Origin of the sequence: Streptomyces sp. NPDC001903 (genome assembly GCF_042891345.1) — a bacterium.
Taxonomy (GTDB): domain Bacteria; phylum Actinomycetota; class Actinomycetes; order Streptomycetales; family Streptomycetaceae; genus Streptomyces.
Map to the genome: position 1 here is coordinate 561,015 of NZ_JBIASZ010000001.1, position 115,343 is coordinate 676,357.

Sequence of the window (115,343 nt, forward strand, 5' to 3'; positions counted from 1 at the left end):
CGAGCAGCACGGTGTCGGGGTAGTGCGCGTCGATCTCGGCGCGGACCCGCTTGAGGAGCTGGTGGGTGCGCGGCAGGTTCTCGCAGTTGGTGCCCTCCTCCGCGTAGAGGTAGGGCACGGCGTCGAGCCGGAAGCCGTCGATGCCGAGGTCGAGCCAGAAGCGCAGCGCCGAGACGATCTCCTCCACGACGGCCGGGTTCTCGTAGTTGAGGTCCGGCTGGTGCGAGAAGAAGCGGTGCCAGTAGTACTGCTTGCGTACCGGGTCGTACGTCCAGTTGGAGGTCTCGGTGTCGATGAAGATGATGCGGGCGTCCTGGTACTGCTTGTCGTTGTCGGCCCACATGTAGTAGTCGCCGTACGGACCGTCCGGGTCCTTGCGGGACTGCTGGAACCACTCGTGCTGGTCGCTCGTGTGGTTCATGACGAAGTCGATGATCACCCGCATGCCGCGGTGGTGCGCGGCATCCACGAACTCCACGAAGTCGGCGAGGTCGCCGAACTCGGGCAGCACGGACGTGTAGTCGGCGACGTCGTAGCCGCCGTCACGGAGCGGCGAGGCGAAGAACGGCGGCAGCCAGAGGCAGTCGACGCCCAGCCACTGCAGGTAGTCGAGCTTGGCGGTGAGCCCCTTCAGATCCCCTACGCCGTCGCCGTTGCTGTCGTGGAAGGACCGTACGAGCACCTCGTAGAAGACCGCCCGCTTGAACCAGTCGGGGTCGCGGTCCTTCGCTGGGGTGTCCTCGAACGTGTCGTGGACGGGATCGTTGATCATCATGTGGTGGGTGACCCTCCGGTGGGCGGGGACGGTCGCAGAGCCGCGAGTACGTGCGCGGGCGTTCGGCCCGGCTCCAGGCGTACGTAGTTGGCCCTGCCCCAGTGGTAGGTCTCGCCGGTGAGCTCGTCGCGCACCGCGAGGGACCCGTGCCAGTCGAGGCCGAGTACCGGCATGTCCAACGAGACCGTCGCCTCCTGGGTGTGGTGCGGATCGAGGTTGACGACCACCAGTACGGAATTGGCGCCCGCGTGCTTCGAATAGGCGATCACCTGGTCGTTGTCGGTCGTGTGGAAGTGGATGTCGCGCAGCTGCTGGAGCGCAGGGTTGCGCCGGCGCAGCCGGTTCAGCGAGGTGATCAGCGGGGCGATCGTGCGGCCCTCGCGGTCCGCGGCCGCCCAGTCGCGTGGCCGGAACTCGTACTTCTCGGAGTTCAGGTACTCCTCGCTGCCCTCGCGGACCGGGGTGTTCTCGCACAGCTCGTACCCGGCGTAGACGCCCCAGGTGGGGGAGAGGGTGGCGGCGAGCACCGCGCGCACCTCGAAGGCCGGGCGGCCGCCCTGCTGGAGGTACTCGTGGAGGATGTCGGGCGTGTTGACGAAGAAGTTCGGCCGCATGACGGAGGCGGAGCGGGTGTCCGCGAGCTCGGTCAGGTACTCGGTCAGCTCCGCCTTGGTGTTGCGCCAGGTGAAGTACGTGTACGACTGCTGGAAGCCGACGGCGGCGAGCGTGCGCATCATGGCGGGCCTGGTGAAGGCCTCCGCCAGGAAGATCACGTCGGGATCGGACTTGTTGATGTCCGCGATCACCTTCTGCCAGAAGACGACCGGCTTGGTGTGCGGATTGTCCACCCGGAAGATCCGGACCCCGTGCTCCATCCAGTACCGCAGGATGCGGACCGTCTCCTCGACGATCCCGGCCATGTCGGTGTCGAAGTGGATCGGGTAGATGTCCTGGTACTTCTTCGGCGGGTTCTCGGCGTACGCGATCGTGCCGTCGGCCCGGTGGCGGAACCACTCGGGGTGCTTCTCCACCCAGGGGTGGTCCGGGGAGCACTGGAGCGCGAAGTCGAGCGCGATCTCCATGCGCAGCTCGCGGGCGCGGGCGACGAAGGCGTCGAAGTCCTCGATCGTGCCGAGGTCGGGGTGGACGGCGTCGTGGCCGCCTTCGGTGGAGCCGATGGCCCACGGCACCCCGGGGTCCCAACTTCCAGCCGAAAGGGTGTTGTTCGGTCCCTTGCGGTACGTACTCCCAATGGGGTGGATCGGTGGCAGGTACACCACGTCGAAGCCCATCGCGGCGATGGCCGGCAGCCGCTCCGCGGCCGTGCGCAGGGTTCCGCTCACGGGCTCCTCGCCGGGCTCGACGACGGCGCCCTCGGAGCGCGGGAACATCTCGTACCAGGAGCCGAAGAGGGCCCGCTTGCGCTCCACGACCAGCGGCAGGGCCTTGGAGGCGGTGACCAGCTCCCGGTAGGGGCGCCGGGCGAGGGCGGCCCGGACCGGGGCCGCGAGGGCGGCGGAGTACCGCAGCTCCACGGGGCGGTCCTCGTCGCGCATGGCCTCGGCGGCGGCCAGGACGTGCTCGCGGCCGTCCTTCTTCGGGATGCGGGAGCCGGCCCGCTCGTAGAGCTCGGCGCCTTCGAGCAGGGTGAGCCCGGGGTCGATGCCGGCGGGGATCTTGATGGCGGCGTGGGCCTGCCAGGTGCCGACCGGGTCGCTCCACGCCTCGACGGTGTACGTCCACCTCCCCTCGGCCTCGGCGGAGACCCGGGCGCCCCACCGGTCGGTGCCGGGCGCCAGCTCGCGCATCGGCACGGGGGGCCGCAGCCGCCCGGTGGGGTCGCGGAGCACGACATGGGCGGCGACGGCGTCGTGGCCCTCGCGGAACACGGTGGCGGAGATCTCGAAGACCTCTTCCACGACCGCCTTGGCGGGTCTGGCCCCGCAGTCGACGGCGGGGCGGACGTCCAGCACGGGAATGCGACCGATCATGATGGGATCACCTGGGGGCAGTTCGCAGGGCTCGGTGACAACAGCCCAGCCGGAGCACCGGCTGGTCGTGCACGCTCTGTTCGCTCTGTTTCTAGCCGCTCGGAAGACGGCTGGGCTGCGGGCATGGCCGCTCCTGTCCGCGTTCACTCGGGTGGCGGGAGAGGTGGTGGGGCGGGGTGCCGTGCGTGTACGCGGGGAGCCCTGCCCACTCTCACCCCGCTCAATCAGGTCCCCCGGTTAACTACTCGTACGTAGTCGCGCGGCCCGGACCAAGGCCTTGGCCGACATCTGCCGAGGCTCAGTCAAGTCGGTTGGGACTAACGGATGTACGTCCTGACACGGCTGTCACAGTGGCACCACGGACCCCTTCGGTGACTGGAGATTTGGGGTGGTGAGGGCGGAATATCCGGAGTGACAGCGCGGCCCGGAGGGGGGATCATGAGGGCCGTCTCAGTGGGTTCCGCGTGCGCTTCCGGCTGCCGGAATGTCCTGAATCCACTTCACTTTTTCTGAAGGATCGTTTCTGTTGCGTCCCACTCGTACGGTGGTCCTGCTCACCGCGGGGCTCGTCACCCTTCTCGGTGTACCGGCCGCCGCGGCCGCCGATGCGCCGGCCACGCTCTACGTCGACAAGTCCGACGCCAACTGCTCGGACACGGCGTCCGGCGCACAGGCGGCCCCGTTCTGCACGATCTCCGCGGCGGCCGCGATCGTGCGCCCGGGCCAGACGGTGCGGATCGAACCGGGTCAGCCGTACGACGAGGCCGTCACCGTCGACCGCTCCGGCGAGCCGGGCAAGCCGATCGCCTTCGTGTCCGGCGCCGCGGACGGCTACAGCCGGGTGGATCTCGGCAAGGGCCTGACCCTCACCGGTGCGGGCCACGTGGTGGTGCGCGGGATGTACATCGCCGACGGCATCCGCGTCTCGCGGTCCACCGACGTCGAGCTGGACCGGATCCAGAGCGGCGGGGGTGAGCTCGACGGCCTCGTCATCGGGGAAGGGAGCGCGGACGTGCGCTTCACCCGCGGCTCGGTGTGGGGGGTCCGGGTCGAGGGCGGCGCGCGGGGTACCGTCCTCAGCCGCAACGAGCTCAACGGAACCCTGGGTTCGAGCAACGTGGCGGTGGTGGACGCGCCCGGCACGGTCATCACCAACAACGACTTCTCCGCCCTCTGCGGGACGACCGTGTCGTTCGGCGGCGCCTCGACCGGCTCCGCACTGTTCAACAATGTGATCTTCAGCGAGTCCACCCACCGCGGCTGCGGGTCGGCGGCTCCGCGGGGCGGCGTCGACGTGTCGCAGAGCGCGGCCCAGGGCACGCGCGTGGACTACAACGTGTTGAGCGGTCACGGAACGCCGGCGGTGAACCCGTACACCTGGGCCGGCAAGGCCTACCCGAGCCCGGCGGCCTTCCAGGCCGCCACCGGCCAGGGCGCACACGACATCCTGGCGCCCGACGGCTACAAGGTCGGTGCGATGGACGGCTCGCCCACCATCGACTCCGCCGACGCGACGGCTCCGGGCGTCCTGCCCACCGACATCTACGGGAAGCCCACCGCCGACGACCCCCGCGTCCCGAACACCGGCAAGGACGGCGGGTACCTGGACCGCGGAGCCCGCGAGACCCAGGACAACCTGAAGGGCGTCCGGCTGGACCTCGACCCGTACTGGGCGCCGGTGGGCACCACGGTGAAGGCGACGGCCGCCCCGGACAACCGGTGGCCGGGCGCGCTGACGTTCCACTACGACTTCGGCGACGGCACGGCCCCCACCGTGACCAGGGCGACCACGGCCGAGCACGTCTACAGCGCGCCCTGTGCGTGGTGCGCGGTCAAGGTGACGGCCGTCTCCGACGCCGGGGAGACGGTGTCCGACGCGAAGTCGACGAACGTGACCGCGGCCGGGCCGCTCACCGCTGCCCTCGCCGTGGATCCGGTTCTGCCGACCTCGGACAACCCGATCGGCCACACCCCTCCGCTGAGCGTGGACGTCAAGATCGGGGCCTCCGCCACGCCCTGGCCGGTGGAGAGCGTGGACTTCGACTTCGGTGACGGTGCCACCTCGCACCAGACCGGTCTGTCCGGCACGGGTCACACCTACGCCCGGCCCGGTGAGTACAAGGTCACGGTGACGGTCCGCGACACGAAGGGGGCCACGTCCACGGCCGCGCGGAGCGTGAAGGTCGACTACGCGCCGTCCGGCTACGTCGCCACGGCGCCGTTCCGGCTGCTGGACACGCGTGCCAACGGCACCGTCCTCTGGGGCGGGAGCCCCACCGCGGTCACCCTGCCGGTCGGGATCAGCGTGCCGGACCACGTCCTCTCCGGCAGCATGGCCGCGGCCGTCCTCAACGTGACCGTCACCGGCGCCACCGAGGACACCCACCTCAGCGTGTGGCCCTCCGGCCAGCCGCGCCCGGCCACCTCGAACGTCAACGTCAAGGCGGGCGGCACCTCCTCCAACACCGTCACCGTGCCCGTAGGCGCCGACGGCAAGATCTCCGCCCAGCTCAACTCCGGCAAGGCCGCGCTCATCGTGGACTTCGTCGGCTACTACCAGCCCGGCATCGGCCAGCGGTTCAGCCCCATCGCCCCGACCCGCGTCGCCGACACCCGCACCGCGGGCGGCGCCCTGGGCGGCGGGCAGACCCGTACGGTGAAGGTCGCCGGCGTGAACGGCATCCCGGCCGACGCCACGGCCGTCGCGTTCAACCTGACCGGCACCGGCTCCACCGAGAACGCCCACGTCATCGCCTACCCGGACCCGGCGAAGCGGCCCGCGACCTCGAACCTCAACCTGGAACCCGGCAAGGACAAGTCGAACCAGGCCATCGTCCCCGTCGGCCCCGACGGCACCATCACGCTCTACACCAACACCGGCTCCACCCACCTGGTCCTCGACGCCGTCGGCTGGTACGGCAAGGACGGCAAGGCCCTGTTCACCCCCACCGTCCCGCGCCGCCTCGCCGACACCCGCACCACCGGCAAGCTCGCCCCCGGCGACACCGCCACCGTCACCGGCCTGCCCGCCGGCGCCGTCGGCGCGGCGCTCAACGTCACCGCGACCGAGTCCACCGGACCCGGCTTCCTCACCGCGTACGCGTACGGCACCACCCGCCCGGGCGCCAGCAGCCTCAACACCCGCCCCGGCGACACCGTCCCCAACCACGTCACCACCCCGGTCGGCGACGGCGGCCGCGTGTCCGTCTGGAACAGCTACGGCGGCAGCACCCACGTGATCACCGACCTGCTCGGCTGGTTCACGCAGGGCTGACCCGCCCCGCCACCCCTGCCGCCCCGGCCGCCCGTGCACCGCACGCGGCGCCCGGGGCGGCGGCGTTCGGGGCGGCGTCGGGGCGCGGTCCGGGGCGGAGTCCGGCGCCCGAGGCACCGTGGCAGGCGGGGCCCCGGTGAAGCTAGCCTTCCCGGGGTGATGCGCGGACGCACAGCGTGGTGCGGCCGCTTCGATCCGCAATCGCCTGCGAAGGTAGAACGTGTGAAGGCTATCCGTCGATTCACCGTGCGCCCCGTCCTCCCGGAACCATTGCTTCCGCTTGCCGATCTCGCGCGCAATCTGCGCTGGTCCTGGCATGCCGAGACCCGTGAACTCTTCCAATCCGTCGACCCCGAGGGCTGGCAGGCCGCCGGCGGCGATCCCGTCCGGCTGCTCGGCGCGGTCTCCGCGGCCCGGCTCGAGGAACTGGCCGGCGACCGGCGGTTCCTGCGCCGGCTCGCCGTCGTCGCCGCAGACCTCGACGACTACGTCCACGGCGGGAGGTGGTACCAGAGCCACGAGGACCATGCCGAGCTGCCCGCCGGGATCGCCTACTTCTCCCCCGAGTTCGGGATCACCGCCGCCCTGCCGCAGTACTCCGGCGGCCTCGGCATCCTCGCCGGGGACCACCTCAAGGCCGCCAGCGACCTCGGCGTCCCCCTCATCGGAGTGGGACTGCTCTACCGGCACGGCTACTTCCGCCAGTCGCTCTCCCGCGACGGCTGGCAGCAGGAGCACTATCCCGTCCTCGACCCCAACGAGCTCCCCGTCTCCCTCCTGCGCGACGGCGAGGGGGCACCGGCCCGGGTGACCCTGAGCCTGCCGGGCGGCCGGGCCCTGCACGCGCACATCTGGCAGGCCCGCGTCGGCCGCGTGCCGCTGCTGCTCCTCGACTCCGACGTCGAGGACAACGACTCCGGCGCCCGCGAGGTGACCGACCGGCTCTACGGCGGCGGCAGCGACCACCGCCTCCTCCAGGAGATGCTGCTCGGCATCGGAGGCGTGCGCGCGGTGCGCGCGTACTGCCGGATCACCGGGCATCCCGACCCCGAGGTGTTCCACACGAACGAGGGACACGCCGGATTCCTCGGGCTCGAACGCATAAGGGAACTGGAAGGGGAGCAGGGGCTCGGCTTCGAGGCCGCCGTCGAGGCGGTCCGCGCGGGGACCGTGTTCACGACGCACACGCCGGTGCCCGCCGGCATCGACCGCTTCGAGCGGGCCCTGGTCGCCCGGCACTTCGGGCCCGGCGCGGAGCTGGCCGCCCTGCCGGTCGACCGGATCCTGGAACTGGGCGCCGAGTCCTATCCCGGCGGCGATCCCGGGGTCTTCAACATGGCGGTGATGGGGCTGCGGCTGGCCCAGCGGGCCAACGGGGTCTCCACCCTGCACGGGGCGGTCAGCCGCGGCATGTTCGCCGGGCTGTGGCCGGGCTTCGACCCGGCGGACGTGCCGATCACCTCCGTGACCAACGGTGTGCACGCCCCGACCTGGGTGGCCCCCGAGGTGGTCCGCCTGGGCGTGCGCCAGATCGGCGCGGGCCGCACCGAGGACGCGCTGTCGGTGGGCGGCTCCCAGCGCTGGGACGCGGTCGCCGACATCGCCGACCAGGACATCTGGGACCTGCGGCGCGTGCTGCGCGAGCAGCTCGTACAGGAGGTGCGCGACCGGCTGCGCGCCTCGTGGCTCCAGCGCGGGGCGGCGGAGGCCGAACTCGGCTGGGTGGACTCCGTACTCGACCCGGACGTGCTCACCATCGGGTTCGCCCGGCGCGTGCCCTCGTACAAGCGGCTCACGCTGATGCTGCGCGACCCCGAGCGGCTGCGCGCGCTGCTCCTGGACCCGGTCCGCCCCGTGCAGATCGTCGTCGCGGGCAAGGCGCACCCGGCCGACGACGGGGGCAAGCGGCTCGTCCAGGAGCTGGTGCGGTTCTCCGACGATCCGCGGGTGCGCCACCGGATCGTCTTCCTGCCCGACTACGGCATGGCCATGGCGCAGAAGCTCTACCCGGGCTGCGACGTCTGGCTGAACAACCCGCTGCGGCCGCTGGAGGCCTGCGGGACCAGCGGGATGAAGGCGGCGCTCAACGGCTGCCTCAACCTGTCCGTGCTGGACGGCTGGTGGGACGAATGGTTCGAACCGGACTTCGGCTGGGCCATCCCGACGGCCGACGGGCTCGGGACGGACGAGGACCGGCGCGACGACCTGGAGGCGGGCGCCCTCTACGAGTTGATCGAGGACCGGGTCGCGCCGCGGTTCTACGACCGGGCCGGCCGCAGCGGACTGCCGGTGCGGTGGATCGAGATGGTCCGGCGCACCCTCGTCTCACTGGGGCCCAAGGTGCTCGCGGGCCGCATGGTGCGGGAGTACGTGGAGCGGCTGTACGCGCCGGCCGCGCGCGCCCACCGGGCCCTGGGCGCCGACGCGGCCCGGGACCTGGCCTGGTGGAAGGGCCGGGTCCGGGCGGCCTGGCCGCGGGTCGTCGTCGAGCACGTGGAGGCGCTGGCCGCGGCCCCGGTGAACGGCACCGCCGAGCTCGGGGCCACCCTCACGCTGCGGGTGCGGGTCGCGCTGGACGCGCTCACGCCCGAGGACGTGGAGGTGCAGGCCGTCGCCGGGCGGGTGGACCCGCAGGACGTGATCCGCGACGGTCGGTCCTTCCCGCTCAAGCCCACCGCCGGGCCCGACCTGGAGGGGCGCTGGATGTACGAGGGCCCGCTCGCCCTCGACCGTACGGGGCCCTACGGCTACACCGTACGGATCCTGCCCGCGCACCCGATGCTGGCGACGCCGGCCGAACTGGGGCTGGTCGCCGCCCCGGTGGAGACCGACGCGACCGGTGACGCGGGCGCGGGGGGCGGCGTGCTCCTGCGCTAGCGGCCGGGGCCCTCGGGGCTGCGCGGTTCAGGGGGCGGGCGGCGGATCCACCAGCCGCCCGCCCTCCACCAGCATCCCGGCCCGCTTGATGTTGCGCAGGGTCGGGATCACCTCCACGTGCCGGAGGCCCGGCACCGCGCCGACCCGCTCGGTCATGTACGTGTACAGCTCGTCGGTGTCCCGGCACACCACCGCGGCCATCAGGTTGGCCGTGCCCGTCACCGCGGCCGCGAACGGCACCTCCGGATGGCCGGCCAGCGCGGCGCCCGCCTCCGCCAGCTGCGCCGGCGCCGCGGTCAGCAGCAGCGTCGCCTCCGCTTCGAAGCCCAGGGTCGAGGGGACGAGCTCCAGGTCGAAGTAGAGCGCCCGCAGCTCCCGCAGCCGGTCCAGGCGCCGGCGCGCGGTGGACTCCGACAGGCCGGAGGCCCGGGCCAGCTCCGGATAGCCGGCCCGGCCGTCGTGGGCCAGCACCGCGAGCAGCGCGTGCTCGGCCTCGTCCAGGGTGTACCGCTCCCGCTCCCGCCCGTGCACCACGGGCGGCCTGGCCGGGGCCCGCCCCAGCGCCGCGATCTGCTCGGGCCGCAGCACGTCCAGGCCGCACCACCCCGTCGGGCCGCCGATGTAGACCCGCAGGATGGTGTGGGCGCTGACCCCGGTCACCCGGCGGGTGCGCGGCAGCTTGTCCAGCAGCAGGCCGTCGCGGTCCTGCCGGGTCCGGGCCTTGGTCAGGCAGTTGATCTCGGTGCCGCCGGAGCCGAGCTTCACCCAGGAGATGTCCGGCCGCCGGGCCAGCGCCTCGGCCACCGCGAGCGCGGCGTCCGGCGCGCACTGCACCCGCAGCCAGGATTCGAAGAGCCCGACGCGGTTGCCCAGCGGCAGCCCGATCACCCGGACCAGGCCCGAGGTCCGCAGCCGGCGGTAGCGGCGCACCACCGTCTGGTCGGAGACCTCCAGGACCTCGGCGATCTTGCTGAAGGCGGCCCGGCCGTCGATCATCAGGGCCTGCATCAGACCCCGGTCGAGGTCATCGAGCTGTACGGACGTCGTCATGGTTTCCATCATGACAGGGGCCGTCATGGATGAAATCCGGCAGCCGCAGGGGCCTGGGTGGGGGATCGGCCGCCCGAATGGGAGTTTGGAGCCACCGCCAACCCGAACCGATCACCTGCCGGGCCTCCGGGTCCCGAGGAGTTTTCCCATGCGTAAATGGCTCCCGCTCACCGCGGTGTGCCTCGGGGCGTTCATGCTCCTGGTCGACGTCACGATCGTGATGGTCGCCCTGCCCGACATGGCCGCCGACATGCACACCTCCTTCTCCGGACTCCAGTGGGTCGTCGACGGCTACGCCCTGGCCCTCGCCGCCCTGCTGCTCGGCGCCGGCTCCCTCGCCGACCGGATCGGCCGCCGCCGCGTCTACCTCGGCGGGCTCGGCCTCTTCGCCGCCGCCTCCCTCGCCTGCGGGCTGGCCGACGGCCCGGCCGCCCTGATCGCCTTCCGCGCCGTCCAGGGCATCGGCGGCGCCGCGATGTTCGCCACCACCATGGCCCTGCTCAGCAGCGCCTACCAGGGACGCGACCGGGGGATCGCCTTCGGCGTGTGGGGCGCGGTCAACGGCGCCGCCGCCGCGGCCGGTCCGATCATCGGCGGGCTGCTCACCCAGCACTTCGGCTGGCGCTGGATCTTCTTCATCAACCTCCCCGTCTGCGCCCTGGCCGTGTACGTGACGTACCGGTCGGTCGCCGAGTCCCGCGATCCGCGTGCCAAGGGCCTCGACCTGCCCGGCATGGCAGCGTTCACCACGGGCGCGGCGGCCGTCACGTACGCGCTGATCCGGGTCGGCGAGAACGGCTGGACCGGCGCCGCCACCCTCGGCCTCTTCGGCCTCGGCGCGGCCGCCTTCGCCGCGTTCGTCCTCGTCGAGCTGCGCAGTTCCCGCCCGATGCTGGACCTCTCGCTCTTCCGCAGCCGCTCCTTCGTCGGCGTCATGGCCGGGGCGCTGCTGCTGTCCGGCGCGGCGTTCTCGTACCTGATGTACGTCTCCCTGTGGCTGCAGTCCGCGCAGGGGATGGGGCCGGTCTCCGCCGGTCTGGTGCTGGTGCCGCTGAGCATCTCCTCGTTCGCCGTCTCCGCGGCGGCCGGGCGGCTGCTGCACGGGGCTCCGGCGCGGCTGACCATCGGCGGCGGGATGCTGCTGATCGGGGCGGGCGCGCTGCTCCAGGCCTGGATGACGGACGCGGGCGACGGCTGGTCGGCCCTGGTCCCGGGGCTGGTGGTGACCGGGCTCGGCGTGGGCATGGCGACCCCGGCACTGGCTGCCGCGGCGATGGGGGCCGTGGCCCCGGCCCGGGCCGGCATGGCCGGCGGGGCCCTGAACACCGCGCGGCAGCTGGGCATGGCGCTCGGCGTCGCGGTGCTCGGCGCGGTCTTCCAGGCCGGGCTGCGGGACGGGCTCAGCGGCTCCGGCCAAGGGCACGGCACGGCCGAGGCGTTGGCCTCGGGGCGGGCGGGGCAGCTGCTGGCGGCGGGCCCGGCCGCGCGGGTCTGGGTCGAGGAGGCCTTCGCGAGCGGGCTGCGGGGCACGTTCCTGGTCTCGGGGCTGATGGGGCTGGCGGGGGCGCTGCTGGTGCTGGTGCTGGTCCGTACGAAGGCCGGAGCCCAGACCCACGCCCCGGCCGCGGCCGCGGCCGCCGTTCCGGCTCCGGCCGCCGGGGGCGCCTCGGCATCCGAACGCGCATCCGTGTAGCGGGCGGCGGGCGGCGGGCGGCGGGCGGCCGGTGGGGCCGTGCGGGTGAAGGTGGTCGGGCCGGGAGGGTGAACCTTCGAACGTGTTGCGCATGGCGCAGTGCTTCGGCGTGGAATACCGCTCTCGCCTCTGCCCGCTGGGTGCCACCGGCGCGGCACCCTGTGCCCACAGAAACGGACTGCCCCCCATGCGTCTTCGCCAGACCGCCGTCGCGTTCCTCGGCGCCCTCGCCCTCGTCCTGCCGACCGCCGGCCCGTCGCTGGCCGGCGGCCACGACGACCTCGGCCGGCTGCAGTACATCATCGACAACGACGAGCGGGCGCAGATCCGCCCGGCGGACAACGACACCTGCTACGAGCTGACGGACACCTCGCGGGGCCGCCCCGCGACGGCGGTCCACAACGGCACCGAGTCGCGGGCCCTGCTCTACCCGAACCGCGCGTGCGGCGGCCGGGTGGAGCGCGAGCTGCAGCCGGGGGACACGGTGTACAACGTCGCGGTCCTCTCGGTGACGTTCGTGCCGGTCCGCAGTCACCACGACGACTGCGACGACGACTTCCGCCGGGGCGGCTGCGGCGATTCGCGCTGGGACGACGACTTCCGCTCCGCCTTCCGCAACAACGGCTGACCTCCCGGTCCGCCGAGCACGGGCGAGGGTCCGGCCCCCGAGGGGGCCGGACCCTTCGCGTCCGTCAGCGCACCCCCGCCGCCAGCCACCGCACCACGTCCGCCGCCGAGTACGGGGAGGCCTCCGGGGAGAGCCTCGGCAGGAACGACAGGTCCTTGCCGATCGTCACCAGCGGGGGCTCCACCCGCCCGCCCGGCCTGCGCTGCGCCAGGCCGATCGTGGCCAGCAGGCCGTTGCACAGGCACCGTCGCCCCTGCGTGTCGGCCGCGTCGCCGCCCTTGCGGACGTACGCCGCCACCGGCTCGGCCGCGCACCGGTAGAGCAGACCGCGCGGGCCCCGTACGGGAGTCCGCAGGAAGCCCAGGTCGCAGACCCGCTGCCGGGCCGCCGCCACCTCCGGGTCGGAGACCGTGCCCGGCAACTCCGCCACCTTGAAGGGGAACGAGGTTGGCGAGGCCTGCGGGTCGTTGCGCACGGTCAGGGTGCCGGCGCGGGCCCGGTCCCGCAGCTCCTCGCGCAGACCGCGGGCCATCCCCGACTCCTCGCACAGGGCGAACGCGCTGCCGATCTGCACCCCGGCCGCCCCCGCGGCCCGGGCGGCGGCGACCGCCTCCGGGCTCGCCTGGCCGCCGGCGAGCCAGAACGGCAGCCCCAGCGCCGCCATCCTGGCGAGGTCCGGTTCGTCGCGCGGCCCGTACACCGGCTCCCCGGTCCCGTCGAGCCGCATCGGCCCGCGGGGCGGTGCGCTGTGGCCGCCCGCCGCGCCGGTCTCGACGACGAACCCGTCGGGCCGGGTGGCCTCGTCCCGGGCCAGGTAGGCGGCCAGCACCGGGAGGGAGACGATCGCGAGCACCTCCGGGCGGCGCAGCGGCCCCGGCACGTGCCCGGCCAGCAGCGCGGCGGGGTCGAAGACGTGGTCCAGGGGAGCGTCCCCGTGCGGTCCCGCCTCCACCGCGATCCGCGTCACGCAGGGTTCGCAGCGCGCCAGCCGGTCGGCGAGGGCAGGGATGTGGCCGGGGACTCCCGCGCCCACGAGCACGTGGTCGACGCCTGCCAGGATCGCGCCGAACATCGCCGGGGCGGTGGCGAGTCGGATCTTCTCCAGGTAGTTGACTCCGATGACACCGTCGTGTCCCTCCTTGGCGAGCCAGACCTCGACGAAGTTGCCGAGGACGGTGAGGACTTCCGCCGGGGACCCGCCGGCGGCGCGCAGCCGCGGGGTGGTCCGCATCCGGGCGCTCGCCCCGTCGCCGAGGCCGTCCGGGCGGAAGTAGCAGTCGAGCGCGGTCTGGGCGAGCTCGGGGAGCGGGAAGGCGGCCAGCGCCCGGCGCGCGTGCCCGCCGGGGTCGCCGGTCTGCAGGACCCGGGCCAGTACGACGTCCAGAGCGGTCCCGGAGACCACGCCCAGCTGGCCCTCCCGGGACACGGCGCGGGCCAGCCGCCAGCCGGAGACGCCGACGCCCATGCCGCCCTGGATCAGCCAGGGCCGCTCCCGGGCGGGGACGGCCGCGGGGGTGCGCGCGGCAGGGACGGTCGTGGGGGTCTGCGGCATGGGGCACGTCCTCGGGTCGCCCGGACCTACGGTCGCGTAGGTTCGCTTCCGTTTCAGTGTCCGGCGCGCGGGGGCCGCGGTCGGCCGCCGAAGGTCCCGGCTCGCCGGGGCGCAGGTCCCGTACGGCAGGGGCACATGGAACAGGGCCGCCCGGGAGGGTCTCTCCCGGACGGCCCCGCGTTTTCAGTGGGTCAGCCGTGTGGCTCTACCTGCCCCGGTGGGGTCAGAAGGTGAGCTTCCAGCTGTCGATCTTGCCCGTGTCCAGGCTGGCGAGGTCCGCGACGCGGAGCTTCCAGGTGCCCTGGGCGACCTCGGACGAGGCGTTCACGGTGAAGCTCTGGATGATGTTGTCCGCGCTGCCGCCGGTGCGGTTGCGCAGGTTGTAGACGGTGCCGTCGGGGGCGACCAGGTCGACCTTCAGGTCACCGACGTAGGTGTGGAGGATGTTGACGTCCACCTTGAGGGTGCTCGGCGCGTTGCCGGTCCGGGTCACCGTGATCGGGGACTCGACGGTCGCGTTGTCCGCGATCGCGTAGTCGTTCGTGTTCTCGAACACGTTCTGCTGGGACGTGCCGACGGTCCAGGTGAAGGACGTCGTGCCCGTCTTGCTCGCCGAGTCGGTCACCGTCACGGTCACGTTGGACGTGCCCGCGGTGGTGGGGGTGCCCGAGATCAGACCGGTCGAGGCGTTGATCGACAGGCCGGCCGGGAGGCCGGTCGCCGCGTAGCTGAGCGCACCCGGGTTGGTGCTGGTCGCCTGGACCTGGAGGCTCACGGCGGTGTTGATCTGGGTGGTCTGGTTCGCGATCGGGGTGACCGAGACGCCGGACTGCGGCGGACGGGCTCCGACGTTGATGCCGGCCCAGGCGTTGGCCACGTTGTTGTAGGTGACCGAGTTCGCGCCGTACAGGTCGGCCGCGGCCTGGAGGGTCGCCGTACGGGCGGCCGCGTAGTTGGTGTTCGACTTGAAGTAGCCCACCGTCAGCGCGCGGAACCAGATCTTCGCGGCGGCGTCGCGGCCGATCGCGGTGACCGGGAGGCCGTCGGAGGTCGGCGAGTTGTAGCTGACCCCGTTGATGACCTTGGCGCCGGAGCCCTCGGACATCAGGTAGAAGACGTGGTTGGCCGGGCCCGAGGAGTAGTGGACGTCGATGCCGCCGATGCCCGAGTACCACGCGTCCTTGGAGCCGCCGTCCTTGCTCGGCTTGTCCATGTAGCGCAGCGGGGTGCCGTCGCCGTTGATGTCGATCTTCTCGCCGACCAGGTAGTCGCCGACGTCCTGCGGGTTGTTGGCGTAGAACTCGACGGCCGCCGCCATGATGTCGGAGGTCGCCTCGTTCAGGCCGCCGGGCTCACCGCTGTAGGTCATGTTGCCGGTGACCGAGGTGAGGCCGTGCGTCATCTCGTGGGCGGCCACGTCGATGGACGTCAGCGGGTGCGTGTTGCCCGTACCGTCGCCGTACGTCATGCAGAAGCAGGAGTCGTCCCAGAACGCGTTGACGTACGCGTTGCCGTAGTGGACCCGGCTGTACGGGGCCACGCCGTCGTTGCGCAGGCCGTTGCGGCCGTGCACGTTCTTGTAGTAGTCCCACGTCAGCTGTGCGCCGTAGTGCGCGTCGGCGCCGGCGGTGGCGCGGTTGGACGCGGCGCCGTTGCCCCACACGTCGGTCGTGTTGGTGAAGAGGCTGCCGGTGCCGGAGCTGCCGCCGTTGAGGTCGTACGTCTTGTGGTTGCCGCGCCCGGCGTCGGTCAGCGTGTAGTTGCTGCCCGACTGCGAGGTGCCCATCGTGACCTGGCCGCTGTACATGGTGTTGCCGGTGCCGGTCTCGATGGCCTGCCACTGGGTGATCTTCGCGCCGGTCTTGGCGTCGGTGACCACGTGCAGCTCGCTCGGGGTGCCGTCGTCCTGGAGGCCGCCGACGACGGTCTCGTAGGCGAGGACGGGGGCGCCCTCGGCGGCCCAGATCACCTTGCGGGCGTTCTTGGACGCCTTGGCGTCCTTGGAGCCCTCGGAGTTCGCGGCGGAGACGGCCTGGCCCTCGGCCGCGGCCGGGGTGACGGTGGCCGTGGTGTCCGCGACCTTGATCTCGTGGTTGGTCGCCCGGGTGATGCTCTTGGTGACGCCGCCCTTGGCGTGGACCGTCAGGTCGCCGCCGAGCACGGGGAGTCCGCCGTAGGTGCGCTCGTACGTGGTGTGCGTGGTGCCGTCGGCGTCCTTGACGACGTCGCGTACGACCAGCTTCTCCTGCTCGCCGAGGCCGAGGGCCTTGGCCGCCTGGACGGTGGTCGAGTTGGCGTCGGCTATGAGCGTCGCACGCTCGGAGGGGCTGAGATTGACGGCGGCCGCGCCCGGGTTGGCCTGAGCGGCGTTGCGTGCCTGCGACGCGGTGGCGTCGGCGGAGGCGGTGCCGGCCTGGATGCCGACGGCGAGCAGTGCGGCGGCGGCAACGAGAGCGCCGGCCGCGGTGGCACGCCTGTGGGGGGTGTGACTCAACGCAGACTCCTTCTGCAAGGGGGGTGCCGGAGAGCTGGGTGGGCCTCCGGGCAGAGCAGGCTGGTGCGAAGAACGGATCGAAGAGTGCCAGCTGCCGGCGTCGATGTCAGGGCCGCGTCAAAAGGTTGGCTGGAAACGGTTCGTTGACCGATGAGACGTATCCGGTATCCGGACCATTCACCTTCGCGTGCGAAAGAGGGGTCCGATATCTGGAACGGTTGGTACCGGTTGCTAACACTTGCGCAACAAGAGGCCTCGTTCGGGCAATCGGCATTTGTCGTACGGGCGTTTGTCGTACTGTTTCCCGGTGCGCCAGTTGTCCGAAGCCAGGGGAAGCCACGGGCACGCGCCACTGTCATAGACCACGTGCCAGGGGGGCCCATGAGGCATGTCCATTTTCCTGCGCAAAGACTGGCCGGAGCGGCAGCAGCGACCGCGGGGCTCGCGGCCGCCCCGGCGAGGCGGATCGGCGACAAGGCGCGCTGGTACCTGCCGGCCGCCCTCACGGCCGACTTCCTGGGCGCCGCGATCCCTGTAGGGCTGGTCTTCCAGGCGGCGCAGCAGGTCCGGCCGGTGTACTGCGCCCTCGGCGCGGCGCTCGCCTGGACCGGGGTGCAGGCGGTGCGCCGCCGCTACGCCTCCCGCGCGCTGGGAGAATCGCGCGGAGTGCTGCCCGTCCTGCACGACTGGCTGATTCTCATCGGTGTCCTGGCCGTGGCACGCGTGGTGACCGGTGAGAACACCCCGCGGCTGTCCGCACTCGGCGCCCTGCTGCCCGCCCTCCTCGTCACCGTGGCCTGCCACAAACTGACCTACCGCCACCTCTCGGCGGCCCGCCGCGAGGCGCACGCCGTCAGCCGGGTCCTGGTGGTCGGCGAACCCGGCGCGGCCGGGGCCGTCATCGAGCACCTGGCCGCGCGCACCGACCACCCCTACGTGGTCGTCGGCGTGGTGCCGGTCGGCACCGGAGCGCTCGAAGGCGGGGTGCCCGTCGCGGCCCGGCTCGACGAGAGCGTGCCCGAGGCCCCGAACGCGGACTCGAGCGCCGTGCTCGGCGCCGTCCGCAGCCACCACGCCGACCTCGTCCTGGTCGCCCCGGGAGCGCGGATCGCGGGGGAGCGGCTGCGCAAGGTCGCCTGGGCGCTGCACGACGCGGGGCTGGAACTCGCCGTCTTCCCCGGGCTCGTGGACGTCTCCGTCAAGCGGCTGGAGACCGTGTCCGCCGGCGGGCTCGCCGTCCTGCGGGTGGCGCCTCCGGTGAGCCGGGGCGTGCAGACCGTGCTCAAGTCGGCCCTCGACCGCACCGGTGCCGCCGTCGGGCTGCTCCTGCTCTCGCCCGTCTTCCTCGGCATCGTCCTGGCGATCCGGCTCGGCTCACGCGGCCCGGCGTTCTACCGCCAGGAGCGCATCGGGCGCGACGGGGCCCCGTTCACCATGTGGAAGTTCCGCACCATGGTCGTGGACGCGGACCGGCTCAAGAACGAGCTGTCCGGGGCCAACGAGAACGACGGCCTGATGTTCAAAATCCGCCGCGACCCCCGGGTGACCCGGGTGGGCCGGCTCCTGCGCCGCACCTCCATGGACGAACTGCCCCAGCTGCTGAACGTGCTGAGCGGGCACATGTCGCTGGTCGGCCCGCGCCCGCCGCTGCCGGAGGAGGTGGCCCAGTACGACGAGGTCGAACTGCGCCGGCTCACCGTGCGGCCGGGCATGACCGGGCTGTGGCAGATCAGCGGGCGCTCGGACCTCTCCTGGGACGAGACGATCCAGCTCGACCTCCAGTACGTCGACAACTGGTCCTTCACCAGTGACGTCGACGTCATGGGCCGTACCCTCCGCGCCGTCGTCGACGGCCGCGGAGCGTACTAGAAGGAGTCCCGGCCGTTGCGCTCAGCCCTGCTCGCGCCACCACCGGTAGGTGGAGGCGATCCCGTCCCTCAGCCTGATCTCCGGCTTCCAGCCCAGCGAGGTCAGGCGGGTGACGTCGAGCAGCTTGCGCGGCGTGCCGTCCGGCTTGGAGGTGTCCCAGGCGAGCCGGCCGCGGAAGCCGGTGACCTCGGCGACGGTCTCGGCGAGGGCCTTGATGGTGAGGTCCTCGCCGCAGCCGATGTTGACCGGCTCGTCCCCGTCGTAGCCGCCCAGCAGCACCGCGCAGGCGGCCGCCAGGTCGTCCACGTGCAGGAACTCGCGGCGCGGGGTCCCGCTGCCCCACAGCGTGACCTCCTCGCGCCCCTCGGCGGCCGCCTCGTGGAAGCGCCGGATCAGGGCGGGCAGCACGTGCGAGGTCTCCAGGTCGAAGTTGTCGCCCGGGCCGTAGAGGTTCGTCGGCATCGCCGAGATGTACGAGGCCCCGTACTGCTTCCGGTACGACTGGACCTGGACGATGCCGGCGATCTTCGCCAGGGCGTACGCCTCGTTGGTCGGCTCCAGCGGGCCCGTCAGCAGGGCGTCCTCGCTGATGGGCTGCGGGGCCAGCTTCGGGTAGATGCAGGAGGAGCCCAGGAACAGCAGGCGGCCGACCCCGGCGGCGTGCGCGCCGCCGATGACGCTGAGCTGGATCTTGAGGTTGTCCTCCAGGAACTGCACCGGGTAGGTGCTGTTGGCCATGATCCCGCCGACCTTGGCGGCGGCCAGCACCACGGCGTCGGGGCGGACGTCCTTCAGGTACGCCTCCGTGGCGGCGGCGTCGCGCAGGTCGAGGTCGGCGCGGCCCCGGGTGAGCACCTCGTGGCCGTCGGCGGTGAGCCGGCGGGCGACCGCGGAGCCCACGAGGCCGCGGTGGCCCGCGACGAAGACGCGGGCGTTCGGGGGCAGGAGCGGCAGCGAACTTGTCATACCGCCGATGATGCCAGTCCGCCGCCGCGGGCCGCGGACGAGGTCCGGCCGCCGGACGGGCGCCGCCCGCCGCAAGCGGAATCCGGGCGGAAGGGGCGGGCGCGGGCCGTGTACGGTACGCATCCAGCCTCGTACGGGTGGGGCGGCTGGGGCGGGGCCCCGCTCACCAGAACAGACCGACACGATCCCCAGGGGGACCCCAGATGGGCAAGACCGCACTCATAACCGGCGTCACCGGGCAGGACGGCTCGTACCTCTCCGAGCTGCTGCTCTCCAAGGGCTACACGGTGCACGGCCTGGTGCGGCGGTCCTCCAGCTTCAACACCGAGCGGATCGACCACATCTACCAGGACCCGCAGACCGCCAACCGGTCCTTCGTCCTGCACCACGCCGACCTCTCCGACGGCGTCGCGCTCGTGAACCTGCTCCGCGAGATCCGGCCCGACGAGGTCTACAACCTCGGCGCCCAGTCGCACGTGCGGGTCTCCTTCGACGCCCCCCTCTACACCGGCGACGTGACGGGCCTCGGCGCCCTGCGCCTCCTGGAGGCGATCCGGGCCAGCGGCGTGGACACCCGGATCTACCAGGCCTCGTCCTCGGAGATGTTCGGGGCCACCCCGCCCCCGCAGAACGAGCGGACCCCGTTCCACCCGCGCAGCCCGTACGGCGCCGCGAAGGTGTTCGCGTACTGGACCACGGTGAACTACCGCGAGGCGTACGACATGTTCGCCGTCAACGGGATCCTGTTCAACCACGAGTCCCCGCGCCGCGGCGAGACCTTCGTGACCCGCAAGATCACCCGCGCGGTGGCCCGGATCAAGGCGGGCCTCCAGGAGCACCTCTACCTGGGCAACCTGGACGCGGTCCGCGACTGGGGCTACGCCCCCGAGTACGTGGACGCCATGTGGCGGATGCTCCAGCAGGACGAGCCGACCGACTACGTCGTCGCCACGGGCGTGGCCGCCACGGTCCGCGAGTTCGTGGAGTCCTCCTTCGCCCACGCGGGTCTCGACTGGGCCGACCACGTGCGCTACGACCCGAAGTACGAGCGCCCGAGCGAGGTGGACGCCCTCATCGGCGACGCCTCCAAGGCCAATGAACTGCTTGGCTGGAAGCCGACGGTGCTCGTGGCCGAGCTGGCGCAGATCATGGTCGACGCCGACATCCGGCAGGTCGAGGACCAGCTGGCGGGCGTGACGGTCCGCATCGACCGCTGAAGGCCTTATATTTCCCCTACGATTTGCCGTGTCCCGGTCATCTCCACTGGTATCGGTGGATGTGGCCGGGGCAAACCCGTCGTATGTCCGTTGTGCGCCCTCCCACCTGAACCGTTCATTCCAAGTTGGTATGCAATGGGTCAAGGGAGGTGACCGGGTCCCCGCAGGAGCCCTAGTCTGCGCCAGTACATATGGCTGTTCGGATAGTTCCAGCCATCAAACCGGGCGATTGCCCTGGGGGGCTCATGCGTAGATCCAGAGGGCTGACTGCTGCCCTCGTCCTGTCACTGGCCGGCGCCGGCACCGGCATAGGGCTGGTGCTGATGCCCGAGGCGTCCGCCATCACGCCTCCCGTGGCATTCACCGCCGACGAGCTGCCCACCTGGCAGCCCAACGGCATCGTCTTTGCGATGGCCGAGGCGAACGGCACCGTCTTCGCCGGCGGCACCTTCTCGGCCGTCCGCCCGCCCGACGGCACCAGCGGTGCCGAGCAGGAAGCGGTCAACTTCGTGGCGCTCGACGCCGCGACGGGCAACCCCACCTCGTGCAAGCTCGCCTTCACCACCGGCGACGGCAGTGCGACCGTGCGTGCCCTCGAGGTCTCCAAGGACAAGAAGACCCTGTACGCGGGCGGCTACTTCGGCGCCGTCAACGGCACCCCGGTCTCCAGCGTGGCCGCGATCGACATCGCGACCTGCACCCCCAAGGCCGCCTTCCACCCGGGCTTCCCCGCCACCGTGCGCGGACTCGCCGTCACCGACGACACCGTGTACGCGGCCGGCGACTTCGGCACCGTCGAGGGCCAGACCCGCGAGCGGTTCGCCGCGGTCGACGCCGGCTCCGGCGCCCTCAAGCCCTTCACCGCCAACGCGGACGAGCCCGGCCGCGCGGTCGAGGTCACCCCGGACGGCAAGAACGTCCTGCTGGGCGGCGACTTCTTCGACATCAACGGCAAGAGCACGCACGCCCTGGCCGTCGTCAACGCCACCACCGGCGCGGTCACCAAGACGTACAGCAACATCCCGTCGAACTCCGTGGTCAAGGACATCGCCACCGACTCGACCGGCTTCTACACCGGCAACGAGGGCTCCGGCGGCGGTGTCTTCGACGGCCGCATCGGCCTGAACCTCAGCGACTTCAGCGAGAAGTGGCGCGACCGCTGCCTCGGCGCGACCCAGGCCGTCCTGCCGTACGACGGTGTGCTCTACAGCGCCTCGCACGCGCACGACTGCTCGCTCGAGGGCCAGTTCCCCGACGGCAAGCGCAACTTCTTCAACGCGCAGCTGACCAACTACGAAGGCGCCGCCCCCGCGCCCGTGGACGGTTTCGTGCGCAGCCCGCGCAAGCTCGGCTGGCACCCCACCGCCAACGACGGCATCGGCGAGGGCATCGGCCCGCGCACGCTGACCATCGCCGAGAAGAACGACGTCAAGTACCTGTGGTCCGGCGGCGAGTTCACCACGATCAACGGCAAGCCGCAGCAGGGGCTCACCCGCTTCGCCTCCACCGGCGACATCGGCGCCCCGACCACCCCGGTCGCGAGCGCCGGCAGCGTCAAGCCCGGTGAGGTCCAGGTCCGCTGGCGCACCAGCTACGACGCCGACGACAGCAAGCTGACGTACCGGATCTACCGCAACGGCTCGTCCAGCCCGATCGCCACCGTCGCCGCCGACTCCCTGGAGTGGCAGCGTCCGCAGGCCTCCTGGACCGACACCACGGTCAAGGCCGGCCAGTCGTACACCTACCGCGTGACGGCCACCGACGCGGCGGGCAACACCAGCGCCCTGTCGGCCAACGCCGCGGTCACGGTCCCGAACTCGGTCCAGTCCTACCCGGACCAGGTCCGCACCGACGGCGCCTCCCTGTACTGGCGCTACGACGACACCGTCAGCCCGTACGTCGCCGACTCCTCGGTCTCCGGCAACACCAGCGGCGTCCAGCTCAACGCCCCGGCGCTGCGCCAGACGCCCGGCGCGATCAGCGGCGCCAGCACGGCGATGGGCTTCAACGGCACCAGCCAGCAGGTGTACAGCGACCACCGCCAGACGGTGGGCAGCGCGTTCTCGGTCGAGACCTGGTTCAAGACCAACACCACGCGCGGCGGCAAGCTGATCGGCTTCGGCAGCAACACCGACCGCAACAGCGGGTCGTACGACAAGCAGATCTACATGACCAACACCGGTCGTCTGGTCTTCGGCGTCAGCAACGGCTCCGCCCGCACCATCACCACCGGCCTGTTCGACACGTACAACGACAACAAGTGGCACCACGTCGTCGGCACCCTGGGCGCCGGCGGCATGGAGCTGATCGTCGACGGCCAGAGCAAGGGCACGCTGAGCGTGTCCAACCCGGTCTCGTACGAGGGCTTCTGGCACGTGGGCGGCGACAACCTCAGCGGTTGGCCGACCAAGCCCACGAGCAACTTCTTCGCCGGCCAGATCGACGAGACGGCCGTCTACCCGAAGGCGCTCACCGCGGCCCAGGCCAAGAAGCACTACGACCTGGCCAAGGCCCCCTCCGACACGGTCTCCAAGGTCTCCGCGACCGAGGACACCTACGTCAACCAGGGCGCCCCGAGCGCGGCCAACGGCGCGACCACCTCGCTGGCCGTCCGCGGCACCTCGGCGTACCAGACGTACCTGCGCTTCAACCTGCCGGCCGCGCCGGCCGGACAGGTCCTGAAGTCCGCCTCGCTCCAGATCAAGACGTCGACCCAGGCGAGCGCCGGTACGGCCGACAAGATCTCCGTGGTCCCGGTCACCGGCACCTGGAGCGGCGCGAGCACCACCTTCAACACCAAGCCCGCCCTCGGCGACACCGAGCTCGGCTCGTTCGCGAGCGTGCCGGACGGCTCGGCGATCCAGAGCACCCCGCTGGACACCGCCGCGCTCACCCCGGTGCTGGGCAGCAGCTACAGCCTGGCCCTGACGAGCACGGGCACCGACCCGCTGTGGATCTGGTCCATGGAGTCGACGGCCGCGGACGCCGCTCCGCAGCTCGTCCTCACCTTCGGCCCGAAGTAACCGACCGACGGATGCGGGGCCCGGCGCGGAATCCTGCCGGGCCCCGCACCCCTATCCCACCCGATCAACCGGCACGTAATACAGGAGCCCCAGAGATGTACCGACGCTCCACCGCGGCTGCTGTTCTGCTGGCCGCGGCCCTGACCCTGACCGCCTGCAGCTCGGGCGGCGACGGCAAGGCCGACGCCGAGGCGGCGAAGCCGAAGCCGCCGGCCGCCTCGTCGGTCCCGGACCCGGCGGACGCCTCCGCGGCGCCGGTCTCGCCCGACGCGAAGCCGACCGGACCGGTCCTGCCGGACTCGAAGCTCACCCCGAAGACGGGCAGCTTCAAGGCCAACGAGAAGCAGTACCTGAGCGGACGGGTCCCCGAGAAGATGGACCCGGCGGCGGTCCTCCAGACCGGCCAGGAGTCCTGCCAGCGGGTGGAGCGCACGGCCAAGCGCGACAAGGACGCGGCGACCGGGGCCATCGTCGCCGGGGAGATCCCGGGGGCGAAGGACGCGATCACGTACCTGTGCCCGGAGCAGAAGCCGATCCTGGACGCGGCGTCCAAGGGCTTCGCCGACGGCACCCGCCAGTCGCCCGCGGCGGGCGCGTACCGGGCGCTGACCCAGGCCACGACGTGCAGCTGGGAGGCGAAGGGCAAGGACGGCGCGGTCCTGGCCTCCGGCCCCGAGTCCCCCCTGAAGCCCGGTGACAAGATCACGGCCGCGATCCCGGCGGGCACCGCGACCTTCACCTCGACGGGCTGCTACGCCTGGATCCCCGCGTAGCGGTCCTCCGTACGCAGCAGAACGCCGCCCCTGGCCCGAACTCCGGGCCGGGGGCGGCGTTTTCGCGTGCCCTTCCCGGGTAGCCGCGCGGTCAGGCGAACCATGACTGTGGAGGCGAATCACATGGGAGGCATCGGCGGCTGCATCGCGCTGATCGTGGTGGGGGCCATCCTCACCTTCGCGACGGACTGGAAGATGGAGGGCGTCAACCTCGACGTCGTCGGGCTGATCATGATGGCGGCGGGAGCCATCGGCCTCGCCGTCTACGCGAGCGTCTTCAAGCGCCGCCGCGCGGCGGCCCTCCCGGTGGTGGACGAAACCCACCGCGAACTGTAGGCCGCCTCAGCGCAGGGCCTTCTCGTAGACCGTGAGGAGGGTGTCCAGGACGGCGTCCATGGAGAAGGACTCCGCCGCCAGTTCGCGGGCCGCCAGCGAGGCGTCCGCGTTCTCGGAGGGGTCCAGGAGGGCCAGGACGGCCTCCGCGACGCCCGACGGGCCCGGGGTGACCGCTCGGCCGGCCCCCGCGGCCGCGATGTCGCGGGCCAGGCCGTTCGAGTGCGTGACCACCGACGGGACGCCCACCGACAGGGCTTCCAGGACCGACATCGGGAACGGCTCGTCCACCGAGGGCAGGACGTAGACGTGGGCCCGGCGCAGCTCCGCCAGGACCTCCCCGGCGGACAGCGCACCGGGGACCGTGAAGCGCCCGTCCAGGCCCAGCTCCGCGATGCGTGCCCGCACCGCCGCCAGCTCGCCCTCGTCGGGGCCGGCCACCACGAACTCCGCGTCCGGGTGGACCGCCAGGACCGCCGGGGCCGCGTCCACGAAGTCCACCGGGCGCTTGCGGGCCTGCAGGCGCGCCGAGTACAGGATCCGCGGGGGACCCGCCGGGGCCGGCCGCTCCTGCTGCGCGGGCGTGCCGTTCACGAGCCGGACGGCCCCCGGCAGCGCACCGCCCACCACCGCGTCGAGGCCCTCCCGTTCGTGCGGGGTCAGGTAGAGCACCGCGTCCGCGCCGCGCAGCAGCCTCCGTACGGCCACCGCGTCCAGCACCTTGGCCAGCACCTTCTCGCTCGGGTCCACCATGCCGTGGGTCTGCAGCACCAGCGGCTTGCCTGCGCGCAGCGCCGCGAGGGCCACGGGCAGGGTCACCAGGTCCCGCGCCAGGTGGACGTGGACCACGTCCGCGTCCCGGACCAGCCGGCCCGCCGAGGCCAGCAGGGCTGGCGAGGTCATCCCGCTGAAGCCCAGGGGGAGCAGACGCCGGGCCGGGAACAGCTTCGCCGGGACGCCCTCCACCGAGGTCGGCCACGGGTCCGGGAAGCCCTCGCCGAGCGCCAGCAGCCGTGCCTCGTGGCCGCGCTCCCCAAGCCCCTTGGCCAGGTTCAGCGCGACCCGGACCGGCCCGCCGAAGGCGTGCGAGGGGGAGTGGAGCGTGACGGCGTGCAGGACTCTCACTTGGGCTCCTCGACCGGGCGGCGCTGCCCGTCCATCGTCTGCAGGGTCAGTGCAGGAAGGTTTCTGTGGACCACGGATCCGGCACCCGCCACCGCGCAGCGGCCCACCGTGACCCCGGCCAGCACGGTCGCCCGTACGGCCACCCACGCGCCGTCCTCGACCACGATCGGCGCGTTGCGGTAGCGGAAGTCGGCGGCCCGGTGGTCGTGCGAGCCGGTGCAGAGCATGGCCTCCTGCGAGATGCAGACGTTCGCCCCGATGGTCACCGGCTCCAGGTTCAGCAGCCAGGCGCCCTCGCCGATCCACGTGTGGTCCCCGACGGTGAGCTTCCACGGCCACAGCACCCGAACCCTGTGCCGGATCAGCACGCCCTCGCCGATCCGGGCACCGAACGCCCGCAGCAGCGCCACCCGCAGCCGGGCCGGGCAGAACCACGCCATGAACAGCGTGTTCATCACCGCGAACCAGAGCGCCTGCGTCAGCAGCCCGCGCCCCTTGTCGTATCCGGCCAGCGTGAAGGCAGGAAGATCACGCAACTGTCGCCCCTCATCGTGCGCTGCGGGCTCGTCGCGCTCCGCAGGAGCGCCTCCCCGGGCGCCGCCCGCTCAGACTAGACTGCGCGCGGACCAGGCACATCGGGTGGGGGCGGCAGTGGCAACGGACATACGCAAGCCCTCGATGACCCCGCCGCTGCCGCCCGTCCCCGAGCCGGACGACGCGCACAGGTGGGGGCGGGTCACCACCCCGCGCACCCTGCTCTCCCGCGCCCTGTCCGTCCCGCTCATCCTCGGCTTCACCGTCTTCCTGCCGCTGATCGTCGCCGTCCAGCCGGGCGACGGCCAGCGCGACGCCGCGTTCTGGCTCCAGCTCCTGCTCACGATGTACGCGGGCGCCCGGCTCTCCGCGATGGTCCTGACCAGCCGGCGCAAGCTGCTCCAGGGCTCCTTCTGGCTCTTCGTCTACATGGCGATGGGCGTGGCCCCGCTCGCGCAGGCCGTCCTCGGCCGGGTCCCGACCCCCGTGGTCGGCCCCCGCTCCGACCTCACCGTCGCCATCGGCCTGGTCCTGCTCGGCTGCACGGCGTTCGACGTCGGCGTGCTGCTGGCCCGCCACCGGCCGACCGGGCGGGCGGGCGGCTCCCAGAAGGAGCCGCGGCCGGTCATGGCGCACCGCCGCCGCCTCCAACTGCTGACCGGGCTCGCCTTCCTGTGCAGCGCCGCGTTCATCATGAAGCTCGGCGGCCCGGCGGTGTTCTTCTCCAGCCGCCAGGAGATCATCGCGGGCATCGAGGAGGCGGGCGTCTCCAACGGCGACGGCCAAGCGGGCCAGGCCCTGCTGCGCGGCTTCGGCACCGTTCCGGCGCTGCTCGCCCTGCTGCTGTACACGCGCTGGCTGATCACCTCGACGTACGCGCGCCGCAAGGTGTCGGTCATCGTCACCTGGGGGGCGCTGGCCCTGCTCAACCTGGTGGTCAACAACCCGATCTCGAACCCGCGGTACTGGTTCCTCACGGTCATGTTCGCGCTGCTGTTCACCGTCTTCCCGGTGAGCGCCGCGATGTACCGGGTGGCGCTGTCGATGGCCGTGGTGATCGCCCTGCTCGTGTTCCCGTTCGCGGACCGCTTCCGGTACGACGAGAAGAACTACAAGCCGGTCGAGACGACGTCGTTCCTGGAGCCGATGGCGCTGAAGGACTACGACCAGATCGGCATGTTCGCCAACACCATCACGTACTCGAACTCCGGCCCCGGGCACCTGTACGGGAGCCAGCTCGCCGGATCCGTCTTCTTCGCGGTGCCGCGCTCGGTCTGGCCGGGCAAGCCGAAGGACACGGGCGTGATGGTCGGCGAGTGGATGGGCACGGTCAACACCAACCTCTCGTCCCCGATCTGGGCCGAGCTGTGGCTGGACTTCGGCCCGCTGGGCATGGGCGCCGGGCTCCTGGGCGTCGGGTACGCGGCGGCCCGCGTGGACCGCCGCTACGCGAAGCGCGCCACGCGGCGCTCGCCTCCGGGCAGCCTCATCTCGGTGGTGGTCCCGCTGGTCGCGGGCTACTCGTTCATCCTGCTCCGCGGCCCCCTGCTCCAGGCTTCGGGCCGCGTGGCGATCGCCGCCCTGTGCCTGGCGCTGGTGGCGACGTACCGCCAGGACAAGTCCACCAAGCTGCGCTAGCGGAAGGCCGCGAGCGGCTGGAAGAGGGGAAGGCCGGCGGCTCAGGCCGCCGTGGTGACCGGGGACTCCGGCGCGCGGGCCGGGAGGCGGATCACGCGGAGCCAGCCCGCCGCGGCCTTCAGGGCCGAGCCCGCCGCCAGGCCCCAGGCGGCGCCGGCCACGCCGGCCAGCGCGTACCCGCCGAGCAGCAGGGCCACCGACAGCAGCGAGAACACCACCTGCAAGGACAGCGTCGCCCTCGGGTTCAGCACCCGCAGGGTCAGCAGGGCGCAGGTGCCCAGGCCCATCACCGCGTACTGGGCTCCCGTGGCCGGGAGCAGGGCGGAGGCCGCCGCCCAGGTGTCGCCCAGCAGCTGCCGGCCCAGGCCGTCGGGCAGCGCGTACAGGACCGCGCCCCAGCCCGCGCCCAGCGCCGCCAGAGCGCCGCCCATCGCCGCCGTCAGCCGGACCACGCCGCGCTTGCCCGAGGCCCGGCCCACCACCGGCGGGCCGAACGCGTTCGCCGAGTTGAACAGCACGTTGAGCGGGCCGAACAAGGTGGTCGCGCCCCGCAGGGCGCCCACCGCCAGCGGGGTCGCGAACAGGCCGAGCCCGAGCACCGCCAGCTGGCTGGAGCCGTTGCCCACCGCGAACTCGACCACGAACCGCTGCCCGAGGTGCCCCCGCCGCAGGTACGGCCGCAGATCGGCCGCCGAGCCCCGGACCCGGGGGCGCAGCAGCCAGAGCCCGAGCGCGAGCGCCGGAAGCGCCGAGACGCCCCACACCAGCACCAGCCGCCCCGGCGAAGCCCCTTCGGGCTGGAGCAGCAGCGCCGCGACCACGCACACCAGCCGCAGCGCGTCCGCGGCCAGCGCCCGCTCGGGGGCGCGCAGCGCGGAGAAGCAGTACCGCAGCCCGTCCTGGACGAGCACCAGCGGCAGTACGAGGCCCAGCGCGAGGAAGGCCCAGCCGCCGGCCCCCGGCACGGCGAGGCCGACGAGGGCCAGCACCGCGCCCGCCGCCGCCGAGGCGGCCGCGGTGAACGCGAGCCCCGAGCGGCACACCGCGCCGAGCCGGGCCTCGTCCTTCTCCAGCACCACCGTCTGGCCGACGTACGCCATGTTCAGCCCGAGGAGCACGCTGAACGCCACGTACACCATCGAGAAGTCGGCGAAACCGGATGCCGAGGACAGCCGGGCGGCCAGCACCAGCACCAGGATGTTCGTGGCGCTGGACGCGGCCTGGTCCAGGACGGAGGAGACGGCGGCGAGGCCGCGCCGGCTCATCTGCGGCCCATGCGCACCGTGCGCAGGGCCACCGTGTCCGTGCCGTCGCCCGGGATGTGCTGCTCGGGCTCGGCCTGCCGGTGCGCCTGCTGCCCCTGCTGTCCCTGCCCCTGGTTCGGCTGTCGCGTGAGCGGCTGCGCCTGCGGGGCGGAAGGCCGGGAGGCCTGCGCCGGGGCGCCGGACGCGCCCTTCGCCTTGCCGCCGCGGCCGCGCTTCTCGCCCGGCAGCGGGGCGTGCAGCACCGCGCCGAGCACCGTGCCGCCGGCGCCGCTGATCAGCTCGCGGATCCGGGACAGGTCGGTGCGGTGGACGGCGCGCGGGTCGCAGACGACCAGGACGCCGTCGACGCGGTCGACGAGCGCGAGGGCGTCGGCGTACGAGAGCACGGGCGGCGCGAGCACGACGACCGTGGAGTTGGGGGAGTCGGCCTCGGAGATCAGCCGGGTGGCGCGCGGGGAGGTCAGCGCACGGGCCACGTTGCGCACCGGCTCGCCCGGGATCAGGTCGAAGGCGCCCGACTCCCCGGCGTCGACGACGAGCTGGCGCCCGTCGGGCCAGTCGGTGTCGCCGTGGGCCGCGGCCGGGCCGCCGGAGGCTCCGCCCGGAGCCTGGCTCCACCGCGGCCGCCCGGCGCCGGTCGGCAGCTGGCTGGCCAGGATCGGCGTGCGCAGGTCGGCCTCGATCAGCAGGACGTCCTTGCCGGTCTCCGCGAAGGAGGCGGCCAGGTTCACGGCCGCCGCGGCGGCGGTCTCGCTGCTGCCGCGCGGGGCGACGACCAGCAGACGGCGCCGGTCGGCGAAGCGGGAGTCGTAGGCGAGCCGGAAGGCCACCGAGCGGAACTCCTCGGCGAGCCGCGGGTCCTCCTCGCCGGCCGCGAGCAGCGGTCCGCCGCCGGTCTTGGCCCGCGGCAGGTAGCCGAGCACGGGCGCGCGCAGGGCCCGCGCCACATCGCCCTCGGAGCGCGGCGCGGGGTCGAACACGAGCCGCACCCACGCGGCGAGCAGGCCCAGGGCGAGGCCCACGGCCGCGCCGAGCGCCAGGGACATCACGAGGCCCGGGCCGTCGGTGTCGGACGGCGGGGTCGCCGGGCTGGTGACCCGGCCCGGGCTCATGTCCAGGGCCTGGAGCTTGGCGATGTTGCTGTTGAGGGTGTTGACCTTGCTCTGCAGGTCGGTCTTCGAGGCGTACGCGGCGTCGCGGCCCGTGCCGGCCGGCATGGCGTTGATCTGCTTGACGAGCTCGTCGAGGTTCTTGGCGACCGGGTCGCGCTGGTCCTGGTAGCCCTTGACCATCTTGTCGCGCGTGACGTCGAGGGACTCCTGCCGCTTGAGCAGGTACGCCTCGGTCATCGCGTTGGCGCGGGTGGCGGCCTCCTTGGGGGAGGACGCGGTGTAGGTGAACCGCAGCACCATCGTCTGGGGCGGGTTGGTCACCTGGAGGCCGCTGCGCAGGCCGGCGAAGTCCTTCGAGGTCACGCCGAGCTTCTTCGCGGCCTCGTTGGCTATGGAGGAGCTGAGCGCGACCTGCCGCTCCGAGCCGATGTTGATCGCCTTGTCGGGGGCGAGGCTCGGGTTGAACGGGTCGTCGGTGGGCGCGCGCAGCACGACGTCCGCGGTGGCCACGTAGGTGTCGGACGTGGAGATGCCGAGGTAGACGCCGCCCAGCAGGCCGATGCCGACACCCGCCCCGAGGAGGCGGCGGTAGCGCAGGAGCTGTTTGAACTGGTCCCTGAGGAGGTCCGGTTCGTCCTCCGCCGGGACCGACGCGGGGCGGTTGGTCTCGATCACGGCTGCGGACCCCCAAGTGCTTCGTCTATCAGTGCGTCGATGCGGGCCAGGCCCGCGTCACGGCTCAGGTGGGCCGCCACGTGCCGGGGCCCGGCCGCCCCGAGTGCATCCGCGCCCTCGGGGTCCTCGGCGAGGGCCCGTACGGCCTTCAGCAGGGCGTGGGGGTCCTCCGGTGGTACGAGGACCCCTGCGCCCGAGCGTTCCACTTCCTGGGCCGTTCCGCCCTCCGCCGCGACGGACGCGATGACGGGCCGGCCGGCCTGGAAGTAGGAGGTCAGTTTGGACGGCACGCTCATGTCGAGCACGGCCGCGTGCTGTGTCACGGCGAGTACGTCCGCCGCCGCGAGGATATCCGGGAACTCTCCGTCGGCGGCAGGGGGGATGATGTCCAGGTTCGGCACGTCTGCCGCGAGGTCGGCCAGGGCCGCGCGCTGGCTGCCGTCGCCCATGAGGACGAAACGGACGCCGGGGTCCAGGCGGGCGGCGCCCACGAGCACTTCGAGGCCCTGCTTGAGGCCCATGTTCCCGGAGTGCAGGACGACCGGCTCGCCGGGCGCCCAGCCGAGGTGGCGCCGGGTCTGGCCGCGCGGCCGGGTGGGCTGCGGGACGTGGGACCAGTTGGGCACGAGACGGATCTTCGCCGGGTCCACGCCCATGCCGACGACCCGGTCCACGAAGGTCTCGTGGATGACGCCGACCAGGGTCGCCCGCTTCAGGGCGTACGCCTCCGCGCGCCCGGCGATCGCGGCAGCCTTGTCGCCGCCGCTGATTCCGCTCTGCGCGGCGGCCGCGCCCATCAGGTCCTGGACGACCGGGATGAAGGGGACCTTCCACCGGGCGGCGAGCCGGGCGGCGAGGACCCCGCCGGCCAGGCTGGGCATCTGGGCCATGACCGCGTCCGGGCGCGGCATCCGGGGCGGAGCCACGGCGCCGTGCAGCAGAATCGATCCTTCAAAGAGGGCCCGCTTGACGGCGGTCTGGCGGGGCGGCACGGTGTGTGCGCGCCGGTGCACGGTGACCCCCGCGCGCCGTTCCGTGCGCCGGAGCGCCCCCTTGTACTCCGGCTCCAACGACCACGACGGGTAGTGCGGCATGCCGGCGAGCACATGGGTGTCATGGCCGAGATCCGCCCAGTGCTCCGCGATCTGGGTGGCGTACGGCCCAATCCCCGCGTGCTCGGGAGCGTAGTTGGTGGAAACCAGCAGTAGGCGCCGGTGACCGGATCTCGACACTGAACGTCCCCTTCTCCCCAGGATGATGCGCAGGTCACCCTATTCGTTCACCGACCGCGTGGGGAACGTGCACGCTATTGTCTGCTAATCCGCCACACCGGGGGGTGTGGCCGCTGGGGGGTAACTCATGACGGAGCGCGACATGTCCGACCTTGGCGCACCTGCGCACAGACCGTACCGAGTGGGGTACGCCCCAGGTGCGTACGATCTGTTCCATATCGGACATCTCAATATCCTTCGGCATGCCCGGAGTCAGTGCGACTACCTGGTCGCCGGGGTGGTCTCCGACGAGATGGCGGAACTGGCCAAGGGCCGCCGCCCGATGATCCCGCTCGTGGAGCGGCTGGAAATCGTCCGTAGCGTCCGGTACGTGGACGCGGCGTTCGTCGAAACGGTCCCGGACAAGGTGGAGACCTGGAGGCAGGTCCGCTTCGACGTGATCTTCAAGGGCGACGACTGGCGGGGCACTCCCAAGGGCGACAAGCTGGAGAAGGACTTCGCCGCCGTCGGCGTCGACGTCGTCTACTTCCCCTACACGGTGCACACGTCCAGCACCCAGCTCCGCCGGGCCCTGGACGCGCTGTCCGAGCCGCTGGACGCGCGCACCGAGCCGCTCAGCGCGGAACGGCGCTGAGCTCCCGGAACCACTTCGCGAGGAACGCCACCAGGAACAGCGCGGCGACCGCGCCGAGCCCGGCGTACGCCCAGCGGAACAGCGCCCCGCCCCCGAGCACGAGGAAGACCAGGCAGAACACGCCGTAGTCCACGGGCAGCAGCGCCACCGCGCGCACCGTCGAGGGCGCGGCGGCGGGGCTCCCGGGCGCCGGCTTCGGCTTGAGCTTCTCGGTCAGCAGTCCGCCGAAGAAGGTGACCACCGAGGCGAACTGGAAGCCCAGCGGCACCAGCAGCCAGCCCTCCCCGCCGGTCCCGTACGCCTCGGGGAAGCGGTAGAACGCGATCAGCACGCAGGTGTGCAGGGCGGTCAGCTTGGCGCAGTCCACGACGTGGTCCAGCCATTCGCCCGCCGCGCTGCCGCCCCCGCGCAGCCGGGCCAGCTGCCCGTCGGCCGAGTCGAAGGCGAAACCGACGGCGAGCGCGGCCCATACGGCGACACCCAGCCCCCACGAGGGCGCGGCGAGCGCCACCGCGGCCACCGCGGCGAAGCTGAAGGCGGCGCTGACCAGCGTCACCTGGTTCGGGGTCAGCCCGAGCGCATACGACACGGCGGCCAGGTACCGCCCCGCGGGACGGTTGACGAACCGCGAATAGAGCGACACCCCCTTCGCCGACTTCTGCGCCCCGCGCAGCTCCCGCAGCGCGGTCCCGACTCTCCCCATGCGTACCCCTGATCCCTGCCGATGTGGCACACGCGTACGGGTGCACGTGTGTACGAGGCCACATCATCGCAGGACGAACGAGGGTCCCCGCTCCGCTCCGGCCGACCACCGGCCCCGGCCGGCCGCCCGCCTCAGCCGGCCCCCCGGTCCGGCCCCGCGCCGCCCCGGCCGACCACCCGCAGCAGCAGCACCGACCGGGCCGGCACCGTCAGCGTCTCCCCGCCCCGGTGGCGGCTGCCGGGAGGCGCGGCCTGGTCCTCCCGCGCGGTGTCCAGGACCAGCTCGTACCCCGAGGCCCACGGCGCGCCCGGCAGCACCCACGACACCGGCCGGTCCCCGGCGTGCAGCAGCGCCAGGAAGCTGTCGTCGCAGACCTGCCGCCCCCGCTCGTCGCGGCCCGGGATGTCCCGGCCCGAGAGGTACATGCCGAGCGCGGCGGCCGGGGCGTACCAGTCCCGCTCGGTCATCTCCTTGCCCGCCGGGGTGAACCAGGCCAGGTCCCGCAGCCCGTCCGCGCCCTGCGGCCGGCCCGAGAAGAAGGCCCGCCGGCGCAGCACCGGATGCTCCTGGCGCAGCGCCACCAGCCGCGAGGCCAGGGCGAACAGCTCCTGCCAGGCCGGATCCTCCAGCAGCGACCAGTCCACCCAGCCCGTCTCGTTGTCCTGGCAGTACGCGTTGTTGTTGCCGCCCTGCGTCCGCCCGAACTCGTCCCCGGCCACCAGCATCGGCACCCCGGTGGACAGCAGCAGCGTGGTCAGCAGATTGCGCAGCTGCCGCCGCCGCAGCGCTCCGATCCGGGCGTCGTCCGTCTCCCCCTCCACCCCGCAGTTCCACGAGCGGTTGTCGTTCGTCCCGTCGCGGCCCGCCTCCCCGTTGGCCTCGTTGTGCTTGCGCTCGTACGACACCAGGTCGCGCAGGGTGAAGCCGTCGTGCGCCGTCACGAAGTTCACCGAGGCGTACGGCCGCCGCCCGCCCCACGCGTACAGGTCGCTGGAGCCCGACAGCCTGTACCCCAGGTCCCGTACGTCCGGCAGCGCGCCCCGCCAGAAATCCCGTACGGCGTCCCGGTACCGGTCGTTCCACTCCGTCCACAGCGGCGGGAACGCCCCCACCTGGTAGCCGCCCGAGCCCACGTCCCAGGGCTCGGCGATCAGCTTGACCCGCCGCAGCACCGGGTCCTGGGCGATCACCGCGAGGAACGGCGACAACATGTCCACGTCGTGCATCGAGCGGGCCAGCGCCGCCGCCAGGTCGAAGCGGAACCCGTCCACCCCCATCTCCGTGACCCAGTAGCGCAGCGAGTCCGTGATCAGCCGCAGCACGTGCGGGCGCCCGGCGTGCAGCGTGTTCCCGCAGCCCGTGTAGTCGGCGTAGCGCCGCTGGTCGGACTGGAGCCGGTAGTAGCCCCGGTTGTCGATCCCGCGCAGCGACAGCGTCGGGCCCAGCTCGCCCGCCTCCGCCGTGTGGTTGTAGACCACGTCGAGGATCACCTCGATCCCGGCCGCGTGCAGGGCCCGCACCATCCGCTTGAACTCCCCGACCTGCTGCCCGGCCGTACCGCTCGACGAGTACCCCGCGTGCGGGGCGAAGTAGCCGATCGAGTTGTAGCCCCAGTGGTTGCGCAGGCCCCGGCGCAGCAGATGGTCCTCGTGGGCGAACTGGTGCACCGGCAGCAGCTCGACCGCCGTCACGCCCAGCTTCAGCAGGTGTTCGACGGCCGCCGGATGGGCCAGGCCCGCGTACGTGCCGCGCAGTTCCTCGGGAACACCCGGATGGCGCATCGTGAACCCGCGCACGTGCAGCTCGTAGATCACCGAATCGGCCCACGGGGTCTTCGGCCGGACGTCGTCGGCCCAGTCGTCGTCATCGTGGACGACGACCCCCTTGGGGACGTGCGGGGCCGAGTCGCGGTCGTCGCGCACGGTGTCCGCGATGTACTGCTGCGGCCAGTCGCGGACGTGCCCGTACACCTCCGGGGGCAGCGTGAAGTCCCCGTCGACGGCCCGGGCGTACGGGTCCAGCAGCAGCTTGGCCGGATTGAACCGGGCCCCCGTCCAGGGGTCCCAGCGGCCGTGCACCCGGAACCCGTACCGCTGCCCGGGGCGCACCCCGGGCAGGAAGCCGTGCCAGATCTCGTGCGTCAGCTCGGTCAGCGCACACCGGGTCTCGGCTCCCTGCGCGTCGAAGAGGCACACCTCCACCGCCTCCGCGCCCTGAGCCCACAGCGCGAAGTTGGTGCCCGCCGTCCCGTCCGGGCCGGTACGGAAACGCGCCCCCAGGGGGTGCGAGGACCCCGGCCACACCGGGGGCCCCGGGCGCGTGACGGCCCGTAAGGCCGACTCGCGACCCTGTATCACCGGCCCGCTCCACTGGCCGTTGACGTGCGGGGCGGGCGACTCCACTGAGGTCACTGACTCCATGGCGGCCACATCCACCGCCTCTTGCTCGGCTGCGCTCGACACTGCCCGCCTCCACGGCTCCTGGGTACCGGCGGGGGAAGGCAGTGCGGCCCCGGCGTCCCTGCTGGGGCCCGCCCCCGTCTGGTCCTTCCCACTGTTCTGCCCGGAGAGATCTGCCCGGAACGTGGCCCGCGCTCACGTTTCCCCCGGAGGGGGCCGGTCGTTGGAGGGATCGTGACACTTCTGACGAGGCGGGCGGCGGCCGGCTTGGCCGCCGCAGCGGCGATGGCGGGCCTGCTGGGCGGCCTGGCCGGATGCACCGCGAGCGGCGGTTCCCCCGTCGAGATCCAGCTCCCCGGCAAGCCCCGGTCGCCCGACGAGGCCATCCGGATCACCCCCGAGGACAACGCCAAGGGGGTCCCGGCCGAAGGTCCGCTGACCGTCAGAGTGCCCGAGGGCCGTCTCGAACGGGTCGTGGTGACGAAGGTGGAGGACGCCCAGGAGGAGCGCGTGCCCGGCTCCATCGCCCCCGACGGCCTCAGCTGGAGCCCCGACACCGAGGGCGGCCGGCTCGCGCTCGCCGCCAAGTACACCGTGGACGCGGTCGCCCTCGACGGCCACAACCGCCGCCAGGCCCGGCACACCACCTTCACCACCTACGTCCCCGAGGAACGGTTCATCGGCTACTTCAAGCCGGAGAACCGCTCCACCGTGGGCACCGGCATGATCGTCTCCTTCAACTTCAACCGCTCGATCGCCAACCGCGCCGATGTCGAGCGGGCCATCACCGTCACCTCCAAGCCCCCGGTGCAGGTCGTCGGCCACTGGTTCGGCAAGGAGCGCCTCGACTTCCGGCCCAAGACGTACTGGAAGCCCGGCACCGAGGTCACCGTCACCATGAACCTGCGGGACGTGCAGGGCGCGCCCGGCTCGTACGGCATCCAGGACAAGTCCGTCACCTTCACGGTCGGCCGCTCCCAGGTCTCCCTCGTGGACGCGGAGGCGCACACGATGGAGGTCCGGCGCGACGGGAAGCTGGTCCAAACCCTCCCGATCAGCGCCGGAGCCCCCAAGAACACCACCTACAACGGGAAGATGGTGGTGCTGGAGATGTTCGACGTGACCCGGATGAACGGGCAGACCGTCGGGTTCGGCGGCGAGTACGACATCCCCGACGTCCCGCACGCCATGCGGCTCACCACCTCCGGGACCTTCCTGCACGGGAACTACTGGGCCAGCCCCGACACCTTCGGCTCCACCAACACCAGCCACGGCTGCGTGGGGCTGCGCGACGACAAGGGCGGCGGCTCGGACACCCCGGCGGGCTGGTTCTTCGACCGGACCCTGGTCGGGGACGTGGTGGAGGTCGTGAACTCGCAGGACAAGACGGTCGCCCCGAACAACGGACTGGGCGGCTGGAACATGTCCTGGGCGGACTGGGTCGCGGGCTCCGCCATCACCTGACCCCCGGCGGGCGGGGGCCGGCGCCTCCCGGGCACGCACCAGTCGAGTGATCGTCATACCGGAATGCCGTAGCCCGAGTGTGTCCTTCCGTCCGGTACGCCCGGTCCTGCGCTCAGCTTGCTCCAGCCGAGCGGCGCGGCAGCGCCGGGAGACGGACGGAGCGTCATGTCAGCTAGGAACTGGACCCTCGGGCTCGCGGTCGGAGCCGTTCTGGCCGCCGGGGCCTCCGCGGCCCTCGCGGCGGCCCCCGCGGCCGACCGGCCGGCGCGGGAACAGGCGGCGCCGGTCCGGGCCGCCCTGCGCGCGCCGCTGCCGGACGGCCTGGGCCCCTGCATCCCGGGCACGTGCCCCGACCCGTTCCCCCCGGTCGACGTCGGCACCGCGGCCAAGGGCTACGACGACGGCGTCAACGTCTTCGTCGGCGGGGACTTCCGGGTCCGCGAGCGCGCCGCCGAGGCCGAGGGCAAGGTCGTCGTCCTCGGCAGCTTCGACCAGGACAAGGACGCCCGGGCCGGCCAGGCCTACAACATCGGCATCGTCGGCGCGGGCTCCCTGGTGCGGCCCCCGACCGGCTCGGACTTCCTCGCCACCGGCCGGAACGTCCACATCGCCGCCGGCGAGCGCCTGATCTCCGACGGCGGCGTGGTCCGGTACGCCGGCACCGCACCCGGCCCCGGCCGGGTCACCGGCCCACTGGTCCAGGACACGGCCGCCGTGGCCAAGTACGCGGGCCTGCGCGACCGGCTCACCGCCGCCAGCACCTGCTACGCGCGGGTCGACGGGCAGCTCCGCAAGGCCACCGGCACGGCCGTCAACGCCTCCGGGACCACGGTCTTCACCGGGGACGGCGTCTCCAAGCTCCAGATCTTCAACGTCGACTTCGACCTGGTCTCCGGCGCAGGCGGCGGCGGTGCGGGCGGGGCCGTCGGCATCCGCTTCGACCGCATTCCGCCGGACGCCACCGTCCTCGTCAACGTCCTCGGGACCAACCGCACCATCAGCACCTACAGCGGCGCCATCGACGACGCCCACAGCCCCTGGAACGCGCTGCGGACCCGGCTGCTGTGGAACTTCCCGGACGCCACGACCGTGCACCTCCAGGGCAGCGGCCAGTTCCAGGGCGCCGTGCTCATCGGCGAGCAGGCCTCGCAGACCACCGTCACCCTGCCCGGCATGAACGGCCGCTTCTTCACCACCGGCACGCTCACGCACACCAGCGCCGACGGCCTCGGCGGCGGCCAGGAGTTCCACGCCTACCCCTTCAACGGCGATCTGCCCGACTGCACCCTGACCCCGCCCGTACCCGTCACCGGGTCGGTCTCCGTCCTCAAGCAGGACGAGGCGGGCAGGCCGCTGGCCGGCGCGCACTTCGAACTGTGGCGCGAGACCAACGGTCGGAGCGGCGCCCAGTTCACGGGAGACGCTGACACCGAGGTCGATGACTGCGTCACCCCCGCCGACGGCGTCTGCGCCCGGGAGTCCGAGCCCGGCACGTACTACTGGCGCGAGACCGCCGCCCCCGACGGGTACGTGCTGCCCGAGCACCGCGTCTTCCCGCTGACGCTCACCGCCGAGAACGCCACGGCCGGCGTCCGGTACGTGGTGGACAACGTGAAGGTGCCGCCGCCTGCGCCCACCGGCAGGGTCGCCGTCCACAAGGTCGACACCGACGGCACCACACCGCTCGCGCAGGCCACCTTCCAGCTGTGGCGCGAGACCAACGGGACCGAGGGCCTCCAGAGGGACGGCGGCTCCCCGGACACGCTCGTGGAGAACGCCTGCGTCACCGGGGCCGACGGCCGGTGCGAGCGGGTGGTGGAGCCCGGTACGTACCACTGGCGCGAGACCGTCGCCCCCGCGGGCTACGAGCTGCCCGCGCAGCCGGTGACCACGGTGGTCCTCACCGAGGCGGACGTGACCAGCGGGATCACGGCCACCGTCGTCAACGGCAAGGAGTACCGCGGGGTGCTGGAGGTCCTGAAGAAGGACGCCAAGACCGGGCGGCCGCTGCGCGGCGCGGTGTTCGAGGTCTGGAAGGAGGCCAACGGGACCGCGGGCCTGCAGACCGCGGGCATCAACGCCGACGTCCGGGTCAAGGCGGGCTGCGCCACCGACGGCGGGGGCGTCTGCACCTTCGGGTACCTGGAGTCGGGCTCGTACTACCTGCGGGAGACGGACGTGCCCGAGGGCTACGTGCTGCCGGACAACCGGGTGACGGGCCCGCTCCGGCTCGATGCGCAGACCCCCGGCCACAAGCTGGTGGTGACGGTGGACAACCGCCGCGACGACCACGGCAAGGGCAAGGACGACGGCGGCAAGGGCGGCAGGGGCAAGGGCGGCAAGGGCAAGGGCGGGAAGGGCGGCGGCCGCGGCTGACCCGCCCCCCGCCGGTGCGCCGGTGAGGTGACCCGCTCACCCCACCGGCGCACCCGCGCAGGCGGCCCCGGGCCGGTCCGGGTTGGCTGGGCCCCGGCGGCCCGGCCGGCGGGCCCGAGGAGGCCCGTATGACCGCAGGCGCACCGGTACCCGCACCCGTACGCGCAACCGCGCCGCGCGGCGCGGCCGCGGCCCTCCTGGCCGCCGCCGTACTGGCCCTCGCCGCACCGGGCCCGGCGCGCGCGAGCGCGGCGGCCGCCCCCGAACCCGCCTGTACCGCCGGCACCGGCCCCTACCAGCGCGAGCTCGAGGCCCACCTCGGCCGCCCCGTCGACGGGACGCAGTCCCCGGCCGACTGCGCGGCCGTCCGCTCCTTCCAGAGCGCCCACGGCATCACCCCCGCCGACGGCTACCCCGGCCTCGCCACCCACCGCACGATGGTCGCCGTGGCCGCGCGCGCCGAGCCCAACGCCGCCGGCGCCTGCCCCGTCCGCACCCGCCGGGTGACCTGTGTGGACCTCGACCGGCAGCTGTTGTGGGTGCAGCGCGGCAGCGGCGTCGTCTTCCCGCCCGTGCCCATCCGCACCGGCCGCGACGACCAGGAGACCCGCCCCGGCTGGCACGAGATCTACTGGCGCAGCAAGGACCACAAGTCCACGCTGTACGACAACGCCCCCATGCCGTACGCCCAGTTCTTCGACGGGGGCCAGGCCCTGCACGGCCGCCCCGGCGACCTCTACGCGCACGGCGGGTCGGCCGGCTGCGTCAACCTCTCCGTGCCGGACGCCGAACGCCTGTGGAACCTGCTGGACGAGGGCGACGCCGTCTACGTCTGGGGCGCCAAACCCGGTACGGAGGACTGACGCGGCCCGTTCCTCCGGCTTGGGACGGAACGGTGACAAGACCGTTTCTCTTCGTGATCCCCCCATGTGATTTCCTGTCGACATGCGCGCGACTGTCCGCGCGCGGGGGACATGGGGAGAAGAAGAGTGAACCTGCAGCCGATACGCGGCCGCGCCCGCCGCACCGGCCTGCCGGCCCTCCTGCTCGGGGCGGCGCTGCTGCTCACCAGCGCGTGCAGTGGAGGCGGCAACACGGGTGGGGGAGGCGGCGACAACGGCGCCGGCGGAGGCGGCAAGACCGGTACCGAGGCATCCAAGGCGGTCGTCAACGTCAAGCCGGACGACGGTGCCAAGGAGGTCGCCACCAGCGGCATCCTGAAGATAACCAGCACCGGCGGCAAGCTCACCACGGTGACCGTCGCCGACACCAAGGGCAACGCGGTCGAGGGCAAGCTCGCCGAGGACGGCGCGAGCTGGGAGCCCGCCCGCAACCTGGCCTCCGCCACCGAGTACAAGGTGCACGCCGTCGCCAAGGACGAGGCCGGCCGGGAGTCCGCCAAGGACACCACCTTCACGACCCTGACCCCGACGAACACCTTCGTCGGCCACTACACGCCCGAGGACGGCGAGACCGTCGGCGTGGGCATGCCGGTGTCGTTCAACTTCACCCGCGGCATCACCAACACCGAGGCCGTCGAGAAGGCCATCACGGTGACGGCCGAGCCGTCCGTCCCGGTCGAGGGCCACTGGTTCGGCAACGACCGCCTCGACTTCCGCCCCGAGAAGTACTGGGCCGCGGGCACCAAGGTCACCGTGAAGATCGCCCTCGACGGAGTCGAAGGCCGCCCCGGCGTGTACGGCAAGCAGACCCGTACGGTCACCTTCACCATCGGCCGCTCGCAGGTCTCCACGGTCGACGCGAGCGAGCACACGATGCAGGTCGTCCGCGACGGCCAGGTGCTCAAGGACCTCCCGATCACCGCGGGCGCCCCGTCGACGACCACGTACAACGGGCAGATGGTCATCAGCGAGAAGTACAAGGTGACCCGGATGAACGGCGCGACCGTGGGCTTCGGCGGCGAGTACGACATCTCGGACGTCCCGCACGCCATGCGCCTGTCGCAGTCCGGCACCTTCGTGCACGGCAACTACTGGGCCTCCTCGGGCACGTTCGGCTCCGAGAACGTCAGCCACGGCTGCGTGGGCCTCAAGGACGTCCGCGGCGCGGGTGACGGCAACCAGCCCGCCGCATGGTTCTTCAACGAGTCGCTGGTCGGCGACGTCGTCATCGTGAAGAACTCCAAGGACAAGCAGATCGCCCCGGACAACGGCCTCAACGGCTGGAACATGGACTGGGCGGAGTGGATCAAGTAGTCCTCCCCCGTACGTAGTCGAGTGGCCCGGTGCTGTGACCCACGGCACCGGGCCATTCCCCGTTAACCGCCGCTAACCTTTCGCGTATGACCCTCTCTCTCGAAGTCTCCGAAGGCGTCGGCACCCTCCGCCTGGACCGCCCGCCCATGAACGCCCTGGACATCGCCACCCAGGACCGGCTGCGCGAGCTCGCGGTGGAGGCCACCGACCGGGCCGACGTGCGCGCGGTGATCATCTACGGCGGCGAGAAGGTGTTCGCGGCGGGCGCGGACATCAAGGAGATGCAGACGATGGACCACGCGGCGATGGTCGCCCGGTCCCGCGCGCTCCAGGACGCGTTCACCGCAGTGGCGCGCATCCCCAAGCCGGTCGTCGCCGCCGTCACCGGCTACGCCCTCGGCGGCGGTTGCGAGCTCGCGCTGTGCGCCGACTACCGGATCGCAGCCGACAACGCGAAGCTCGGCCAGCCCGAGATCCTGCTCGGCCTGATCCCGGGCGCCGGCGGCACCCAGCGGCTGTCCCGCCTGATCGGCCCGTCCAAGGCCAAGGACCTCATCTTCACCGGCCGCATGGTCAAGGCCGACGAGGCGCTCGCCCTCGGCCTCGTGGACCGGGTGGTGCCCGCCGCCGAGGTGTACGAGCAGGCGCACGCCTGGGCCGCCAAGCTGGCGCAGGGTCCGGCGATCGCGCTGCGCGCCGCCAAGGAGTGCGTGGACGCGGGCCTGGAGGCGGACATCGACACCGGCCTGACCATCGAACGCAACTGGTTCGCGGGCCTGTTCGCCACCGAGGACCGTGAGCGCGGCATGCGCAGCTTCGTCGAGGAGGGCCCCGGCAAGGCGAAGTTCGTCTAGCAGGAGGGCGGTTGGTCCTCCCTAGGGGTGGATTAGCCAGGCCTTAAGGCAGCCTTAAGAACCCGTGGAGATCCACTCCGGATGATCTTCCGGGAGTGGTGGGTCGCCGCAGATCAGGGTGGTCCCACGGCTCTCCGGTTGCCCCGCGCATATGACGGAACGCCCCCTTGGAATCGATGATTCCGGGGGGTGTTTTCCTAAGGAACGGCCCGGGCGGGCGTATCGGCCGTCCATGATGGGTTCATGGCGGGCCTGGAGGGTGTGGAACAGCCGCGGCAGCGCAGCAGCGCTTCCGCCGTGCGGCCGACGGCGGCTCTTGAGGACGAACAGGGCCTCAAGGCGCTGGAGTTGTACGGCAATCCGGCCGAGGCGGAAGTGAACCTGCCGTCCATGCCGGAGTCGGCGAGCGAGGCCCGCCGGCTCACCCAGTACGTGGTGATCCGTTTCTGGGGCTTCTCCCCGCAGGTTTCCGAGCACACCGTCCTGCTGGTCTCCGAGCTCGTCGGCAACGCGGTGCGGCACACCGGCGCCCGGTCGTTCGGCTTACGGATGCACCGGCGCCGCGGCTGGATCCGGGTCGAGGTGCGCGACCCCTCGCGCGGACTGCCCTGCCTGATGCCGGTGCACGAGCTGGACACCACCGGGCGGGGGCTCTTCCTCGTCGACAAGCTCTCCGACCGCTGGGGCGCCGACCTGCTGCCGCGCGGCAAGATCACCTGGTTCGAGATGCGGGTCGCCGACCGCTGACCGCCCCGTGCGGGCACCCGCCCCGGAATGCCTGAAGCCCCCGGTCGCCGTGGTGGGGCGTCGTGGGGGCTTCATGGGTGCGCCGAGGATCGAAGGGGGTGTGATCCTCGGCGTGGCGACTTCGCTCGGGTCAATGGGGGAAGCCGTGATTCCGACTATGGCAGACGGGCGACCAAACGCCAAAAGTCCCAACCTGGACATAAGTGTGCAAATACTAAGAGTTTCGGGTTAAATCCTAGGTGAGGTGGGCCACTCACCTCGCAATCAATGAATAACTATCCATCGCTCCGTGTGATTCATTGATCGAATACCGGACACCCCCTCGTTCGGATGCACTCCGACGAAAGTCCCGAAATGGGTCAATCGTTACCTTCCGTGGCATCCGCCTCTTAAATGGGCAGGTGCTCTGCTACCCGGACCGCCGATCCGCCCTCCGTGCCGGGGCCGCGGCCGCCGTCGGCGCCCTCACCGCCGCGTGCGGCACGGACGCCCGTACGCCCGCCGGGCCGCCCGCCGAGCCGGCCTCGGCGAAGCCCGCCCCCGTCCGGGCTGCGGCCGCCCCGCGCCGGTTCCCCGGCCAGCCCGACGAGATCGCGCACGGTCCGCGCGACCGCCCCCGGGTCGCCCTCACCTTCCACGGCAACGGGGACCCCGCCATCGCCCGGGCCGTGCTCGCCGAGGCGGAAAGGGCGGGCGCGCGGGTCACCGTACTGGCGATCGGCAGCTGGCTCGACGCCCACCCGGACATGGCCCGCCGGGTCCTGGACGGCGGCCACGAGCTCGGCAACCACACCCAGCGCCACCTCGCGATCAACGACATGCCCGAGGCGGAGGCCTACGCCGAGATCACCGGCTGCGCCCAGCGGCTCAAGCGGCTCACCGGCTCCATCGGCACCTGGTTCCGGCCCTCCCAGACCCAGTACGCCACCCCGCTCGTCAAGGAGCTGGCCCGGCGGGCGGGCTACCCGCACGTCCTCTCGTACGACGTGGACTCCCTCGACTTCACCTCGCCCGGCGCCGCGGCCGTCATCCGCACCGTCACCGGGACGATCCACGGCGGATCGGTGGTGAGCCTGCACTTCGGCTACGCGGACACGGTCGACGCGATGCCGCCCCTCCTCGAAGAACTCGCGCGCCGCAAGCTGCGCGCGGTGACCACCACGGAGCTGCTGACCTCATGACGACCACCCGCCTTCCCCGGAAGGCCACCGTGCTGCTCGCCGGTCTGGTCCTCGCCGCCCTGGCCGGCTGCGGATCGGCCGACAAGGAGCCCGCCGAGGCGCTCGGCTCCGCGGCCGCGGCCCGGCAGCCCGCCCCCGTCAAGGCCGTCCCGGCCGTACCGCCCGGCCTGGCCGGCATGCCGCCGCTCCTCGACCCGAAGGACGTGTACGCGGCCGACCGGCCGAACAACCTCTCGCCGCTGGTCAGGGGCTTCCCCTCGCGGGTCTACGTGCCGAACACCACCTCCAACACGGTGTCCGTCATCGACCCGAAGACCTACAAGGTCATCGACACCATCCCGGTCGGGATCCAGCCCCAGCACGTGGTCCCGTCCTGGGACATGAAGACCCTGTGGGTCAACAACAACCGCGGCCACACGCTCACCCCGATCAACCCGGCCACGGGCGAGGCGGGCGAGCCGGTCGAGGTGCACGACCCGTACAACCTGTACTTCACGCCGAACGGCAAGTACGCCGTCGTGATGGCCTCCATGGACCGCGAGCTGGTCTTCCGCGACCCGCACACGATGAACCGGGTGAAGACCGTCCCGGTGACCTGCTTCGGGGTCAACCACGCGGACTTCTCCGCCGACGGCCGGTACTTCATCGTGAGCTGCGAGTTCTCCGGCGAGCTGCTCAAGGTCGACACCGAGCGGATGGAGGTCGTCGGCCAGCAGAAGCTGCCGTTCGAGGGCGCGATGCCGCAGGACGTGAAGGTCTCCCCGGACGGGAAGACCTTCTACGTCGCCGACATGATGGCGGACGGCATGTGGGTGCTCAGCGGGGACAAGTTCGACATCCCCAAGCTGCTGCCCACCGGGAAGGGCACGCACGGCCTGTACGTGAGCCGCGACTCCAGGGAGATGTACATCTCCAACCGGGGCGAGGGCAGCATCTCCGTCTTCGACTTCAAGCAGAACAGGCTCACGAAGAAGTGGGAGCTGCCGAACGGCGGCAGCCCTGACATGGGCGGCGTCTCCGCCGACGGGAAGGTGCTGTGGCTGTCGGGCCGCTACAACTCCGAGGTCTACGCGATCGACACGGCGACCGGGCAGCAGCTCGCCAAGATCCCGGTGGGCGGCGGCCCCCACGGCCTGGCCGTCTACCCGCAGCCGGGCCGCTACTCGCTCGGCCACACGGGCATCTTCCGCTAGACGCGGCCCACGGACGGAGCAGCGCAGGAGTGCAGCTACCCTTGGCCGGTCAACAAGCACCGAGAAGGGGTGGATCCCAGTGGCTGACATCGAGAGCGCGCGGGCGACGTTCGGCAAGTTCGACGCGGACGGTGACGGCTTCGTCACGGCGGACGAGTACAGCGCGGCCATGAAGGCGATGGGCGACGCGTTCGTCACCGGCTCCGTCGCGGACGCCGTGATCGCCGCCAAGGACGCGAACGGCGACGGCCGCATGAGCTTCGACGAGTTCTGGGCCGCCCTGAACAAGTAGGCCAGCCGGCCCCGCGCAGCCCCCGCACCGCCCTCCTGCCGGGCGGGCGGGGGCTGCGCGCCGCTCAGGCCGTGTCCTCCATGTCCTCGACCTCGGCCAGGGCCTCCTCCAGCCAGCGCAGCCAGAACGTCTCGAGGCCGGTGCCGCCGTGCAGGACGAGCCGGCGCAGCCGGTCCTCCTCGGAGTCCCGCCCCGGCGGGAAGTCCTTCTCCTCGATGGCCTCGTAGACCGCCAGCTGCCGCCGGTGCAGCTCCAGATGGCGCCGCAGCTCCGCGGCCAGCCCCTGCGGCCCCACCACGGCCGCGGCCCGGATCCGCAGCAGCAGCGGATCCCGGACGGCCTTCGGGTCCTGGCGCTCGCCGACCCACCGCGCGAGCTCGGCGCTGCCCGCGTCCAGGACCTCGTACTGCTTCTTCTGCCCCCGTACGGGCACCTCGCTGGGCAGCGCCCGGATCAGTCCGGCCTCCTCCAGCCGCCCGAGCTCGCGGTAGATCTGCTGGTGCGTCGCGGACCAGAAGTACCCGATCGACTTGTCGAACCGCCGCGTCAGCTCCAGCCCCGACGAGGGCTTCTCCATCAGGGCGGTGAGGATGGCGTGCGGCAGCGACATGCCGCCATCCTAGGGATGCGGCGGGCCGCGGACACGGCTACCGCCAAGCGGCCAGGGCCTCCGGGGTCTTCGGGCCCGGGGCGTGCGGGGGCAGCAGGGCGTGGGCGCGCAGGAGGGCCGTCACCGCCGGGGACCAGGCCTGGCGCAGACCGGCCGCGGCCAGGAGCTCCGGATCCGACAGGAGGGTCTGCGCCGGGCCCGTGCGGATGCCCGACGGGGTCAGGACCGCCGCGTCGTCGGCCCAGCGGACCGCCAGGTCCACGTCGTGCGTGGCCATGACCACCGTGGTGCCGGCCGCGCGCAGCCGGGCCAGGACGTCCAGCAGGCGCTCCTGCCCGTCCGGGTCGAGCCCCGCCGTCGGCTCGTCCAGGATCAGCACCCGCGGAGCCATCGCCACCGCCCCCGCGATCGCCGCGCGCTTGCGCTGGCCGTACGAGAGCAGGTGCGTCGGCCGGTCCCGCAGCGCCGTGATGTCCAGCGCGGCGAGCGCCGAGTCCACGCGGGCGCGCACCTCCTCCGCCGCCAGCCCCAGGTTCATCGGGCCGAAGGAGACGTCCTGCTCCACCGAGGCCGCGAACAGCTGGTCGTCCGGGTCCTGGACCACCAGCTGCACCGCCGTGCGCAGGCGGATCAGCCCCGCCCGGTCGTACGAGACCGCCGCGCCGTCGAGGCGCAGCGCGCCCGAGCCGGGCCGCAGGCCCCCGCTCAGCAGCCGCATCAGCGTGGTCTTGCCGCTGCCGTTGCGGCCCAGCAGGACCAGCGCCCGGCCCTCGGCGATGGAGAAGTCCACGTCGGCCAGGACCGCGGGTCCGTCCTCGTACGCGTAGCCGGCGCCGGCCAGTTCCACCAACGGGTTCACAGGTAGAGCCCCTTCAGGGTGAGGGTCAGGGTGATCAGGGCCGCCAGCAGTGCCCCCGAGGCCGCCAGGAACCGCCAGGACAGGGCCGCCTCGGGTACGAGGACCCGCAGCGCGCCGTTGTAGCCGCGCCCGGCCAGGCCGTCCTGGAGCCGCGCCGCGCGATCGAAGGCCCGTACGAAGGAGGTCGCGGCGAGCCCGGCGAGCGAACGCCATACCGCCGCCCGCCCGGACTGGCCCAGCCGGGCCGCCTGGGCGCGCCGTACCTGGGCCATCGAGTCCAGCAGCAGGAAGCCGATGCGGTACATGACCAGGGCCACGTCCACCACCGGCGCCGGGACCCCGGCCCGGACCAGCCGGGGCAGCACGTCCGAGACGGGCGTGGTGAAGGCGAACAGCAGCACGCCGAGGGAGGCCGCCGAGGTCCGCAGCAGCAGCTCCGCCGCATGCCGGGGGCCGTCGGGCGCGAGCGAGACGAACCCGGCCGGCCCGCCGACGGCGACCAGCAGCGGCAGCGCGCCGGTGAAGCAGAAGCCCAGCGGGATCCTGAAGGCCCGCCACAGCTGCCGCCCGGCCACGCCGGCCGGGCCGAGCAGCACGGCGAGCGTGGCGGCGGCGACCAGCGGCCCGCCGGGCCAGGGCGGCAGGCACACGGCCGTGACCGTCAGCCCGAGCCCCAGCAGGGCCTTCTCCAGCGGATGCCGGCGCCGCCACCGGCTCCCGTGCGCGGCCACGTCGATCGGCAGCACCGCCTACGACTCCGCGGCGGCCGTGTCGGCCGCCCCGGCGGCAGCGGACGCCCCGGCGGTGTCCGCAGGGCCCGCGGCGGCGGCGAGCGCAGCGCCCTGGCGGCGGCCCTTGCGGACGCCGAAGTAGTACGCGAGCACGCCCGCGCCCAGCGCCGCCTGGAGGGCGAACAGGGCCGACTCCACCTCCCCGGAGGGGGGTTCGTACAGCGGCGAGAACCACGGCTCGTAGTCCGGCTTCAGCTCGGTGATCGCCGACTCCGCCTGCGCGTCGGCGCCCGTGAACGGCTCCTCCTTGCCCTCGCCCATCCCGAGCGCGATCGGCAGTACCGCCAGCGCCGCCACCAGGAGCAGCAGCAGGGAGTTGATCTTCGCGTTCCGGCTCATCCCCATCAGACCGCCGCCTTCCGCTCGCTCTGCCCGCCGCGCCCGCTCAGCTTCGCCACGCCCAGCCGGACCAGGTCCGACTTGCTCGACTGCATCAGCAGCCGCATCACGAGCACCGTCAGCAGCCCCTCGCTCACCGCGAGCGGGATCTGGGTCACGGCGAAGATGCCCCCGAACTTCGCGAGCGCGCCCGGGAACCCGGAAGCCGGGTCCGGGAAGGCCAGCGCCAGCTGCACGGAGGTCACGCAGTAGGTGACCAGGTCGGCGAAGAAGGCGCCGAAGAAGACGGTCACCATCAGGGGGACGTCGAAGCGCTTCAGCAGCAGGTAGACCCCGTACCCGGCCCACGGCCCGGCGATCGCCATCGAGAAGACGTTCGCGCCGAGGGTGGTCAGCCCGCCGTGCGCCAGCAGCAGTGCCTGGAAGAGCAGGGTGATCGTGCCGAGCACCGCCATGATCGGCGGCCGGAACAGGATGGCCCCGAGTCCGGTCCCGGTGGGGTGCGAGCAACTGCCCGTCACGGAAGGGATCTTCAAGGCGGACAGGACGAAAGTGAACGCTCCGGACGCGCCGAGCAGCAGCGTGCTCTCCGGGTTCGCCTTCACCTCACGGGTGAGGGCGCGGACACCGTGGACGACGAAGGGAGCGGACGCGGCGCCCCAGGCGACCGCGTGCAAAGGGGGTAGGAACCCCTCGGCTATATGCATGAGTGGGGAGACCTCTCCAGCACCTCGTGGATGGACAACGCGCCCCGGCCGGTCTCCTGGCTCACGGGTGCTGATGCCCTGGCTCCGCCTTCCCGGGCGGCGCGGATCCTTCCGCTCCGCCCAGTGGCTTCCCGATGGGGGCACCTCCCGGACGGAGTCTGGGGGAGAGTGGAGCCGGACTTCCCGTTCACAGTGGCGAGGGCCGCACCGGTTTCCCACCGGTTTCCCGAACACCAAGGCCCGTTGACCCTAGTCGGACGGACGGACCTGTACCAACCCGGCGCGCACGCCGGGGCGCCCGGGGGCGCCCGCCCGCCCGGCCCTCAGCGGCACACGTCGCGGTGCGCGACGTCCAGCACGAACCGCTCGGGCGCGTGCAGTGTGAAGGAGCGGTAGGAGGGCTTGCCGTCGAAGGCGGCGCCGAAGGTCACGTACCCCTCGAAGTCGCCGGTCAGGGCGAGGCCCTTCAGTCGCGGCAGATGGATCTTGACCAGCTTCGGTCCGCGGTACGTGCTGTCGCCCGCGCGGTCGTGCGCCTCGGCGGGGTGCAGTCGGATCTGGAGGAAGTGCTTCCCGGCCAGCGGGACCGGCGCGCCGGACCCGTCGTGGACCAGCCGGGGAACGCGGGTGACCGTGGCCTGGGGGACGTACCCCCGCAGGTCGATGACGATGCGGTCGTACGTGCAGTGTCCGCCCCAGCGGGCGTTCACGACGAGCGGCGTGGGCCGGACGGCGGCGGAGGCCGGCGCGGCGAGGGTGATCCCGGCGGTGAGCAGCGCACCTGTGGCGAGGGCCACGAGCCGCCGGTGGCGGAGGTGGTTCATGACGTCCCCCTGATTCTTCGGAGACGGGGACCGGTGTCACTGCCGAGGACGCTCCCGGCAGGCTCATGGTTGCACCCAAAACGCACCAAACCAAAAGAAAGCCTCTCAGATGGGGCTCTACCGGGGCAGGAGGGTGCTCAGCTCGGCGTCGAGGTCGTAGTGCCGCCGCTCCTCGCCCCGCGGCACCAGCGCGACCAGCCGCCGGCACAGCACCCGTACGTCCTTCGCCCGGGCGGACACCACGCAGCTCTGCGCACCGTTGGTGAAGGCGAGGAAGACCCGCGGTTCCCCGCCCTGCCAGCGCGGCCACACCCGGACGTCCCCCTCGCCCGTCGCGCGGGTCTCCCCGTCGAGCAGCAGGTCCCGGGAGAACACCCAGTGCGCCAGGTGCATCCCGGCGCCCCGGAAGTCGAGCGCCAGCTCGTAGGGCCGGTCGCGGCGGTAGGTGAAGGCCCCGCACACCGGCACGGGCTCGGGCGCGGCCTCCAGCCGGAGCGGGAGGACGCGGTACTCGATGCCGTCCATGCGCTGCGCCTCTCTCTCGTGTCCCCGCCGGGGCGCTCGCGGCCCTCTCGGGCAAGCTAGCCCACCCTCCGGCCGCGCCCGCGGGCCGAAGGTCCCGACCGCGGGGGCCGCTGGGCCCCTCTTCTCACAGGAAGGGGAGGGGGAACGCGAAGGGCCCGCCCTCCGGGGGGAGGGCGGGCCACAGCGTGACCGGTCCGCTACGGGACGGGGTTGAACACGAACGAGTCGTTGGACTGCCCGATGGCGGTGAAGCCGGCGCCGTTGGCCTGGGCGCCGTTGCCCTGGTTGGACGCCCCGGAGCCCGTGGCGATCTGCTGGGTGGTGGAGGAGTTGCCGAGGTTGCCGCCCGCGACCCCGCTGCCGAGGATCTCCCCGACGGCGGCGTTGGACGAGACGCCCGCACCGGCTCCGTTGTCGGCCTGGGCCGTGCCCGTGAAGAGCGCGACGGCGAAGGGGAGCGCTGCGACAGCCGCCAGGACGCGGATGCTGCGGTTGCTTGCCATGATGAAGTCCTCCAGTACACAAAAAGGCTGCGGTCCAAGGCGGTTGGCCGACCGCCGGGGGGTGTGGCCGCGACGTCACGTGATCACCATGGCGCATGTGATCATCGAGAAACCAGCCCGGAGCGGAGGGTTCGCCCTCAAGCGTGATCAACTCCCCGCAAACCTCAATGAACCGGCGAACCGGGACGTCAGGGTGCGGGTACCGGGAGGGGAGCCGCGTTGAGGCTGGTGTTGGTCCACCGCTGGGCGTCGGAGCCGTTGCAGTCGAACAGCCAGGGCGGGGTGCCTGGGCAACGCCCGCACCTGCGGTGCGCCGCGCGGGTTTTCCATCACCCGCGTCACCACCGGTGGAACGTCCACATTCGCCTACCAGAGTTCGGATTGATCTCGTGCTCCGGCGATTGCGGCTCCGATGGGGAGTGGACCGAGAGCCGCGTATCTCCTCCGCTGTGGCGCGACGATTCCGAGCCGGACGGCAGCGATCTGGATGCGGCCAACGCGACGGTCACCAAGGCCAAGAAGAAGCGCGACCAGCTCATCGGCCAGGTCGTCGACCTCATCGGCTACGACGACCCCGGGACTGCTTCACCAAGGCTTCGCTGCGGTCAGCGCTCCTGGGATTCCATCAAGTGGTATTCCCCGAACGGGGCCGGAGGTATGTCCTTGGATGCCGCTACGCACATGACGGATCCATCGACACTGCGAGGAGCGCTGGAACCCCTCAAGGGCGGCGCGTTCCCGCACTGCAACTGCTGAGGGGTGGAACGTGGATACGTGGCTGGACGACTTGTACCCGGACTCGGTCGCTTCCGGCGGCCTCGGGGCTGCCATGGAAGAGGCCGCTGCGCTGCACGGGTGCGACATCGGGCCGGTGGGTTCTGCCTCCACCGTCGTCAGTATCGAGACCGGCAGGGGTGTCCTGTCGGTCGGTCTCGCAGCCGACGAGCGATTGTTCCTGATCGGTATCCATATTCCGGGGTTCACCTGGGCGACTGGGTCGACGGGTGAAGTCGGACTGCTCGTGGAGGCCGTCTCTGCGTGGCGTGAAGGAATTTCCCTCGATGACTTCGAGGCGAAATTTGAGTTCATGAGAATTGGCGAATTGACGGGCTGAGGGAACTCTTCCCCACCGTCACGCATGGCGTCGTCCGCCTTCGGGTGGATCCGCTGGACGGAGGCAGTCGCCGGTTCCTCGTGAAGGAAGTGGCCGGGGAGCGCTACCAGGTCATGGCGGTTGGTGGACCCGGGACCACCTGGATCGAGGTCCCGGCCGAAGACCTGGTCACGTACCTTCGAACACTCCGGGATGACCGGTGATGTGGGCGCCTGAATCCTTGAAGGACGTACGGCGGTAGCGGACCACGACGAAGCCCTGTCGGCTATTGCCTGACAGGGCTTCGTCGTGTTTCGGGTCAGCGGTGCGTCAGCATTCGATGACGTTGACCGCCAGGCCGCCGCGGGCGGTCTCCTTGTACTTGATCTTCATGTCGGCGCCGGTCTCCTTCATGGTCTTGATGACCTTGTCGAGGGAGACCTTGTGGTTGCCGTCGCCACGCATGGCCATCTTGGCCGCGGTGACGGCCTTGACCGCCGCCATGCCGTTGCGCTCGATGCACGGGATCTGGACGAGGCCGCCGACCGGGTCGCAGGTCAGGCCCAGGTTGTGCTCCATGCCGATCTCGGCCGCGTTCTCCACCTGCTCCGGGGTGCAGCCCAGGACCTCGGCGAGGGCGCCCGCCGCCATCGAGCAGGCCGAGCCGACCTCGCCCTGGCAGCCGACCTCGGCGCCGGAGATCGAGGCGTTCTCCTTGAAGAGCAGGCCGATGGCGCCCGCCGCCAGCAGGAAGCGGACCACGCCCTCCTCGTCGGCGCCGGGCACGAAGTTCACGTAGTAGTGCAGGACCGCCGGGATGATGCCCGCGGCGCCGTTCGTCGGGGCGGTGACCACCCGGCCGCCGGCCGCGTTCTCCTCGTTCACGGCCATCGCGTAGAGGGTGATCCACTCCATCGACAGCGCCTGCGGGTCGCCCTCGGAGCGGAGCTTGCGGGCGGTGTTCGCGGCCCGGCGCCGGACCTTCAGGCCGCCCGGCAGGATGCCCTCGCGCGACATGCCGCGCGCGACGCACGCCTGCATGACCCGCCAGATCTCCAACAGGCCCTCGCGGATCTCCTCCTCGGTGCGCCAGGCCTTCTCGTTCTCCAGCATCATCGCGGAGATCGACAGCCCGCTCTCCCGGGCCATGCGCAGCATCTCGTCGCCGCTGCGGAAGGGGTACTTCAGCACCGTGTCGTCGAGCTTGATCCGGTCCTCGCCGACCGCGTCCTCGTCCACCACGAAGCCGCCGCCGACCGAGTAGTACGTCTTCTCCAGCAGCGGGGCGCCCGCGGCGTCGTACGCGAAGAGCGTCATGCCGTTCGCGTGGTACGGCAGGGACCGGCGGCGGTGCAGGATCAGCTGGCTCGGCTCGTCGAAGGCGATCTCGTGCGCGCTCCCTATCTCGGTGCCGAGCAGGCGCAGGCGGCCCGTCTTGCGGATGCGCTCCACCTCGTCGTCGGCGCTCTCCACGTTCACCGAGCGGGGGGAGTGGCCCTCCAGGCCCAGCAGCACCGCCTTGGGCGTGCCGTGGCCGTGGCCGGTCGCGCCGAGGGATCCGTACAGCTCCGCCCGGACCGCCGCGGTCTGGGCGAGGACGCCGTCCTTCTTCAGCCGGGTCACGAACATGCGGGCGGCCCGCATCGGGCCGACCGTGTGGGAGGAGGAGGGGCCGATGCCGATGGAGAAGAGGTCGAAGACGGAGATGGCCACGGTGGCGGACTCCCTTGTCTGCTCGTGGGGTGGGAGGGGGCAGGAGCGGTGGTGCGGGCGGTTCGGGCGGTTCGGGAGCTTCAGGAGGGGTGATTGTTCGGATTTTGTCCGACAGCCGAGCTTAACGCGGCGAAGTGAACGGTTCGTCTCCCGGACCGGGTGCGCGAGGTTGCGGTTGGGCGTGGGTCAGGTCACGTTCCCGCTCCGGGACGGGGCCGGCGGCCTCGGGGCGCGGCCGTCTCCAGGATGGGGCCGGGTCCTGGCAGCCCGGCGGAGTGGGCCTGGACGCCCCCGCGCGCCCGCGGGACGGCACCGGCGCGACTGCCGGCGCGGCCGGCAGGGGCGGGGCCGTGCCGGTGCCGGTGTCCGGTACGTGCTCATGGGAAGGGCCCGGCCCTGTGCGAGACAAGGCCGGGCCCTTCCAGACCGGCGCCTAGAGCGTCGGGTACAGCGGGAACTTCGCGGCGAGCGCCGAGACGCGCGCCTTCAGGTCCTCGGCGTCGTACGCCGGCTTCAGCGCCTGCGCGATGATCTCGGCGACCTCGGTGAAGGCCTCGGCGTCGAAACCGCGGGTGGCCAGCGCCGGCGTGCCGATCCGCAGACCCGAGGTGACCATCGGGGGCCGCGGGTCGTTCGGGATCGCGTTCCGGTTGACCGTGATGCCGACCTCGTGGAGGCGGTCCTCGGCCTGCTGGCCGTCCAGCTCCGAGTTGCGCAGGTCGACCAGGACCAGGTGCACGTCGGTGCCGCCGGTGAGGACGTCCACGCCCACGGCCTTGACGTCGTCCTGGACCAGGCGGGCGGCGAGGATCTTCGCGCCCTCCAGGGTGCGCTCCTGGCGCTCCTTGAACTCGGGCGAGGCCGCCACCTTGAAGGAGACCGCCTTGGCCGCGATCACGTGCTCCAGCGGACCGCCCTGCTGGCCCGGGAAGACCGCGGAGTTGATCTTCTTGGCCAGCTCCTGCGTCGACAGGATGACGCCGCCGCGCGGACCGCCGAGGGTCTTGTGCGTGGTGGTGGTGACGACGTGGGCGTGCGGCACCGGGTTCGGGTGCAGGCCCGCGGCCACCAGGCCGGCGAAGTGCGCCATGTCGACCATCAGGTACGCGCCGACCTCGTCCGCGATGCGGCGGAAGGCGGCGAAGTCCAGCTGGCGCGGGTAGGCGGACCAGCCGGCGACGATCAGCTGCGGCTTGGACTCCTTGGCGAGGCGCTCGACCTCGGCCATGTCCACCTCGCCGGTCTCGTCGACGTGGTACGGGACCACGTTGTAGAGCTTGCCGGAGAAGTTGATCTTCATGCCGTGGGTCAGGTGACCGCCGTGGGCCAGGTTCAGGCCCATGATCGTGTCGCCCGGCTTCAGCAGCGCGAACATCGCGGCGGCGTTCGCCTGCGCACCGGAGTGCGGCTGGACGTTCGCGGCCTCGGCGCCGAACAGCGCCTTGATGCGGTCGATCGCGATCTGCTCGACCACGTCGACGTGCTCGCAGCCGCCGTAGTAGCGGCGGCCCGGGTAGCCCTCGGCGTACTTGTTGGTCAGGACCGAGCCCTGGGCCTCCATGACGGCGACCGGAGCGAAGTTCTCCGACGCGATCATTTCCAGGGTGGACTGCTGGCGGGCGAGCTCGGCGTCGACGGCGGCGGCGACGTCGGGGTCGAGCTCGTGCAGGGGGGTGTTGAGAACAGACATCAGGAACCCCTGGGGTGTCAGTTGTCGGAGTGGGTGAGCGCGGCGTACTCCTCGGCGGAGAGCAGGTCGGCCGGCTCCTCCGCGATGCGCACCTTGAACAGCCAGCCGCCCTCGAACGGAGCGGTGTTCACGAGCGCCGGGTCGTCCACGACGTCCTGGTTGGCCTCGACGACCTCGCCGGTGACGGGGGAGTACAGGTCGCTGACGGACTTGGTCGACTCCAGCTCGCCGCAGGTCTCGCCCGCGGTCACCGTGTCGCCGACGGCGGGGAGCTGGGCGTAGACGACGTCACCGAGCGCGTTGGCCGCGAACTCCGTGATGCCGACCGTCGCGACGCCGTCCTCGGCGTCCGACAGCCACTCGTGCTCCTTGCTGTAACGCAGCTGCTGGGGGTTGCTCATGACCTGATTCTCCTGGATGCGGGGGAGTGCGAACGAACAGTGGTCTTGCGGACTGAGACGGCCGGTACGGCGCCGGTAGGGCGTACGGGCGCTACTTCTGCCGCTTGTAGAACGGCAGGGCGACGACCTCGTACGGCTCATGCGTACCGCGAATGTCCACGCCGACGCCGGAGGTGCCGGGCGCGGCGTGTGCCGCGTCCACGTACGCCATCGCGATCGGCTTGCCCAGCGTCGGGGACGGGGCGCCGGAGGTGACCTCGCCGACGACCTGCCCGTCGGCCACGACGGGGAAGCCGGCGCGCGGGACGCGGCGGCCCTCGGCGATCAGGCCGACCAGCTTGCGGGGCGCCTTCGTGGCGGCGCGCTCGGCGGCGGCCTCCAGAGCGGCGCGGCCCACGAAGTCGCCCTCCTTCTCGAACTTCACGACCCGGCCCAGCCCCGCGTCGAACGGGGTCAGGGCGGTGGTCAGCTCGTGCCCGTACAGCGGCATGCCCGCCTCCAGGCGCAGCGTGTCCCGGCAGGACAGGCCGGCCGGGACCAGGCCGACGCCCTCGCCGGCCTTGGTCAGCGCCTGCCACAGCTCGACGGCGTGCTCGGGGGCGACGAACAGCTCGAAGCCGTCCTCGCCCGTGTAGCCCGTACGCGCGATCAGCGCGGGCACGCCCGCGACCGTGCCCGGCAGGCCGGCGTAGTACTTCAGCCCGTCCAGGTCGGCGTCGGTGAGGGAGGCGAGGATGCCGGGGGACTCCGGACCCTGGACGGCGATCAGCGCGTACGCGTCGCGGTCGTCGCGGACCTCGGTGTCGAAGCCGGCGGCGCGCTCCGTCAGGGCGTCCAGGACGACCTGGGCGTTGGAGGCGTTCGCGACGACCATGTACTCGGTCTCGCCCAGGCGGTAGACGATCAGGTCGTCGACGATCCCGCCGTCCTCCTGGCAGATGTGCGTGTAGCGGGCGCGGCCGACGCCGACGGTGGAGATGTTGCCGACCAGCGCGTAGTCCAGGGCCTTGACGGCCTCCGGGCCGGTCAGGGTGATCTCGCCCATGTGGGACAGGTCGAACAGGCCGGCCTTGGTCCGGACGGCGTTGTGCTCGTCGCGCTCACTGCCGTACCGCAGGGGCATGTCCCAGCCCGCGAAATCGGTCATGGTCGCACCGAGCGAACGGTGCAGCGCGTCGAGGGCGGTCAGGCGGGGGGCAGTGCTCATGGGTGTGGCTCCCGGGTCCCAGGGCATGACATGACGAGGACGATCCTCCCCATCTGTCATCGGAACCTGAGAGGTTCGCCGAGAGTTCCCGGTCGGACCCGGGGAACGTCGACTTGCACCTTGGGTGGAGCGCACGCGGGTGCCGTCGCGGGGGACGGCGGCGCGGCTCGCTTTTCAGATCTGCCTCATCCACGCGGTACGGGGCCTGAGAGATTCAAGGGAGGTACTTGCTCCTTCGGCGCCCGGGCACGGCCTCACGGCGTGCCGGGACTCTCCCGCGCGGATTCAAGCGGCCGGTATGCAGTTGGTCCAGATGGCGCACATCATTGCACGCCGTCCGGGGGATCGGGGGTGCGGGCCCGAAAGAACGTACGGAAGAGGTGCGCGACGGGGATGACGGAACGGTGACGCATCCGGGATGCGGCCGGGATGCGCCGACCGGAACCGGGTGTGCCGGATTACCGTCTCTTTACACTCAGTGGGCATGGGGCCCCGCGGGGCCCGATTGGGGGAGGCGATCACTGTGCGGAGATTCGGAGTGCTGGCGTTGACCGGGACGGGGTCCGTGGACGGAGTGCCGACGGCGCGGCGGGCGTGCGCCGACGGCGCTCCCGTACGCGACCTGCGCGGCCGGGGCGCGCACGGCCCGCAGTGGCTCGGCTTCGCGGAAGGGGACATCGTCGTGGTGTCCGGCCTCCCGGGCGGCGGCAAGAGCACGCTGATCAAGCGGGCCGCGGAGGGCGGCGGCATCGACTCCCAGGACGTCCGCGAGCGCTGGGAGCGCCGGATGCCCGGGGCGCTGCCGTACGCGGTGTACCGGCCCGCGGTCCGCTTCGCGCACTACTGGGGGCTCTGGCGGACCCTGCGCTCCGGTGCCTCGGCGGTGGTCCACGACTGCGGGACGCAGTCCTGGGTGCGCCGCCTGCTGGCCACGGCCGCGCGGCGGCGGGGGCGCGCGCTCCACCTGCTGCTGCTGGACACGAGCCCGGAGGAGGCGCTGGCCGGGCAGGCGGCGCGCGGCCGCGGGGTGTCGGCGTACGCCTTCGCCCGCCACCGGGGAGCGGTCGCCCGGCTGCTGCGGGAAGCGGAATCGGGCCGACTCCCGGCGGGCTGCACCTCGGCGGTGCTGCTGGACCGCGGCTCGGCGGCCCGCGTGACCCGCATAGCCTTCCGGCGGCCGGTCGGGGCCCCCGGCCGCGGTGTCGGTTCGAGCCGTTAACCTCGGGCCGACAGCGTGGGGCGGAAACACAGCGGAGGCGTACATGCAGGGCGGCGGCTGGCCGGACAACGAGCTGGAGCAGGTGCTCGGGGCGGCGCTCGGGCAGACGGACGCCGGGGCCCGGATCGTCGAGGTGCTCGGGCGCAGCCGGGTCTGGGTACCCCTGCCCGGCGGTGGCGGCCCGGACGCGGCCGGTGGCCTCACGCTGCCCACCATGGAGATCAACGGGGCGCCGTACGTGCCCGTGTACAGCTCCGAGGCCCAGTTCCGCGCCTGCGTCGGCCCCGCCATGGACTTCGCCGTGGCCCCCGCCGTGGAGTTCGCCCGGGGCCTGCCCCCGCAGCTCGGCATCGCCGTAAACCCCGAGGGCGCCGTCGGCGTCCCGCTGCCCCCGCCCGCCGTCGCCGAGCTCTGCCGCACCGGCAGGACCCCCCTCGACGGCCCCGCCACCGGCGGCCGCGTCCGGCTCTACGAGCCGGACTGGCAGGAGGACCCGGTCGACTTCCTGGCGGCCGCCGCCGAGGAGTTCCGCGCCACCGGCGTGGTCGCCGCCGCCCACCGCTGCCTGGCCAGCGTCGAGGGAGGGGCCCCGGAGCTCTACGTGGGTGTCCGGCTGCTGGGATGGGAGCCCGGGATGCGGAACGCCCCGATGGACGCCCTGGGCCGGGCCCTGGCGCGCGTGGCGCCGCCCTGGCCCGTGCAGTTGATCCTCCTCGACGCCGCGCAGGACCCGGTGGTCGACTTCATCGCCGAGCGCGTACGCCCCTTCTACCTCGCGTAGCGCCGCTTAAGCTGGGTGCCGATACGGGTGGACGGGCGGACGAAGAGGGGTACCGGGTGAGTGCGTCAGGCACGGCCGCGGCCGGGCAGGTCGAGCACATGATGCGCCAGGTGACGCCCGGGCGCTTCGAGAGCTACGAGTCGCTTCTGCACGCCCTCGCCGAGGGCCGCCTGTGGATGCTGCTCTGGCAGGGGCAGCCGGGCTCCCCGGACGCCCAGTACGGCGGCATGGAGGTCGAGGGCCTCGGGTACGCGCCCTGCGTCACCTCCCCCCAGGAGCTCGCCGCCAGCGGCTGGAACCGGGGCTACGAGGTGGTCACCGGCCGGGACATCGCCCGCGCCCTCTATCCGGACCGCTGGGGCCTGTGGCTCAACCCGCACGCCCAGGGCGGCGGCCTCGGCATCCCCTGGGCCGACCTGCGCCGCATCGCCACCGGTCTCGACCGGATGCCGGCCGGCCCGCTGCGGCTCTCCGAGCCCGCTCTGGAGCTCCCGCAGTTCTACGGGCTGCTGACCCAGCACGCGCACCGCACCCCCGCCGTGCGCTCGCTGCGCCGCGCCTGGGTGCAGCCCTCGCTGGGCTCGCCGTACCTCGCGGTCGGGCTCGACCTGTACGACGCCTCCGCGCCCGCGCTGGAATCCGTACGGGAGATGATGCGCCAGTCGGTCGGCGCGGTGCCCGAGGGCGTGCCGGTGTGCACGGTGGCGCTGGCGGACGAGCACGATCCCGTCGCGATGTGGCTGCGCGCCCAGACGCGCCCGTTCTACGACCGCGAGGGCCAGGCGCCGGCCTACTGACCGAGCCCCGGTCCACCGACCGGGACAGCCGTATCGAGCCAACCGAGGCCGCGGGGAACCATCGTTCCCCGCGGCCTTCGGCTTGTCCGGATTTCGCCACCCTTGTGGGTCCAAAAGGCATGGTCCTACCGCGAGTTGGGCGCCATGTCCGATTGCGTACCGAACGGACGGTGTTGATCCGCTCAGGCGAGAGCGAAGTCCGGATAACGGGAACCCGGCCCTCACATCACGGTTGCGCATCCATTCATCTGCGGGTCTGGCGGCTGATCGCAGCGCCGATGAAGACTCCCCACCCAAGAGCCGGTCAGTCCTCCAAGGCCCGGTTCGGCAAATGATTTTTTGCTTGTGGCTTTGCACCGCACTTCCCGCAATTCCTGCACCTCACACGCGTCCTGCGTGTCACCACGCACTCCGAGCGCCACTCCGCACCAACGCCGCCACAGCGGCGGGCATGGGCCGGCAACCCGTCGGCCGAGAGGGGTCCCCACCACGATGACGGCACCACTGCACGACACGAGCGCGGAATCACCCGCACCCGTGTCCGTAGCCGACGTCCCAGCCAAGGCCATCGAAGGCCGCTCGCCCGGCCGCATCGCCTGGATGCGGCTCAAGCGCGACAAGGTCGCGCTGACCGGCGGCGTGGTCGTGATCTTCCTGATCCTGGTGGCGGTCTTCGCGCCGCAGATCGTGAGCCTGCTGGGCCACCCGCCCAACGAGTTCCACGAGGACCTGATCGATCCGGACCTCGGCACGCCGCTCGGCTCCTTCGGCGGCATGAGCTCCGACTTCCTGCTCGGCGTCGAACCCACCAACGGCCGCGACGTGTTCAGCCGGATCGTCTACGGCGCCCGCATCTCGCTGGTCGTCGCGTTCCTGTCGGCCTTCGTGTCGGTCACCATAGGCAGCCTGCTCGGCGCACTCGCCGGGTTCATCGGCGGCTGGGTCGACGGCGTCATCAGCCGCCTCATGGACCTGCTGCTCGCGTTCCCGCAGCTGCTCTTCACCATCGCCCTGGTCTCCGTCGTCCCCAACTCCCTGTGGGGGTTCTCGGGTTCGGGCGTCCGCATGGGCGTACTGATCGTCGTGATCGGCTTCTTCGGGTGGCCCTACATCGGCCGCATCGTGCGCGGCCAGACGATCTCCCTGCGGGAGCGCGAGTACGTCGAGGCGGCGCGCAGCCTCGGCGCCGGGCGCGGCTACATCCTCCTCAAGGAGCTGCTGCCCAACCTGGTCGCGCCGATCCTCGTCTACTCGACGCTGCTCATCCCGACCAACATCCTGACGGAGGCGGCCCTCAGCTTCCTCGGCGCCGGCGTCAAGCCGCCCACCGCCTCCTGGGGAAAGATGCTGTCCGACGCCATCCCCATCTACCAGGACGACCCCGCGTACATGGTGGTCCCCGGTATCACGATCTTCATCACCGTCCTGGCGTTCAACCTCTTCGGGGACGGGCTGCGCGACGCACTCGACCCCAAGGGCAGCTGAACCCCGCTTCAACGATTCACCCACCAATGGAGGTTGGACCAACGTGATCCGCAGAAAGCAGGCATTCGCGATCACCGCCGTGATCGCCGCCCTGTCCCTGACCGCCGCGTGCGGTGGCAGTGACAGCGGCAAGAAGACCGAGGGCAAGGGCGGCGCCGCCTTCAACGCCGCCACCACCGGCATGGTGAACCCCTCGGACGCCAAGGGCGGGGAGCTCAAGCTCTGGTCGCCGCAGGACGTCGACTACCTCGACCCGGCGCGTGCCTACTACGGCTTCGTGTGGGACATCCAGCGCCTCTACGTGCGCCAGCTGCTCGCGTACGACAGCAAGCCGGGCAAGGACGGCAGCAAGCTCGTCCCGGACCTCGCCGAGGGTCTGCCGGTCCTGAGCAACGAGGGCAAGACCTACACCCTCAAGATCAAGGACGGCGTGAAGTTCGAGGACGGCACGCCGATCACCTCGAAGGACTTCAAGTACGGCATCGAGCGCGTCTTCGCGCAGGACGTGCTGTCCGGCGGCCCGACCTACCTGATCGACATCCTCGACCAGGGCCAGAAGTACCCCGGCCCGTACAAGGACACCGACCCCAACAAGATGGGTCTGAAGTCCGTCGAGACGCCGGACGACAAGACGATCGTCTTCAACCTGGCGAGCGCCAACTCCGACTTCAGCTACCTGCTGGCGATGCCGTCCTCCTCGCCGGTCCCGGCGGCCAAGGACACGGGCGCCACGTACACCAACAAGCCCGTCTCCACCGGCCCGTACAAGGTCGAGAGCTTCACGGCGAGCAAGGGCGCGACCTTCGTCCGCAACGAGAACTGGGACCCGAAGACCGACACGATCCGCAAGGGTCTGCCGGACAAGGTCTCCTTCACGGTGACCACCAACCCGGACGACATGGACGCGCGCCTGCTGTCGGGCGACATCGACCTCGCCATCGACGGCACGGGCATGCAGCAGGCCGGCAAGAACAAGGTCCTCAAGGACGAGAAGCTGAAGGCCAACGCGGACAACCCGTTCACGGGTTACATCCGCTACTTCGCCTTCCCGACCACGGTCGCGCCGTTCGACAACATCGAGTGCCGCAAGGCCGTCATCTACGCGGCCGACCCGAAGTCCCTGCAGACCGCCCGCGGCGGCCCGACCAGCGGTGACCTCGGCGCGAACATGCTGCCGCCCGGCATCCCCGGTGCCGACAAGAGCTACGACCCCTTCAACCTGACGAAGGGCGAGCCGCAGGAGGCCAAGGCCAAGGAGGCCCTCAAGGCCTGTGGCAAGCCGGACGGGTTCGAGACCACCATCGCGGTGCGCAACAACCGCGCCCCCGAGGTGAAGACGGCCGAGTCCCTGCAGGCCTCGCTCGCCAAGGTCGGCATCAAGGTCACCATCGACCAGTACGACGGCAAGCTCTCCTCCTCCGTGATCGGTTCGCCCGAGAACGTGAAGAAGAAGAACTACGGCATCATCGTGATGGGCTGGGGCGCCGACTACAACTCCGGCTCGGGCTTCCTGCAGCCGCTGGTTGACGGATCGTTCATCCAGCAGAACGGCAACAACAACTACACGATGATCAACGACCCGGAGATCAACCAGCTGTTCAAGACGGCCGCCGCCGCCGCGACTCCGGAAGCCGCCGCCCCGTTCTACACGGACATCAACAAGAAGATCATGGAGAAGGCTCTCTACCTTCCCATCAACTTCGACAAGGCCTTCGTCTACCACAACCCGCGTCTGACGAACGTCTACTTCAACGACTCCATGGGCAAGATCGACCTCGCCACGGTCGGCATCGCCGCCAAGTAAGCAGACCGGCCCGAGTCGTCGAGTCGTCACGTAACAACAGGCAAGTGCCTTCACCGCACATGCGCTAGTCCGAAGGGCAGGTGAAGGCCGCAGGCGGCGGCTGCCGTTCCCACAAGGGACGGCAGCCGCCCGCCCCGGGCGGCCGACTGCAGTGCTCGTCTACCTCATACGACGAATGTTCAACGTCGTCGCCACGCTGCTGGTGGTCTCCGTGGTCACCTTCGGCATCTTCTTCGCGGTCCCCAAGATCACGGGCAGCGACCCGGCCCTGATGTACGCCGGCCGCGAGACCAACGAGACCGCCCTGGCGGGCATCCGCGTGAAGATGGGCTTCGACAAGCCCATCTCCGAGCAGTACCTGACCTTCGTCAAGGGCATCTTCGTCGGCCGCGACTACGACGGCGGCACCGATGTCACCCACTGCGCCGCCCCCTGCTTCGGCTACTCCTTCAAGACCGAGGCGCCCGTCTGGGAGACCATGGTCGACCGGATGCCGGTCACCCTCTCGCTCGCCCTCGGCGCGGCGGTCATCTGGGTGATCGCCGGTGTGGCCACCGGCGTGGTCTCGGCGCTCAAACGCCGCACCGCCATCGACCGCACGGTGATGGTCGGCGCGCTCGCCGGCGTCTCCCTGCCGATCTTCTTCACCGGCATGGTGGCCCCCGCGATCTTCGTCTACGGCCTCGGCTGGCTGGACGTGTCCAACTACAGACCGCTCACCGAGGATCCGGTGGCCTGGCTCAACTCCCTGATCCTGCCCTGGGTGACCCTGGCCTTCCTCTTCGCCGCCACCTACGCCCGCATCACCCGCGCCACGATGCTGGAGGTCCTCGGCGAGGACTACATCCGCACCGCCCGCGCCAAGGGGCTCAAGGAGGGCGTGGTCATCCGCAAGCACGCCCTGCGCTCCACCCTCACCCCGATCGTCACGATGTTCGGCCTGGACCTCGGCGGACTCCTCGGCGGCGCGGTGCTCACCGAGACGACCTTCAACTTCCAGGGTCTGGGGACGGCCGCCGTGGCCGCCATCGGCCAGGGCGACCTGCCCGTGATCATGGGCGTCACCCTGCTCGCCGCGCTGTTCGTGGTGATGGCCAACCTGATCGTGGACCTGCTGTACGCCGTCATCGACCCGCGCGTGAGGCTGACGTGACCGAGAACCCCACCACCGGCAGCGCGCCCGCGTTCGTGCCCGAGCAGGCCGGGCCGCCGTCCGACACGGCCTTCCTGTCCGTACGCGACCTCAAGGTGCACTTCCCGACCGACGACGGCCTGGTCAAGTCCGTCGACGGGCTCTCCTTCGACCTGGAGCGCGGCAAGACGCTCGGGATCGTCGGCGAGTCCGGCTCCGGAAAGTCCGTGACCTCGCTGGCCATCATGGGCCTGCACCGCACCGGCAACGCCCGCAGCCGCCCGCACATCTCGGGCGAGGTCGTGCTGGACGGCGAGGACCTCGTACGGGCCGACGCCGACCACGTGCGCAAGCTGCGCGGCCGCAAGATGGCGATGGTCTTCCAGGACCCGCTCTCCGCGATGCACCCGTACTACTCGGTCGGCAAGCAGATCATCGAGGCGTACCGGACCCACCAGGGCGTCGACAAGAAGACCGCCCGCACCCGCGCGGTCGAGATGCTCGACCGGGTCGGCATCCCGGAGCCGCACCGGCGCGTGGACGCGTACCCGCACGAGTTCTCCGGCGGTATGCGCCAGCGCGCGATGATCGCGATGGCGCTGGTCAACAACCCCGAACTGCTCATCGCGGACGAGCCGACCACCGCCCTCGACGTCACCGTCCAGGCGCAGATCCTCGACCTGATCCGCGACCTCCAGAAGGAGTTCGGCTCCGCGGTCATCATGATCACGCACGACCTCGGCGTGGTCGCCGAGATGGCCGACGACATCCTCGTGATGTACGGCGGCCGGTGCGTCGAGCGCGGCACCGCAGAGAAGGTCTTCTACGAACCCCGCCACCCCTACACCTGGGGCCTGCTCGGTTCCATGCCGCGCATCGACCGCGACCAGACCGAGCGCCTGATCCCGGTCAAGGGCTCGCCGCCCAGCCTCATCAACATCCCGAGCGGCTGCGCCTTCAACCCGCGCTGCCCCTACGCCGACGTCCCCAAGGGCGGCATCACCCGCACCCAGCGGCCCGAGCTCACCGAGGACGACAGCCGGCACTGGTCCGCCTGCCACATGTCGCAGGAGGAGCGGACCCGGATCTGGACCGAAGAGATTGCGCCGAAGCTGTGACCGACATGAAGAAGGACTCCTCGGCCGCGGCCGAGGAGCAGCCGCTGCTGAAGGTGACCGGCCTGGTCAAGCACTTCCCCATCAACAAGGGGCTGCTGCGCCGGCAGGTCGGGGCCGTCAAGGCCGTGGACGGCATCGACTTCGACGTCCGGCGCGGTGAGACGCTGGGCGTGGTCGGCGAGTCCGGCTGCGGCAAGTCGACGATGGGCCGGCTGATCACGCGCCTGCTGGAGCCGACGGGCGGCACGGTCGAGTTCGAGGGGCGCGACATCACGCACCTCGGGGTCTCCGGGATGCGTCCGCTGCGCCGCGACGTGCAGATGATCTTCCAGGACCCGTACGGCTCGCTGAACCCGCGGCACACGGTCGGCACGATCGTCGGCGCCCCCTTCAAGCTCCAGGGCGTCCAGCCCGAGGGCGGGCTGAAGGCCGAGGTGCAGCGCCTGCTGTCGCTGGTGGGCCTCAACCCCGAGCACTACAACCGGTACCCGCACGAGTTCTCGGGCGGCCAGCGCCAGCGCATCGGCATCGCCCGCGCGCTGGCCCTGAAGCCGAAGCTGGTCGTCGCCGACGAGCCGGTGTCGGCGCTGGACGTGTCGATCCAGGCCCAGGTGGTGAACCTGCTGGACGACCTGCAGGAGGAGCTCGGCCTCACGTACGTGATCATCGCGCACGACCTGTCGGTCATCCGGCACGTGTCGGACCGCATCGCGGTGATGTACCTCGGCAAGATCGTGGAGCTGACCGACCGCAAGTCGCTCTACGAGAACCCGATGCACCCGTACACCAAGGCGCTGCTGTCGGCCGTGCCCGTGCCGGACCCGCGCCGCCGGGGTGCGAAGAGCGGCCGCATCCTGCTGAAGGGCGACGTCCCGTCGCCGATCTCGCCGCCCTCGGGCTGCCGCTTCCACACGCGGTGCTGGAAGGCCACGCAGGTCTGCACGACGCAGGAGCCGCCGATGCTGGCGCTGGCCACGGGCCACCAGGTGGCCTGCCACCACCCGGAGAACGCCGCCGACCAGGCCCCGGGCGACCCGGCCCTCCCGGGCGCCGCGGAAGCGCTGGCCACGGTCTCGGAGTGACCCGCCCGGTGTCCCGGGGCCCCGAGCCCCGGGACACCGGCGTGCCCCCGGCCGGGGTGGCGCAGCGCACCCGTCCGACCGCCGGCCGGGCGGACGGCACAATGGGGCGGTGCTCCACGATCTCTTCCCGCCCGGGATCCAGCATGCCCTGGACCTCGCCGGCATCTTCGTCTTCGCCACCGCGGGCGCGCTGCTCGCCGTACGCAAGAACTTCGACGTCTTCGGCATCTGCGTCCTCGCCCTGGTCACCGCCCTCGGCGGCGGCCTCTTCCGCGACCTCGTCATCGGCGCCGTCCCGCCCGCCGCCTTCGGCGAGCTCAGCTTCTTCGTGACCCCGCTGATCGCGGCGGTCATCGTCTACTTCCTCCACCCCGAGGTGCAGCGGATCAACCGCGCCATCAACGTGTTCGACGCGGCCGGCCTCGGCCTGTTCTGCGTCACGGGCACGACCAAGGCGTACGAGTTCGGCCTCGGACTGACCGCCTCCGCCGCGCTCGGCGTGGCCACGGCCGTCGGCGGCGGCGTCCTGCGCGACGTCCTGGCCAACGAGGTCCCCTCGCTGCTGCGCGACCGCGAGATGTACGCCGTCCCCGCCATCGTCGGCGCCGCGATGGTGGCCCTGTCGATCGCCTTCGACAGCCTCAACGGCGTGACCACCGGCGCGGCGATCATCACCACCTTCGTGCTCCGGCTCCTCGCCATGCGCTACCACTGGCGGGCCCCGCTGGCCTGGAACCGCCGCTCCTCGGTGGCCGAGGAGCCGTAACCAGCGCGCAGCAAAGGAAAGCTACCGCTTAGTAGCCTCTCGTTGTAGGCTCAAAACCATGGCATACGCAGCGGCCCAGGCATCCATCGGCGACAGCGAATTCGACCGGGACACCACCGTCACCGCGCGCGCGGACGAGTCCGGCGTGTACGACGCGGAGCTCTCCGCCGGGTGGACGATCATCACCGCCGTGAACGGCGGCTACCTGCTGGCCCTGGTCGGCCGGGCCCTGTCGGCGGCCCTGCCGCACCCGGACCCCTTCACCGTCTCCGCCCACTACCTGACCTCTTCGGTGCCCGGCCCCGCCGTGATCCGCACCGAGGTCGTCCGGATCGGGCGCACCCTCTCCACCGGCCAGGCCTCCCTCTTCCAGTACGACGAGAACGGCGCCGAGATCGAGCGGATCCGGGTCGTCGCCTCCTACGGCGACCTCGCCTCCCTGCCGGACGACGTCCGCACCACCGCGGTCCCGCCGGTCTTCCCGGCGTACGAGGACTGCCTCGGCCCGGAGGCCGGCCCGGCGCCGATCCCCGGCAGCAACGCGATCGTCGACCGGCTGCGGCTCCGCCTGGACCCGGCGACGGCGGGCTGGGCGCTCGGCGCGCCGTCCGGGAAGGGCGAGATGCGGGCCTGGTTCGAGCTGGCCGACGGCCGCGACGCCGACCCGCTGTCGATGCTGCTCGCGGTGGACGCGCTGCCGCCGACCTGCTTCGACCTGGGCCTGATGGGCTGGAGCCCGACCATCGAGCTCACCGCCCACGTCCGGCGCCGCCCGGCCCCGGGCCCGCTGCGGATCTCCATCACCACGCGGAACCTGGCCGGCGGGTTCCTGGAAGAGGACGCCGAGGTCTGGGACTCCACGGACCACCTGGTGGCCCAGTCCCGCCAACTGGCCCGCGCCCCGCGCTGACCCCCGGTCCCCGCCGCTCCGGGCCCCCGCCGCACCGGGGGTCCGGGGCCCGGGAGGGGACTCGTAGAATCAGGGGATCATGGCCTACCTCGACCACGCCGCCACCACCCCGATGCTCCCGGAGGCCGCTGCGGCGATGACCGCGCAGTTCGCCGCCACGGGCAACGCCTCCTCCCTCCACGCCGCCGGCCGCCGTGCCCGCCGTACCGTCGAGGAGGCCCGCGAGGCCCTCGCCGAGGCACTCGGCGCACGCCCGAGCGAGGTGGTCTTCACCGCGGGCGGCACGGAGGCCGACAACCTCGCCGTCAAGGGCCTCTACTGGGCCCGCCGCGACGCCGACCCCGCCCGGACCCGGGTCCTCGCCAGCCCCGTCGAGCACCACGCCGTCCTCGACGCCGTGCACTGGCTCGGCGAGCACGAGGGCGCCCGGATCGAGTACCTCCCCGTCGACCGCCACGGCCGCGTGCACCCCGAGGACCTCCGCGAGGCCATCGCGCGCAACCCCGACGACGTGGCCCTGGCCACCGTCATGTGGGCCAACAACGAGATCGGCACCGTCATGCCGGTCCGTGAACTGGCCGCGGTCGCGCGCGAGTTCGCCATCCCCCTGCACTCCGACGCCGTCCAGGCCTTCGGGCAGCTCGACGTCCGCTTCGGGGACAGCGGCCTCGCCGCGATGACCGTCAGCGGCCACAAGATCGGCGGCCCCTACGGCATCGGCGCGCTGCTGCTCGGCCGGGACCAGAGCCCCGTACCCGTCCTGCACGGCGGAGGCCAGGAGCGGCACGTGCGCTCCGGGACCCTCGACGTGCCCGCCATCGCCGCCTTCGCGGTGGCGGCCGTGATCGCCGCCGAGCGGCGCGAGCGGTTCGCCGCCGAGATCGGCGCCCTGCGCGACGAACTGGTCGCCGCCGTGCTCCACGCCGTGCCCGACGCCGTCCTCGGCGGGGACCCGGACGACCGGCTCCCGGCCAACGCGCACTTCAGCTTCCCCGGCTGCGAGGGGGACTCGCTGCTGCTCCTGCTCGACGCCCAGGGCATCGAGTGCTCCACCGGCTCCGCCTGCACGGCCGGCGTCGCCCAGCCCAGCCACGTCCTGCTGGCCACCGGGACGGACCCGCAGCTGGCCCGCGGCACCCTGCGCTTCTCCCTCGGCCACACCTCCACCAAGGAGGACGTCGCGGCCGTGGCCGCGGCCATCGGCCCGGCCGTCGAACGGGCCCGTACGGCGGGCCTCAGTTAGGGAGGCGCCCCCTGGGCCCCGTCTTTCGGAGCAGGCCGGATCAGGCCTTCGCGGGGGCGGGGGCCGCCCCGCCCGCCGCGAGCTCCGAGCGGACCCGGCCCAGGTACCGGTCCCAGTCCCAGTGGGGGCCCGGGTCCGTGTGGTCGGTGCCCCGGACCTCGGAGTGGGCCACTATGTGCGAACGGTCCACGGGTATGCCGTACCTGCGGCAGACGTCGGCGGCGAGGCGGGCGGAGGCCGCGTACATCGCCTCCGTGAAGTCCTGGGGGCGGTCCACGAACCCCTCGTGCTCGATGCCCACGCTGCGCTCGTTCATCGAGCGGTTGCCCGAGTGGAAGGCGACGTCCATCTCGCGCACCATCTGCTCTATGCGCCCGTCCTGGCCGACGATGTAGTGAGCCGACGCCTGGTGGAACGGATTCTTGAAGGCGTCCACCGAGGACGCGAAGCTGCCCTGCGTGACATGCACCACGATCCGGTCCACCCGGTAGTCCTCGGGCCGGTCCGCCATCCGCCAGTTCGCCGGCGAGGCCGAGGTCCAGCCCACGCCCGCGTGGTCCACCTCGCCCTCCTTGCGGGGTTTGCCCACGCCCGGCAGCAGCCACCAGGCCCGCCGCAGCTCGTCCTGCCCGGCGACCGCCGCCACCGCGAAGACCCCGAGCCCCCCGAACAGCACCGCCCGGCGGGTCCTGCGCGGCCCCGCCTTCCGCCCCGCCTCCGGCGCGGCCCCGACCTTGCTCCCCATGTGATCCACCCCCCGCACGTGATAACGCGCTGTGACCCCGGGCGGTTCCCCCGTACCCTGGACGGTGCTATGACTGAGAACCTGCCGCGCGCCCCCCGCCCGCTTCGCGTCCTGGCCGCCATGTCCGGCGGCGTGGACTCCGCCGTCGCCGCCGCCCGCGCCGTCGAGGCCGGGCACGACGTGACCGGCGTCCACCTCGCGCTGTCCGCGAACCCGCAGTCCTTCCGGACCGGCGCCCGCGGCTGCTGCACCATCGAGGACTCCCGCGACGCCCGGCGCGCCGCCGACGTCATCGGCATCCCGTTCTACGTGTGGGACCTCGCCGAGCGCTTCCGCGAGGACGTCGTGGAGGACTTCATCTCCGAGTACGAGGCCGGGCGCACCCCGAACCCCTGCCTGCGCTGCAACGAGAAGATCAAGTTCGCGGCGCTGCTCGACAAGGCCCTCGCCCTCGGCTTCGACGCCGTCTGCACCGGCCACTACGCCACGGTCGTCCTGAACGAGGACGGCACCCGCGAGCTGCACCGCGCCTCCGACATGGCGAAGGACCAGTCGTACGTCCTCGGCGTCCTGGACGAGAAGCAGCTGGCCCACGCGCTGTTCCCGCTCGGCGACACCCTCACCACCAAGGAAGAGATCCGCGCCGAGGCCGAGGAGCGCGGCCTGGCCGTCGCGAAGAAGCCCGACAGCCACGACATCTGCTTCATCGCCGACGGCGACACCCAGGGCTTCCTCGCGAGCCGCCTGGGCAAGGCCGAGGGCGACATCGTCGACGGGGCGACCGGCGAGAAGGTGGGCACCCACGACGGTGCCTTCGGCTTCACCATCGGCCAGCGCAAGGGCCTGCGGATCGGCCACCCCGCCCCCGACGGCAAGCCGCGCTACGTCCTCGACATCTCCCCGGTGAACAACACCGTCACCGTCGGCCCCGTCGAGGCCCTCGACGTCAGCGCCCTGACGGCGATCCGCCCCCGCTGGTGCGGCTCCACGGCCGCCGCCCCGGGCACGTACACCGCGCAGCTGCGCGCCCACGGCGGTGAGACCGAGGTCTTCGCCGAGCTCGTGGACGAGGAGCTGCGGGTGCGCTTCACGGAGCCGGTGCGGGGTGTGGCCCCCGGCCAGGCGATCGTCCTCTACGACGGCACGCGCGTGGTCGGCTCCGCCACCATCGCGACCACCACCCGGGCCGCGGCCGCGTCCGTCTGAGGTCCCGCCCCGGGTAAGGGAGCGCCGCGGCGCGGCCAGACCCGGAAGTGGAACGGGGGACGCCGGGAGCGGAGGGGGACCACCCTCGGCCCCGGGGGAACCGGCGCGTCCGGTGACCGGGCCGTGCAGGTGTTCGCGAAGCCCCTGTGACCGGCCCCTGAATCCCGGGCCGGCCAAGCGCGCTCGGCGGTGCTCAGGCCACCGTGAGGACGATCTTGCCGGTGGTCCGGCCCTGCTCGCCGATCTCGTGGGCCTTGGCGGCCTGCTCCAGCGGCAGCACCGTGTCGATCAGCGGGCGGAGCAGGCCCCGGTCGGCCAGCGCCGCGATCTCCTGGAGCCCCTTGAGGTCCGGCTCCACCAGCACCCAGGAGGCGTGCACGCCCTGCGGGTCGGCCGGGAGGCCGTCCGGGCCGGGCAGGGTCACCAGGTGCCCGCCGGGCTTCAGCACCTTCAGCGAGCGCCGGCCGTAGTCCCCGCCCACCGCGTCGATGACCACGTCCACGTCGGAGACGGCGTCCTCGAAGTCCGTCGTGCGGTAGTCGAGCACCTCGTCGGCGCCCAGCTCGCGCAGCAGCCCGTGCTTGGCCGCGCTGGCCGTGCCGATCACGTACGCGCCGCGCGCCTTGGCGATCTGCACGGCCAGGTGGCCGACCCCGCCCGCCGCCGCGTGGACGAGCACCCGCTGCCCGGCCGTGACCCCGGCCGTGTCCACCAGGGCCTGCCAGGCGGTCAGCGCCGCCAGCGGCAGGGCCGCGGCCTGCACGTGGTCCAGGGAGGCCGGCTTGCGGGCGAAGTGCCGGGCCGGGGCGACCACGTACTCGGCGTAGCCGCCCGCCTGGCGCGGGAAGTTCGGCATGCCGTAGACCTCGTCGCCCGCGCGGTACAGGGTCACGCCGGGGCCGACCGCCTCGACGGTGCCCGAGACGTCCCAGCCGACCATCGGGACCTCGCCCCAGGCGATCAGGCCGCCGCTGGCCCGGGTCTTCCAGTCCACCGGGTTCACGCCGGCCGCGTGGACCCGTACCAGGATCTCGTTCAGGCCCGGCTCCGGCCGCTCCGTCTCGACCTCGGTGAGAACCTCGGGTCCGCCCCACTGGCTCACGACGACCGCGCGCATGACTGTCTCCTCAGGTGTGCTTGGTGACACTTGGTAGTGCTTGGGATACTCCGTGCCGGTTTTCCCGGCCGTGGCTCCAGCTTGGCCGCATCCGGTCCCGCATGGTGTTGGCCGTACGGCCACCATGTGACAGGATCTGGCCATGTCCGTTCTGCACCGTGTTGCCGTACTCGCCCTCGAAGGCGTCGCCCCCTTCGAGCTCGGAATGCCGTCCCGCGTGTTCGGCAACGCCCGCGCCGAGGACGGCGGCGCCCTGTACGAGGTCACCGTCTGCACCGCCGACGGGCAGCCCGTGACAAGCGACGCGGGCTTCACCATCGGCGTCACGGCCGGCCCCGAGGCGCTCGCCGCGGCCGACACCGTGATCGTCCCGCCCACCCACGCCATGCCCGGGCTGCTGCGCGGCGAGCCCCTGCCGCGGGCCCTCGTCGAGGCCCTGGCCGCCATCCGGCCCGGCGCCCGGATCGTGTCCATCTGCACCGGCTCCGAGGTGCTCGCCGCCGCCGGGCTGCTCGACGGCCGGCGCGCCACCACGCACTGGGCGCACGCGCCGGAGTTCCAGCGGGCGTTCCCGCGCGTCCTGCTCGACGAGGACGTGCTCTTCGTCGACGACGGCTCCCTCCTCACCTCGGCGGGCGTCGCCGCCGGCATCGACCTGTGCCTCTACCTGATCCGCGCCGACCACGGCACGGCCGCCGCCAACCGCGCCGCGCGGCTGTGCGTCGTACCGCCGTGGCGGGACGGCGGGCAGGCCCAGTACATCGACCGGCCCGTCCCCGAGCCCACCGTCGCCACCACCACCGCCACCCGCGCCTGGGCGCTGGAGCGGCTCGCCGAGCCGGTCACGCTGGCCGAGCTGGCCGCCCACGCCCGGATGAGCCTGCGCACCTTCACCCGGCGGTTCCGCGACGAGGTGGGCATGACCCCGGTGCAGTGGCTCACCGTCCAGCGCCTCGAAGTCGCCCGCCAGCTCCTGGAGTCCAGCGACCTGCCGGTCGACCTCGTCGCGCACCGGTCGGGCTTCGGTTCCGCCAACTCGCTGCGCCAGCACATGCGGGCCGCCCTCGGCATCTCGCCGATCGCCTACCGCCGGACCTTCCGGCCCGGCAGCCCGGTGGCCGTGGAGGCATGACCCCGGAGGTCATGGCCTTCGGCTCACCGGCTTGGCAGGATCGGACCAACAGCCCGATCCGGCAGACCACTTGAGACCGCGGAGGCCAGAGCCATGACCGCGTACGCCATCGCCCACATACGCCCCGGGACCATGAACGAGGAGATCCTCCGCTACATCGAGGAGATCCAGTCGACGATGGACCCCTTCGACGGACGCTTCCTCGTCCACGGGGCGCAGGTCGAGGTCATGGAGGGCCCGTTCCCCGGGACCGTGGTGGTCCTGGGCTTCCCGGACATCGAGCGCGCCCGCGCCTGGTACGCCTCCCCGGCCTACCAGGCCCTGATCCCGCTGCGCACCCGCCACATCCCGGGCGAGGTCATCCTGGTGGACGGCGTCCCGCCCGGCTACGACGCGACGAAGACGGCGGCCCGCCTGCGCGCGGAAGCGGGCCTGTGATGAGCCACCCCGCCGTCCACGTCCTCGCCGGCGCCCACGGCCACCAGGGCGCCTACGACTCCTGGGGCTCCCTCGCCCTGGACCTCCACCTCCTGGCCGGCCCGGACGTCCTGCTGCCGCTGCTGCGTACGCACACCGCCCGCGACGAGGCGTTCCGCCGCTCCGACGACTCGGTCGAGGCCGGAGTCCTGGTCGACCCCGTCCGCCGGGAGCTGCTCCTCTTCGCCCAGGAGGGGGCCGCGGCCACGATGCGCACGCGGAGCGCGGCCCTCGCCCTGCTGCGCCGTGCCTGGCCGGACTGGCGGGTGCGCTGGGCCTACGAGGGCCAGACCGGCCTGCGGACCCGGCTCGGCCTGGACCCGGCCGACGACCACAGCACCACCGGAACCGCGTACCCCCTGTTCACGCTCGGCCCGGACGACGAGGAACTGGCCGACGTGGTGCCGATGACGGCCGTGGTCACCGTCGGCGCCGACCGCTGCCACGTGCTCGACCTCGGCGCGGACCACCCCCTCGCCGAGGGCCCCGACCTCCTGCGCCGGCTCGACGACGCCCCCCGCCACACCGCGTACACGGCCCACGCCGGTGCGGGACTGCACATCGACCCCGCACGCCGCAGCGTCGGCTGGTGGCTGCTCGGCGCCCAGCCCCGGGCGGAGCGGGCGGCAGCCCTCTGGGCCGGCTGGACCGTGGAGTTCTGGGAGGACCGCTGGAGCGAGCACGTCCGGGCCGCGGGCGGCCGCTTCGCCCCGCCCGCGCCGGACCACGACGCCGCGCTGGGCTGGGGGCACCACCCAGCGGTAGCCGGGGGAGTACGGGACGACGCGCTGCGGCTCTGGGCCGGGCCCCGGGACATGCGGGCGGCGGTCGTGGCGGCGGCCCCGGGGGCCCTGGTCGGGCACGCGTACCTGCCGCCCGTCACCGCCGAACGGGCGGCCGCCGCCCGCGCCGTGATCGAGGCGGCCCACCGCGCGGCCCGGGGGCGCTGACGGGGCCGCCGACCGGGACCGGGGCGGCGGCCGCGGGGTGCGAGCATGGGACCCATGGCTACTCACCTGATCACCGGTGCCGGAGCGGGCATCGGCGCCGCCGTCGCCGCCCGGCTGCACGCCCGCGGCGACGACCTCGTCCTGCTCGCCCGCGACGCCGCCCGCGGCAAGCAGCTCGTCGAGCGCTACCCCGGCTCGCGCGCGCTCGTCGGCGACCTCTCCGACCCCGACCGGCTGTCGTGGGCCTTCTCCAAGCAGCCCCTCCCGGAGCGGATCGACTCGCTCCTGCACATCGCCGGGATCGTCGACCTCGGCCCCGTCGGCGAGCTGCGCCCCAAGACCTGGCACCAGCAGCTCAACGTGAACCTGATCGCCCCCGCCGAGGTCACCCGGCTGCTGCTGCCCACCCTGCGCGCCTCCCGCGCCACCGTGGTCTTCGTGAACTCCGGCGCCGGCCTGACCGCCCACGCCGACTGGAGCGCGTACGCCGCCTCCAAGCACGGGCTCAAGGCCCTCGCGGACTCGCTGCGCGCCGAGGAGAAGGCGAACGGCATCCGCGTCACCTCCGTCTACCCCGGGCGGACCGCGACCGCGATGCAGGCCAAGGTGCACTCCCAGGAGGGCAAGGAGTACGACCCTTCCGCCTGGATCGACCCCGAGTCCGTGGCCACCACCATCGTCATGGCCGTCGACCTGCCCCGCGACGCCGAGGTCAACGACCTGAGCGTCAGGCCCGGCCGATGACCGCGGGCGCCACCGGCGTCGGCTCCCTGCCCGGCGGCGACGCCCGGGAGGCGGCCAAGACCGCCACCGGGTCCTTCGAGGACTTCCCTTACCTCCCCGAACTGCCCGCCCGCGGGCCCGGCGCGGACATGATCGGCCGCTCCCTCGGGCTGCTCGTCGACATGTACGCCCACGTCGAGCCCAGCGGCTGGCGGATCAGCGATCGGCCGGGGCGCGACTCGAAGCGGGCCCGGTCCTGGCTCGGCGAGGACCTCGACGCCCTCGAAGAGTTCACCCAGGGGTACACAGGCCGGCTCAAGGTCCAGGCCGTCGGCCCGTGGACCCTGGCCACCGCCCTGGAACTGCACGGCGGCGAGGCCGTGCTCCAGGACGCCGGCGCCTGCCGAGACCTGGCCGGATCGCTCGCGGAGGGGCTGCGCGACCACCTCGCCGACGTCCGCAAGCGGATCCCCGGCGCCGAGATCGTGCTCCAGCTCGACGAGCCGTCGCTGACCGCGGTGTTGCTGGGACGGGTGCGGTCCGCGAGCAAGTACCGCACGTACCGGGCCGTCGACCGGCAGGTCGTCGAGGGCACCCTGCGCGAGCTGTTCGCCGTCCACGACGGGGAGGTCGTCGTCCACTCCTGCGCACCCGAGGTGCCCTTCGGACTGCTCCGGCGGGCCGGCGCCACGGGGGTGTCGTTCGATTTCTCCTTGCTCACCGAGCGCGAGGACGACGCCATCGGCGAGGCCGTCGAAAGCGGCACGAAACTCTTCGTCGGAGTGGTGCCGGGCACCGACGCCCCGTTGTCGGACCCTGCCGGTAGCGTCATGGGTGTCAGGAAGCTCTGGCGCAGGCTGGGGCTGGCCCCGGGGACTCTGGCGGAGTCCGTCGTGGTCACCCCGGCGTGCGGTCTGGCGGGCGCTTCGCCCGCCTACGCGCGCGCCGCGCAGGCGCACTGCGTCAGGGCGGCGAGGTCGCTCGCCGACAACCCTGAGTGACGGAAAAAGACGGGCCACGGGAGGACACGGCATGGCAGCCGAACAGAAGCAGGCCGGCGACGGCACGGCCGCACCGGCGGCGGTGCGCGAGCAGCACGCGCTGCTGGCCGAGCAGGTCGAGGAGCACCGCTTCCGGTACTACGTGAACGACCAGCCGGTCGTCAGCGACGCCGAGTTCGACAAGCTGCTGCGCTCGCTGGAGGCGCTGGAGGACCAGTACCCGGAGCTGCGCACGCCCGATTCGCCCACCCAGAAGGTGGCCGGGGCGTACGAGACGGACTTCGCGTCCGTCGAGCACCGGGAGCGCATGCTCTCCCTCGACAACGCCTTCGACGAGGAGGAGTTGGCGGCCTGGGCCGAGCGGGTGGCCCGGGACGTCAACACCCCCGATTTCCACTACCTGTGCGAGCTCAAGGTGGACGGCCTCGCCGTCAACCTCACGTACGAGAAGGGCCGCCTGACCCGGGCCGCCACCCGCGGCGACGGCCGCACCGGCGAGGACATCACGCCCAACGTCCGCACCATCGCGGAGATCCCGGACCGCCTCAAGGGCGAGCGGATCCCCGAGCTCGTCGAGATCCGCGGCGAGGTCTTCTTCCCGATGGAGAAGTTCGAGGAGCTCAACGCCCGGCTCGTCGAGGCCGGGGACAAGCCCTTCGCCAACCCGCGCAACGCGGCCGCCGGTTCGCTGCGCCAGAAGGACCCGAAGGTCACCGCCACCCGCCCGCTGCACATGGTGGTGCACGGCATCGGCGCGCGCGAGGGCTTCGACATCGACAAGCTCAGCCACGCCTACGAGCTGCTCGGCGAGTGGGGTCTGCCCACGGCCCGGCACAACAAGGCGGTGTCCTCGCTCGCGGAGGTCCGCGAGTTCATCGCCTACTTCGGCGAGAACCGGCACTCCGTGGAGCACGAGATCGACGGCGTCGTCGTCAAGCTCGACGAGATCCCGCTCCAGGGCCGCCTGGGCTCCACGGCCCGCGCCCCGCGCTGGGCGATCGCGTGGAAGTACGCCCCCGAAGAGGTCAACACCAAGCTGATCGACATCAAGGTCGGCGTCGGCCGCACCGGGCGGGTGACCCCGTACGCGCAGGTGGAGCCGGTGACGGTGGCCGGCTCGGAGGTCGAGTTCGCGACCCTGCACAACCAGGAGGTCGTCAAGGCCAAGGGCGTGCTCATCGGGGACACCGTGGTGCTGCGCAAGGCCGGCGACGTCATCCCCGAGATCCTCGGCCCGGTGGTGGACCTGCGCGACGGCAGCGAGCGGGAGTTCGTCATGCCGGCCGAGTGCCCCGAGTGCGGGACGGCGCTGCGGCCGATGAAGGAGGGCGACATCGACCTCCGCTGCCCCAACGGGCAGACGTGCCCCGCCCAGTTGCGCGAGCGGCTGTTCTACCTGGCCGGCCGCCAGTGCCTGGACATCGAGAACTTCGGCGCGGTGGCCGCGGCCGCGCTCACCAACCCGCTGGAGCCGGCCGAGCCGCCGATGCTCGACGAGGGCGACCTGTTCAGCCTCACCATCGAGCAGCTGCTGCCCATCAAGGCGTACGTCCTGGACGCCGACAGCGGGCTGCCGAAGCGCGATCCGAAGACCGGCGAGGAGAAGATCGCCACGGTCTTCGCCAACCAGAAGGGCGAGCCGCGGAAGAACGCCCTGTCCATGCTGGAGAACATCGCGGCCGCCAAGGACCGCCCGCTCGCCCGCTTCATCAACGGCCTCTCCATCCGGCACGTGGGACCCGTCGCGGCGGAGACCCTGGCCCGCGAGTTCCGGTCGGTCGAGCGGATCGAGCAGGCCACCGAGGAGGAGCTCGCCGCCACCGAGGGCGTCGGGCCGATCATCGCGGCGGCGGTCAAGGAGTGGTTCGCCGTCGACTGGCACCAGGAGATCCTGCGCAAGTGGCGGGAGGCCGGGGTACGGATGGAGGAGGAAGGTTCCGGCGAGGAGGAGGGGCCGCGCCCGCTGGAGGGCCTGACCGTCGTCGTCACCGGCACTTTGCAGAGCCACACGCGGGACGGAGCGAAGGAGGCCCTGCAGAGCCGCGGCGCGAAGGTGACCGGATCCGTCTCGAAGAAGACCTCCTTCGTCGTGGTCGGCGAGAACCCGGGCTCCAAGTACGACAAGGCGATGCAGCTGAAACTGGCCGTCCTCGACGACGCGGGTTTCGCGGTGCTGCTCGAACAGGGTCCGGACGCGGCCCGCGAGGCCGCGCTCCCGGTGGACGGCGGGGCCGGAGCGGAGTAACGCCCCGCGGCCGACACGCAGGTGGCCGGGGCCAAGGAGTGGCGAACGCGAACGGATGCGTGGCGTGCGGCCGTACGGGCGGGCGCACGCCAGGCGCAACACCCGGTGGTAAAAGGCCGGTACAGGGCTGTTCGCAGGGCGGTGACCTGTCGGATCATCGGATGGGTGACCCGGGAGTCCTGGTCCAAACTCACCCGTTCGGCGGATACCGTACTGATGAGGATGGCTGGGTCGCATTCGGGCAACCGCCGCCGACCGCTGCCCCTGGGGGCCTCTCGCGTCCTACTGTTGAGGGGGGCGCCTGTCGTGCACGGCTGCGTGATGCGCTTCCAGCCGTGATGGCATGACATCGGGGCCATCGCGTGGCATCGGCATTGCCGGCTGTGAGAGGGACGGGCATGAAACCCACCGAAAGCGCCGACCCGTCACCTGATGTCGGCGGGGAGATCCCGTCCATGCGGACGGGCCGGCTCGGTGTCCTGGGTGCCAGGACGCCGGACACCCATCTGCTCGACAGCGGCGCGGGACCGGGCAGAGCGGCGCAGCGCACCGTGCTGCCGTTCATCGTCGTGGGCCTGTCCGCCGCCGTCCTCGCGATCGGCATCGCCTCCGCGCTGAGTGACCGTCACGCCCTGTTCCCCGGCGGCCCGGTCGGCTGGGCGCTCGCGCTGCTGACCGGCATCATCGTCGGCCACCTCGTCGCGCTGGGCCGCGACCGCTGGTGGGGCGGCACCGGCTCGGGCGCGGCGCTCACCCTCGGCGTGCTCGTCCTCTACGGCTGGGTGCCCGCGGGACTCGTCTCGCTCGCGGTGGTCTCCCTGGTCGGGGCCGCGCGCCGGCACCGCTGGCGGCAGGGGCTGCTGCACGGCGCCACCGACATCCTCGGCATCGGCGCGGGCGCCCTCGTACTCGCCGCCTTCGGCGACACGCCGACCGTCGAGGCCCCGTGGCGGCCCACCACCTGGGGGCTGGAGGCGGTCCCCGAGATCGCCCTGGTGGCCCTCGCCTACCTGCTGGTCACCAAGGTGCTGCTGTGGCTCGCGCAGACCCCGCGCGGCGGCGCCCTGCCCACCGTCGCCCGCACGGCCCTGCTCCGCCAGGCCTTAGTCGCGGTCGCCCTGCTCGGCATCGCCCCGCTGATCTGCGTGGTCGCCGTGACGCAGCCGGTGCTGCTGCCGCTGTTCGCCGTACCCCTGATCGCACTGGACTCCACCTTGTGGATCGCCCGGGCGCGGGCCGAGGAGCAGCTGCGCGACCCGCTGACCGGGCTGCCGAACCGGCAGTGGCTGCTGGAGCGGGCCTGGTCTGCCCTGGACGAGGCTGAACGTTTGGGCACCCGGTCAGCTCTTGTGTTGATCGACCTGGACCGGTTCCGCGCGGTCAACGACACGCTGGGCCACCTCGCCGGCGACCGGCTGCTGCTCCAGATCGCCGACCGGCTCCGCCAGGCCCTGCCCGAGGACGCCGAGGCCGCCCGCCTCGGCGGCGACGAGTTCGCCGTGCTCCTGCCCGTCGCCGACTCCACCACCAGCGCCCAGCGCGTCGCCCGCCACCTCGTCGCCGAGCTCAGCTCGCCCCTCGACCTGGACGGGCTGACCCTCGTCCTGGAGGCCAGCGCCGGCCTCGCCGTCTTCCCCGACCACGCGCTCGACGCGGAGGGGCTGCTGCGCCGCGCCGACGTCGCGATGTACCAGGCGAAGCGGGACCGCACCGGCGTGGAGGTGTACGAGTCCAAGCGCGACAGCAACACGCCCGACCGGCTCGGCCTCCTCGGCGATCTGCGCCGCGCCCTCGACGCCGGGGAAGTGGAACTGCACTACCAGCCCAAGGTCCGCTTCGACGGCCAGGTGGCAGGGCTCGAAGCCCTGGTGCGCTGGGTGCATCCGGAACGCGGCCGGGTCTCGCCCGACGAGTTCATCGCGATCGCCGAGACCTCGGGGCTGATGCCCCACCTCACCGAGTACGTGCTGGAGACCGCCCTCGCCCAGGTGGCGCGCTGGCGGGCGCAGGGCCTGAAGGTCCCGGTCGCCGTCAACGTCTCGCCGCGCGACGTGCACACCCCCGGCTTCGCGGGCGCGGTCGCGGCCCGCCTCGCCCGGCACGGGGTCCCGGCCAGCGGTCTCCAGCTGGAGATAACGGAACACGTGCTGCTGGAGGACCCGCAGCGGGCCGCCGACACCATGGCGGGCCTGACCGGCCACGGCGTGAAGATGTCGCTCGACGACTTCGGCACCGGCTACTCCTCCCTGGTGCACCTGCGGCGGCTGCCGGTCAGCGAGCTGAAGATCGACCGCTCGTTCGTGGCGCGGCTCGCGGTGGACGCGCAGGACGCGGAGATCGTCCGCTGCACCGTCGACCTGGCGCACTCTCTCGGGCTGCTCGTCGTCGCCGAGGGCGTCGAGGACGACGAGACCTGGGAGCGCCTGCGGGACCTCGGCTGCGACGCCGTCCAGGGCTGGCTGGTCGCGGCCGCCATGCCCCCGCAGGAGGCCACGGCCTGGCTGCTGGCCCGCGGTGAGCGCGGCTGGCGCCGCCCGGCGGACATCACGGCGGAGCTGTCGGCCGCCCCGGCCCCGGCGGAAACCCCGGCCCAGTAGCCCGGCCGACAGCCGGGCAGGCATCCGTACGGCAGCCGTACGAGCAGTCCGCCCCGCGGCCCGCACCGGGCCCGGGGCGCCCCTGGTGGGAAACGGTTTCGTGGGTCCGGGGCCCCGCCCCATAGGATTGGGCACGAAACTACACACTCACCACCCCCAGAGGATCGCTGCATGCCTGGCATCACGCGCGAGGAGGTTGCCCACCTCGCTCGGCTGGCACGTCTGGAGCTCAAGGCCGAAGAGCTGGACCACTTCGCCGGACAGCTCGACGACATCATCGGCGCGGTCGCCCGCGTTTCCGAGGTCGCCGACCAAGACGTCCCGCCGACCTCCCACCCGCTGCCGCTGACGAACGTCATGCGCGCGGACGAGGTCCGACCGTCGCTCACCCCCGAGCAGGCGCTTTCCGGCGCTCCCGCCCAGGAGCAGCAGCGTTTCAAGGTGCCGCAGATCCTGGGGGAGGACTAACAACATGACTGACCAGATCATCAAGCTCACGGCCGCCCAGACCGCCGAGAAGATCGCCTCCGGCGAGCTCACGGCCGTCGAGGTCACCGAGGCCCACCTGGCCCGCATCGACGCGACCGACGAGAAGGTCCACGCCTTCCTGCACGTCGACCGCGAGGGCGCCCTCGCCCAGGCGCGCGCCGTCGACGCCAAGCGCGAGCGCGGCGAGAAGCTCGGCCCGCTGGCTGGCGTCCCGCTCGCCCTCAAGGACATCTTCACCACCGTCGGGGTCCCGACCACCGTCGGTTCGAAGATCCTCGAAGGCTGGATCCCGCCCTACGACGCCACCTTGACGCGCAAGCTCAAGGAAGCCGACGTCGTCATCCTCGGCAAGACCAACATGGACGAGTTCGCCATGGGGTCCTCCACCGAGAACAGCGCGTACGGGCCCACCGGCAACCCCTGGGACCTCACCCGCATCCCCGGCGGCTCCGGCGGCGGCTCCGCGGCCGCGCTGGCCGCCTTCCAGGCCCCGCTCGCGATCGGCACGGACACCGGCGGCTCCATCCGCCAGCCCGCCTCCGTCACGGGCACGGTCGGCGTGAAGCCCACGTACGGCGGCGTCTCCCGCTACGGCATGGTCGCCTTCTCCTCCTCCCTCGACCAGGGCGGGCCCTGCGCCCGCACGGTCCTGGACGCGGCCCTCCTCCACGAGGTCATCGCGGGCCACGACCCGATGGACTCCACCTCCATCGACGCCCCGGTCCCGCCGGTCGTCGAGGCGGCCCGCAACGGCTCCGTCGCCGGCATGCGCGTCGGCGTCGTCAAGCAGTTCGCCGGCGAGGGCTACCAGGCCGGCGTCGTCCAGCGCTTCAACGAGTCCGTCGAGCTCCTCAAGGAGCTGGGCGCCGAGATCGTCGAGCTGGACTGCCCCTCCTTCGACCTCGCGATGGCCGCGTACTACCTGATCGCGCCGTCCGAGTGCTCCTCGAACCTGGCCCGCTTCGACGCCATGCGCTACGGCCTGCGCGTCGGCGACGACGGCACCAAGTCCGCCGAGGACGTCACCGCGCTCACCCGCGAAGCCGGCTTCGGCGACGAGGTCAAGCGCCGCATCATCCTGGGTACCTACGCGCTGAGCTCCGGCTACTACGACGCGTACTACGGCTCCGCCCAGAAGGTCCGCACGCTCATCACCCGGGACTTCGAGAAGTCCTTCGAGCAGGTCGACGTGATCGTCTCCCCGACGACCCCGACCACCGCCTTCGCCATCGGTGAGCGCACCGACGACCCGCTGGCGATGTACCTCGCGGACCTGTGCACCATCCCGACCAACCTGGCCGGCAACTCCGCCATGTCGCTCCCCTGCGGCCTGGCACCGGAGGACGGCCTGCCGGTCGGGCTGCAGATCATCGCCCCGGCGATGAAGGACGACCGGCTGTACAAGGTCGGCGCCGCCGTGGAGGCAGCCTTCGTCGAGCGCTGGGGTCACCCGCTGCTTGAGGAGGCACCGTCCCTGTGAGCACCAGTGCACTGACCAAGGCCAAGGGCTTCAAGAAGTCCAAGACCGGCACGTACCTGTCGATGGGCACCACCGCCTTCGGCGCCCTCGGCGTGATCAAGCAGGTCAAGAAGGCCCGCACCGAGCACGACACGCTGAAGCTCGTCGACGCCGTCGTGTCCGCCGCCGCCATCGTCACCGGTCTCGCGATCCTGTACCGCGAGCTGAAGCGCCTGGGCGACGACGACGTCCTGCTGGGCTGAGAGGGAAAGTTTCACCGTGACCACCTTCACCGAACTGCTGTCGTACGAGGACGCTCTCGCCTCGTTCGACCCCGTCATGGGCCTCGAGGTCCATGTCGAGCTCGGCACCAAGACCAAGATGTTCTGCGGCTGCTCGACCGAGCTGGGCGCCGAGCCCAACTCGCAGACCTGCCCCACCTGCCTCGGTCTGCCCGGCTCGCTGCCCGTCGTCAACGCGATCGGCGTCGAGTCGGCCATCAAGATCGGTCTCGCGCTGAACTGCGAGATCGCCGAGTGGTGCCGCTTCGCCCGGAAGAACTACTTCTATCCGGACATGCCGAAGAACTTCCAGACCTCCCAGTACGACGAGCCGATCGCCTTCAACGGCTACCTCGACGTACAGCTGGAGGACGGCGAGATCTTCCGCGTGGAGATCGAGCGCGCCCACATGGAGGAGGACACCGGCAAGTCGCTGCACGTCGGCGGCGCCACCGGCCGTATCCACGGCGCGTCCCACTCCCTGCTGGACTACAACCGCGCCGGCATCCCGCTCATCGAGATCGTCACCAAGCCGATCGAGGGCGCGGGCGTACGGGCCCCCGAGGTCGCCAAGGCGTACGTCGCCGAGCTGCGCGAGGTCATCAAGGCCCTCGGCGTCTCCGAGGCCCGCATGGACAAGGGCCAGATGCGCTGCGACGTGAACCTGTCGCTGCGCCCGACCCCCGAGTCCGAGTTCGGCACCCGCAGCGAGACGAAGAACGTCAACTCGCTGCGCTCCGTCGAGCGCGCCGCCCGCTTCGAGATCCAGCGCCACGCGGCGGTGCTCTCGTCCGGCGGCACGATCGTGCAGGAGACCCGGCACTTCCACGAGGAGGACGGCTCCACCACCGCCGGCCGCATCAAGGACAACGCCGAGGACTACCGGTACTTCCCGGAGCCCGACCTGGTCCCCGTGGCCCCGGCCCGCGACTGGGTCGAGGAGCTGCGCGGCGGTCTGCCCGAGATGCCGCGCGTGCGCCGCAACCGCCTCCGCGAGGAGTGGGGCGTGAACGAGCACGACATGCAGTCGATCCTCAACGCGGGCGCGGTGGACTCCATCGTCGCCACCATCGAGGCCGGCGCCGACTCGACGGCGGCCCGCAAGTGGTGGATGGGCGAGCTGGCCCGCAACGCCAACGAGCAGGGCGTCGTCGTCGACGAGCTGCCGATCACCCCGGCGCAGGTCGCGCGCGTCGCGGCCCTGGTCGCGGCCGGCGAGCTGAACGACAAGCTGGCCCGCCAGGTCCTGGAGGGCGTCCTCGCCGGCGAGGGCACCCCGGACGAGGTCGTCGAGAAGCGCGGCCTGAAGGTCGTCTCGGACGAGGGCGCGCTCGGCGCGGCCGTCGACGAGGCCATCGCGGGCAACGCGGCCATCGCCGACAAGATCCGCGGCGGCAAGATCGCCGCCGTCGGCGCCCTGGTCGGCGCGGTCATGAAGACCACCCGCGGGCAGGCCGACGCGGCACGCGTCAAGGAGCTCATCCTGGAGCGCCTGGGCGTCTCGGAGTAGTCGGCCGAGCCGCTCCCGTACGACCGAGACGGCCCCGCACCGGATTTCGCTTCCGGTGCGGGGCCGTCCGTCGTTCAGCGGGTCAGCTGCGGTGCGGCGATGACGACGGTGCCGTTGTCGCAGCCCATGTCCACCTTGACGCGCAGCCGCAGGGCTCCGGTCACGTCCACCGACCGCGTGGCCGGCTTGCCGAGCTCGACCAGCTCGGAGAAGGCCGCGGGCTTCCCGTCGAGCGAGATGCTGACCCGGCCCTTCTCGTGCGTCGAGCCGTCGTCGATCCCGGCGGTGAACTCCAGGTGCTTCCACTCGCGGTTGAGGTCGAACTCCGTGATCGCCTCGTCGTTGCAGTCCGGCTGTGCGATGAAGGCGGCCCCGTACTGCTTGGTGTTGATCTTCGCGGCCCCGACGGTGAAATTGCCCAGCCCCGCGATGGGCGTCAGCAGCGTCAGGTCGGCGGCCTTGATGTCCGGCGCCACGCCGCCGGGCTGGGTGCCGCTGGCGGTGGGCTCGGGCGTCGCCCCGGCGTCCGTACTCTCGCTCTCGCTCGGTGACGGCGTGGGCGTCGGGGACTCCTCCTGCGGTGTGGCCGGCTCGGAGGCGGAGCTGCCGCCCTTGCCGTCCGAGGCCTGGTCGCCGCCCTTGTCCTCGTCCAGCAGCCGTACGCCGACCACGGCGATCGCCGCGATGACCAGCACGGCGGCCACCGAGCCCAGGACGAGCCCGGCCCGCCGCCTCTTCGGCGCGGCGGGCCCCGGCGGCGGGGACTCGTGCAGCGGGTACGTCGGCCCGTACCCGGCGGGCACGTGCTCCGGCCGGGTCTGCGCCTGGACCTGCGCCTGCGGCTGGACCTGCGGCTGGGGTTGCTGCGGCTGCGGCTGCGGCTGCGGCTGCGCGTCCCGGGCCGGCGGGGGCGGGGAGGGGACCGGCGTGTGGACCGGCGGCGGACCCGCGGGCTGCGGAGGCGCCGCGGGCCTCGCCGGAAGCGGCACCGGGACCGCGTCCTGCACCGCCCGCTGCGAGGTCGAGGAGGTCGTGGACACCACCGCGTGCCGTACGTCCTTCATCCAGCCGGCCAGGCTGACGGGCCGCTGCGTCGGGTCGCCCGCGTACACGGCGGTGATCCGGGCGCGCCGCTCGGCGTCCAGTACCGCGATCTGCGGCAGCTCCGCCATCGCCCGGGCCAGCTGATCGGGGGAGTTGGGCGGCGACTCGCCGCTCAGCAGGAAGTACGCGATGGCCCCGAACGCGTAGCGGTCCGCCGCCGGGGTGCGCTTGCCGTCGAAGACCTCGGGAGCCGCGTACCCCGGGGTGAACCACACCTCGGCCGTCTGGTGGTCGGCGGTGAGCTTGCTGAGCCCGAAGTCCACCAGGGTGGCCTGCCCATGACCGTCCACCATCACATTGCCCGGTGACAGGTCGCCGTGGATCACCTGGCGCCCGGACGGGGTGGCCTTCCCCGAGTGCAGCCAGTCCAGGACGTCGGCCAGCTGCTCCAGCGTCCGCATCACCTCGCGCCGCTCGGCGGCCGTGGCGAGATTCCGTTCGGCGCGCCAGTCGCGCAGGTCGAGCCCGTCCACGTGGTTCATCACGAGGACGAGGGCCCGCCCGGTCAGCGTCCCGGACTCCCCCGACCGGTGGATCGGAGGCCCCTCGAAGTGCTCCCGCACGCCGACGACGCCCGGGCGGTGCACGAAGCGCAGGAGCTCGGCCTGCTCGTTCCACTTCCGGCTGATCCGGTCGAACTCGTCGGGCGTGATGGTCGTCTTGGAGTCGAGCACCTTGACGACCACCGGTTCGCTGCCACCCGCGAGCTCGATCTCCGCGAGATAGAGCACGGCCTCCCCGCCGCGCCCGATGGACCGCAGCAGCCGGTACCGGTCTGCTGCCGCATCCGGCCCGATGTGCAGATTCTGGCTGGTCAATTTCCCCCCAGCGCCGATGCTTTGAGTGGGCATCAGTCTGGCGTGGCCGGAATCACACGGTCAATCGGAACGGTCAGTTTGCCCCGGGCTCGAAGAAGACGAGGCGGGCCCGCTTCGCCGGGAGGTGGACCTCGGGCAGGTCGATCTCCGGGAGCTCGACCTCGGGGCCCAGCTCGAAGCCGCTCCGCACCAGGCGGGCGATGGCCTTCTCGTTGCGCGCGTCGGGCTCCGCGACGATCCGGCGGGTGGTTCCGTCCGAGAGGACGTAGGAGAGGAAGGCCCCGATCAGGCCCGCGCTGAAGCCGCGTTCGGAGGCGCCCCGCGCCGGGCCGATCATCAGGTGCACGCCCGTGTCACCGGGCAGGACCTCGTAGCACTCGCTGATCCGGTCCTCGGCGCAGTCGTACGTCTGGAACAGCCCGGCGGGCTCGCCGTCGCGGCGGGCGAGGAACGCGTGGTGGGTCGTGCGGCGGTCGACGTCCTCGTAGATCTCCCGGACGAGCTCGCGGCTGGCCTCGCGCATGCCCCAGAAGCGGGCCCGTTCCTCGGTGACCCAGGAGTGGATCAGCGCGGCGTCGGCGGCCGGGTCGACGGGGGCGAGGGTGACCGTGCCGACCCCCTCGACGCGCTGGGAGTACACGGGCCGTCGGGTGCCGGCGGAGGAGGACGCGCTGCTGCTGGTCATACGGATTCCTTGGTGAGACGGGTCCAGTCGGTGACGACGGGGACGAGTTCGCACTGAGCCCAGTACGGGAGCTGGTCGCGGTGGTGGGGTGATCCGGTGACGCCGTCCGCGCCGAGGGGGACCGCCCAGAGGCTGTCCTCGCGGCGGGCCAGGTCCCACACGTAGCGGGCGGCCGAGGCGCGGGCGGTGAGGTCGGTGAAACCGGGGACGGTGGAGGTGGCGTTCACGCAGTCGTGGTCGCCGCCCAGGCCGGGCCACTGCGCGTCCGGGTCGGGCAGCGCCGACCAGGGCGCGAGGCGGTGCACCTGCGACCACGGGGTGTCGGGGGTGTCCGCCGCGGCGGTCTCCTCCAGGGCGGCGCGTACGTGGGCCGCCCGGTCGAGGGCGGGCAGGAGGGCGGTGGTCAGCAACCCCTCCAGGGCGTAGCCGACGCGGGGGACCAGGTACAGCCAGGGGTGGAACACCTCGGGGCCGGTGGGCGCCCCCGCCAGGGCGGCGAGGGCGGGATCGGCGGCCAAGCGGCGTACGGCCGCGGTCCGCAGCGCCGAGAAGACGGTGGCGTCGGTGCTCTCGGCGGCCATGTGCCGGTCCCAGGCGAGCAGTCGGGCGCGCAGCGCCTGCGCGGCGGGGGACAGGCCGTCGAGCCCGGGCAGCAGGGCCAGCAGCGGCGCGGCCGAGGCCAGGTAGGTGTCCCGGTGTACGTCGGCCATCGCCTTCGGGGACCAGTCCGCGGAGCCGGAGAGCAGCTCGCGGATGCGGTCGGCCCGGTGCGGGGGCGCGAACTCCACGCCGAGCGGCGAGGCGATGCCGCGGGCGTTGGCCATGACGGCGAAGCCCTGCACGGGCTCGGCGGGGGTCTCGGCCCAGCCCTGCCAGGCGTACCGCGGGTCCCAGGCGGGCACCGGGCGCAGCCGGTTGGCCGGGTCGCGCAGCGGGACGGCGCCGGCGACTCGGTGCAGCAGGCCGCCCTCGGTGTCGGCGGCGTGGACGACGTTGACGGGCTCGGCCCAGCCGTCGAGGGCGCGGTCGATGTCGGCGACCGTACGGGCACGCAGCAGCGCGGGGAGGACGGCGAAGCCGAGATCGCGGCGGACGCGGGGCGGGTAGCGCAGCGAGAGGGTCTGCTCCGCGTCCTCCTCCTGCGGGTCCGCCGCCCCGCCGCGGGTGATCACGGGGCCGCGGGCGGTCTCCAGCACCTCGACCTCGACCGGGTCGGCGCCGGCGACGGTGATCGTCTCGGTGTGCCGGTGGACGGGCTCCCAGGCGCCCTCGGGGCCGAGGGCCTCGAGGCCGGTGCCGTCGGCGGCGGGGCGCAGCCGCTCGACGTACAGGTCCTGGTAGTCGGCCATGGCGTTGGTGATCGCCCAGGCGGCGCCGCCGGTGTGCCCGAAGTGGCCGAGGCCGGGGATGCCGGGGACGGCCAGGCCGATGACGTCGTACTCGGGGCAGGACAGGCGTATCTGCTGGTACACGCCCGGGTCCTCGATGAACCGGTGCGGGTCGCCCGCGATGAGCGCCGAGCCGGTGCCGGTCCGCTCGCCCGGGACCAGCCAGCCGTTGCTGCCGGCGGTGCCGGGGCCGTCGGTGGCGAAGAGGGTGACGGCCTCGTCGCCGAGGGCGCCGGCCACGCGCTCGCGCCACAGCTTGGTGGCGAACCCGGCGAAGAGGATGTGGGTGGCGATCCAGATGCCGAGCGGGACCCACGGCTCCCAGGGGGTCGGGGTGTGGCCGGTGCGCGCGAACCGCTCGTCGCGGGCGGCGCCCCGGGCGAGTCCGTCGTTGACGCCGTCCACGTAGGCTCCGACCCAGGCGGCGGTCTGCGGGTCGAGGGCCTCGTGGCAGCGGCGGGCGGTGTCGGCGAGCCGGGCCTGGCGGACGAAGCGGTCCCAGGAGACGGAGTCCGGGCCGAGGAAGGCGGAGCTGGAGCCCTGGGCGCGGTGGCGCTCGACCTCCAGCTGCCAGGCGCGGTCGAGGGCGGTGGTGTGGCCCTGGGCGTAGGCGAGGCGGTCGGCGTCGGCGGCGCGCAGATGGGGGATGCCCCAATCGTCGCGGTAGAGCTCGAAGGCGCCGGCGTTGTTCAGAAGGCTCACACTCTTCCCCCAGTGCATTAGGTTAGGCTGCCCTAACTATAGGGGTTCAAGAGGGAGGGGTGGTCGCCATGGCGGGCGTCGGCAAGGGATGGGAAGGCGTGGTCCTGCGGCTTCTGCGCGGCAAGGACTTCACGTTCACGGTCACGGGCGCGGAAGAGGTCACGGAGCACTACCGCCGCGTGTACGTGACGGACGGCGGGCTGCTCGCGGCGGCCGGTGCATCACTCCACCCGACGATGTGGGTGCGGCTGTGGTTCGACAACGCGGGCAAGCCGCACACCCGGGCGTACACGCTCGTCGACCCGGATCCGCGGGCGGGAACGTTCGCCCTGGAGTTCGCCCTCCACGACGGCCCCGCGAGCGCGTGGGCGCGGGCCGCGAAGGCCGGCGACACCATCGAGGCCACCGTCCAGGGGACCGGCTTCACCGCCCCGGCGCCGGAGCCGGAGCGGCTGCTGGTGATCGGCGACCCGGCCTCGGTCCCGGCGATCAACTCCCTGCTGGACGCCTACCCGCGGACACCGGCGACGATCTGGCTGGAGACCCAGCACGCCTCGGACGCCGGCCTCCCGGTACGGCTGGACCCGGCCCGGCACGAGGTCAGGCGGGTCGGGCGCGCGGGCTCGGCGCTGGTGGAGCAGGTCAAGAAGGAGCTCCCGGAGCTCGTCGGCGACCCGGAGTCGGCGTACGTATGGCTGGCCTGCGACACGGCGACGACCCGCACGCTGACGGCCTACCTGCGCAAGGACCTGTCCCTCCCGAAGCAGCGGGTGAACGGCCTGGGCTACTGGCGTGCGGCCTGACGGATCCCCGGACGGACCGCCGGAGGGCGGGGCCGTCCCTTCGGGGCGGACCGTCAGGCCCCGGTGGCGCCGTCGACGGCCTGGCGCAGGAAGTCGGCGTGGCCGTTGTGGCGCGCGTACTCGTGGATCAGGTGGAGCATGACGAGGCGCAGCGAGGCCTCCTCCTGCCAACTGGCCACGTACGCCGTCACGTCGAGGGACTCGGCCGCCGCCTCGATGCGGCGTGCGTGCGCGACCTCCGCCTCCCAGGCCCCGAACGCCTCCTCGCGCGTGGAGCCGGAGGCGTCGTAGGCGGCCTGGAAGTCGTGGGTGTCGGACCAGAGGTGGGGGAGCTCCTCGCCGTTCAGGGTGCGGCGGAACCAGTGCCGTTCCACCTCGCCCATGTGCCGGACCAGGCCCAGCAGGGACAGGGTGGACGGCGGCATCGAGGGCCGCCGCAGCTCCTCGTCGGTGAGCCCCTCGCACTTCCAGGCGAGGGTGGCCCGGTGGTAGTCGAGGAAGGCGCGCAGCGTCTCCCGCTCGTTCCCGGTCAGCGGCGGCCCGATTCGTTCCATCCCCCGATCCTCCCCCGGAGCCCTCCGCTCCCGCTACGGCTTCGGGGTCCAGAGGTACGGGACCGTCGTGCCCAGGGTGGCGAAGCCCAGGCGCTGGAGGATCGGGCGGCTGTCGGCGGAGGCGTCGACCTGGAGGTACCGGATCCCGCGGGCCGCCGCGATGCGGGCCCGGTGGGCGACCAGGAGGCGGTAGATGCCCCGGCCCCGCCACTGCGGCAGGGTGCCGCCGCCCCAGAGGCCGGCGAACGAGGCGCCCGGACGCATCTCCATGCGGGCCGCGCTCACCGGGGTGTCCCCGGCCATCGCCACCACCGCCGCGAGGGTCTCGGGCTCCTCCCGCAGCAGGGTGAGCAGGAGGTGCCGGATCGCGGGGCGCTCCGTGCCGAAGGCCTTCGCGTGGACGTCCATCATCAGGTCGACGCCCGCCTCGTCCGTCACCACCCGCAGGGTGATCCCCTCGGGCGGTTCCACCGGCAGGGCGGCGAGCTCGTCCGCCCGTCCCACCATGAGGGTCTCGGCCGGTTCCGGTACGAAGCCCGCCGCACGCAGCCGGTCCCCGAGATCCGCCGGGCGGTCGTGGCCGTACAGCTTCCACTCGACCTCGCCGGCCCCGCGGCCCGCGAAGTACGCCACCTGCGCCGCGATCTCCGCGTCCGCCGTCTCCTCGTCGAGGTCCGACCAGAGCACCCCGTTCCACCCGGCACCGCCGCCGGCCGCGGTCTGCCGTACGACCACCCCCGCCCGCTCCACCCGTGTGTCCGCGGTGTCCGGCAGGGCATCGCGGCGCATCTCCCGGTCGTACGCGGCCCGTACGTCCGCCAGTTCGTCAGCATCGATCGTCATCGGCCCAGCTCACCAGCCGTCCGCACGCCCGCACAACTGCATTAGCCTCACCCCCGTGAACGACGACTCCATCTACACCGGCAAAGCGGCCCCGGACGCCGCCACCGACCGAGGCTGGCTCCTCGGCCACTTCAAGGACCCCGCCGATCCGCGCCACAGCGAGGACGTCGAGATCAAGTGGGGAGTCCACCCCAAGGGCGAGGAGCGGGCCCAGTGGGTGCGGGGCGAGGAGCGCACCGCGCTCCAGGTGCTGATCAGCGGCCGCTTCCGGCTGGAGTTCCCCGGCCGGACCGTCGTCCTCGCCGAGCAGGGCGACTACGTGGTCTGGGGCCGGGGCGTCGACCACTCCTGGTACGCCGAGGAGGACGCGGTGGTGCTCACCGTCAGGTGGCCCTCCGTACCGGGCTACCGGGCCGACGGGGCGGACGGCCCGGCGAAGGGCCCCTCGGGCGGATGACCTTGGTCCCGTAGCACCCCCCGCGCCCCTGTGACGATGCACACGAAAGGGGCCAACGATCACCAAACGCTGGGATCGTTGCGCTGTAGACCATCTTGGCCGATATTCGGCCGACTCCCGGCCGGTCCCTGGGCGATCCCCCGGGCCTTCGGCCGGGCCTTCACGAGTTCCAGCGTCTTTGCGTCGGGCAGCCCCGGTAAAGATCCGAACCACCAGGGAGCACGTCCGTTGGCAGTGATCGCGCGCTGGTGCCTGCGGCACCGCCTGGTGGCCGTCCTCCTCTGGCTGCTCGCCCTCGGCGGCGCGGCCGTGGCCGCCGGGACCGCCGGATCGGCGTTCTCCAACGACTACGAGGTCCCCGGCACCGAATCCAGCCGTGCCCACGCCCTCCTGCGCGCGGGCTTCCACGGCCAGGGCGGCGACACCGACACCGTCGTCTGGCGGGCCCCGGAGCATCAGAGCGTCCGTACCCCCGCCGTCGAGCAGCGCATGGCCAAGGCCCTCGACACCATCGCCGGGCTTCCCGGCGTCGGTTCGGTCGCCGGCCCGTACGGATCCGGCCCCGAGAGCGCCGCGCAGATCAGCCCCGACGGGCGGACCGCCTATGCCGTGGTGACGTTCGACCGGCCGGCCGACTCCGTACCCAAGGCCCAGGCCCAGGCCGTCGTTCACGCCGCGAAGAACCCCACCACCGAGGCGGACGGACTCCAGGTCGAGCTCGGCGGGCAGGCCGTCGCCCTGACCGAGGCACCCACCGCCCACCTCGCCGAGGTCATCGGCGTGGCCGTCGCGGCCCTGGTCCTCTTCCTCGCCTTCGGCTCGCTCGCCGCGAGCCTGCTGCCCATCGCGACCGCCCTCGTCAGCGTGGGCACCGCGTATTCCGGCATCACCCTGCTCGGGCACGCCATGCCCGTCGCCGACTTCGCCCCGATGCTCGGCACCCTCGTCGGGCTCGGCGTGGGCATCGACTACGCACTGTTCATCGTGACCCGGCACCGCAAGGGCCTCATGCGCGGCCTGCCGGTCGAGGAGGCCGCCGAGCGGGCCGTCGCCACCACCGGCAGGGCCGTCGTCTTCGCCGGGGCCACCGTCTGCATCGCCCTGCTCGGCATGCTGGTGCTGCGCCTGAACTTCCTGAACGGCGTCGCGATCGCCGCCTCCCTCACCGTGGTGCTGACCGTGGCCGCCTCGGTCACCCTGCTCCCCGCCCTCCTCTCGTACATCGGCATGCGCGCCCTCTCGCGCCGCGAGCGCCGCAGGCTCGCCGCGGAAGGCCCGCGGCCCGAAACGCCCACCGGGTTCGCCGCCCGCTGGTCTGCCTTCGTGGAGCGGCACCCCAAGCTGCTCGGCACCTTCGCCGCGCTGGTCATGGCCGTCCTGGCGCTGCCCACCTTCGCGCTCCACCTGGGCACCTCCGACCAGGGCAACAACCCGGCGGGCTCCACCACCCGGCAGGCCTACGACCTGCTCGCCGACGGGTTCGGCCCCGGAGTGAACGGCCCGCTCACCGTCGTCTCCCGCCTCGACGGCGCCGGGGACCGGCTCGCCGTCGACCGGCTGGCGGAGGCGCTGCGCAAGACCGACGGCGTCGCCGCCACCGGTCCGGCCGTCTTCAACCGCAGTGGGGACACCGCCGTCCTGACCGTCATCCCGGACTCCGCCCCGCAGTCCCGGGCCACGAGCGAGCTGGTCACGACGCTGCGCGAGAGCGTCATCCCGACCGCCGGGCACGGCAACTCGATGACCGTCCACGTCGGCGGTGTGACCGCGGGCTACGACGACTTCGCCGACGTCATCGTCGGGAAACTGCCGCTGTTCGTCGGGGTGGTGATCGCCCTCGGCTGCGTCCTGCTGCTGCTGGCCTTCCGCTCCGTCGGCATCCCGCTCAAGGCGGCCGCCATGAACGTCGCGGCCGTCGCCTCCTCCTTCGGCGTCGTCGTGGCGATCTTCCAGTGGGGCTGGGGCAGCGAGCTGCTGGGCCTGGGCAGCGCCGGCCCGGTCGAGCCCTTCCTGCCGGTGATCATGGTGTCGGTCCTCTTCGGGCTGTCCATGGACTACCAGGTGTTCCTCGTCAGCCGGATGTACGAGGAGTGGCTGGAGACCGGTGACAACCGGCGGGCCGTCCGCGTCGGCCTCGCCGAGACCAGCCGGGTGATCAACTCGGCGGCGGTCATCATGATCTCCGTCTTCCTGGCCTTCGTGCTCAGCGGCGACCGGATCATCGCGATGTTCGGCATCGCGCTCGCCGCGGCCGTCGCACTCGACGCCTTCGTCCTGCGCACCCTCCTCGTCCCGGCGCTGATGCACTTGCTCGGCGGCGCGAACTGGTGGCTCCCGGCCTGGCTGGACCGCCGCCTGCCCAAGATCAGCATCGAGCCCCCGGAATGCCGCTCGCGTGCGACACTGCCCGCGCAGCGGCCCGCCGCGGTCCCCGCCACGAGCGAGGACGGCGCCGAGCCCGCCACCGCATCCCGGTGATTCGGCAACCCGCCGTACGAGACCCGAGGAAGGGCCGCCCGCATGTTCTCGATCGACCTCGCCGACGACGCCCGGCTGATTCCGCTGGAGGTCTGGCACGCCGAGGAGTTCCTGGCGCACATGGACCGTGGCCGCGCGTTCATCGGCGAGCACATCGCCTTGGCCGACAAGGTCACCGACCTCGACTCGGCGCGCGCGTTCCTCTCCTCGTACGCGCAGAAGACGGCCGCCGACGGCGGGCGGCTGTACGGCATCCGGGTCGGCGCCACCCTCGTCGGCGGGGTCCTCTTCCGGACCTTCGACGCCGATTCGGGCACCTGTGAGGTCGGCTGCTGGCTGGAGCCCCAAGCCGCCGGCCGGGGCCTGGTGACCAAGGCCTGCCGCATCCTGATCGACTGGGCCTTCCGGGAGCGCGGCATGCACCGCGTCGAATGGCGGGCCTCCGCCGCCAACGCGAGGAGCCTCGCCGCCGCGGAGCGCCTCGGCATGACCCGCGAGGGCGTCCTGCGCGAGAGCCACCCGCACCGCGGCGTGCGGCAGGACACCGAGATCTGGGCGGTCCTCGCCCACGAGTGGCCGCCGGCCCCCACCGCCTGACACCACCCGCCGCGGCCCCGGTCCGGGGCCCGCGGGCGGCCCGGTCCGGCGGCGTCGGAGCCTTCTCAGAAACCTCTCAGACAAGCCGCCTACGGTGCCCCGCATGGACACCACGAAGACCGCCGACCCGACCGCTCCCGAGGCGGACACCGCCGAGCCCCAGGCCACCGAGGCCGCCCAGGCCACCGAGGCCAAGGCCGACCTCAAGGACGCCCCCGCCGCGGAGAGCGCCGAGGCCGGGGACGCCCCCGAGGCCGAACTCTCCGACGAGGACCTCGAGGACGAGCTCCACGACGAGCTCGAGGAGACGGAGCAGCGGTCCGAGGGCGTCGGCGCCGCGGCGTCCGCCGTCGTCGCGGCCGGGCTGGGCCTCGTCGCCCTCAGCGGAAGCTGGGTCTCGCGCGTCATAGCCGAGCGCCAGACCCTGGTGGGCCAGATCGAGTCCGTCAACGCCGCCACCACCGAGGCGAAGATCGAGGCCCTGTACGGCGACGCCTGGCACATGACCGCCCTGGTCAACGGCGTCCTGTCCACCCTCGCCCTGCTGCTGGCCGTCTTCGTGCTGGCCCGTCCCGCCTTCGGCGCCCCCGGCCGCACCCTCCCCACCTGGGTCCGCGCCGTCTCCTGGGCCGCCGTCGCCCTCGGCGCCTTGGGCGTACTGCTCTTCGGCCTCATGTACTTCGACATCCTGGCTCCCCTCCCGAAGGCCGCCTAGGGCCTCCCACCACGCGCCTAGGACCCCCTCCTAGGCACTCCCGGTCCGACCCGGGGTCCTTCGGCCGCGGCCTAAGGACCCCCGTCCCGTACAGATGCGGCATGCTCCCGATGTGCCGGCACCCCCTGGGGCGCGAATCTTGGATCACACCGAACGAGGTGCCGAGAAAAGCGAACCGAGGAGTACGAGATGTTCGAGTACGAGATCGCCACCGCCCGCCGCGCCGACCTCATCCGCGAGGCCGCCCGGTACCGCCTGGTCCAGGAGGCCAAGAAGGCGCGCCGCGCCTCCTCGCGCAGCCAGGAACCCGAACGGCAGGTGAGGGGAGAGCGGAGCCGCTTCACGCGCGCCGCGTGACCCGCGCCGCGGACCGCGTGGACTGACGCGTGATGAGAAGCGCACCCCCGACCAGTGCCGCAGGCCAGGACTCCTGTGCGATGCTCGGCGACGTGGAGACCAGATCTGTCAGCCCGGTGTTCGTCGGCCGAGCCGACGAACTGGCCGTACTCACCGATGCATTGGCCCGCGCCGCGGCCCAGGAGCCGCAGGCGATGCTCGTCGGGGGCGAGGCCGGGGTCGGTAAGACCCGCCTCACCGAGGAGTTCCTGTGCGAGGCGGCCCGCAGCGGCGCGGTGGTGGCCGTCGGGGGCTGTGTGGAGATCGGGGCGGAGGGCCTTCCCTTCGCCCCGTTCTCGACGGCCCTGCGGACCCTGCACCGCCGGCTCCCCGGGGAGCTGGCGGCGGCCGCCGCGGGCCAGGAGGACGAACTCGCCCGGATCCTCCCCGAACTCGGCGACACCCCCCGCGGGCCGCACGACGAGGAGAGCACCGCCCGGCTCTTCGAACTGACGGCCCGGATGCTGGAGCGGCTCGCCGCCGACCGCACCGTCGTCCTGGTCCTGGAGGACCTGCACTGGGCGGACACCTCCACCCGCCACCTGCTCTCCTACCTCTTCCGCACCCTCGCGAGCGGCCGGCTCGTCATCGTCGCCACCTACCGGGCCGACGACGTCCACCGCCGCCACCCGCTGCGCCCCCTGCTCGCCGAACTCGACCGGCTCCGCACCGTCCAGCGCATCGAGCTGCCCCGCTTCAACCGGGCCGAGGTGCGCCGCCAGCTCGCCGGCATCCTCGCCTCGCAGCCCGACGAGGCCTTCGTGGACTCCGTCTTCGACCGCTCCGACGGCAACGCCTTCTTCGTCGAGGAACTCGCCGCCTGCCAGAGGAGCGGCTGCCACGCGGGACTCACCGAGTCCCTGCGCGACCTGCTGCTGGTGCGCGTCGAGGTGCTGCCCGAGGCCGCCCAGCGCGTGGTGCGCATCGTCGCCGAGGGCGGCTCCACCGTGGAGTACCCGCTCCTGCGCGCCGTCGCCGGGCTGACCGAGGACGAGCTGATCGAGGCCCTGCGGGCCGCCGTCGGCGCCAACATCCTCCTCGCCACCCCCGACGGGGACGGCTACCGCTTCCGCCACTCGCTCGTCCGTGAAGCCGTCAGCGACGACCTGCTGCCCGGCGAGCGGGCCCGCGTCAACCGCCGCTACGCCGAGGCGATGGAAGCCGACGACTGGCTGATCCGCGCCGAGGAGCGGGTCATCCGGCTGGCCAGCTACTGGTACTGCGCCAACGACGCGGCCAAGGCGCTGCCCGCCGTCCTCGCCGCCTCGGTCGCCGCCCGCCGCCGCCACGCCTACTCCGAGCAGCTGAACCTGCTGGAGCGGGCGCTGGACCTGTGGGAGAGCGCGCCGGAGGAGGTCCGCGAGGCCCTGCGCCCGGTGGACTACACCGAGGTGTACCCCCCGTGCGGCTGCGATCCGGCCACCACCCCGCTGAAGCGGCTCGACCTGCTGGCCGAGGCGACCGTCGCCGCCCGCTTCGGCGGCGAACGCGAACGCGCCCTCAAGCTCACCAAGACGGCGCTGCGGCTGCTGGAGGAGGACCGGGACCCGCTGCGCGCCGCCTGGTTCTGGACCGAGCGCTCCCGGCTCGTCTCCAGCCTGGCCCGCGGCGACGGCTGGGAGGAACTCGCCAGGGCCCAGGAGCTCGTCAAGGGGCTGCCCCCGTCCCAGGTGCACGCCGAGGTCCTGGTCCGGGCCGCGGGCTGGGGCATGCTCCACAACCCCGGCCCCGGCAACCTGGAAGCCGCGGAACGCGCCGTGGCCTACGCCCGCATGCTCGGGGCCGAGGAGATCGAGCTCAACGCCCGGATCACGGTCGGCAGCCTGCTCACCGACTCCGGCGACGCCGAGCGCGGCCTCGCCGAGATGCTCACGGTCCGGGAGCGGGCCGCCGAACTGGGGCTCGTCATGCTGGCAGGACGCGCACATATCAACCTCACCTCTCAGCTGGAAAGCATGGGCCGGTCCCGCGAAGCCGTGGAACTGGCCGAACAAGGGGTCGAACTCGTCAAGAAGTCACGGCTGTTGGACACCGAGGCCTGGCTCAGCGGGAACATGGCGGAGAGCCTGTACAGCCTCGGCCGCTGGGACGAGGCCGCCGCAGCCGCCCAGCGCGGTCTGAGCGTCGGCCAGAGCGCCGCCCCGCGCGGCTCCGCCTCCGCGCGGTTGTCCTACCTGGCCCTGGCGCGCGGCGAACTGTCCGAGGCGACCGGCCGTCTCGCCGCCGCCCACGCCCACTTCGGCACCCACGACAGCCAGCCCCAGCACCGCATACCGCTGTACCGCCTCGCCGTCGGCATCGCCGCGGGGGAGGGCCGCATCGCCGACGTCCGCGCGGAGATCGCCGACGCGATCGCCTACGGCTTCCCGCTGGGGCACCACCGCTACGCCTGGCCGCTGCTGCTCGCCGCAGCCTCCGCCGAGGCGGACGCCCGGGGACTGCCCGTCGCCGACGCCGGCCGCGAAGCAGCCCTGGACGTGCTCCGCGACGCCGCCCGCGCCCTGGCCACCCCCGTGCCCGTGTGGGCCGCCCACGCCGAGTTCTTCCGCGCGGAGCTGCTGCGGGCCGAGGACCGGGACACCGCCGCCGACTGGGCCGGCGTCGAGCGGACCATCCGCCCGCTGGAGCGTCCGTACCTGCTGGCCCGCGCCCGCCACCGGCTCGCCGAGGCCCTGCTGGCCGCCGGCGGCGACCGAGAGCCCGCCGGCGTGCTGCTCCGCGAGGCCTACGCCACCGCGGACCGGCTCGGCTCCCGCACGCTCCGCGAGGACCTGGCCCTGCTCGCCCAGCGCGCGCGGCTCCCGCTCAGCGGGGCCGACGCCCCCCGGGCCCTGCCCGCACCGGCCCCCGACCCCGTCGAGGCCCTGGGCCTGACCAGCCGCGAACGGGACGTCCTGCGCCTGGTCGCGGCGGGCAACAGCAACCGCCGGATCGCCGAGGAGCTGTTCATCTCCCCGAAGACGGCCAGCGTGCACGTCTCGAACATCCTGGCCAAGCTCGGCGTCGCCGGCCGCGGCGAGGCGGCCGCCCTCGCCCACCGGCTGCGCCTGTTCGGGCCCCTCACTCCCGCGGGGAGTCCTCCGCCGGGCGTGAGTCCTGCGCCGGGCGTATGAGGACCGTGCCGGAGTCCAGGTCTATCGGACCCCGTCCCGGATCGCCGTCGCTCACGTCGGTCCGGGACAGCTCCAGCCGCTTCTTCTCCTCGTCCGTGTGCCCCCGTCCCGGGTTGAAGAGCTCCTCGATCATGTTGAACACCGCGTCCACCGTGCCTTTCGCCCCCCGGCGGGGCCCGTCGGTTACCGCACCGTCAGTGTCAGGATCCTGTCGTCGCCCGCCTCCGGCGACCCGCGCCCGTCCGTCTCGCTCGTGACCAGCAGCAATCTGTCCCCGCCGAGCGCGATCACCGTGCGCAGCCGGCCGTACTTCCCCGTCAGGAAGGCCTCCGGCTCGGCGACCGGATTCGCCCCCGCCAGCGGGATCCGCCACAGCCGCTCGCCCTTCAGCCCCGCCATCCACACCGAGCCCTGCGCCCAGGCGATCCCGCTCGGCGAGGCCTCGTCGGTCTTCCAGACGGCCACCGGATCGCGCAGGCCCGGCTTGCCCGCCTTCCCCTCGGCCTCCGGCCAGCCGTAGTTCGCGCCGGGCTCGATCAGGTTCAGCTCGTCCCAGGTGTTCTGGCCGAACTCGGCCGCCCACAACCGTCTGTCCTTGTCCCACGCCAGACCCTGCACATTGCGGTGCCCGTAGGAGTAGACGACCGAGTCGGCCTCGGGATTCCCGTGGACCGGCTGCCCGTCCGGGGTCATCCGCAGGATCTTGCCGCCCAGCGACTTCTTGTCCTGCGCGAGCCCGGTGTCGCCGGTCTCGCCCGTCCCGGCGTAGAGCATCTTGTCCGGGCCGAAGGCGATCCGGCCGCCGTTGTGGATCAGGCCCTTGGGAATGCCCCGGAACACCGTGTCCGGAGCGCCGAGTTGCTGTCCGGGATCCCGCTGCTCGTCATAGCGCATCCGGGCGATGCGGTTGTCCGACTCCGTCGTGAAGTACGCGTACACCATCCGGTCCGAGGCGTACGAGGGCGACAGCGCGAGCCCCAGCAGCCCGCCCTCGCCGCCCGGGGCCACCCCGGGCACCTTGCCGATCTGCGTCACCGCGCCGGTGGCCGCCGCGACCCTGCTGATCGTCCCCTTGTCCCGCGAGGCGACCAGCAGGTCCCCGCCGGGCAGCGGGGCCACGCCCCAGGGGGACTCCAGGCCCTTGGCGACCTCGCCGGACACCGTCACCGAGCCCTTGGCCGGCGGCGGGGCGGCCTCCGAGGAGCCGGACGGGGAGCCCGCCGGCCCGGACCCCGATGCGGCGGGCGCCGCTCCCGGTGGTGACGTGCCCGGCTTGGCGGCGGGGGAGCCCGCCGGTGCGCAGCCCGCCGCGAGCAGCGCCCCGCATCCCGCCAGGGCGAAGGCCGCCAGCACTCCGCGGGTCCGGGTGCGCGGGTCCTCGTACCTCGTGTGCGTCCGTGTGCGCGTCCGTCCGTGTCCCATCGTCCTGCTCCCCTCCGGTCGCCGATCGTGCCCCTCACCCGTCTCAACAGCTCCGGCACTTCGCGAAGTTCCGGCCCTCGTACACCCGATCGAGTGGTTGTCCCGGCCCGCCGGCCCGCCCGGACGCTCAGTCCCAGGCTCCCACCGCCGCCGGCAGCGCCGCGATCTCGGCCAGGTCCCCGGCCGTCAGCGGCAGCCGGGCCGCCCCCGCGTTCTCCGCCGCCCAGTGCGCCCGGTCGGCCCCCGGCACCGGCACCACCTGCGGCCCCTGCGCCAGCACCCACGCCAGCGCCACCTGCGCCGCCGTCACCTGCGGCCCGAGCCGCCGCGCCACCCGCCGCAGCCCCGCCACCAGCACCTGGTTCGCCGCCATCGACTCCGCCGTGAACCGCGGATGGCGGGCCCGCACGTCCTCCCACTCGAAGCCCTCGCCCGGCCGCAGCGTCCCGGTCAGGAACCCGCTGCCCAGCGGCATCGCCGCCAGGAACCCCACCCCGCGCGCCGCGCACCACGGCAGCAGCCGCCGCGCCGCCTCCGGCGACCACACCGACAGCTCCGCCTGCACCGCGCTCACCGGGAACACCTGCTGGACCCGCTCCAGGTGCCCCAAGGTCACCTCGTACGCCCGGTCCCCGCGTCGCCCCGCCCCCGGCCCGGCGCCCGCCCCCAGCGCGCAGAACCCGAGCGCCCGCACCTTCCCGGCACCCACCAGCTCGGCCATCGCCCCCCAGGTCTCCTCCACCGGGACCTCCGGATCCACCCGGTGCAGCTGGTAGAGGTCGATGACGTCCGTCCGCAGCCGCCGCAGCGAGGCGTCGCAGGCCCGCCGCACGTATCCGGGCCGCCCGTCCGCCACCACGTGCTGCTCGCCCGCCCGCAGCCCCACCTTGGCGGACACGAACGCCTCCGACCGCCGCTCCCGCAGCACCCGCCCCAGCAGCAGCTCGTTGGTGAACGGCCCGTACATGTCGGCGGTGTCCAGCAGGTTCGCCCCGAGGTCCAGCGCTGTGTGCACCGTGGCCAGCGACTCCGCCCCGCGGCGCCGCGAGGGCGCGTACGCCCAGCTCATCGGCATGCACCCGAGCCCGATGGCGCCCACCGTCAGCGCCCCCGCCCCGATCGACCTGCGCTCCACCCGTTGGTCCCCCTCCCGGTCCGGCAAACAAACTAACGGCTTGATCAGGATCCTTTGGCCTTGGCATAGCCTCCTGGTCATGGATGCAAAGACAGCGGACGTCTGGCTGCCCTTCCCCGCCGAGGAGATCGAGGGCCTCCCCGACGCCTTCACCTACCGCCGGTGGGACGGTGAGGACACCTTCCCGGCCGATCCGGCCGCCTGCGTCTTCTACGTCACCCCGTACATGAAGTCCTCCGAGGTCACCCTGCGCCCGCTGGCCGGCATGCCGGAGCTCCACGTCGTACAGACGCTGACCGCGGGCATCGACCACGTCCTGGACGGCCTCGGCCTGCTGCGCCCCGGCGTACGGCTGTGCAACGCGCGGGGCGTCCACGAGGCCAGCACCGCCGAGCTGGCCCTCACCCTCACGCTCGCCTCCCTGCGCGGGATCCCCGGAATGGTCCGCGGGCAGGACCGCGAGGAGTGGCACTCCGGCTTCTACGACGCCCTCGCCGACAAGTCCGTGCTGATCGTCGGGTACGGGTCGATCGGCGCGGCCATCGAGGACCGGCTCGCCCCCTTCGAGTGCGCGCGGGTCGCACGGGTCGCACGCTCGGCGCGCACCACCACGCGCGGGCTCGTGCACGCCCAGGCGGAACTGCCCCGGCTGCTGCCCGAGGCCGACGTGGTGATCCTCTCCACCCCGCTCACCGAGACGACGCGGGGCCTGGCCGACGCCGCTTTCCTCGCCCGCATGAAGGGCGGCGCCCTGCTGGTGAACGTGGCGCGCGGCCCCGTCGCCGACACCGAAGCGCTGCTGGCGGAGCTGGAGTCGGGCCGGCTGCGCGCGGCGCTCGACGTCACCGACCCGGAACCGCTGCCCGCCGGCCATCCGCTCTGGCATGCTCCGAATGTCCTGATCACGCCTCACGTGGGCGGCAGCAGCACGGCGTTCGCACCGCGGGCCAGGCGCCTGGTGGCCCGCCAGCTCCAGCGGTTCGCCGCCGGGGAGCCCGTGGAGAACACGGTGCTGATCACCGGCTGACGCGCGGTGCGCACGCTCCGCATCCGCCCGGACGCGCACAGTGGCACCAACTCTCCACGTGGTAACGGAGAGTAGACCATCTATGTCCCTGAGTGACGAAAGTGGTGTATCGTCCGGAACAAGGGGCTGCAGCGCATTCGTCTGGCGCTGGGGAGTGATCGGACACTTTGGGGGGCGACGGGCGATGCACGGCCAATGGACGAAGGATCCGATGCGGCACAGCCGCCGGAGGCGACGCTGCGGGGACTGGGCTGCGCCGGAACCAGCCGGCGAGGGGGACCGGTGAGTGCCCCGGGGGCGGCGCTGCTGACCCGGCAGCCCGCCTCGGGCGGCGGCAGAAGCCTGGCGATGCAGCTGCTCCTCGCCGTGATCAGCGGCGGGTACGCCGTCGGTGCCGCCCTCGGCTGGGGCTCCGATGAACTCGCCGAGATCATGGGCGATTTCGGCCTCAGCGCCGCCGCGTTACTCGCCGCGGTCTCCTGCTACACGTACGCGCGGACGATCGACAGCCGCGAGCGCCCGGCCTGGCTGCTCTTCGCGTTCTCCTCCCTCATGGGAGCCTGCGGCAACGGCGTCTGGGGGTGGTACGAGGTGGTCCTCGGCCAAGCCGTGCCGAAGCCCTCGCTCGCCGACTTCGCCTTCCTCTGCTTCGCGCCGCCCGCCATCGTGGGCCTGCTCGTCCTCGCCAAACGCCCGGTCACCCGCGCCGGCTGGGTCTGCCTCGGGCTCGACTCCTGGCTCATCGGCGGCTCCCTGCTCACCCTGTCCTGGAGCCTGGCCCTCGCGCACGCGGCGCGGACCGCCCAGTCCGGGGCCCCCGGCAGCGTCCCGCGCGCCGCGCTCTCGCTCGCCTACCCGCTGCTGGACATCGCGCTCGTCTCCATGGTGCTGGTCCTGCACTTCCGGCGCTCCGAGGCCAACCGCTCGGCCGTCAACACCGCCATCGCCGCCCTGGCCCTGACCGTGCTCAGCGACGCCCTGTTCACCTCGCCGCTGCTGAGCGCCGAATACCAGTCCGGCCAGCTGCTCGACGCCGGCTGGTTCGCCGGCTCGCTGCTGCTCGCGTACGCGCCCTGGGGGGCCCGGCGCGCCCACCCGGCCCCGGGCCCGCCGGGGCCCGCGCGCGCCGACCGGCCGGTCAGCCGCCCCATCACCGGCTCGCTGCCCGCCCTCACGCCGTACCTCGCGGCCGCCGTCTGCACCCTGGGCATCCTGTACAACGTGGTGGACGGCCGGAAGGTCGACCGCGTGGTCGTCTTCACCGGCTGCACGGTCGTCCTCGCCCTCGTCATCCGGCAGGGCATCATGCTCATCGACAACATCGCGCTGACGCAGGAACTGGCCCAGAAGGAGAACCACTTCCGCTCCCTGGTCCAGGGCTCCAGCGACGTCATCATGATCGCCGCCCCCACCGGGACCCTGCGGTACGTCAGCCCGGCCGCCGCCGGGGTCTACGGGCGGGAGGCCGAGGAGCTCGTCGGCACCGAGCTCGCCACCCTGATCCACCCGCACGACCTGGGCCGGGTGGTCCACGAGGTGCGCCGCTTCCTCGCCGCACCGCCCGCCGAGGAGCCGACCACCCGCATCGAATGCCGCTTCAAGTCCGGCAGCGGCGAATGGCTCAACGTGGAGTCCACGGTCAACCGCCACCAGGGCGGCCTCATCCTCAACAGCCGCGACGTGACCGAGCGGGTCCGCCTCCAGGCGCAGCTCCAGCACAGCGCCGAGCACGATTCGCTGACCGACCTGCCCAACCGGGCCCTGTTCACCCGCCGGGTCCGCCAGGCCCTGACCGGCCGGCGCGCGGGGGACCACAGCACCGCCGTGCTCTTCATCGACCTCGACGGGTTCAAGGCGGTCAACGACACGATCGGCCACCAGGCCGGCGACGAGCTGCTGATCGAGGCCGCACGCCGGCTCCAGGACTCGGTGCGCGCCGGGGACACCGCGGCCCGGCTCGGCGGCGACGAGTTCGCCGCGCTGATCCTCGGCGACGGGAACCGCGACCGCAGCGCCCGCGAGTACCAGGTGCACGAGATCGCGGACCGGCTGCGCACCACCCTGTCCCAGCCGTACCGGATCGCCGGCAGCGAGGTCCGGGTGGCCGCCAGCATCGGCGTGGCCTTCGCCGACCCCGGAATCACCCCTTCGGACCTCATGCGCAACGCGGACCTCGCGATGTACCGCGCCAAGGCGGGCGGCAAGGACCGGGTCGAGCTGTACGCGCCCCAGATGCAGGCCGAGGTCGTCCGGAAGGCGGAGCTCGCGGGGCGGCTGCGCACCGCGCTCCACGAGGGGGAGTTCACCCTGCTGCACCAGCCGGTGGTCTCGCTGGCCGGCGGCGAGGTCACGGCCGTGGCGGCGCAGGCCCGCTGGCGCTCCGCCCAGGGGATCCTGTTCACCCCGGCGGAATTCCTCCGGGTGGCCGAGTACAGCGAGGGCGCGGCGGCGGGGTCCGAGGGCCGCTCGGGGCTCCCCGCGGGGGCGCCCACCCGGGCCGCCGAGCTGGGCCACTGGCTGCTCGAGGAGGCCGTGGCCCAGGCCGCCGAGCGGCACCGGATCGGGCACGACGTACCGGTGGCCGTCCGCATGAGCGCCCAGCGGCTGCTGGACCGGGCCGTGCCGCTCGGCTCCGTGGAGGCCCTGCTGACCCGGCACGGGCTGCCGTCCGGGGGCCTGGTGATCGAACTGACCGTGTCCGACCCCAGGGTCCCCTTCGACGAGCTGGAGCGGCGCCTGGCGGCCCTGCGCCGCCTCGGGGTCCTGATCTCCCTCGACGGCTTCGGCAGCGGCTACGCGGCCATCAGCGCCCTGCGCAGACTCCCCGTGGACATCCTGAAGGTGGACCGGGGCCTGGTCGAGGGCGTGGTCGAATCCGCCCGCCTGCACAAGATCACCGCTGGTTTGTTGCGCATCGCAAATGATTTGGGCATGCAGTCGGTGGCCGACGGGGTGGACCTCCCCGAGCAGGTCATGGCACTGCGCGCGATGGGGTGCACACACGGCCAGGGAGTGGCATTTTCCGGCCCACTCGACGAGTACAGGCTGCGCCGCGCGCTGGTGCGCGGTACGTTCCCAGTACCGGGCGGAGCGGCCCAGCCAGCCTTGGCCGGTGGTTCGTCCGGGGGCTCGATGGCCATCCGTAGAGGCTCACATAATGAGACGCCCGTCCCACCCGCTTGACATCCCCCTCCCGCCGGAGGGAGGGTCAGTGCCATGCGCACCCGAATTCTCGTACTTGGAAAGCGCGTCGGCTGAAGCTGGGACCCACATGTCCCCGCTCCACACACCCGACGCGCTCCCCTCGCTTGCCTCCCGGCACGAGGGGTTTTTTGTTGCACTGGCACACCTTCGAATCCTCGTAAAACCCTCAGCTTCGAGAAGAGAATGTCGATGACCGAGCAGGCCACCGGGGCCCAGCATCCGCAGCCGCGGCCCCGTTCCGGCGGACACCAGCCCGCCGCAGTTGAGCACGTCACGGGTGCGCAGTCCCTCATCCGCTCTCTCGAAGAGGTGGGGTGCGACACCGTCTTCGGCATCCCGGGCGGGGCCATCCTCCCGGCGTACGACCCGATGATGGACAGCACCAAGGTCCGCCACATCCTGGTCCGCCACGAGCAGGGCGCCGGGCACGCCGCGACCGGCTACGCGCAGGCCACCGGCAAGGTGGGCGTCTGCATGGCCACCTCCGGCCCCGGCGCCACCAACCTGGTCACCCCCATCGCCGACGCGCACATGGACTCGGTGCCGCTCGTCGCGATCACCGGCCAGGTCTCCTCCAAGGCGATCGGCACGGACGCCTTCCAGGAGGCGGACATCGTCGGCATCACGATGCCGATCACCAAGCACAACTTCCTGGTGACCCGGGCCGAGGACATCCCGAAGACGATCGCCGAGGCGTTCCACATCGCCTCCACCGGCCGCCCCGGCCCGGTCCTGGTCGACATCGCCAAGGACGCCCTGCAGTCGAAGACCACGTTCGCGTGGCCGCCGTCGCAGGACCTCCCGGGCTACCGGCCGGTCACCAAGCCGCACGCCAAGCAGATCCGCGAGGCCGCCAAGCTCATCTGCCAGGCCAAGCGCCCGATCCTGTACGTCGGCGGCGGCGTCATGAAGTCCGGCGCGACCGCCGAACTGAAGGTCCTGGCCGAGCTGACCGGGGTCCCGGTCACCACCACGCTGATGGCTCTGGGCTCCTTCCCCGACAGCCACCCGCTGCACGTGGGCATGCCGGGCATGCACGGTGCGGTCACCGCCGTCACCGCCCTGCAGAAGTCTGACCTGCTGATCGCGCTCGGCACCCGCTTCGACGACCGCGTCACCGGCAAGCTGGACAGCTTCGCCCCGTTCGCCAAGGTCATCCACGCGGACATCGACCCGGCCGAGATCGGCAAGAACCGCGAGGTCGACGTCCCGATCGTCGGCGACGCCCGCGAGGTCATCGCCGACCTGATCCAGGCGGTCCAGGCCGAGCACACCGAGGGCAACGCCGGGGACTACTCCGCCTGGTGGAAGGACCTCAGCCGCTGGCGCGAGACGTACCCGCTGGGCTACGAGACCCCCGCGGACGGCATGCTCTCCCCGCAGCAGGTCATCCAGCGCATCGGCGAGCTCGCCCCCGAGCACACCATCTACGCGGCCGGCGTCGGCCAGCACCAGATGTGGGCCTCGCACTTCGTCAACTACGAGGAGCCCCGCACCTGGCTGAACTCCGGCGGCGCCGGAACCATGGGCTACGCGGTCCCCGCCGCGATGGGCGCCAAGGTCGGCATGCCGGACCGCACGGTCTGGGCGATCGACGGCGACGGCTGCTTCCAGATGACCAATCAGGAACTGGTCACCTGCGCGCTGAACAACATCCCGATCAAGGTCGCGATCATCAACAACGGTGCGCTGGGCATGGTCCGCCAGTGGCAGACCCTGTTCTACAACCAGCGGTACTCCAACACCGTCCTGCACGCGGACGAGACGGGCCACGACACCGTCGGCTCCCAGCTCGGCGAGTCCACCGCCCCCCGCAAGGGCACCCGCGTCCCGGACTTCGTCAAGCTGTCCGAGGCCATGGGCTGCGTGGCGCTGCGCTGCGAGGACCCGGCCGACCTGGACAAGGTCATCGCCGAGGCCAACGCGATCAACGACCGTACCGTCGTGATCGACTTCATCGTCCACGAGGACGCCATGGTGTGGCCGATGGTCGCCGCCGGCACCTCCAACGACGAGGTCATGGCAGCCCGGGGCGTCCGCCCCGACTTCGGCGACAACGAAGACGACTGAGCCGAGAGAGCCTGAGAGAGAGAACGACTCACATGTCCAAGCACACGCTCTCCGTCCTGGTCGAGAACACGCCCGGCATCCTCGCCCGGATCGCCGCGCTGTTCTCCCGCCGCGGGTTCAACATCGACTCCCTCGCGGTCGGCGTCACCGAGCACCCCGACATCTCGCGCATCACGATCGTCGTGAACGTCGAGGACCTCCCGCTGGAGCAGGTGACCAAGCAGCTGAACAAGCTGGTCAACGTGCTCAAGATCGTCGAGCTGGAGCCGCACAACGCCATCGAGCGCGAACTCGTTCTGGTGAAGGTCCGTGCCGACAACGAGACCCGCTCCCAGATCGTCGAGATCGTCCAGCTGTTCCGTGCCAAGACGGTCGACGTCTCCCCGGAGGCCGTCACCATCGAGGCGACGGGCGGCGCCGACAAGCTCGGCGCGATGCTCAAGATGCTGGAGCCCTTCGGCATCAAGGAGCTCGTGCAGTCCGGCACGATCGCCATAGGGCGCGGCGGCCGGTCCATCACGGACCGCAGCCTGCGCGCGCTCGACCGCAGCGCCTGAGCAACACCCCCGGCACCGCGTTGGCTCTCGCATGGCGAGACCAAGAAACTTCCTTCACGTTCCCCGCCGTACGGTGGGAGCAACACCAGCGCACCAAGGAGATATCCCAGTGGCCGAGCTGTTCTACGAGAACGACGCCGACCTGTCCATCATCCAGGGCCGCAAGGTCGCGGTCATCGGTTACGGCAGCCAGGGCCACGCCCACGCGCTGTCGCTCCGTGACTCCGGCGTCGACGTCGTCGTCGGCCTGAAGGAGGGCTCGAAGTCCAAGGCCAAGGCCGAGGAGCAGGGCCTGAAGGTCGTCCCCGTGGCCGAGGCCGCCGCCTGGGCCAACGTCATCATGATCCTGACCCCGGACCCGCTCCAGGCCGAGATCTACGAGGAGTCCATCAAGCAGCACCTCGAGGAGGGCGACGCGCTCTTCTTCGGCCACGGCTTCAACGTCCGCTACGGGTTCATCAAGCCCCCGGCCAACGTGGACGTCGCCCTCGTCGCCCCGAAGGGCCCGGGCCACCTGGTGCGCCGCCAGTACGAGGAAGGCCGTGGCGTGCCCTGCATCGCCGCCGTCGAGCAGGACTTCTCCGGCAACGCCTTCGCCCTCGCGCTCTCGTACGCGGCCGGCATCGGCGGCACCCGCGCCGGCGTCATCAAGACCACCTTCACCGAGGAGACCGAGACCGACCTGTTCGGTGAGCAGGCCGTCCTCTGCGGTGGCGCCTCCGCCCTGGTCAAGGCCGGTTTCGAGACCCTGACCGAGGCCGGCTACCAGCCGGAGATCGCGTACTTCGAGTGCCTGCACGAGCTGAAGCTCATCGTCGACCTCATGTACGAGGGCGGCCTGGAGAAGATGCGCTGGTCGGTCTCCGAGACCGCCGAGTGGGGCGACTACATCACCGGCCCCCGCATCATCACCGACGCCACCAAGGCCGAGATGAAGCAGGTCCTGGCCGAGATCCAGAGCGGCGAGTTCGCCAACACCTGGATGGCCGAGTACAAGGCCGGTCTGCCGAAGTACAACGAGTACAAGAAGGCCGACGAGGCGCACCTGCTGGAGACCACCGGCAAGAAGCTGCGCAAGCTCATGAGCTGGGTCGACAGCGACGAGAGCTGATCCGTACGCGGCGGGGCCGGGATGAGGAGTCCCGGCCCCGCGGCGCACGACGGGCCGGATCGGACCGCTCAGTACACGGGGCTTGTCCACCCTGGCCAACCCCGGAAGGGTGATCCTTCCGGACAGGCGGAATTCCATGCGGAATCCGCCACTACACTGCTCAACACAACGCGTCAGGCCCACAGTGTCGTGCGTCTTCCACGCGGCTACCCCCTCCACCGCCTGCGGCCGTCGGGACGGCCGTCCGCACTGGACTTGTGAGGATGACCCACGTGAGCTCGAAACCTGTCGTACTCATCGCCGAAGAGCTGTCGCCCGCCACCGTCGACGCGCTCGGTCCGGACTTCGAGATCCGGCACGTCAACGGAGCCGACCGCGCGGAGCTGCTCCCCGCGATCGTGGACGTCGACGCCATCCTGGTGCGCTCCGCGACCAAGGTCGACGCGGAGGCCATCGCCGCCGCCAAGAAGCTGAAGGTCGTCGCGCGCGCCGGTGTCGGCCTCGACAACGTCGACGTCTCCGCCGCCACCAAGGCCGGCGTGATGGTCGTGAACGCCCCGACCTCCAACATCGTCACCGCCGCCGAGCTCGCCTGCGGCCTGCTCGTCGCCTCGGCCCGCAACATCCCGCAGGCCAACACCGCCCTGAAGAACGGCGAGTGGAAGCGGAACAAGTACACGGGCGTCGAGCTCAGCGAGAAGACCCTCGGTGTCGTCGGCCTCGGCCGCATCGGCGTCCTGGTCGCCCAGCGCATGTCGGCCTTCGGCATGAAGATCGTCGCGTACGACCCCTACGTACAGCCCGCGCGCGCCGCCCAGATGGGCGTCAAGATGCTGACGCTGGACGAGCTCCTCGAAGTCGCCGACTTCATCACCGTGCACCTGCCCAAGACCCCCGAGACCCTCGGTCTCATCGGGGACGAGGCCCTGCACAAGGTCAAGCCGTCCGTCCGCATCGTCAACGCCGCGCGCGGCGGGATCGTGGACGAGGCCGCGCTGTACTCGGCCATCAAGGAGGGCCGCGTCGCCGGCGCCGGCCTCGACGTGTACGCGAAGGAGCCCTGCACGGACTCCCCGCTCTTCGAGCTCGACCAGGTCGTCTGCACCCCGCACCTCGGCGCGTCCACGGACGAGGCCCAGGAGAAGGCCGGCATCGCGGTCGCCAAGTCGGTGCGCCTCGCGCTCGCCGGCGAGCTCGTGCCGGACGCGGTCAACGTCCAGGGCGGCGTCATCGCCGAGGACGTGCGCCCCGGTCTGCCGCTCGCCGAGAAGCTCGGCCGCATCTTCACCGCCCTCGCGGGCGAGGTCGCGGTCCGCCTCGACGTCGAGGTCTGCGGCGAGATCACCCAGCACGACGTCAAGGTGCTGGAACTCTCCGCCCTCAAGGGTGTCTTCGAGGACGTCGTCGACGAGACGGTCTCCTACGTCAACGCCCCGCTGTTCGCGCAGGAGCGCGGTGTCGAGGTACGCCTGACCACCAGCTCGGAGTCCCCGGACCACCGCAACGTGGTGACCGTGCGCGGCACCCTGTCGGACGGTCAGGAGGTGTCGGTCTCCGGCACCCTCGCGGGCCCGAAGCACCTGCAGAAGATCGTCGGCATCGGCGAGTACGACGTGGACCTGGCGCTCGCCGACCAGATGCTCGTCCTGCGCTACACCGACCGCCCGGGCGTGGTCGGCACCGTCGGCCGCATCCTCGGCGAAGCCGGCCTCAACATCGCGGGCATGCAGGTCGCCCGCGCCGAGGAGGGCGGCGAGGCGCTCGGCGTCCTCACGGTCGACGCGGAGGTGCCGGTGAACGTCCTCGCGGAGATCTCCGCCGAGATCGGCGCCGTCTCGGCGCGCACGGTCAGCCTCGCCTGACCCGCACGACACAGGGAAGGGCCCGGGGAACGGCGAGTTCCAGGGGTCGTAGCCACACGTGATCACCGACGTGTGGTGGCGAGCAGTTCGGACAGGCGCTCGGCTGGGGTTTCCCAGCCGAGCGTCTTGCGTGGGCGGCTGTTGAGTCCGGCAGCGACTGCGTCGAGGTGGTCCCGGGTGTGGCCGGACAGGCTGCTGCCCTGGAGACTGCCCGATTGGCGACCCGCTCGCGAGGGAGCCGCCCCGCAACGCGTGGCTGCGGGGCGACGATCCACTTTCGCAACGGGCCCAGTGGGGTTTAGTCGACCGACTGCCCGTCGTACATACCGCCCCTGCAGGTCGGGAGCACGGGTGTCGTCCGATCGATCGTTCCGCCGTTGTCGGTGCACTCACCCGGGGTGACGCTGGCCGGGGTGACGCTGCCGGCCGTGGCGGTGGCGGCGGTGGCGGTGGCAGCGCCTGTGAGGCCGAGTCCGGCGAGGGCTGCCGTGGCGAAGACCGCGGCGAGGATTCGTCGAATGCGCATGTGGTTCGCCTTTCACAGATTGCCTCGGTTGGGGCACTAGCCAGCTTGATCTTCACCCATGTGGGTGGCACGTCGTGTTAGGCCATTCGGGTGATGGTGTTGTCGGGTGCGGGGTCGGTGACGCGACCCGTCAGAGCGGATGGAAGCCCGTGCCACATCCGTGCCGGAAAGAGCGGGTCCCAGCAGTCAAGAGCAATCGAGCGCGACGCCTCGCGATTCATCACCAGAGGCCGTTTGCGCTGGTCAGCGTCAACCCCCTCCGTGTCGGCCCGGTGATTCCCAAGCTCAGGGCGCGGGTCGGTTCCCGCTTCGGCTCGCCGCGGCCTTGGACGTGGAGAGCGGGCGGGGAAGCGTCCGCGCAGAGCGCGGCAGATCTGCTCGGGACTCCAGCGCAGGGTCAGGTGATGCCGGACGAAGTCACGGAGCCCCGGGTTCTGGCCGATCTTGCCGACCTTCGGTCGAGGCCGTCGCCGAATTGCTCGCCGGTGGGCCGCATGCGGTCGGTAGTACCACTGGCTGCTGGGCAGGACCGTGCGGTTGCGGCGGGTCTCCCGGCTGATGGTGGACGGCAGGTAGCGCGAAGGGGCGTCGTCCTCGGGCTCCTGGGCGGCCGCCGGCTCTGGGGCCTCGGCGTACCGCCACGGCCCCGTTTCCTTCCCTGATCCACGAGCAGAAGGTGTGTCTCCCGTTCGCGGCTCGACTTCTTGCGTCCCTGTGGCCGTCGATCCGCCCGAACCTCGAAGTCCATCGCATCCCCTGAGCCGGGGTGTTGCGACGACCACGAGAACTCGAGGACTCCCCGGGCCCTTCTTCGTGTTCCGCCGCCGCTCACCCGTGCCGTACGGGGATCAGGCCGCGAGGGCGGGGCCCTGTCCGGCGGCGGGCTCCGCGGCCGGCCGCCGCGCCGGGGAGCCGAGCCCCCGCAGCAGGGCCGCGGCGAGCAGGGCCGCCGCCAGCAGCAGGGCCGTACCGCCCCAGGCCGCGTACTGCATGCCGTGGACGAAGGCCTCGCGGGCCAGGGCCAGCAGCTGTTCCCCGGCCGGGCCGCCGAGCTGCCGGGCGGCGGCGACGGCGCCGCCCAGGGTCTCCCGGACGCCGGGCTCGGCGCCCGTCAGGTCGGAGCGGTAGACGGCGGTGCCGAGGCTGCCCAGGACCGCCATGCCGAGCGCGCCGCCGAACTCCTGGCCGGTCTCCAGCAGGGACGCGGCCGAGCCGGCCTTCTCCGCGGGGGCCGCGCCCAGCGCCATGTCGGCGACCAGGGACATCACGGTGACGAGGCCGCAGGCCAGCACTCCGGCGCCGGTCAGCAGCAGCCACAGCGAGTCGCTGCCGACCAGCCCGATCAGGGCGAACCCGGCCGCGGCGAGGACGAAGCCGGCGGCGATGACGTGGGCCCGGTCGGTCTTCTGCGCCAAGGCCGCGCTGACCGGGGCCGCGGCGCCGATGAGGAGCGAGGGGGCGAGGCTCCACAGGGCGGCCTCCAGCGTGCCCATGCCGAGCACCGACTGCAGGTACTGGGTGGTGAAGTAGGCCGAGCCCATCATGGCGAAGGCGGCGATGGCGTTGAGCGCGATCCCGGCCCCGAATCCGCGGCCCCGGAACAGGACCCGGCCGACCATGGCGTCGTCCCGGGTGCGCTGGCGGCGGACGAAGACGAACCCGAAGGCCAGGCCGACGGCGACGGAGACGAGGTGGAGCGGCTCCGGGCCCTCGGCGGCGAGCTCCTTGAGGCCGTACACCACCGGGAGTACGGCGGCGGTCGACAGCGGCACGCTCAGCAGGTCGAAGCGGCCGGGCGCCGGGTCCTTGAACTCCGGGACCAGCACGGGGACGAGGGCCAGCAGGAGCAGCATCGCGGGCACGTTGATCAGGAAGACCGAGCCCCACCAGAAGTGGTTCAGCATCACGCCGCTCATCACCGAGCCGAGGGCGATGCCGCCGGTCATGGCCCCGGACCAGATGGCGATGGCCCGCCCGCGCTGCCCGGCGTCCTGGAAGAGGTTGCGTACGAGGGCCAGCGTGGAGGGCATCAGGGTCGCGCCGCCGATCCCGAGCAGTACGCGGGCCGCGATCAGCATCTCGGCGCTGGT

General features: G+C 72.3%; 95 protein-coding genes and 2 riboswitches (2 of these 97 cut by a window edge). Of the genes, 58 read left to right on the forward strand and 37 right to left on the reverse strand.

Going from position 1 to position 115,343, the window contains the following annotated elements:
* Both treS and ACFYZS_RS02640 read right to left on the reverse strand, forming a co-directional pair.
* Positions 1-775 carry the 5' portion of a maltose alpha-D-glucosyltransferase gene (gene treS / locus ACFYZS_RS02635; RefSeq protein ID WP_389005985.1) on the reverse strand. 920 nt of this gene lie to the left of the window's left edge, so only the first 775 of its 1,695 coding nucleotides appear in the window; the start codon lies at positions 773-775; the stop codon falls past the left edge of the window.
* The gene (locus ACFYZS_RS02640; protein ID WP_389005987.1) at positions 772-2,766 is read right to left on the reverse strand and encodes a maltotransferase domain-containing protein; all 1,995 of its coding nucleotides are present in this window, start codon (positions 2,764-2,766) and stop codon (positions 772-774) included. Before ACFYZS_RS02640 ends, treS begins: the two co-directional genes overlap by 4 nt.
* A 526-nt stretch (positions 2,767-3,292) precedes the next feature.
* Here ACFYZS_RS02640 and ACFYZS_RS02645 point away from each other — a divergent pair.
* Positions 3,293-6,040 (forward strand): PKD domain-containing protein, encoded by a 2,748-nt coding sequence (locus tag ACFYZS_RS02645; RefSeq protein WP_389005989.1) that lies wholly within the window; start codon positions 3,293-3,295, stop codon positions 6,038-6,040.
* Between the two features lie 222 nt (positions 6,041-6,262).
* Entirely contained in the window at positions 6,263-8,917 is a 2,655-nt protein-coding gene (glgP, locus tag ACFYZS_RS02650; RefSeq protein WP_389005991.1) for an alpha-glucan family phosphorylase, read from the forward strand.
* A 27-nt stretch (positions 8,918-8,944) separates the two neighbouring features.
* Here glgP and ACFYZS_RS02655 read toward each other — a convergent pair whose 3' ends face one another.
* The gene (locus tag ACFYZS_RS02655; protein ID WP_389005993.1) at positions 8,945-9,967 is read right to left on the reverse strand and encodes an Lrp/AsnC family transcriptional regulator; all 1,023 of its coding nucleotides are present in this window, start codon (positions 9,965-9,967) and stop codon (positions 8,945-8,947) included.
* A gap of 148 nt (positions 9,968-10,115) precedes the next feature.
* Here ACFYZS_RS02655 and ACFYZS_RS02660 point away from each other — a divergent pair, with 148 nt between their 5' ends.
* The gene (locus ACFYZS_RS02660; RefSeq protein ID WP_389005995.1) at positions 10,116-11,660 is read left to right on the forward strand and encodes an MFS transporter; all 1,545 of its coding nucleotides are present in this window, start codon (positions 10,116-10,118) and stop codon (positions 11,658-11,660) included.
* A gap of 187 nt (positions 11,661-11,847) precedes the next feature.
* Complete coding sequence (locus ACFYZS_RS02665) at positions 11,848-12,288, forward strand: hypothetical protein (RefSeq protein WP_389005997.1); 441 nt, start codon at positions 11,848-11,850, stop codon at positions 12,286-12,288.
* A 64-nt stretch (positions 12,289-12,352) separates the two neighbouring features.
* On the opposite strand, the gene ACFYZS_RS02670 is transcribed toward ACFYZS_RS02665, so the two are convergent.
* Together ACFYZS_RS02670 and ACFYZS_RS02675 are read right to left on the reverse strand one after the other, a co-directional pair.
* Complete coding sequence (locus tag ACFYZS_RS02670; protein WP_389005999.1) at positions 12,353-13,840, reverse strand: nitronate monooxygenase; 1,488 nt, start codon at positions 13,838-13,840, stop codon at positions 12,353-12,355.
* A gap of 223 nt (positions 13,841-14,063) precedes the next feature.
* Entirely contained in the window at positions 14,064-16,334 is a 2,271-nt protein-coding gene (locus ACFYZS_RS02675; protein ID WP_389006001.1) for a M4 family metallopeptidase, read from the reverse strand.
* 381 nt (positions 16,335-16,715) lie between these two features.
* Between ACFYZS_RS02675 and ACFYZS_RS02680 the strand changes: the two genes are divergently transcribed.
* Complete coding sequence (locus ACFYZS_RS02680; protein ID WP_389006003.1) at positions 16,716-18,203, forward strand: sugar transferase; 1,488 nt, start codon at positions 16,716-16,718, stop codon at positions 18,201-18,203.
* A gap of 21 nt (positions 18,204-18,224) precedes the next feature.
* Here ACFYZS_RS02680 and ACFYZS_RS02685 read toward each other — a convergent pair whose 3' ends face one another.
* Positions 18,225-19,169: a GDP-L-fucose synthase family protein gene (locus ACFYZS_RS02685; protein WP_389006005.1), complete on the reverse strand. Its 945-nt coding sequence runs from the start codon at positions 19,167-19,169 to the stop codon at positions 18,225-18,227.
* Positions 19,170-19,372: 203 nt separating this feature from the next.
* Between ACFYZS_RS02685 and gmd the strand changes: the two genes are divergently transcribed.
* The 4 genes from gmd to ACFYZS_RS02705 all read left to right on the forward strand — a co-directional run bounded on the left by gmd (position 19,373) and on the right by ACFYZS_RS02705 (position 24,518).
* The gene (gene gmd / locus ACFYZS_RS02690) at positions 19,373-20,386 is read left to right on the forward strand and encodes a GDP-mannose 4,6-dehydratase (protein ID WP_389006007.1); all 1,014 of its coding nucleotides are present in this window, start codon (positions 19,373-19,375) and stop codon (positions 20,384-20,386) included.
* 245 nt (positions 20,387-20,631) lie between these two features.
* Positions 20,632-23,409 (forward strand): LamG-like jellyroll fold domain-containing protein, encoded by a 2,778-nt coding sequence (locus ACFYZS_RS02695; RefSeq protein WP_389006009.1) that lies wholly within the window; start codon positions 20,632-20,634, stop codon positions 23,407-23,409.
* A gap of 95 nt (positions 23,410-23,504) precedes the next feature.
* On the forward strand, positions 23,505-24,182 hold the full coding sequence (locus ACFYZS_RS02700) for a hypothetical protein (protein WP_389006011.1): 678 nt from the start codon (positions 23,505-23,507) through the stop codon (positions 24,180-24,182).
* Between the two features lie 123 nt (positions 24,183-24,305).
* Complete coding sequence (locus ACFYZS_RS02705; protein WP_389006013.1) at positions 24,306-24,518, forward strand: DUF6458 family protein; 213 nt, start codon at positions 24,306-24,308, stop codon at positions 24,516-24,518.
* Between the two features lie 6 nt (positions 24,519-24,524).
* On the opposite strand, the gene ACFYZS_RS02710 is transcribed toward ACFYZS_RS02705, so the two are convergent.
* Together ACFYZS_RS02710 and ACFYZS_RS02715 are read right to left on the reverse strand one after the other, a co-directional pair.
* Positions 24,525-25,640, reverse strand: a complete 1,116-nt coding sequence (locus tag ACFYZS_RS02710; RefSeq protein WP_389006015.1) for a glycosyltransferase — start codon at positions 25,638-25,640, stop codon at positions 24,525-24,527.
* Positions 25,637-26,176: a WcaF family extracellular polysaccharide biosynthesis acetyltransferase gene (locus ACFYZS_RS02715; protein WP_351780897.1), complete on the reverse strand. Its 540-nt coding sequence runs from the start codon at positions 26,174-26,176 to the stop codon at positions 25,637-25,639. Before ACFYZS_RS02715 ends, ACFYZS_RS02710 begins: the two co-directional genes overlap by 4 nt.
* 142 nt (positions 26,177-26,318) lie before the next feature.
* On the opposite strand from ACFYZS_RS02715, the gene ACFYZS_RS02720 reads away from it, so the two are divergent.
* The gene (locus tag ACFYZS_RS02720; protein WP_389006299.1) at positions 26,319-27,812 is read left to right on the forward strand and encodes a hypothetical protein; all 1,494 of its coding nucleotides are present in this window, start codon (positions 26,319-26,321) and stop codon (positions 27,810-27,812) included.
* A 41-nt stretch (positions 27,813-27,853) separates the two neighbouring features.
* On the opposite strand, the gene ACFYZS_RS02725 is transcribed toward ACFYZS_RS02720, so the two are convergent.
* From ACFYZS_RS02725 to ACFYZS_RS02735, 3 genes are read right to left on the reverse strand one after another with little or no spacing between them, the layout of a single operon-like run.
* Entirely contained in the window at positions 27,854-29,077 is a 1,224-nt protein-coding gene (locus ACFYZS_RS02725) for a hypothetical protein (RefSeq protein ID WP_389006017.1), read from the reverse strand.
* Positions 29,074-30,864 carry a lipopolysaccharide biosynthesis protein gene (locus ACFYZS_RS02730; RefSeq protein ID WP_389006019.1) on the reverse strand — a complete coding sequence of 597 codons (1,791 nt, stop codon included), beginning with the start codon at positions 30,862-30,864 and terminating at the stop codon, positions 29,074-29,076. The genes ACFYZS_RS02725 and ACFYZS_RS02730 overlap by 4 nt, the downstream gene beginning before the upstream one ends.
* The gene (locus tag ACFYZS_RS02735) at positions 30,861-32,066 is read right to left on the reverse strand and encodes a glycosyltransferase family 4 protein (RefSeq protein ID WP_389006301.1); all 1,206 of its coding nucleotides are present in this window, start codon (positions 32,064-32,066) and stop codon (positions 30,861-30,863) included. Before ACFYZS_RS02735 ends, ACFYZS_RS02730 begins: the two co-directional genes overlap by 4 nt.
* A gap of 172 nt (positions 32,067-32,238) precedes the next feature.
* On the opposite strand from ACFYZS_RS02735, the gene ACFYZS_RS02740 reads away from it, so the two are divergent.
* On the forward strand, positions 32,239-32,730 hold the full coding sequence (locus ACFYZS_RS02740; protein ID WP_389006303.1) for an adenylyltransferase/cytidyltransferase family protein: 492 nt from the start codon (positions 32,239-32,241) through the stop codon (positions 32,728-32,730).
* Here ACFYZS_RS02740 and ACFYZS_RS02745 read toward each other — a convergent pair.
* Positions 32,711-33,433 (reverse strand): CDP-alcohol phosphatidyltransferase family protein, encoded by a 723-nt coding sequence (locus tag ACFYZS_RS02745; RefSeq protein ID WP_389006021.1) that lies wholly within the window; start codon positions 33,431-33,433, stop codon positions 32,711-32,713. The genes ACFYZS_RS02740 and ACFYZS_RS02745 overlap by 20 nt on opposite strands.
* A 131-nt stretch (positions 33,434-33,564) precedes the next feature.
* On the reverse strand, positions 33,565-35,853 hold the full coding sequence (gene glgX / locus ACFYZS_RS02750) for a glycogen debranching protein GlgX (protein ID WP_389006023.1): 2,289 nt from the start codon (positions 35,851-35,853) through the stop codon (positions 33,565-33,567).
* Positions 35,854-36,117: 264 nt separating this feature from the next.
* Between glgX and ACFYZS_RS02755 the strand changes: the two genes are divergently transcribed.
* The 9 genes from ACFYZS_RS02755 to ACFYZS_RS02795 all read left to right on the forward strand — a co-directional run bounded on the left by ACFYZS_RS02755 (position 36,118) and on the right by ACFYZS_RS02795 (position 46,155).
* Complete coding sequence (locus tag ACFYZS_RS02755; protein WP_389006305.1) at positions 36,118-37,296, forward strand: Ig-like domain-containing protein; 1,179 nt, start codon at positions 36,118-36,120, stop codon at positions 37,294-37,296.
* A 165-nt stretch (positions 37,297-37,461) separates the two neighbouring features.
* Positions 37,462-39,672, forward strand: coding sequence for a choice-of-anchor A family protein (locus ACFYZS_RS02760; protein ID WP_389006025.1), 2,211 nt, complete (start codon positions 37,462-37,464; stop codon positions 39,670-39,672).
* 128 nt (positions 39,673-39,800) lie between these two features.
* On the forward strand, positions 39,801-40,535 hold the full coding sequence (locus ACFYZS_RS02765; RefSeq protein ID WP_389006027.1) for a L,D-transpeptidase family protein: 735 nt from the start codon (positions 39,801-39,803) through the stop codon (positions 40,533-40,535).
* A 111-nt stretch (positions 40,536-40,646) separates the two neighbouring features.
* Positions 40,647-41,888, forward strand: coding sequence for an Ig-like domain-containing protein (locus ACFYZS_RS02770; RefSeq protein WP_389006029.1), 1,242 nt, complete (start codon positions 40,647-40,649; stop codon positions 41,886-41,888).
* An 86-nt stretch (positions 41,889-41,974) separates the two neighbouring features.
* The gene (locus ACFYZS_RS02775; protein WP_030857311.1) at positions 41,975-42,742 is read left to right on the forward strand and encodes an enoyl-CoA hydratase/isomerase family protein; all 768 of its coding nucleotides are present in this window, start codon (positions 41,975-41,977) and stop codon (positions 42,740-42,742) included.
* A 243-nt stretch (positions 42,743-42,985) separates the two neighbouring features.
* Complete coding sequence (locus tag ACFYZS_RS02780) at positions 42,986-43,489, forward strand: ATP-binding protein (RefSeq protein WP_389006031.1); 504 nt, start codon at positions 42,986-42,988, stop codon at positions 43,487-43,489.
* Positions 43,490-43,890: 401 nt separating this feature from the next.
* Positions 43,891-44,670: a polysaccharide deacetylase family protein gene (locus ACFYZS_RS02785; protein ID WP_389006033.1), complete on the forward strand. Its 780-nt coding sequence runs from the start codon at positions 43,891-43,893 to the stop codon at positions 44,668-44,670.
* Positions 44,667-45,863, forward strand: coding sequence for a YncE family protein (locus tag ACFYZS_RS02790; RefSeq protein WP_389006034.1), 1,197 nt, complete (start codon positions 44,667-44,669; stop codon positions 45,861-45,863). Before ACFYZS_RS02785 ends, ACFYZS_RS02790 begins: the two co-directional genes overlap by 4 nt.
* A gap of 79 nt (positions 45,864-45,942) precedes the next feature.
* Complete coding sequence (locus ACFYZS_RS02795) at positions 45,943-46,155, forward strand: EF-hand domain-containing protein (RefSeq protein ID WP_030857319.1); 213 nt, start codon at positions 45,943-45,945, stop codon at positions 46,153-46,155.
* Between the two features lie 64 nt (positions 46,156-46,219).
* Here ACFYZS_RS02795 and ACFYZS_RS02800 read toward each other — a convergent pair whose 3' ends face one another.
* The 8 genes from ACFYZS_RS02800 to ACFYZS_RS02835 all read right to left on the reverse strand — a co-directional run bounded on the left by ACFYZS_RS02800 (position 46,220) and on the right by ACFYZS_RS02835 (position 51,313).
* Positions 46,220-46,765, reverse strand: coding sequence for a PadR family transcriptional regulator (locus tag ACFYZS_RS02800; protein ID WP_389006036.1), 546 nt, complete (start codon positions 46,763-46,765; stop codon positions 46,220-46,222).
* A 37-nt stretch (positions 46,766-46,802) separates the two neighbouring features.
* A complete protein-coding gene (locus ACFYZS_RS02805) occupies positions 46,803-47,624 on the reverse strand; it encodes an energy-coupling factor ABC transporter ATP-binding protein (RefSeq protein ID WP_389006038.1) in 822 nt (273 codons plus the stop codon).
* A complete protein-coding gene (gene cbiQ / locus ACFYZS_RS02810; RefSeq protein WP_389006040.1) occupies positions 47,621-48,370 on the reverse strand; it encodes a cobalt ECF transporter T component CbiQ in 750 nt (249 codons plus the stop codon). Before cbiQ ends, ACFYZS_RS02805 begins: the two co-directional genes overlap by 4 nt.
* 3 nt (positions 48,371-48,373) lie before the next feature.
* Positions 48,374-48,754, reverse strand: a complete 381-nt coding sequence (locus tag ACFYZS_RS02815) for an energy-coupling factor ABC transporter substrate-binding protein (protein ID WP_389006307.1) — start codon at positions 48,752-48,754, stop codon at positions 48,374-48,376.
* A 5-nt stretch (positions 48,755-48,759) separates the two neighbouring features.
* Entirely contained in the window at positions 48,760-49,461 is a 702-nt protein-coding gene (locus ACFYZS_RS02820) for an energy-coupling factor ABC transporter permease (protein ID WP_389006042.1), read from the reverse strand.
* Positions 49,462-49,489: 28 nt separating this feature from the next.
* Positions 49,490-49,714, reverse strand: a riboswitch (cobalamin riboswitch).
* A gap of 70 nt (positions 49,715-49,784) precedes the next feature.
* Positions 49,785-50,285, reverse strand: a complete 501-nt coding sequence (locus ACFYZS_RS02825) for a hypothetical protein (RefSeq protein WP_389006044.1) — start codon at positions 50,283-50,285, stop codon at positions 49,785-49,787.
* A 117-nt stretch (positions 50,286-50,402) separates the two neighbouring features.
* Positions 50,403-50,810 (reverse strand): SsgA family sporulation/cell division regulator, encoded by a 408-nt coding sequence (locus ACFYZS_RS02830; RefSeq protein ID WP_389006046.1) that lies wholly within the window; start codon positions 50,808-50,810, stop codon positions 50,403-50,405.
* A 197-nt stretch (positions 50,811-51,007) separates the two neighbouring features.
* Positions 51,008-51,313: a hypothetical protein gene (locus ACFYZS_RS02835; protein ID WP_389006048.1), complete on the reverse strand. Its 306-nt coding sequence runs from the start codon at positions 51,311-51,313 to the stop codon at positions 51,008-51,010.
* Positions 51,314-51,532: 219 nt separating this feature from the next.
* Here ACFYZS_RS02835 and ACFYZS_RS02840 point away from each other — a divergent pair, with 219 nt between their 5' ends.
* Positions 51,533-52,069 carry a hypothetical protein gene (locus ACFYZS_RS02840; protein WP_389006050.1) on the forward strand — a complete coding sequence of 179 codons (537 nt, stop codon included), beginning with the start codon at positions 51,533-51,535 and terminating at the stop codon, positions 52,067-52,069.
* Between the two features lie 10 nt (positions 52,070-52,079).
* The gene (locus tag ACFYZS_RS02845) at positions 52,080-52,427 is read left to right on the forward strand and encodes a hypothetical protein (RefSeq protein ID WP_389006052.1); all 348 of its coding nucleotides are present in this window, start codon (positions 52,080-52,082) and stop codon (positions 52,425-52,427) included.
* A 309-nt stretch (positions 52,428-52,736) separates the two neighbouring features.
* Here ACFYZS_RS02845 and ACFYZS_RS02850 read toward each other — a convergent pair whose 3' ends face one another.
* The 4 genes from ACFYZS_RS02850 to gcvT form a co-directional block, all read right to left on the reverse strand.
* Positions 52,737-54,119 (reverse strand): L-serine ammonia-lyase, encoded by a 1,383-nt coding sequence (locus ACFYZS_RS02850; RefSeq protein WP_389006054.1) that lies wholly within the window; start codon positions 54,117-54,119, stop codon positions 52,737-52,739.
* Between the two features lie 433 nt (positions 54,120-54,552).
* The gene (gene glyA, locus ACFYZS_RS02855) at positions 54,553-55,809 is read right to left on the reverse strand and encodes a serine hydroxymethyltransferase (protein ID WP_030857337.1); all 1,257 of its coding nucleotides are present in this window, start codon (positions 55,807-55,809) and stop codon (positions 54,553-54,555) included.
* Positions 55,810-55,826: 17 nt separating this feature from the next.
* Positions 55,827-56,210, reverse strand: coding sequence for a glycine cleavage system protein GcvH (gene gcvH / locus ACFYZS_RS02860; RefSeq protein ID WP_385188315.1), 384 nt, complete (start codon positions 56,208-56,210; stop codon positions 55,827-55,829).
* Positions 56,211-56,301: 91 nt separating this feature from the next.
* The gene (gene gcvT / locus ACFYZS_RS02865) at positions 56,302-57,417 is read right to left on the reverse strand and encodes a glycine cleavage system aminomethyltransferase GcvT (RefSeq protein ID WP_389006057.1); all 1,116 of its coding nucleotides are present in this window, start codon (positions 57,415-57,417) and stop codon (positions 56,302-56,304) included.
* Positions 57,418-57,601: 184 nt separating this feature from the next.
* Positions 57,602-57,705, reverse strand: a riboswitch (glycine riboswitch).
* Between the two features lie 277 nt (positions 57,706-57,982).
* Between gcvT and ACFYZS_RS02870 the strand changes: the two genes are divergently transcribed.
* From ACFYZS_RS02870 to ACFYZS_RS02920, 11 genes are all read left to right on the forward strand, one after another.
* Complete coding sequence (locus ACFYZS_RS02870) at positions 57,983-58,636, forward strand: AAA family ATPase (RefSeq protein WP_389006059.1); 654 nt, start codon at positions 57,983-57,985, stop codon at positions 58,634-58,636.
* Between the two features lie 43 nt (positions 58,637-58,679).
* Positions 58,680-59,417, forward strand: a complete 738-nt coding sequence (locus ACFYZS_RS02875; RefSeq protein ID WP_389006061.1) for an enhanced serine sensitivity protein SseB — start codon at positions 58,680-58,682, stop codon at positions 59,415-59,417.
* 56 nt (positions 59,418-59,473) lie between these two features.
* Positions 59,474-60,214: an enhanced serine sensitivity protein SseB C-terminal domain-containing protein gene (locus ACFYZS_RS02880; protein WP_134070993.1), complete on the forward strand. Its 741-nt coding sequence runs from the start codon at positions 59,474-59,476 to the stop codon at positions 60,212-60,214.
* Between the two features lie 492 nt (positions 60,215-60,706).
* Positions 60,707-61,699: an ABC transporter permease gene (locus tag ACFYZS_RS02885; protein WP_389006063.1), complete on the forward strand. Its 993-nt coding sequence runs from the start codon at positions 60,707-60,709 to the stop codon at positions 61,697-61,699.
* 43 nt (positions 61,700-61,742) lie between these two features.
* The gene (locus ACFYZS_RS02890; RefSeq protein ID WP_389006065.1) at positions 61,743-63,503 is read left to right on the forward strand and encodes an ABC transporter substrate-binding protein; all 1,761 of its coding nucleotides are present in this window, start codon (positions 61,743-61,745) and stop codon (positions 63,501-63,503) included.
* A gap of 151 nt (positions 63,504-63,654) precedes the next feature.
* Positions 63,655-64,656 (forward strand): ABC transporter permease, encoded by a 1,002-nt coding sequence (locus ACFYZS_RS02895; RefSeq protein WP_389006067.1) that lies wholly within the window; start codon positions 63,655-63,657, stop codon positions 64,654-64,656.
* Entirely contained in the window at positions 64,653-65,753 is a 1,101-nt protein-coding gene (locus ACFYZS_RS02900) for an ABC transporter ATP-binding protein (RefSeq protein ID WP_389006069.1), read from the forward strand. The genes ACFYZS_RS02895 and ACFYZS_RS02900 overlap by 4 nt, the downstream gene beginning before the upstream one ends.
* A gap of 5 nt (positions 65,754-65,758) precedes the next feature.
* Positions 65,759-66,835: an ABC transporter ATP-binding protein gene (locus tag ACFYZS_RS02905; RefSeq protein WP_389006309.1), complete on the forward strand. Its 1,077-nt coding sequence runs from the start codon at positions 65,759-65,761 to the stop codon at positions 66,833-66,835.
* Positions 66,836-66,944: 109 nt separating this feature from the next.
* Positions 66,945-67,601 carry a trimeric intracellular cation channel family protein gene (locus ACFYZS_RS02910; protein WP_389006071.1) on the forward strand — a complete coding sequence of 219 codons (657 nt, stop codon included), beginning with the start codon at positions 66,945-66,947 and terminating at the stop codon, positions 67,599-67,601.
* A 58-nt stretch (positions 67,602-67,659) separates the two neighbouring features.
* Positions 67,660-68,511 (forward strand): thioesterase family protein, encoded by an 852-nt coding sequence (locus ACFYZS_RS02915; RefSeq protein ID WP_389006073.1) that lies wholly within the window; start codon positions 67,660-67,662, stop codon positions 68,509-68,511.
* 79 nt (positions 68,512-68,590) lie between these two features.
* Positions 68,591-69,754, forward strand: a complete 1,164-nt coding sequence (locus ACFYZS_RS02920; RefSeq protein WP_389006075.1) for a cysteine desulfurase family protein — start codon at positions 68,591-68,593, stop codon at positions 69,752-69,754.
* A gap of 40 nt (positions 69,755-69,794) precedes the next feature.
* On the opposite strand, the gene ACFYZS_RS02925 is transcribed toward ACFYZS_RS02920, so the two are convergent.
* The gene (locus tag ACFYZS_RS02925; protein WP_389006077.1) at positions 69,795-70,499 is read right to left on the reverse strand and encodes an N-acetylmuramoyl-L-alanine amidase; all 705 of its coding nucleotides are present in this window, start codon (positions 70,497-70,499) and stop codon (positions 69,795-69,797) included.
* 69 nt (positions 70,500-70,568) lie between these two features.
* Here ACFYZS_RS02925 and mnmA point away from each other — a divergent pair, with 69 nt between their 5' ends.
* Positions 70,569-71,705: a tRNA 2-thiouridine(34) synthase MnmA gene (gene mnmA / locus ACFYZS_RS02930; RefSeq protein ID WP_389006079.1), complete on the forward strand. Its 1,137-nt coding sequence runs from the start codon at positions 70,569-70,571 to the stop codon at positions 71,703-71,705.
* Between the two features lie 193 nt (positions 71,706-71,898).
* On the opposite strand, the gene ACFYZS_RS02935 is transcribed toward mnmA, so the two are convergent.
* Positions 71,899-72,822: an NADP-dependent oxidoreductase gene (locus tag ACFYZS_RS02935; RefSeq protein WP_389006081.1), complete on the reverse strand. Its 924-nt coding sequence runs from the start codon at positions 72,820-72,822 to the stop codon at positions 71,899-71,901.
* Between the two features lie 142 nt (positions 72,823-72,964).
* Between ACFYZS_RS02935 and ACFYZS_RS02940 the strand changes: the two genes are divergently transcribed.
* The 11 genes from ACFYZS_RS02940 to gatB all read left to right on the forward strand — a co-directional run bounded on the left by ACFYZS_RS02940 (position 72,965) and on the right by gatB (position 85,686).
* Positions 72,965-73,954 carry a GlxA family transcriptional regulator gene (locus ACFYZS_RS02940; protein ID WP_389006083.1) on the forward strand — a complete coding sequence of 330 codons (990 nt, stop codon included), beginning with the start codon at positions 72,965-72,967 and terminating at the stop codon, positions 73,952-73,954.
* Between the two features lie 93 nt (positions 73,955-74,047).
* Entirely contained in the window at positions 74,048-74,392 is a 345-nt protein-coding gene (locus ACFYZS_RS02945; protein WP_389006085.1) for a DUF1330 domain-containing protein, read from the forward strand.
* Entirely contained in the window at positions 74,392-75,381 is a 990-nt protein-coding gene (locus tag ACFYZS_RS02950) for a hypothetical protein (RefSeq protein ID WP_389006087.1), read from the forward strand. Before ACFYZS_RS02945 ends, ACFYZS_RS02950 begins: the two co-directional genes overlap by 1 nt.
* A 54-nt stretch (positions 75,382-75,435) precedes the next feature.
* Complete coding sequence (locus ACFYZS_RS02955; RefSeq protein ID WP_389006089.1) at positions 75,436-76,125, forward strand: SDR family oxidoreductase; 690 nt, start codon at positions 75,436-75,438, stop codon at positions 76,123-76,125.
* A complete protein-coding gene (locus ACFYZS_RS02960; RefSeq protein WP_389006091.1) occupies positions 76,122-77,105 on the forward strand; it encodes a methionine synthase in 984 nt (327 codons plus the stop codon). Before ACFYZS_RS02955 ends, ACFYZS_RS02960 begins: the two co-directional genes overlap by 4 nt.
* A gap of 31 nt (positions 77,106-77,136) precedes the next feature.
* The gene (gene ligA, locus ACFYZS_RS02965) at positions 77,137-79,350 is read left to right on the forward strand and encodes an NAD-dependent DNA ligase LigA (protein ID WP_389006093.1); all 2,214 of its coding nucleotides are present in this window, start codon (positions 77,137-77,139) and stop codon (positions 79,348-79,350) included.
* A 398-nt stretch (positions 79,351-79,748) separates the two neighbouring features.
* Positions 79,749-81,947 carry a putative bifunctional diguanylate cyclase/phosphodiesterase gene (locus ACFYZS_RS02970; RefSeq protein WP_389006095.1) on the forward strand — a complete coding sequence of 733 codons (2,199 nt, stop codon included), beginning with the start codon at positions 79,749-79,751 and terminating at the stop codon, positions 81,945-81,947.
* 171 nt (positions 81,948-82,118) lie between these two features.
* Entirely contained in the window at positions 82,119-82,415 is a 297-nt protein-coding gene (gatC, locus tag ACFYZS_RS02975; protein ID WP_010984178.1) for an Asp-tRNA(Asn)/Glu-tRNA(Gln) amidotransferase subunit GatC, read from the forward strand.
* Positions 82,416-82,419: 4 nt separating this feature from the next.
* The gene (gene gatA, locus ACFYZS_RS02980; RefSeq protein WP_389006097.1) at positions 82,420-83,916 is read left to right on the forward strand and encodes an Asp-tRNA(Asn)/Glu-tRNA(Gln) amidotransferase subunit GatA; all 1,497 of its coding nucleotides are present in this window, start codon (positions 82,420-82,422) and stop codon (positions 83,914-83,916) included.
* Positions 83,917-83,978: 62 nt separating this feature from the next.
* Positions 83,979-84,158 carry a hypothetical protein gene (locus ACFYZS_RS02985; RefSeq protein ID WP_229345000.1) on the forward strand — a complete coding sequence of 60 codons (180 nt, stop codon included), beginning with the start codon at positions 83,979-83,981 and terminating at the stop codon, positions 84,156-84,158.
* A gap of 16 nt (positions 84,159-84,174) precedes the next feature.
* On the forward strand, positions 84,175-85,686 hold the full coding sequence (gene gatB / locus ACFYZS_RS02990; protein ID WP_389006099.1) for an Asp-tRNA(Asn)/Glu-tRNA(Gln) amidotransferase subunit GatB: 1,512 nt from the start codon (positions 84,175-84,177) through the stop codon (positions 85,684-85,686).
* A gap of 74 nt (positions 85,687-85,760) precedes the next feature.
* Here gatB and ACFYZS_RS02995 read toward each other — a convergent pair whose 3' ends face one another.
* The 3 genes from ACFYZS_RS02995 to ACFYZS_RS03005 all read right to left on the reverse strand — a co-directional run bounded on the left by ACFYZS_RS02995 (position 85,761) and on the right by ACFYZS_RS03005 (position 90,383).
* Positions 85,761-87,608 (reverse strand): protein kinase, encoded by a 1,848-nt coding sequence (locus tag ACFYZS_RS02995; protein WP_389006101.1) that lies wholly within the window; start codon positions 87,606-87,608, stop codon positions 85,761-85,763.
* 73 nt (positions 87,609-87,681) lie between these two features.
* On the reverse strand, positions 87,682-88,293 hold the full coding sequence (locus ACFYZS_RS03000) for a GNAT family N-acetyltransferase (RefSeq protein WP_389006103.1): 612 nt from the start codon (positions 88,291-88,293) through the stop codon (positions 87,682-87,684).
* Entirely contained in the window at positions 88,290-90,383 is a 2,094-nt protein-coding gene (locus ACFYZS_RS03005) for a penicillin acylase family protein (RefSeq protein WP_389006105.1), read from the reverse strand. Before ACFYZS_RS03005 ends, ACFYZS_RS03000 begins: the two co-directional genes overlap by 4 nt.
* Positions 90,384-90,451: 68 nt before the next feature.
* On the opposite strand from ACFYZS_RS03005, the gene ACFYZS_RS03010 reads away from it, so the two are divergent.
* Positions 90,452-91,186: a siderophore-interacting protein gene (locus ACFYZS_RS03010; RefSeq protein WP_389006311.1), complete on the forward strand. Its 735-nt coding sequence runs from the start codon at positions 90,452-90,454 to the stop codon at positions 91,184-91,186.
* A 53-nt stretch (positions 91,187-91,239) separates the two neighbouring features.
* Here ACFYZS_RS03010 and ACFYZS_RS03015 read toward each other — a convergent pair whose 3' ends face one another.
* Together ACFYZS_RS03015 and ACFYZS_RS03020 are read right to left on the reverse strand one after the other, a co-directional pair.
* On the reverse strand, positions 91,240-91,740 hold the full coding sequence (locus ACFYZS_RS03015; RefSeq protein WP_389006107.1) for a DinB family protein: 501 nt from the start codon (positions 91,738-91,740) through the stop codon (positions 91,240-91,242).
* 33 nt (positions 91,741-91,773) lie between these two features.
* Positions 91,774-92,583, reverse strand: a complete 810-nt coding sequence (locus tag ACFYZS_RS03020; RefSeq protein WP_389006109.1) for a GNAT family N-acetyltransferase — start codon at positions 92,581-92,583, stop codon at positions 91,774-91,776.
* 55 nt (positions 92,584-92,638) lie between these two features.
* Here ACFYZS_RS03020 and ACFYZS_RS03025 point away from each other — a divergent pair, with 55 nt between their 5' ends.
* The 6 genes from ACFYZS_RS03025 to ACFYZS_RS03050 all read left to right on the forward strand — a co-directional run bounded on the left by ACFYZS_RS03025 (position 92,639) and on the right by ACFYZS_RS03050 (position 100,339).
* Positions 92,639-93,040, forward strand: a complete 402-nt coding sequence (locus tag ACFYZS_RS03025) for a signal peptidase I (RefSeq protein WP_389006111.1) — start codon at positions 92,639-92,641, stop codon at positions 93,038-93,040.
* Positions 93,041-93,268: 228 nt separating this feature from the next.
* Entirely contained in the window at positions 93,269-95,518 is a 2,250-nt protein-coding gene (locus ACFYZS_RS03030) for an MMPL family transporter (protein ID WP_389006113.1), read from the forward strand.
* 42 nt (positions 95,519-95,560) lie between these two features.
* A complete protein-coding gene (locus ACFYZS_RS03035) occupies positions 95,561-96,115 on the forward strand; it encodes a GNAT family N-acetyltransferase (protein ID WP_389006115.1) in 555 nt (184 codons plus the stop codon).
* A gap of 103 nt (positions 96,116-96,218) precedes the next feature.
* Positions 96,219-96,830 carry a hypothetical protein gene (locus ACFYZS_RS03040; protein WP_389006117.1) on the forward strand — a complete coding sequence of 204 codons (612 nt, stop codon included), beginning with the start codon at positions 96,219-96,221 and terminating at the stop codon, positions 96,828-96,830.
* Positions 96,831-97,019: 189 nt separating this feature from the next.
* A complete protein-coding gene (locus ACFYZS_RS03045; protein WP_389006119.1) occupies positions 97,020-97,187 on the forward strand; it encodes a hypothetical protein in 168 nt (55 codons plus the stop codon).
* Between the two features lie 80 nt (positions 97,188-97,267).
* Positions 97,268-100,339: an AAA family ATPase gene (locus ACFYZS_RS03050; protein WP_389006313.1), complete on the forward strand. Its 3,072-nt coding sequence runs from the start codon at positions 97,268-97,270 to the stop codon at positions 100,337-100,339.
* Here ACFYZS_RS03050 and ACFYZS_RS03055 read toward each other — a convergent pair.
* From ACFYZS_RS03055 to ACFYZS_RS03065, 3 genes are all read right to left on the reverse strand, one after another.
* On the reverse strand, positions 100,287-100,481 hold the full coding sequence (locus ACFYZS_RS03055) for a DUF6191 domain-containing protein (RefSeq protein WP_389006121.1): 195 nt from the start codon (positions 100,479-100,481) through the stop codon (positions 100,287-100,289). The genes ACFYZS_RS03050 and ACFYZS_RS03055 overlap by 53 nt on opposite strands.
* A gap of 41 nt (positions 100,482-100,522) precedes the next feature.
* Positions 100,523-101,761, reverse strand: coding sequence for a PQQ-dependent sugar dehydrogenase (locus ACFYZS_RS03060; RefSeq protein ID WP_389006123.1), 1,239 nt, complete (start codon positions 101,759-101,761; stop codon positions 100,523-100,525).
* Between the two features lie 127 nt (positions 101,762-101,888).
* Positions 101,889-102,896 (reverse strand): aldo/keto reductase, encoded by a 1,008-nt coding sequence (locus ACFYZS_RS03065; RefSeq protein WP_389006124.1) that lies wholly within the window; start codon positions 102,894-102,896, stop codon positions 101,889-101,891.
* A 79-nt stretch (positions 102,897-102,975) separates the two neighbouring features.
* Between ACFYZS_RS03065 and ACFYZS_RS03070 the strand changes: the two genes are divergently transcribed.
* The 6 genes from ACFYZS_RS03070 to serA all read left to right on the forward strand — a co-directional run bounded on the left by ACFYZS_RS03070 (position 102,976) and on the right by serA (position 112,727).
* On the forward strand, positions 102,976-103,923 hold the full coding sequence (locus tag ACFYZS_RS03070; RefSeq protein WP_389006126.1) for a 2-hydroxyacid dehydrogenase: 948 nt from the start codon (positions 102,976-102,978) through the stop codon (positions 103,921-103,923).
* Between the two features lie 282 nt (positions 103,924-104,205).
* Positions 104,206-107,106, forward strand: coding sequence for a putative bifunctional diguanylate cyclase/phosphodiesterase (locus tag ACFYZS_RS03075; protein ID WP_389006128.1), 2,901 nt, complete (start codon positions 104,206-104,208; stop codon positions 107,104-107,106).
* Between the two features lie 204 nt (positions 107,107-107,310).
* Positions 107,311-109,197 (forward strand): acetolactate synthase large subunit, encoded by a 1,887-nt coding sequence (locus ACFYZS_RS03080; RefSeq protein WP_389006130.1) that lies wholly within the window; start codon positions 107,311-107,313, stop codon positions 109,195-109,197.
* Positions 109,198-109,229: 32 nt separating this feature from the next.
* On the forward strand, positions 109,230-109,754 hold the full coding sequence (gene ilvN / locus ACFYZS_RS03085) for an acetolactate synthase small subunit (protein ID WP_030857425.1): 525 nt from the start codon (positions 109,230-109,232) through the stop codon (positions 109,752-109,754).
* Between the two features lie 109 nt (positions 109,755-109,863).
* On the forward strand, positions 109,864-110,865 hold the full coding sequence (ilvC, locus tag ACFYZS_RS03090) for a ketol-acid reductoisomerase (protein ID WP_389006132.1): 1,002 nt from the start codon (positions 109,864-109,866) through the stop codon (positions 110,863-110,865).
* A 272-nt stretch (positions 110,866-111,137) separates the two neighbouring features.
* Positions 111,138-112,727: a phosphoglycerate dehydrogenase gene (gene serA / locus ACFYZS_RS03095; RefSeq protein ID WP_229336333.1), complete on the forward strand. Its 1,590-nt coding sequence runs from the start codon at positions 111,138-111,140 to the stop codon at positions 112,725-112,727.
* Positions 112,728-113,025: 298 nt separating this feature from the next.
* Here the strand turns inward: serA and ACFYZS_RS03100 are convergent, their stop codons facing one another.
* A complete protein-coding gene (locus ACFYZS_RS03100) occupies positions 113,026-113,253 on the reverse strand; it encodes a hypothetical protein (RefSeq protein WP_389006134.1) in 228 nt (75 codons plus the stop codon).
* An 848-nt stretch (positions 113,254-114,101) separates the two neighbouring features.
* Positions 114,102-115,343 carry the 3' portion of an MFS transporter gene (locus tag ACFYZS_RS03105; protein WP_389006136.1) on the reverse strand. 300 nt of this gene lie beyond the right edge of the window, so the window shows 1,242 of its 1,542 coding nt (coding positions 301-1,542); the start codon falls outside the window, past its right edge — the gene reads right to left on this strand; its stop codon occupies positions 114,102-114,104.

What these genes read in the sequence shown, in the direction of transcription:
- glgX (WP_389006023.1), bottom strand. Translation starts at nt 35,853, where the DNA reads ATGGAGTCAGTGACCTCAGTGGAGTCGCCCGCCCCGCACGTCAACGGC.
- ACFYZS_RS03045 (WP_389006119.1), top strand. Translation starts at nt 97,020, where the DNA reads ATGTTCGAGTACGAGATCGCCACCGCCCGCCGCGCCGACCTCATCCGC.
- gcvH (WP_385188315.1), bottom strand. Translation starts at nt 56,210, where the DNA reads ATGAGCAACCCCCAGCAGCTGCGTTACAGCAAGGAGCACGAGTGGCTG.
- ACFYZS_RS02775 (WP_030857311.1), top strand. Translation starts at nt 41,975, where the DNA reads ATGACCCTCTCTCTCGAAGTCTCCGAAGGCGTCGGCACCCTCCGCCTG.
- ACFYZS_RS02935 (WP_389006081.1), bottom strand. Translation starts at nt 72,822, where the DNA reads ATGCGCGCGGTCGTCGTGAGCCAGTGGGGCGGACCCGAGGTTCTCACC.
- ACFYZS_RS02835 (WP_389006048.1), bottom strand. Translation starts at nt 51,313, where the DNA reads ATGGCAAGCAACCGCAGCATCCGCGTCCTGGCGGCTGTCGCAGCGCTC.
- ACFYZS_RS02885 (WP_389006063.1), top strand. Translation starts at nt 60,707, where the DNA reads ATGACGGCACCACTGCACGACACGAGCGCGGAATCACCCGCACCCGTG.
- ACFYZS_RS03070 (WP_389006126.1), top strand. Translation starts at nt 102,976, where the DNA reads ATGGATGCAAAGACAGCGGACGTCTGGCTGCCCTTCCCCGCCGAGGAG.
- ACFYZS_RS02790 (WP_389006034.1), top strand. Translation starts at nt 44,667, where the DNA reads ATGACGACCACCCGCCTTCCCCGGAAGGCCACCGTGCTGCTCGCCGGT.
- ilvN (WP_030857425.1), top strand. Translation starts at nt 109,230, where the DNA reads ATGTCCAAGCACACGCTCTCCGTCCTGGTCGAGAACACGCCCGGCATC.
- ACFYZS_RS02945 (WP_389006085.1), top strand. Translation starts at nt 74,048, where the DNA reads ATGACCGCGTACGCCATCGCCCACATACGCCCCGGGACCATGAACGAG.
- ACFYZS_RS03020 (WP_389006109.1), bottom strand. Translation starts at nt 92,583, where the DNA reads ATGACGATCGATGCTGACGAACTGGCGGACGTACGGGCCGCGTACGAC.
- ACFYZS_RS02940 (WP_389006083.1), top strand. Translation starts at nt 72,965, where the DNA reads ATGTCCGTTCTGCACCGTGTTGCCGTACTCGCCCTCGAAGGCGTCGCC.
- ACFYZS_RS03010 (WP_389006311.1), top strand. Translation starts at nt 90,452, where the DNA reads ATGGCGGGCGTCGGCAAGGGATGGGAAGGCGTGGTCCTGCGGCTTCTG.
- ACFYZS_RS02800 (WP_389006036.1), bottom strand. Translation starts at nt 46,765, where the DNA reads ATGTCGCTGCCGCACGCCATCCTCACCGCCCTGATGGAGAAGCCCTCG.
- ACFYZS_RS03050 (WP_389006313.1), top strand. Translation starts at nt 97,268, where the DNA reads ATGCTCGGCGACGTGGAGACCAGATCTGTCAGCCCGGTGTTCGTCGGC.
- ACFYZS_RS02660 (WP_389005995.1), top strand. Translation starts at nt 10,116, where the DNA reads ATGCGTAAATGGCTCCCGCTCACCGCGGTGTGCCTCGGGGCGTTCATG.
- ACFYZS_RS02705 (WP_389006013.1), top strand. Translation starts at nt 24,306, where the DNA reads ATGGGAGGCATCGGCGGCTGCATCGCGCTGATCGTGGTGGGGGCCATC.
- ACFYZS_RS02820 (WP_389006042.1), bottom strand. Translation starts at nt 49,461, where the DNA reads ATGCATATAGCCGAGGGGTTCCTACCCCCTTTGCACGCGGTCGCCTGG.
- ACFYZS_RS02815 (WP_389006307.1), bottom strand. Translation starts at nt 48,754, where the DNA reads ATGAGCCGGAACGCGAAGATCAACTCCCTGCTGCTGCTCCTGGTGGCG.
- ACFYZS_RS03035 (WP_389006115.1), top strand. Translation starts at nt 95,561, where the DNA reads ATGTTCTCGATCGACCTCGCCGACGACGCCCGGCTGATTCCGCTGGAG.
- mnmA (WP_389006079.1), top strand. Translation starts at nt 70,569, where the DNA reads ATGACTGAGAACCTGCCGCGCGCCCCCCGCCCGCTTCGCGTCCTGGCC.
- ACFYZS_RS02875 (WP_389006061.1), top strand. Translation starts at nt 58,680, where the DNA reads ATGCAGGGCGGCGGCTGGCCGGACAACGAGCTGGAGCAGGTGCTCGGG.
- ACFYZS_RS02955 (WP_389006089.1), top strand. Translation starts at nt 75,436, where the DNA reads ATGGCTACTCACCTGATCACCGGTGCCGGAGCGGGCATCGGCGCCGCC.
- ACFYZS_RS02740 (WP_389006303.1), top strand. Translation starts at nt 32,239, where the DNA reads ATGTCCGACCTTGGCGCACCTGCGCACAGACCGTACCGAGTGGGGTAC.
- ACFYZS_RS03000 (WP_389006103.1), bottom strand. Translation starts at nt 88,293, where the DNA reads ATGACCAGCAGCAGCGCGTCCTCCTCCGCCGGCACCCGACGGCCCGTG.
- ACFYZS_RS02695 (WP_389006009.1), top strand. Translation starts at nt 20,632, where the DNA reads ATGCGTAGATCCAGAGGGCTGACTGCTGCCCTCGTCCTGTCACTGGCC.
- gatA (WP_389006097.1), top strand. Translation starts at nt 82,420, where the DNA reads ATGACTGACCAGATCATCAAGCTCACGGCCGCCCAGACCGCCGAGAAG.
- gmd (WP_389006007.1), top strand. Translation starts at nt 19,373, where the DNA reads ATGGGCAAGACCGCACTCATAACCGGCGTCACCGGGCAGGACGGCTCG.
- ACFYZS_RS02985 (WP_229345000.1), top strand. Translation starts at nt 83,979, where the DNA reads ATGGGCACCACCGCCTTCGGCGCCCTCGGCGTGATCAAGCAGGTCAAG.
- ACFYZS_RS02745 (WP_389006021.1), bottom strand. Translation starts at nt 33,433, where the DNA reads ATGGGGAGAGTCGGGACCGCGCTGCGGGAGCTGCGCGGGGCGCAGAAG.
- ACFYZS_RS03060 (WP_389006123.1), bottom strand. Translation starts at nt 101,761, where the DNA reads ATGGGACACGGACGGACGCGCACACGGACGCACACGAGGTACGAGGAC.
- ACFYZS_RS02960 (WP_389006091.1), top strand. Translation starts at nt 76,122, where the DNA reads ATGACCGCGGGCGCCACCGGCGTCGGCTCCCTGCCCGGCGGCGACGCC.
- ACFYZS_RS02725 (WP_389006017.1), bottom strand. Translation starts at nt 29,077, where the DNA reads ATGAGCCGGCGCGGCCTCGCCGCCGTCTCCTCCGTCCTGGACCAGGCC.
- ACFYZS_RS02700 (WP_389006011.1), top strand. Translation starts at nt 23,505, where the DNA reads ATGTACCGACGCTCCACCGCGGCTGCTGTTCTGCTGGCCGCGGCCCTG.
- ACFYZS_RS03040 (WP_389006117.1), top strand. Translation starts at nt 96,219, where the DNA reads ATGGACACCACGAAGACCGCCGACCCGACCGCTCCCGAGGCGGACACC.
- ACFYZS_RS02720 (WP_389006299.1), top strand. Translation starts at nt 26,319, where the DNA reads ATGACCCCGCCGCTGCCGCCCGTCCCCGAGCCGGACGACGCGCACAGG.
- ACFYZS_RS03080 (WP_389006130.1), top strand. Translation starts at nt 107,311, where the DNA reads ATGTCGATGACCGAGCAGGCCACCGGGGCCCAGCATCCGCAGCCGCGG.
- ACFYZS_RS02770 (WP_389006029.1), top strand. Translation starts at nt 40,647, where the DNA reads ATGGGGAGAAGAAGAGTGAACCTGCAGCCGATACGCGGCCGCGCCCGC.
- ACFYZS_RS02925 (WP_389006077.1), bottom strand. Translation starts at nt 70,499, where the DNA reads ATGGGGAGCAAGGTCGGGGCCGCGCCGGAGGCGGGGCGGAAGGCGGGG.
- ACFYZS_RS02665 (WP_389005997.1), top strand. Translation starts at nt 11,848, where the DNA reads ATGCGTCTTCGCCAGACCGCCGTCGCGTTCCTCGGCGCCCTCGCCCTC.
- ACFYZS_RS02950 (WP_389006087.1), top strand. Translation starts at nt 74,392, where the DNA reads ATGAGCCACCCCGCCGTCCACGTCCTCGCCGGCGCCCACGGCCACCAG.
- ACFYZS_RS02830 (WP_389006046.1), bottom strand. Translation starts at nt 50,810, where the DNA reads ATGGACGGCATCGAGTACCGCGTCCTCCCGCTCCGGCTGGAGGCCGCG.
- ACFYZS_RS02685 (WP_389006005.1), bottom strand. Translation starts at nt 19,169, where the DNA reads ATGACAAGTTCGCTGCCGCTCCTGCCCCCGAACGCCCGCGTCTTCGTC.
- ACFYZS_RS02760 (WP_389006025.1), top strand. Translation starts at nt 37,462, where the DNA reads ATGTCAGCTAGGAACTGGACCCTCGGGCTCGCGGTCGGAGCCGTTCTG.
- ACFYZS_RS02905 (WP_389006309.1), top strand. Translation starts at nt 65,759, where the DNA reads ATGAAGAAGGACTCCTCGGCCGCGGCCGAGGAGCAGCCGCTGCTGAAG.
- gcvT (WP_389006057.1), bottom strand. Translation starts at nt 57,417, where the DNA reads ATGAGCACTGCCCCCCGCCTGACCGCCCTCGACGCGCTGCACCGTTCG.
- ACFYZS_RS02765 (WP_389006027.1), top strand. Translation starts at nt 39,801, where the DNA reads ATGACCGCAGGCGCACCGGTACCCGCACCCGTACGCGCAACCGCGCCG.
- ACFYZS_RS02970 (WP_389006095.1), top strand. Translation starts at nt 79,749, where the DNA reads ATGAAACCCACCGAAAGCGCCGACCCGTCACCTGATGTCGGCGGGGAG.
- ligA (WP_389006093.1), top strand. Translation starts at nt 77,137, where the DNA reads ATGGCAGCCGAACAGAAGCAGGCCGGCGACGGCACGGCCGCACCGGCG.
- ACFYZS_RS03015 (WP_389006107.1), bottom strand. Translation starts at nt 91,740, where the DNA reads ATGGAACGAATCGGGCCGCCGCTGACCGGGAACGAGCGGGAGACGCTG.
- ACFYZS_RS02920 (WP_389006075.1), top strand. Translation starts at nt 68,591, where the DNA reads ATGGCCTACCTCGACCACGCCGCCACCACCCCGATGCTCCCGGAGGCC.
- ACFYZS_RS02670 (WP_389005999.1), bottom strand. Translation starts at nt 13,840, where the DNA reads ATGCCGCAGACCCCCACGACCGTCCCTGCCGCGCGCACCCCCGCGGCC.
- ACFYZS_RS02640 (WP_389005987.1), bottom strand. Translation starts at nt 2,766, where the DNA reads ATGATCGGTCGCATTCCCGTGCTGGACGTCCGCCCCGCCGTCGACTGC.
- ACFYZS_RS02915 (WP_389006073.1), top strand. Translation starts at nt 67,660, where the DNA reads ATGGCATACGCAGCGGCCCAGGCATCCATCGGCGACAGCGAATTCGAC.
- glyA (WP_030857337.1), bottom strand. Translation starts at nt 55,809, where the DNA reads ATGTCTGTTCTCAACACCCCCCTGCACGAGCTCGACCCCGACGTCGCC.
- ACFYZS_RS03100 (WP_389006134.1), bottom strand. Translation starts at nt 113,253, where the DNA reads ATGCGCATTCGACGAATCCTCGCCGCGGTCTTCGCCACGGCAGCCCTC.
- ACFYZS_RS02680 (WP_389006003.1), top strand. Translation starts at nt 16,716, where the DNA reads ATGAGGCATGTCCATTTTCCTGCGCAAAGACTGGCCGGAGCGGCAGCA.
- ACFYZS_RS02655 (WP_389005993.1), bottom strand. Translation starts at nt 9,967, where the DNA reads ATGACGACGTCCGTACAGCTCGATGACCTCGACCGGGGTCTGATGCAG.
- gatC (WP_010984178.1), top strand. Translation starts at nt 82,119, where the DNA reads ATGCCTGGCATCACGCGCGAGGAGGTTGCCCACCTCGCTCGGCTGGCA.
- ACFYZS_RS02780 (WP_389006031.1), top strand. Translation starts at nt 42,986, where the DNA reads ATGGCGGGCCTGGAGGGTGTGGAACAGCCGCGGCAGCGCAGCAGCGCT.
- ACFYZS_RS02755 (WP_389006305.1), top strand. Translation starts at nt 36,118, where the DNA reads ATGGCGGGCCTGCTGGGCGGCCTGGCCGGATGCACCGCGAGCGGCGGT.
- ACFYZS_RS02825 (WP_389006044.1), bottom strand. Translation starts at nt 50,285, where the DNA reads ATGAACCACCTCCGCCACCGGCGGCTCGTGGCCCTCGCCACAGGTGCG.